Genomic DNA, 110,228 nt, shown 5'->3' with positions numbered 1-110,228 from the left:
CTACGGCGCCTTGATCCGCCGGACAGAACCCAGTGCCACATCAGGCAACGTTCGCCCTGCTGTGACGCGCCGTCCGGTTCGTTCCGGGCTGCGCGCGTCCGCCAGACTGCCCGGGTGGTAGAACGCGTGCGGGTCCGTGAGATCGATGACGACGAGGGCAGACGACTGCTGCGGATCGTCCGCAGGGGCACGGGGTCTGTGGTGACCTGGCGGCGAGCGCAGATGGTGCTGCTGTCCGCGCAGGGCATGAACGTTGCGAAGATCGCCGAAGTGACGTTCACCAGTGCGGACCGGGTCCGGGACGTGATCCACAACTTCCACGCTGACGGCTTCGACTCCCTCTACCCGAAATACAAAGGCGGGCGGCCACGGACGTTCACGCTGCCCGAGCGCCGGGAGACCAAGAAGATCGCCAAGTCCAAGCCGGCCGAGCACGGCCTGCCGTTCTCGACCTGGAGCCTGGCCAAGCTGGCCGACGTCCCGGTAGCCGAGGGGGTGGTCGACGACATCAGCCACGAGGGCCTTCGGGTCCTGCTCCGCGAGGAGGGCGTCTCCTTTCAACGTGTGAAGACCTGGAAGACCTCCCGAGACCCCGACGACGCGGCCAAGAAGGCCCGCGTCGAGCACCTCTACGCGATCGCCGACGGCGAGGTCATACCCGAGGAAGGTGAGCCGGAAGTCGTCTTCTGCCTGCACGAGTTCGGCCCGCTCAACCTCCAGCCCCACCCTGGACGGCAGTGGGCTTAACGCGGCGGCAAGCACAAGGATCCCGACCGGGAGCCCAGGCCGAGACGGCGGGCGACCTATACCCGCCCGCATCGAGTCCGGCACCTGTTCGCCGCCTACGACCTGGGCAAGGACCAGCTCTACGGCCACATCAAGAAGACCAAGAACCGCTCGAAGTTTCTGGAATTCTGCCACTACCTGCGCAGTCTCTACCCGGCCGACGTGCACATCGCAATCGTCTGCGACAACTTCTCACCCCACCTGACGACGAAGCGGTGCCAACGGGTCGGGACCTGGGCCGCGGCGAACAACGTGGAGATCGCCTACACCCCGACCAACTCTTCTTGGCTGAACCGGATCGAGGCCCAGTTCACGGCCCTGCGCTACTTCGCCCTCGACGGCACCGACCATGCCAGCCACAGGGAGCAGGGCAGCATGATCCGCCGCTACATCATCTGGCGGAACAAGCACGCCCAGGACGAGCGCCTGCGCAGCGTCGTCAGCAGGGCGAACGTCGCCTGAATCGAGCAGAGCGCCTGGTCAATCACGCCCCAGCAGATGGGCGTCCTGGGACTGCGGATCCCAGATAACCAGGCGGAACTCCGCTGCAAGCTCCTCGATCGCCTTGATGGCCGCGTCGCTCCGCGACGAGAAGCTCAGATTCATGATCACGTGGTCGATACCGATCGTCAGCGGCGTCGACATCCACGGCGACTCTGCGGCGAAAGGAGGGCGGTCTGGGAACAGCGAGCGCAGCCGCTCATAGAACCCGACCACTCGCTCATCCAACTCACCCTCGTCGTGGTGGTCGGAGGTACACCGATCGAACATCGCACGCGCCGTCGCAGCGTCAGCCGACTCGTCCATCGCTAGAACCGCAAGATCGAAGCTCACGGCATCATCATCCACCCTGCCGCATCGGAACGACCCACAGGGCGAAGGTTGCCTGATGTGGCACTAGGTGGATGCCATGTCGACGAACCGCGAGTAGTGCCCCTGGAAGGCCACCGTGATGGTTGCTGTGGGGCCGTTTCGGTGTTTTGCCACGATGAGGTCCGCCTCGCCTGCGCGGGGGGAGTCTTTCTCGTATGCGTCTTCGCGGTGGAGGAGGATGATCAGGTCGGCGTTGTCTTCCAGCGCTCCGGAGTCGCGTAGGTCGCTGATCTGCGGCTTCTTGTCCGTCCTCTGTTCGGGGCCGCGGTTGAGCTGCGAGATGGCCACGACCGGGATGTCGAGTTCCTTGGCAAGGAGTTTCAGGCAGCGGGAGATCTCTGAGACCTCCTCGTATCGGGAGGCGAAGGGGCGCGTGCCGTAGGTGAGCATCTGGAGGTCGTCGACGACGATGAGCTCGATGTTGCGCTGGAGGTGCAGACGCCTGCTTTGGGACCGGATCTCTGTGAAGGTGGCGTGTGAGCTGTCCTGCACGTACAGGGGTGCGGCGGAGACGTCGGGCATGCGGCGGGCGAGGCGGGTCCAGTCGTCGTCGGTCATGGTGCCGGAACGCATGTGGTGCAGTGCGACGCGGGCTTCCGCGGACAGCATCCGCATGACGACCTCTGTCCTGCGTGACTCAAGGGTGAACAACAGTGCAGGCAGGTTGCTTTTGATGCAGGCGGAGCGCAGGAAGTCCACTGCCAGGGTGGACTTTCCCATGGCGGGGCGGGCGGCGATGACAGTGAGGGTTCCCGGGCGCAGGCCGCCGGTGAGCGAGTCCAGGTCGGTGAATCCGGTGGGTACCCCCACAGACACGTCGCCCGCTCTGCGTCCGACGGCTTCGATCTCGTCGAGGGTGTCCTCGCAGATGTCTCCGAGGGCGTAGGCGGGTGGGATGCTTCCGGCGTCTTGGCTGCTGGCTGCGAAGATCTCGGATTCGGCGGCGTCGACGATGCGGTCGACGAACTCGGGGGTGCCGTTGGCCGCCAGGTCGTGGATGTTGGCGGCCGCGGCCTGCAAACGGCGCAGCCTGGCGGTCGATTGGATCCGCTCAGCCTGGGCGCTCCAGGACTTCCTGGAGGGCTTGCTGCCGGCGAGGGCATTGATGTACTCGGCTCCGCCGGCCGCCTCGAGGTCCCCCGACTCGGTCAGGTGCTCGCACACGCTGAACGGGGTGGGTGTCTGATTCGCCGCGTACACGGCCAGCACAGCGTGGTAGATGAGCCCGTGGGCAGGCCGGTGGAAATCGCGGATACGGAGAATCTCCACGATGTCCGCGATGGCGTCGGTGGAGAACAGCATCGCGCGCAGGACAGATCTCTCGGCCTGTAGATCGCTGGGCTGGCTCTGCTCGATGCCGTCCTCGGCCATGTGATTCCTCTCGATGTCCGGCACCTTCCGCGGGCACCTTCGGTCAGGGTAGCCAGCTGGCGCATTAGGGCCGGAACCTTGGTCAACGTCGCAACGCACGGGCGCGCTCTCGCGCGAGAGCACGGACTGTCTCCGAATGCGGCTGCTCGCTGGAGGACTTCACCGGGGCGTAGAACGGGGTCGGCATCTCCTCGTTAGCGGGCTGCGCCACCACGGCTGGTGTGGAGGACCCCCGGCCTGCAGGCGGATGACCGTCTCCCGGACTTTTATGAGCCCGTTCCGTCGGTAGCCGGGCATCCTGGGGGGTCAGTACCCGCAGACACCGCACCGCCTCAAGACCAGGACGTTGGTTCAGCCGCGCAACAAGCTGCGGCTCGAGGAGCCGGGCCTGGTGCGCTGGCTCTGTACACGAGAACGGGAGTCGTTTGTCGACGGCTTCGGGAGTCACCGCGTGATCCCATCGCTTGATCAATGTCGATGAGTTCGGAAGTCACTGACGGCTGGGTCGGCGTCTTGAGAGGGCTCTCTCGGTGAAGGCCGTGAGCTCTGCGATGCGGTTACGGAGTGCGGCTTGGTCGATGTACGGGGTTACGGCAGCGAGGACTGGCAGTTTTCACGATGCACAGTGCTCACTGGGCGTAGAGCCCGCTCAGGCGTCGCCTCCGGCCCCGGCGGCCGCGCGTACGGCGGAGGGGCCGAGCAAGGCACAGCAGGCGTTCCAACGGGGCCTGACAGCCCTCACACAGTGGGTCGAGCGGGAAGGCGCGGGCCAGCCGGTCCCACGCGCCCACGGCGAGGAAATCACGGTCGAGGGCGAGGCGGAACCGGTGATGGTGAAGCTGGGCGTATGGGTCTCGAACACCAAGAGCCGACGCGACAAGCTCACCGCCGACCAGCTCGCCGCCCTCGCGCAGCTGGGCGTCGACTGGGCCTGACCGAGCTCTGTGGGCGAAAGCGCCCCGAGTCATCGGCGTCTGATGGGCTTCGCTGCGTGGTCAGTGGGCTGTGGCCCTTGGCCTGGTACCTGTCGTGCAATCGGTGGAGCAGCGTTCTGGTATGCCGTGTCAGCGGGCGGTGCTGGTCCTCGTTGTCCCCTACTGCCAGTCGGCACAGAGTGAGCATGTGGGTTACGGCAGTCGTTCGATCAGTTCTCGGAGCCCGTTGACGAAGCGGCTGACGTGTTCGTCGGGGGTCCCGGCGCCGAAGCTCACTCGTACGGCGTTCACAGGTGCCTTTTCGCACCCCTGCGACGCGGCGGCACAGGTGGCATCGCCGTCCAGCAGCCGGTGCATCAGGGGGTGCGCGCAGAAGAGGCCGGCGCGCACGCCGATGCCGTATTCCTCGGACAGGCTCTCGGCCAGGGCGAGGCTCTGCATTCCGTCCACGACGAAGGTCAGGACCGGAACCCGGTCGCCGCCGTCGGGGAACAGCCGCAGCAGGCGGGTGCCAGGTGCGTCGTGGATGCCCGCGAGGGCCCTTCCCAGCAGGTGGTCTTCGTGGGCTTTGAGCGCGTCGAAGCCCACCGCGCGCAGCGTTCGGCAAGCCGAGGCGAGCGCGAGGGCACCGATGACGTTGGGCGTGCCGGCTTCGTGGCGTGCCACGCCGTCGTTCCAGACGATCTCCAGTCCGTTGCGGACCCGTCGCACCGAGTCTGAAGCTCCGCCGCCGGCGAGGTAGGGCTCGGCCTGCCGGGGCCAGTCCCAGCGGCCTGCCAGCACACCAGCGCCGAAGGGGGCGTAGAGCTTGTGTCCGGACAGCGCCACCCAGTCGACGTCGAGGTCGCTGACCGAAATCGGCCGGTGCGGTGCTAGCTGGGCGGCGTCGAGTACGATCCTCGCCCCTCCCTGGTGGGCTGTGTCGGCCAGTTCCTTGACCGGCCACAGCTCGCCCGTGACGTTGGACGCCCCTGTGACGCAGACGAGGTCGGTACCGGGGCGGCGCCGTTTGAGCAGCGCCCGGTCCAGGCTTTCCACGGCCTGCTGGGGAGAACCCGGGGCCGCCAGGAGGACAAGCCTGTCCCGGGGCCAGGGCAAGAGCGCTGCATGGTGTTCGGTGTCGAAGGCGTACACCGTGCTGTCGTCCGGCAGGCAGTTCGCGAGGAGGTTGAGGGAGTCGGTTGTCGATCTGGTGAAGACCACTCGGTCGTCGGGGCGCAGTCCGAGGAACCGGGCCACTTCCTCACGGGATCCCTCGAACACGGACGTGGAGTGCCGGGCGAGGTGGCCCGATCCTCGGTGGACGCTGCCGTACCGGGGAGCGAAGGCGGCCACCTCTTCCCAGACCTGTTCCAGGAGGGGGGTCGAGGCGGCGTAGTCGAGGGCGGCGTAGGTGATGTCGCCGTGCGAGGTGGGGACGTTGACGTCCCGGCTGAGCACCGGTAGAAGCGGTGCGAAGCCGGGTGGCGTCCGGTGGGGTGTGGCGTTCAACAACAGCCTCCCGCCACCCCTGGAATGATGGAGACCTCGGCGTCCTCGGGGACCGCGGTGTCGAGGTTGTCCTTGAAGCGGATGTCGTTGTCGTCGACGTAGATGTTGACGTACCGGCGCATCACCCCGTCCTCGTTGAGGATCCGGGTCGCGATGCCGGGGTGGTTCTGCTCCAGGTTCGCGATGACCTCGGCAACGGTGCTGCCCTGGGCGGGCACCTGTGCCTGGTCATCGGTGTAGGGGCGCAGGATGTTGGGGATTCGGACGACGATGGGCATGGGGTTCCTCCTGAGTGACGGAGCGGGGGTGCTTGGGGCACGGGAGTGCCGGGACTGCCGAGCAGTCAAGCGGTCAAGGGGATGACGACGGCCTGGAGGCATTCCATGCGGAGCCGTGCGTTGCCGGAGGGGGCCTCGCCGTCGGTGCACTGCGCGAAAAGAGTGCGCAGTGACTGGTGGATCTCGGCGGCGGTGGGAGCGTCGGACTCGGCGATCGCGAGCCTTGCGGGCCCGAAGTTCTCGCACAGGATGTCCGCCCATTCCTCCACGGAGGGAACTTCGACGTGCACGAACGACTCCTCCGCCTCGACCGTCGCCTTCCCCTCGAACAGCCGGTGCAGGCCCTTGGCTGTGCCCCATTCGGTGGAGCACGCAAGGATGCTGTTCACCAGCGGGCATACCGCGTGAAGGATCTCGAACATGATCGTGATCGGGGACGCTGGCCCCCAACTGCCGACCACGATGCGCCCGGTCGGCCGGCACACGCGCAGCAGCTCGGCCGCGCAGGCCGCGGGATCCGGAGCGAACTGCACGCCGCCGGCCGAGATGACCGCGTCGAACAGGTCAGCCGGGAACGGCATGTTCTGTGCGTCGTAGTTGCGCAGTGTCAGTTGCAGGTTCTTGTCCAGGGCTCGGCGCTGGGCGACGCCGAGCATGTGTAGGTCGGTGTCGATGGCGGTGACCTTGCAGTGCCGTTCGGCGGCCGTGAGCGCTGCGTTGCCGGTCGCGGTGGCCACGTCCAGGACGTTCTCCTCGGCGCGGAGGGCAGCCCGGTCGCAGAGAGCGACACTGAGCGGTGAAAGCCTGTTGGCGACCTTCTGGTATCGGTCGGCAGCCCAGTAGCGCGCCTGCAGGGCAGGCTGTGCCCCTGTCACGAGATCCTCCAAGGGGGTGCGACATGGATTCCGTTGTCGTAGCGCAGCCAGGCGGGGTCGAGGGGGTTCTCGATGATGTCGTCCATGGTCCGTACCCGCGTCGCAGCCAGCCCGTCGCGGCGCAGCTCGTCCTCCCAGTCATGGCTGTCCGCCGGCCGCAGGGCGCGTGCGAAGTCCTTCCGGGTGGCGTCCGGGCCCAGGCCCAGTCGTCTGCGCAGCATCCTGGTGTCGTCCACGGCGAGGTAGCCGGACTTCGTCGGCAGTGGGTGGAAGGTCGGCCCCATGGCGGGGCGGGTGAAGGTCATGAGGACGTGGGCGGCATGGCGCAGGGAGGACTCGACGTAGCATCCGAAGCCGGTGTGCTGGCGTTGCATGAGTCCGGTCAGGATCCCTTCGGCGCACAGCAGTCCGCCGAGAGGGTCGAGCATGGTCATCTGGCTGACGGCCGGAGGCTCGTCGTCACAGCGGACGGCGTAGCCCATGCCGGTCGCGGACTGGATGGACCAGTCCGAGGCGGTGTGCGGCCAGCGTTCGTCGTCCGGCGGGCTGCCGGTAGCGTGGGCGTACACCAGGGACGGGTTGATCCGGCGCAGGGTGGTGTAGTCCAGGTGGGCCGGTCCTAGTTTTCCAGGTGACCAGTTCGTCAGGAACACTGACGCCTTGGCGACCACTTCGTGAACACGGCGTCGGCCCCGTGGGCTTCTCAGGTCCACGCACAGGGCCTCCTTGCCGCGGTGCAGGGAGCGGAAGGACACCGAGCAGCCGGCCCGGACCGGTTCCACACCGCGAGCGGGGTCACCGTCGGGTGGTTCGACCCGCCACACCTGGGCGCCCAGGCATGCCAGGACCCTTCCGGCGTAGGATCCCTGGAGGTAGTGAGTGGCCTCGACGACCTGCATGCCGGCCAGCGGCAGCCAGCGTGGCGGGAGTGCGCCCTCGTCGAGGTCCTCGGTGGGCGGCGGGCCCGTCCAGGGCGAGGGCGAGAGCAGCCACGGCTCGATGAGGCCGTCACCGATGGGGCTGGACACGCTGCTCACGCAGACGTCTTCACCGTGCGCGGCCTGCAGGATGTCCTTCAGCGGGAGGTATGCCGCGCGGTGCAGGGATTCCGGCACGCGGAAGCAGGCGGTCCACTGGCGGGCTTCGTGCGACCGCCAGGAGACCATCGCGTCATGGCCGTCGACTCCAAGTCTCTTCCAGAACGCCGCCCAGCGTTCGGCGCGAAACGTCTCCACTTCCACCCGGTGTCCGTCGGCGGTCAAGAAGGGTGGGGGCTTGCCGGCTCCCAGGGTTGACAGGACCGGACCGAGAGCGGTCAGCTCCACGTGGTGGGACTGCGCGAACAGCGTAGCCGCCCCCGCGTTGACACTGACCTGGGACACGTCCAGGCTCCCGCGGGCCTGGGCGATCAGGGCGGCCATGATGCCCTGGCCGGCAGCCACCGCCCCGCACACCGCGGCGAAGGGCACGCCGGTGCGGCGGGGTCCGTCGCCTTCACGACGTCCGAACAGGCTCATCAGGCCGCATGCGGCCTGCAGGGTGGCCTCGTTCACCACGAACTGACCGAACGGTGTCGTCAGGCTCAGGACCAAGGGCGGATGCCGGTATGCGATGGCGCTGACCTGCCAGTTCCCCGGCGCTCCCTTCACCGGCATCAAGTTGACGCCCAGGTGTGCGAAGTGCCGCTTCCAGTCATGAGCCGTGGACGTGAGCTCCATCGACTCCCCCTGCCACTCGACTCGTGCATGAAGGTTTCCTCGCCACCCGACCACTGCGGACCGCCGAGGGACCGCATACGTCCAGGACGGCTACGGCGCAGACGAACCACGCCGTAGTCGAGCCGCGCTGGTGAGGGAAGCGTCTACGCGGGGGGACGGATGCTCTCGACGGCCCCGGCCCTCAGACCTCGGCCGACCAGAGAGCCAGCCCGCTGACACAGCTTCGAACGCAGTGCCCAGGACCACAAGAGGTGGCGCTCAGCGCAAAGAGGCCCCTGGAATGACACCGTTGCGCCAGCGCACTGTCCGACGGAGCACCATGCGCGGGGCCGCTCCCCGGGCTCCGTACTGCTCCCTTGTGCAACGCAGACCGCGGCGATTCCCTGGCAGCAACGCCTTCACGGCCGTTCCGCACTTCTCCCCCGGCATTCCCCGGACTGTCCGAGGCTGCTACTACGCCCGGCGGCAGCACAGCTGTCCGGAAGGCTCCGCGTGTGGCACCGCCGGCGCCAGGCGAGCCCTCGACGAGGCGGCACAGCACCGCGGCCTCCACGCGCCGCCCCTGTCCGTCCGTCCCGACGCATCGTGGAGGTCCCATGAACGACCAGGACGCCTACTGGTCGGCCGACCACTACCAGGCCGTCGCCAGCAGGCTCTCCGGCATCAGCCTCCGGCTCGTGCAAGAGGCCGATGTCAGGCCCGACCATCATGTCCTCGACGTGGCCTGCGCCACCGGCAACGCCGCCTTCCACGCAGCCCGCCGCAGCGCCGAGGTGACGGGCATCGACTACGACCCGGTCATGATCGAAGCCGCCAACCGGCGCCGCGACCGACTGCGAATGTCGGTGGCCTTCAGGCGGGGTGACGCGGCCAGGATGCCCTTCCCGGACGGATCGTTCGACCGGGTGCTGTCGGCATACGGATCGATGTTCGCGCCCGAAGGCGAAGCAGCGGCACTCGAGATGCTCCGGGTGTGCCGCCCCACCGGCATGATCGTGATGGCGAACTGGAACCCCGACAGCGTCATCACCTCCATGTTCCAGACCCTGCACGATCTCCATCCGGTCGCCGAATCCATCCAGGGGATCGCCCGCCTGTGGGGCACGGCACCAGGGCTGCGCCACCTCTTCGGCCCGACAGCCCGGATCCGTACCCTGCTCACCCATTACCGCGTCCCGGGCACAGCTGACGAGCTGGCTTCGGTGTTCGCCGACCACTTCGGCCCGGCGCTGTGCGTGGTGGACAAACTGGGCGAGGCGGCACGCGAGGAGATCCGCGAGCGCCTCACCCTCCTCTTCCGCAAGCATGAGACGATCGGGCCCGAAGCCCGCGGTGTGGATGTGGGCTACCTGCACACCTGGATAAGCCCGCGATGAAGGACGGCTCGGCTCCCTGGCAGCCGGGGCCCTACACCGCGACGTCCGCGACTTTGGCCTGGGAGTATGGCCTCTTCGGCAGGCTGCCCCTCGCCCAGCTCCAGCAGCGCGCCTACCGTCTGTACGAGGTCGAAAGCGCTGCCACGGGCCACGTCGGCGCCGCCTGGCGCATGGCCGCGGACGCGTTGTGCGCCGTCCGGTACAGCGGAGACGCCTGCTACGACTACCGCAGGCACCTGCACCGGTGGCAGCTGTGGCAGCCCTCCCCGCTCCACGCCGCACAGGCGCGCCCCTACGCCCTCCCCACCAAGTGCTGTGTGCACGTTCTGGGCGCTGCCCAAAGCGGCATCCTGGTCGACACCAGATTCCTCACCGACTGCACCTCCCCCTACCCTGCGCCGTGGTACGTCGTGGCCTATAAGGAGGGCCGAACCTGCCGCGCCCACGGCAGCGAGGAACTCGAACCCGAGCCGTAGGGCCAGACAGGGCATTCACGGACCCTGCAGCGCCGTTGGGTGCGGCGCTTCTGAAGGCAGAGTGCGGATCGGGTGGTGAACCCCGTATCGGGTCCCCATTGCGGCCGTGGCCGGGCCCGCCCTCTTCTGGGCGTACATCGGTCTCGGCTTCGGACTCAGGGTGGTGGGATGGGCAGTCGGCATCGCCCTCACCGGCATCCTCACCAGCCTCACGTACGGGTGCCTCCTCGCCTCCTCCAACGGCCAAGGCTTCTCCTACTGGCTGTTCCTCACCATGATCGTCGCCACCACCCTCGGCGCGTTCTGCGTCATGCCCTACGCCCTCGTCCGCGGCACCATCAGGAGCCGCTGACCCGCCAAGCCATCTCGGAACGACTTGGCGGTACCTGGGGTGGTGCCGGTGTCGTGGTGACTACTCGCATGCCGTGCCGTCACCGTCGCGGTCGAGGTGACGACCGTATCCGGGGTCCCCGCGGTGGATCGGAGCCGCACCGGCAGCCCGGACCTCACTGCAGTTGCGGTAGCTCACCCCGCCGCCGGTTCCCTCCCCATCGTCAACGTTGTCGCCGGCCCTGTTGCCGGTACCGGCGTTCCGGTCCGGTTCCGGCAGCGGGGGCGCTGCCTGCCGGGGTGCGGCGGGCCGTTCGGGAGCGGGCGGGGACGGCATGGGTGGCGTGGATGCTGAGGCTGGCGCGGCCGGGGCAGGGGTCGGCGCGACGGGGGCCGGGGTGAGCGTCACCCTCACCGTGGCCGTCGCGGTCGCGGTGACCGTGGCGGCCGGCTGGACGGCAGGCTTGGCATCGTCGCGCGGCTTCGGGCTGCCCTGGCCCACCGACACCAACACGATGAACCAGACGCAGGCCAGCGTTACTGTGACCGCCCTGGCCGACTTGCCCCAGCGGACCCAGGACGCCAGGACCGCGCCCAGCGGCGGCAGCACGGCCGTCGCCACGACCACCAGCGGAACGGCGAGCACAGGATGCAGGCGGCGTCCGGCGGGCGCTGCCTGCTCTGACACGAACGGATGGGACACAGCTCTCCCCGGGTCGGCACACACGCGGGCCCACCCCTCCCTCCGCACGGCAGTCCGAGCCGTCCGGTGGCCGGAGCCATACCCGCCTTCATCCCCTCAACGAGCCGCCCGACGACTGAACACGCACCGGTGCGACGCCGGGCGGCCACCCAGCCACTGTCCGAACGTCCGGAATCCGTGGACATACGCCGGCACACGCCGGTGAACGCGGCGTGGGCCCGGAGGCGCCGTGCGCCCGCCCGGCGGATGGGACACAGATGGCTCCAGAGGGGGTGGCGCTGGTCGCCCGCGGGTCACGCGGGGGGCGGCACATTTGCGCAGTTGGCCGCTCAGGGGCCCGGAATCGCAGCGGCCGCGCGTGAACATAAGCGGTCATCATCGATCATTCGATGATGCGTCAGGTCTTGTGTACCTAGCGTTATCGGGCACAGTCCGGTCGGACGGTCGGACTGCTTCATCCCGCGAGAGGCGGAACGAATGACACTGAGCACTGACAGCATGGCGATACGTCCGGGGCCGTTACGCCGTCTGCGCAGGCGTGCGGAGGCCGCGCTGGCCACCGCGGCACTCGGTGCGGCCGTCGCGGTACTGCCGGCCGTACCCGCACACGCGGCCGGCCCGGGGCAGCTGATCTACGTCGCCAACCAGGGCGCGGACTCCGTCGCCGCCGTCGACTCGGCGTCCGGCGCGACGGTGGCCACCATCGCGGTCGGGACCTCGCCCGCGAATGTGGCGCTCACCCCGGACGGCTCCCAGGCCTGGGTGACCAACAGGGGCAGCAGCTCCGTCTCGGTGATCGACACCGCGACCAACACGGTCGCCGCCACCGTGCCGGTCGGTGGTTCTCCCCTGCCGGTGGCCGTCTCCGCGGACGGCGCGCGGGTCTACGTGGCCCACACCGCCAACCCCGGCGGCGTCGAGGTGATCGACACCTCTTCCCTGACCATCGTCGCCACCATCGCGACCGGGAACTTTCCGTCCTCCCTGGGGCTGTCCCCGGACGGAGGCCGGCTCTACGTGGGCAATTTCTCCAGCCGTACCGTGTCGGTGGTCGACACCGCCACGCTGGCCGTCACCGCCACCATTGCCGCGGGAGACCCGAGCGGGCTCGCTGTCAGCCCCGATGGCTCGCATGTTTACGTCTCCAACTACAACGGCAGCAGCGTCTCGGTGATCGATACCGCCGCCCACACCGTCACCGCGAGTGTCCCGGTCGGGCAGCAGCCGCAGGGCATCGCCGTCACCCCGGACGGCGGGAGCGTCTACGTCGGCAACCGGCTGGGCAACTCCGTCTCGGTCCTGGACACCGCGACCAACACGGTGACCGCCACCATCGGTGTCGGTGCCGGGACCAACGCGGTCCTGGCGGACCCGGACGGCACCCGCGTCTACGCCACCAACTCCTTCTCCGACACCATGTCCGTGATCGACACCGCGACGCTCACCGTCACCGGCACCGTCGCCACCGGCTCCCGCCCGAACGGCCTGGCCATGGGCAAGGCCGTTCTCCCCACGGTGACCGCCATCGCCCCCGACCACGGCCCGACCACCGGCGGCGCCACCGTCACCCTCACCGGCACCCATCTCACCGGCACCACATCCGTCACCTTCGACGGCACTTCCGCAAGCGGTGTCACGGTGGTGGACGACAACACCGTCACCGCCGTCACCCCGCCGCACGCCGCGGGCGCCGTCGACGTCGCTGTGACCGCCAAGGGCCGCACCGTGGACGCCGGTACCTACACCTACCGGGTCCCCGCGCCCGCTCTCTCCGGCATCACCCCCGCCACCGGCCCCGCCTCGGGCGGCACCACCGTCACCCTCACCGGCAGCAATCTCACAGGCGCCACCGCGGTCACCTTCGGTACCACGGCCGCCGCCTCCTTCCGCGTGGACAGCGACACCCAGATCACCGCGACCGCCCCCGCCGCGAACACGACCGGACAGGTCGACGTCACCGTCACCACCCCGGGCGGCACCAGCACCGCGGTGCCCGCGGGCCGGTACACCTACACCAAGGACACCACCAAGATCACCGCCGAGCCGCTGCTGTTGTCCATCGCACCCGGCCAGCTCACCCTCTCCCTCAGCCTGTCGGCCACCCTCACCGACACCACCACCGGCAAGCCCGTCCCCGGCGCACCGGTCAAGTTCACCGTCGGCGCCACCACCGTGTGCACCGCCACCACCAACACGGCCGGCACCGCCACCTGCACCGGTCCCTGCCCCGTCACCGCCGTGCTGCTCAACCTCGGCTACACCGCCACCTACACCGGCTCCGCGACCCTCGCACCCGCCACCGCCACCGCCGGCCTCATCCGCATCGGCTGACCCACGACCGCAGACGAGGCCGCCGTCGAACCACCCCGACGGTGGCCTCCCGCTCCATCCGCCCGTACGCGACCGCCGGACACTGCCGGCGCCGCCAGTGACGGCGGGTAGGGCCTAATCAGAGACGGCCAGATGCGCCATACAGGCCGCTGGGACGAGAGGCCACCGGATCCGTCCACGAGCCATACCGGTACATGTACCCCTCCGCGCGGCCACCGGCCTCCCGGGATACGGATTGACCTCTCCCCTCGGCTATCGCGAGGTAAGAGGTGTCGTTTGACGAGAGGGGCTTGCCCATGGTCCCTGACCTGGGCGAATGGAAGATCACCGGATTCGGGGGGTCACACCTCCGGTCACACCTGCGGTCCCCCGCCTAGTGCACCCCTGCAGCCCCCTGTGCACGCAGCCTCCGGTGCAACCCCATGCCTCTCGTGTGGCATACGGCCTGGCCGGGCTGGGCAAGCCCCCGGCAGCAATCCGGCGGGAGCGCAGCCGTCGCTTGGCTGGCCGGTCTCTTGCGCCTGGGCGGCGGGCTGTCCGACCGTTTGGGGATCTGTTGTGCTGCTCGGGGGGAGTACGGGTTGGGGGAACAACCGGGTACGGCTCAGCGGTGGTGCGGCCTGGCAGACGGATTTCCGTCGCCGGACCACGGGCCGGGCCCCCAGGACCGCGATGGAGATCGCCACGGTCCGCCGCACGCTGAACCACACGCTGACCGAACTGCAGCGGGCCATCGACCGGTACGCGGTCGCGGTCGCCGCCGACCTGTACGCCCTCGCGTGGCAGCAGGCCGCCGGAGCCCCGCCGAGCGAGACCCGCGAGCAGCGGGCCCAGCTGAAAGACCTCAAGGAGATGCTGGGCTCGCGCCGGTGGCAGGAGGAAGAACGCCGCCAGGCCGCCGCGGCTCCCCCACCGTCCGTACCGTCACAGGCCCGGCCAGTCTCTGCCGCGCCCCGTGTACTGCCGGACGCCGCACGGGCCGGTGAACCCGTCGTCCGGTCTCCACGCCGGAAGCCGTCTTCGTCTCCTGCACCCCGGCGTTCCTCCGTACCACCCGTCCCGGTATCGGTGCCGACCCCGGTTCCGGCCCCGGCCCCGTCGCCGGTCGGGACACCGGTCGTGAAGGCCCGCACGCCGCGCAGGCAAGAGCCGGCGCTCCTGGAGACCGGACAGTTGTGGGAGATCGCGACCGAGTTGCGGCCGCTGCTGGAACAGACCGCCAGGGCCGGCGCCACCGTCACCTGGCCCCAGATCCACAAACGCCTGCCTGGCCTGCCCCGCCTGCACGCCGACGACCAGTGCGTACTTCTGTGGCTCGTCGACGAAGACGGGCGGAAGGGAGAACCGCTCCTGTCCGCGCTCGTCACCGTCGGAGACCGCCAGATGCACCCCCGCTTCCCGGCCGTCGCCGAACAACTCGGCTGGGCGGCCCCGGCCGGCACCCGCCCGGACACCGCATGGAGTTACGAAGTCCTCAAGGTCCACCAGCACTGGCGCCACCGACGCTGACCCGCCCGGGGCCCCAGGCCCTGGGCAAGCCCGTCATGCGGCCGGGCTTGCCCAGGGTCCCCTCGGGCTTGCCCAGCCCACGGCTCCCACAAAGGCCGGGCGACACCCGGCCCCGTGACACATGCCGTTCTCGCTCGTCCAGGAGCGAGTCCGGCAACGGCATGCCGCCCTACGGCTTGCCCATCAGCACGATCGCCCCGTCGGCGCCGCCGTGGAGGCTGACGAGCGTGAGCATCGGCGATCTGTAGAGCTCGCCGTCTCCGCGGTACAGGGTGTACCAGTGCCGAGTGGCGTGCTCCAGGTCGCGCCACTGCTGAGGTTCGGCCGTCGGCAGGGTCAGCTCCGCGAAGCCCTGGCCGTCGCGGTAGATGCCGCGCACGGTGATGGTGCCGGTGAAGGTGGCCGTCATCGTGTCAGCGGCCAGCTCGACTCGGTCCCCGGTGATCGGGCGCGGCCCGGGAAACGCGCTCACGATGCCTCGCCGAGGGGTACCACGGCGACCGGGGTCCACATGATGCGCCCACCGTCGTGCCACTGCTCGACGAGGTGGAGGCGGTCGGCGAGGACGGTCCCGGACAGGGGCTGATCGATCGAGGCCAGGGCGGTCTTGAGGGTGGCCGCGTTGAGTTCCTCGGCGCCGGTGGAGGTGTAGCCGAGGGAGATGTGGGGGTAGCGGCTCGGGCCGGCCTTGGAGGCTGCGCCGGTGCGGTCCATCGCCGCGGTCACGATGTCCACGAGCGCGGTGAAGGGCTTGCCGGGCCATCCGCTGATCTCGACGGCGACGGTCCCGATGGAGGGGCGGTCGAAGGTCAGGGTGAAGGGCTTCATGCCCTGGGTGGCGCGGCGCACGTCCTGGAGGAGCGCGTCTGTGTCGATGGCGTCGCGGGCCAGGCCGATGGCGTGGACCAGCGTGAGCCTTCGCCAACTTGAAGTCGCAGGTCAAAGGGCTGGTGTGACCGCTGCTCGGGGTGCTCACCCTGGTCGTGGGCGGGTGTCTGCGGAGAAGATCATCCGTCAGCGGTTGATTTCGAGGTTCGTCAGGACGAGCAGGGCGCGCAGGAGTTGGGTGGCGCGGGCGGGGTCGGTGCGGAGCTTGGTGAGGATCCGCCAGTTCTTGAGGTGGGCGAAACCGTGCTCGACCGGCGCCCGTCCGACGGCAAGGACTCGGTTGGCGTCTTTCTGGCCCGGAGTGAGCTTGTGGGTGCGGCTGGCGGTGTAGCCGGTGACGATCACGGGATCGAGGATGTCGTTGTCCAGGCCGCGGAAGCCGAGGTCGGCCAACGCCCCGAGGTCGGCGGCGCGCAGGTGGGCCAGGATGTGGTCGTGGCGGGCGGCGGTGTTGTCGTGGGTGCGGCCGGGCCGGGCGGCGGATATCAAGATCAGGCGGCCCTTCTCGTCGGTCAGGGCGAGGAAGTGCAGGCCATGGCGGCGGTGCTTGCCGGAATGGTTCCGCCGGTCGGCCCGCCCGGTTCGACGCTGGGTGCGGATGAGGGTGCCGTCGATCAGAACCACCTCCCCGCCCTGCTCGGCGACCTTCCTCAGGGCACGGTCCAGGCGCGGCGCCTGGGCGGCGAGCAGTCCGATCAGCTCGTCGCGCCAGCGGCGGACGGTGGACTCGGACACGTCGTTGCCGCCAGCCATGTCGGCCAGGCGCTGATCGTGGCGCAGTACGGCCAGGACGATCACCGCAATCTTCCCCGGCGGCAGGATCCGCCACCTGGACCGAATCGCCTTCAGATGGCGCCTGAGCAGATCGGCGAGGTGGTTGACGGTGCGCGTGGACAGAGGCAGACGGCACTGGTAGACAAGCGAGCAGGTGTCCTCGGCGCGCTGTTCGGTATTCGTCACACAATTCCAACGGCCGCCGGGGGTACCGCGGTTACGCTCGCCGCGCTTCCCCGGGGGCACGACAAGCTACTGGATGCACCAGCGGTGCGGATGCCCGGGCTCGTTGGGACAGGCGAATACGTTGAGCTCACCCCAGCGGCCCACAGTGACTTCCGTGGGAGTGGCACAACGGTGAGTGGGCTGGTTCTGGTCCTCCAGCGGTTTCCAGCTGCCGCTGCCGCCGTCCCACTCCGAGCTGTCGATGGTCAGCAGCAGGTGCATCGGTGTCGCGCAGGTCAGACAATCCATGGGATACGGGTCGGTCGCGTGCCAGGAGGCGAAGCCACCCACGCGCCAGCCGGGCGGGATGGACAGGTCGTACTGGTAGCCGAGCGGCTCTGGCGTGCTTTCGTCCGCCGACCGCTCGGCTTCCTCCTCAAGGGCTTCCTCCCAGGCGTCGATCCGGGCGCACAGTTCCTCGGGCAGAAGGCCGGCAAATGGGTAGGTGACCACCTGCTCCGGGTACAGCACACACGGCTCGGGCACGAAGCCATCGGACCCGACGACCAGCGGCTGCGGCGCCGCGGTCAGCACCTCGCCGACCTCCCACGACCGCCGCCGGCGCAGGTGCAGCTCCAGGTCATGCCGGCCCGGGCCCTGCGCGTTGAAGGGACACCAGAACACTTGAAGCAGATCGCAGTCCCCTGGCCCCGTCGGCAGGTCGGGCACATCCCGCCGGTACAGCTGCGCGAGGCCGATCATTGGCAGCGGGTCGGTCTCGGATGCCCCGGGGATCCGGTGCTCCCGGTGCAACTCGCTGAGGAGCTCCCGTTCCTCGTCCGTCGGGCCGGGAGCCTGCTCGCGGGCCCACGCGGAAGCCAGAACCTGCCGATAGCCGCGGATGTCGGCAGGTCGTCGCCCACGCCCACGGGCGTGGGCCTCGCCGCACACCGGCCACGGCTCGACCGTCGGCCACAACAGAGGACCGCCCACGGAACTGGCCGAAAGGTCTGGTTTGCCCGGCCGCGGATGGAGCCGCGTCGTCGTCCCCCGAAAGGCGGCCAGTTCTGGGAAGAGCGCCTCGACATCGAGAGGGCGCGCGGGCGTGGTCCTCGTCATGGACGCGACCTTAGACGCCCGAGAGCCCCGGTCACCGAGCGCCCCCGGCAGCTACACCCCAGCACCGGCGCTGTCAGAATCAGAACCCGTTCTCGTGGAACAGAGCCACCCAGGCGGCTGCGTCACTGCTCATAGGCGGGTGGTGAAGCGGCCGTCGGGCAGTTTCCGCAGCCAGCCGCGATCGACGAGTCTGACCAGCTTGCTGCGTAGCGGTTCTAGCTTGGGCAGCACGTTCGTTGCCGGACCGGAGAAGGGCAGGGCTGTCACGCTGCCGTGGGCAGGGAGTGGCGTGGAGGCTCATGGGTTGAGGTGCCAGATGGACGCGTTGAGGGCGCTCGCGAAGGCCACCCACAACAGGTAGGGGACAAGGAGCAGTGCTGCAGGGAGGCTGAGCCGCCGGAAGTGGACGACGGTCGTGCTGAGCGCGGCCAGGAGAAGCAGGATGTCCAGCAGTGCAAGTCCGTACTGGCGGGCTGCGAAGAACAAGGGGGTCCAGGCGAGGTTGAGCGCGAGCTGGAGGGACCACCAGACCAGTGCTGTTCGGACCCGGTGGCGGTCGGGGTGGCGCCAAACCAGCCACGCGGCGATGCCGACGGTGGCGTAGAGGGCGGTCCAAACGGGCCCGAAGAGCCATGCGGGAGGAGCCCACGCAGGCCGGTCCAAGGCCTCGTAGATCATGCCCGCATCGGCGGAGGCGAAGGCGCCGAGAGCCGCAACCCCGTAACTCACGGCGAGGAAGAACAAAAGAGTCCAAAGGCTCCTCGCCCCGCGCTGGCGCACCGGCGGCGTCGCAGAAGTTGCCACAGTCTACTCCTGGTGGACTCGGTGAACTGGGCGTCCGGATGACGAACGCGGACCCAGGTTGTTCCCTGGCGTCTGCCCTCTCTTTCGTCTCCCATGCGGTCACCGGATGCATCCGACACGCCGCCGGCCAAGGAATTGCCAGCGCCCGCTTGAGCCGGGGCCGCGTAATGCAGCCGGCCGCGGTTACGAGGGACGCCCGGTTCGGGCCTGTCGGCGGCGGTCGCGGGCGGGCCGGGTGTGGCTGCGGGCGGGCCGGTTGAGGTCCTGCCGGACGCGGTCGCGGCCGTCGTGGGTGCCGATCCGGATGTGGTCGCGGCCGTGGTGGAGGAGGCCCTGAACGACGCGGTGGCCCGGATGGATGCGGCGACGTGCGCGATGATGCGGGAGAGACGCCCCAGGTCGTGATGCCGAAGAAGGCGCCGGGCGGGTCGGCACTCGATCTCCTCGCCTGCCTCTTCGGTCCCGGCGAGCGTGACGGGTACACCGACCCGCACCTGATCGCGTCCTGGGATCCGGATCTGCCGTGCCCGGAGCCCGGCCCGCATCACGCGCGCGGATCTCGCGCTGCTGTTGAACGCCCCCGTCGAAGCGCTGCGCGGCGTACGGTCGGCGGAGCACGTGTGGCACGTGGCGGTCCGCAACCCCGCCGACGACCGACCCTGTCGGACGCCGACTGGGCGGAGGTCGCCGCCGCCATGGTGCACGCCGCGGGACCGCCGGACACGGTGATGAGCAGGCCTGCCGGTGGATCGCCGTACGACACGCGGACGACCACATCCACACCCTCGCCACGTTGGCCCGGCAGAACGGCTGCCACCCCCGGCTGCGCGGCGACCTCCCCGCGATGCACACCGCCGCGCGCGCCTTCGAGGCCGGCTGGGGCCTGACCCCGATGTCACTCCTGGACCGGACCGCGCGCCACCGCCCGCTCACCGGCGAAGCCGAGAAAGCCGCCCTCCGGGGCCTGGACGAGACCGCCCGCGAGATGCTGCAGCGCACCATCCGCACCGCCGCCGTCCTCGCCCACGACGACACCGATTTCCTCGACCGGCTCCGCGACGCCGGCCTGCGCGTGCGCGAGCGCCGCGGCGACGGCACCCTGGTCGGCTATGCGGTCGCGCTGCCCGGCGACTGCGCTGCACCGCGAGCAGCGCCCGGTGTGGTTCGCCGGCGCGCCCCTCGCCTACGACCTGACCCTGCCCCGGGTCCGCGAGCGCTTCGCCCCGCACGTCAGCCCCCGCGGACTGGGGGCGGGCCGGGCACGTCATTCGATCGCCGCCAGGACCTCCCGGTCGCCGTGCCGACGCCGACCACCACCCTGAGGCCGCGATGGCGCGAGAATCACAGCCACCAGGTCCGTCCCTCGGCCCTCGTCGGTGGGGTCGATGACGAAGCTGGAGACGCCTACGTAGCGGATGACCAGGTCTCGATCATGCTTCCAGCAGTTGTGGTGGAACTCGACCTCCGTCTCCTCACCGCCGACACCCCGGACGGCATGAAGCGTCAGGTCCTTCACACATCGCCTGCCGTGGAAGTTGTAGTGGTCCGTGTCAGTGGCGAAGGACCGGGCCCCCGGTGGCAGATCCCCAGAGATCGAGGGCAGGTGCTCCAGGTAGCGACCCGGGTCCAAGACTCCTGACGGGTCGCCGACCTGCGCATCGAGATTGACGTATTCCATCGGCCCTTGCCCCGGCTCGTGGCTCTCTACTGGCCGATGAATCGTCGCACAGACTCACCAAATGAGATGACGTCTAAATACCTCGACATCGGTCGCGGTGATCGGGGACGCTTAGCGCGATGACAAGAATCGACGACACGCCGCCCGCGTGGGACGAGCGCACCCAGCTCACCACGTTTCTCGACTACGCACGTGACACCGCCCGCGCCAAGTGCGATGGCGTCTCGGCGGAGAACGCCCGCAAGGCGCTCCTGCCGGGCTCACCGCTGATGACCATGAGCGGAGTGATCAACCACCTCCGCTGGGTCGAGTACTACTGGTTCCAGGTGGTCTTCCTCGGCGAGGAAGACCGGGGCCCCTGGACCGAGGAGGACCCCGACCGCGAGATGCGCATCGCCGTCGACTTCCCGCTCACGCAGTTGCTCGACGAATACGCCGAACAGAGCGCCCGCTACCGCGAACTGGTCGCCGGGAACGGCCTGGACAAGCAGGCCCAGCGAGCCGTCCGCGACGGTCTCCATGTCGACCTGCGCTGGATCCTCCTCCACCTCACCGAGGAGACGGCTCGCCACAACGGCCACCTGGACATCCTGCGCGAGATGCTCGACGGCACGACCGGCGACTAGGCCGTGTTTTAGGTAGCGCGGGCGGCCAGCCACTTGGTGAGGTCGCCCGCGATGCGGCCGTTGCTGGTCTCGACGGTCACGTCGTGTTCGCGGCGGGCGGTGTCGCGGCGGACGACCTCGTATCCGCCCTCGTCCAGGACGGCGACGGAGGCAAACCAGACGGGGTCGTCCTGGTCCGGCTGGATCACGACGAACGTGTTGTCCGAGTCGTTCAGGTCGCCGATCAGCATGAACAGCGCGTCCTCGGACGGGTCGTCGACGTGGTCACCGTTCTCGCTGTCGGCGCAGTAGTACCTGGCGGCCACCGAAGCCCTCCCCGAAGATGTGCTGCCCAATGCCGTGATCAGCATGGCACGGCCGTATCGGCAGGCCGCCGGTTCACAGCCACTGATGGATCGCCGCGATCTGGACGGCCGCCTCGAACCGGACGGCGAGCTTGTCATGGCGGGTCGCGACAGCCCGGTGCTGCTTGAGGCGGCTGATCCCGCACTCGACCGCGTGGCGGGCCTTGTAGTCCTCCCGGTCGAAGACCGGGGGCCGGACCACCGGCCGCCGCGCTGCGCGGACTTCGGCAGATGCGGCTCCAGCCGGGCCCACTCCGCATGCGTTGAATCTCCCCGCCCCATGCTCATGCCAACGACCCGAAGCCACGACGGTCACAAGATCCGCCGGACAAGCCCTAGCCTGGGGAGCTCGCTGGACACCATCGGAGGGGACATCGTGAGCGAGGAGGCCACCAGGTACGACGCCAGCACCATCCAGGTCTTGGAGGGGTGGGACGCCGTTCGGAAGCGGCCCGGAATGTACATCGGCTCGACAAGTGAACACGGCCTGCGTCACCGGCCTCGGTACTGGTGGGCTCGCGTATTCAAATGTTGCCAGTTCTGGGGCTTGGGAGACGGGGCAGTGACTGTGCGCGCTCGCCGGGAGGCAGGGATTGCGCGCTGTCAGGGCCGCAGGAGCCTGACAGCAAGGAAGCACGGAGTCTGGTGGAGCCTGTTGTAGGCCGTTTCGTCGAGTTCTCGCAGGCCGGGCGTCGGGCGCGGCTCGATGAGTCTTTCCAGTATGAATCCGGCGGCCAGCAGCTCGTTCAGGAACGTTTCCAGCGGCATGCGCTGGTAGTGGACTGCCAACGGCCCCCCGGCGAGGGGGAGGTCAACCCAGTCCTCGGCGTAGTACGAGCCACCGAATTTCCGCCAGTCAGCCGTCGGGTGGGTCGTCGAGACCAGCAGCCACCCTCCAGGACGCAGGACGCGTCGTAGGTCGCTGAGGAGACGTGGCCGGTTGCCGATGTGGTGGAGCATCAATGCGCACACGACTCCGTCGAACGACGCGTCGTCGATGAAGTCCAGCGGCTTCTCCGCGTCATGCATGCGCAGTTCGGCCCGGTCACCCACTCGCTCCCGCGCGTGATTCAGCAGAGTCGCGCTGCCGTCGATTCCGACTACCTCGGCACCACCCGCGAGGAGTTCGGCGGCGTAGTGCCCGGCCCCGCAGCCGACATCGAGAATCTTCAGCCCGGCAACATTCCCTGCGAGTGCGAGCATCGCAGGCCGGTCGGTGTACGCGTTGTAGGGGCTGCTGTCGGCGTTCTTCGCGAAGTAATCGCCGACTTCGTCGTGGTAAGCGGTCTCTGCAGGCATCGTGACAGCATCGCGCCGGTGGCTGTCTATGGCGACCGGTTTTGTGCAACCGAGGGTGCGCCTGGCCAGCGGCTGCATCGACGTGGGTCTGATTGTGGTCGGCTCGTTCTCAGCTGTCGCCGGCCCCGCGGGGAACCCAGCCAGATGGTGACCGTGTGTGATCCCCAGGTGCGTACCGGCTCCATGACCCGCTGCCGGTTTCTCTGACGAGGCGGCTGGTGGTCTTGTCGTGGTAGCCGAGGACGTCCGCGACAACGGGGCCGGGCAGTTCGAGGAGTTGCTGGCGGAGGGCGGCGCCGCGGGCGGCGGCGGCCGGGACCCCGACCTCGTTCAAGAGCGCGGGCAGATGGTCGGGGCGGGCTGGCTGCCCTGCCCGGCGGCCGGGGAAGAGCCAGCGGGACGCGGGGTTGGTGGCGGTGTTCATGTTGTCGCGGTTCGCGGTGTGCTCCAGCAGCAGGGCGGCGACCGGATCAGGGACGGGCGAGGCCGGCTCCCCCAGCCGTAGCAGCACGACGTCGCCGTCGCGGATGACGTCGTCGATGCTGAGCCGGACGATGCGGCTCACGGGCTGCGCGTAGAGGAGCACGATGACTCCGGCGACGCGGAGTCGCACCGGTTCCTCGGTATCGGTCAGGTGAGCGGCAGCCCGCCAGGGCTGGAGTCTGTGGAACGCGTCGTGGGTCGGCGGGATCTCGCCGAGGCCGAGCCGCCGCAACAGCTGCGAGGCGCTGCCCGGCTGGTCACGGCGCATCTCTCACCAGGCCAGGCCGCTTCTGGGCTTGTCCATGGCCACCAGCAGGTCGAACAGCGGGACCAGCGTGGGTCGGATGCGGTCGGCGCCGTCGTCCAGGAGTGCGGTGAGGCGGTCGGTGAGGGTGCAGCGTTCACACAGCCGTCCGCCCAGGACCTTGCCCTCGAAACCGCAGCGTGAGCAGTCGAAGGTCTGGGAGAAGCAGGCGCAGGCGGTGCAGATCGGTGCTCCGTCACCAGGGCGGAGTCCGGGGAGGGCGCGATCCTGGCCGCATCCCGGGCAGGTGCCCCGTGTCCGGACGGCGCGGTCCGAACAGGTCCGGCAGACGTATCCGTCCGGCAAGGCCTGTGGCGGCCGCAGCGGCAGCACTGCGCCATGTACCAGCGTTCGTACTGCTCGTCGGTGGCGTAGGGGCGGGTCATGCGTCGGGCAAGATGCGGGCGGCGCGGGGGCGGAGCTTCGCAACGTTCGCGGGCGGGGTGGGCAGGTCGCCGGTGGCGGTCTTGCGGACGCCGGCGTTCTCGGCGGTGGTGGCCACCAGGTCGGCCGGGGTGCAGGACAGGATGTCGCAGAGCGCGGCCATGACCTGCAACGACAGGCGTTCCGGTGTGCCGGAGACCAGGCGGTGGACCTGGGAGGCGGACAGGTCGATGCCGCGTTCGCGCAGCAGCGGCACCAGTTCGGTGGCCGTGAAGATCTGGTGCTGGGCCATGACCTCGCGCAGCCGCCAGGTGTATCCGACCTTGCGTTTCATGCTTGCCTCCCGGTCTGGGTCTGGAGGGCGGCGGCGATGGTGGAGTCCAGATGCCGCCACAGCGTGCGGGTGCGGAAGTCCGAGGACACACAGGTGTAGAGCGAGGTGGTGCTGGCGTGCTCGTGACCGACCTGCTCCTGCACGATCCGCAGGCCCCGCTCGGAGGGCCAGGCTGCCGGGTTGTTGTCGTTACCGAACAGCGGGCGGACCTCGGTGAACCACTCGTCCAGGACGTCCGGGGTCCAGTCGAAGACAGTCAGCACCCCGCGGCGCTTGGGCGGCGAACCCTTCTTGGCCTTGCCGAAGCGGACCAGGCACCGGCCGTACTCGCCGAACTCGGCGCCGTACGGATTGCGGCCGAAGGCCCGGATCCTCTCGACCTCGTCGTCGCAGTGCGCGAAGAAGCCGTGCAACTCGGCCTTGGTGAACGCGCGCTTCATCGCGTCCGCCTCATCGTCCTGAACGTGCACCGCGGTGTTCCACTCGTGCACCACCTGGACCGGATGGGTGCCGAACCGCTCCTGACAGGTCGCTGTCCACTCGTAGAGAGGGTCAGTGATGAAGTGGCAGAACGCCCGCACCGCCTCGGAGTACGAGCGGATCGTCGAACGCTTCAACTCTCGCAGAGAGCGCAGATCACCGAGCCACTCGTCGACCATCGCCGGCGTCCAGTGCCACGGAAAGGCGTTCATGTAGGCGGCGAACGCCTACAGCGTGTTCTCCCGGCCCTCCGCGGTCGTGCGAGCCAGATTCCGGGCCAGCTGCTGGTTGGCGAAGCCGGTCAGCATCGCTGCGAAGACTCGTTCGACCAGATGCAGCCTCGCCGCCCCCGGCACCGACCCGCTGAACCCCACCATTCCGCCACCCTCCGTCACTCGCATTCGGTGCGAGAAAACCGCATCCGATGCGAGTCAGCCGCCGATCCGCAGGCCAGCCAGCCATACGAGTGACTCGGCTGGTGTTCAGGTGCCACAACCCGCAAACGTCGCATGCCGCTTCAGGGCCTCAATCGCCCAGGCCACGCAGGGGAATCCGGGCATCTGTCGACGCTGCATCGCAGACCGTCGCGAGTTCGCATCCGATGCAACTGGCCGGTGATCACGGGCGGCTGGACCGTCCCTTTCGGATCTTGTGGCCGGGCGCGCGTTGTCCGGTGCCGTGCATCTCCCCAGCTACCGCTGGGAGGGACCCCGGGCGGAGGAGCGCGCGTGTACTGGAGGTACGCGGGTGCTCCGACAACGCCGCGAGGTGCGGTGCCGGGCGGCGCGTGCCCGGCAAGATCCGGAGGGCCGGTGTGCGGGCGCAGGCGGTCGTCCTACACGGTGCGGAACAGTGGCTTGCCCTCCCGCAGCCGGCGGCAGACCCGTTGGTAGCTCGGGCGGCGGAGCTTCGGTGGCAGGCCCTGCTTGGCCCGCTTCACACCGCCGTCGTACACCTGCGGGACGAGGATCTCGCGGGCTGCGCGGAGTTGCTCCTTGGGCGGGTGGTAGGACTCGACCTCCACTTCCAGCTCGCCGGTGTGGTAGGAGGCGGACTTGTCGGACAGCACGAGCGCCCTGGCATGGACCTGACCCTCCACCTCGAAGGTGAAGTCGTTGTAGTAGCCGTAGACGATGCCCTCGGCCCGCAGGTCGCCCGCGACGTACAGCGATCCCCAGGAGACCAGGTCGCGCACCACCAGGTCGCCGAGTACCACCAGCATGCCGATGTCACAGACGTAGTCGTCCAGGAATCCGTGCACGATCAGGTCGCCGTCGACGACCAGCGCGACGTCGAGACCGAGGTCCTCCGGAACCACCAGATCGCCCTGGTGGTGGTACCACCCGATGCTCGTGTCCCGGAGGTAGTCGGCCATGTTCGTCTGGGAGCCCAGCCGCTCGACCACCGCGGAGGTGTCGGAGAGCCGGTCGAACCGGGCGCGCCAGGTGGACATGGTCAGCACGGGGTCTCCGTTCCGGCCCGGAGCTTGCGGACTTCCAGCAGCTGGCGGGCCTGGGTGGCGTACGAGGTGTCCGGGCACGCGGCGATGGCGGTGAGCACGGGCTCGGGCAGGGCGGGGTTCTTCAGCATGTCGTAGTGGCGCACGCCCGCCTCGGCCCAGGTCAGCAGGATCTCGAGCGGGGTCGCCGGGTTCTTGGCGACCGCGTCGAGTTGGCTGGTGTCCTCGGCGCGGGCGGGGTCACGGACGAACGCGGCCAGCGCCGCCGGCGGGGTGTGGCGGTTGGCGACAGCACGGCGCAGGTAGTAGATCGGGCTGCGGACCATGGCGGCGAGCACGTCTTCCGACGGCTCGCTATGGCGGGCTTCGTCGATCTCCGCGAAGCTTTTGCGTTCGGCTTTGCCCGACACCGTGCTCGCGCAGTACGTCAGCCCGAACTCGACCATCAGGTCCGCGGGCCAGTTCGGCTGGTCCATGGCGTTGCCGGGGTGGAAGTACGGCCACAGGTCCAGTGCATGGAGCGCGCGCAGTGATTCGGGCGGGATCGCGGGGTGTTCCAGTGCCGCGTACACCAGGCGCTGAAGGTCCTCCTCCTGCCCGGGGAGGGTGCTCGCACCGCCGCCGAACGAGCGCGTGATCGTTTCGACCAGCCGGGCGAGCGTCTCGGGCGGGGCCGTCGGGTTCTGGCTGATCGCGCCGAGCACGGCCAGGGTCGGGTCCCCGGCCAGTTCGGTGAGGTGCCGGACGGGGGTGAAGGCGTTGGCGGCCGTGGCGGCCCGGACGCACGGTTCGGGGTCCGCCGCGAGCCGGGCCAGCACGGCCGGTGTGCGGTTCCGGTACTGCTGGGCGATCAGTTCCCGGACCCGGGTGTCCGAGTCCTGCGCCAAAGCGTCCAGCCACGGGGTGAGTTCTGGTGCGGCGCGCTTGTGAACGGCGGTGCGGCGCACTTCGGGGTCCGGGTCGGTGAGGTCCGTGTCGCCGGCGTGGCCGAGTGCGGCCACCACCCGGCGGACCCGGGCGTCCGGGTCGGTGGCCAGGGCCCGTAGATGCTCCGGACGGGCGCCGACCCGCCGGGTCATGGTCAGGCGAACTTCTGCGCAGGCGTCCCCGGTCAGCAGATCGGTCACCTTGCGCGGCAGTTTCTCGCGCCCTGCCAGCGCCCTGCGCACCGTCGCCGATCCGTCCCGGGCCAGCGCCTTGAGGGCTGGTTTGGGGGTCGCCCGGTGCACCGCTGCTACCTGGCGCACCGATTCCTCCGGGTGGGCGGCGAGCTCGGCGAGCCGTTCGGCGGAGGTGGCCGGGTGGGCGGCCAGCGCGCGCAGTACCCCGAGCCAGTCGGGGCCGCTCTCGAGGGCCCGTACGGCCAGCTCCTCGGCCAGCTCGGCCGGCAGACCTATCCGGGACGCCACGATCCTGGCCGGCCCCGGAGCCTGCGCCGCCAGTTCTCGCAGCCGTGGCAGCGATGTGGCCGGGCGCCATGCCTCCGCGACGTCGTCGGTATCCATCTGCACCCCTTCGTGACGTGCCGCCCCTGGTGGGTGGCCCCGGCCCGGGCACCCGGCTGCCCCGGGTACGGCGGTGGACCGCATCCGGGACGGCATCAACACCACCGACCTGGGGAGATTCTGGCACGGGGCAGTGACAACGGGTCGTGTCGGTGAAGCTGGACCGTCCCGAGTTCTCGGGCTCCACGTGGGGCGTGCTGGAGAACACCGAAGCACGCGACTGCGTCGGACAGGCCGTCCAGGACCACCACGGCAGGTGGCTGAAGGAGGACCCGGAGCGGGCCGCAGCCGTCATCGACCGGATCCTCCAGGGTGTCCGCCGGACCTGACCAACAGCAAGCCGCCCTGCCGGTCCAGAAGGCCGGGACCGGCAGGGCGTCGGAAGTCAAGACGCGCGATCGGAGTTCAGAAGTGGTCCCGTCCACCCGCGGAGTGCCACACGGTCTTCAAGGAGCAGATCAGCACCCGCGTCAAGGTCCGGCCCGAACTGGCGAAGGCGCTCGCGCTGGCCCACCAGTTCAAGGAGGCCGCCCCCGAGACCCGGTCATCCTCACCGTGCACGAACTCAAGCGCCTGGCCAGGAACGCGGCCGAGCTGATGACGCTGTCCGCCTCGCTCCAGGCCTGCGGCATCCAGCTCGAACTCCTCACCGGGCCCCTCACTGGGATCTACGACCCCAACGGCATGGGCGCCATGTTCTTCGCCGTCCTCGCCGTCGCCGGGCAGATCGAGCCGCAACTACGTCCGGGAGAAGAGCCTTGAAGGCCAGGTCATCGCTGCGTCCAAGGGCAACCACGGCGGCCGCCCGAAGGTCATCGACGACAACATGCTCACCTTCGCCGTCGCCCTGAAGGGCAAGGGCCTCCCCGTCCCCGGGATCGCCAAGAAGCTGACCATCAGGACCGGGAAGAACGCGGGCAAGCACCCCTCCGTCGCCTCGTTGTACCGAGCCCTCGCGGAAGCCGAGGCCGCCGCGCCAGACGACGGCGTGCCGATGCGGCCCAAGCCCGTCCGCCTGCGCCGGCCGGGAGAGCCACTCACCGCCGAGGAGATCGAGCTACGCGAACGGCTCCAGGCCCAGCCCCACCCGACCGCCGAGCTGAGGTAGACCCGCTCCCGACCTGCACCGAGCCCATGAACATCGGCTTGGTGTTAACCGCTGTACCGCTGTTCCCCGAGGTCGGTCACACGGTGTTCGAGGTCGCGGACCGGGCGGTGAATGAGGTTCTGGCCGGCCGCGCCGGTTGCGTTGACGTCACTCTGACGCCCGACGGCGGCGTGTGTGTCGCCGACGACGGGCCGGGCGTTCCCCTCGACGAGCCGGGGGCGGTCGGCGATCCCGGGCTCGAAGCCCTGCTCACCCACATGCGGGCCGGGGCGGGAGCCGGAGGCCGGACGGCGACCCGAAGCGGGACCACCCTTGCCTTCTGGCCCGACGCCGACATCTTCGGAACCGCGGAGTTCAAGTCGGCCCACCGTCGACGGCACGCACGTGGTGGGCTTCCGCGACGGAATGACGGCCGCGGTCACCGCGTACGCGCGGGAGGAGAGACTGCTGAGAGCTACGGACCCCGACTTTGGCGCGGAGCGGATCGGCGAGGGCCTGACGGCGGTCGTGTCGGTGAAGCTGGACCGTCCCGAGTTCGAGGGCTCCACGTGGGACGTGCTGGGCAACGCCGAAGTACGCGACTGCGTCGGACAGGCCGCCCAGGACCACCTCGGCACGTGGCTGGAGGAAGACCCGGAGCGGGCCGCAGCCGTCATCGACCGGATCGTCCGGAGCGCCCGCCGGAGCTGACCGACAGCGAACCGCCCTGCCGGTCCAGAAAGGCGCGGGCGGCAGGGCGTCGGAAGGATGCAGACACTCGATCGAAGTTCAGAGACGGCCGTCCAACCGCGCGTGCGAACGTGGGACCGCTCTCACATATGCCCCGAAGGCACGCGCGGGCGGCGACCGCGCTGCAACGCGGGCTTCCAGTGGTTGCTGGATTTCGCGGCCAGGTCCCCTGTTGTCAGAGGGACAGGCGAGGATGGCCACCATGACAGACGGAATAGCCTGGCTTGCCGCTCCCCAGTCCATTACGTTCGGCGGCTACCACGTGGTCCTGGCCCGAGGACTCACTCCGGAAGAACTCGCCGACCGCCTCGCGGAAAACCTTAGAGGCGGCGAGCGGTGCACGGCGGTGGCGGTCGGGGAGCACACCGGCGGCTCCCTCGAGGAGCTCCTGGACGACACCTTCGGGAGCGTCTACGACGGCATCGGCCTGCGCCTCGGCCACGCGGGCGACTGGGTCTACGCGGTGGCGTACGGAGGCTGGCAGGACGAGTTCGACTCGGTGGAGGCGGTCTCGCGCGGTGGTGCGCACGTCTGCCTCGTGGAGTACGAGGAGGAGAACGGCAAGCCGGTGCCGCCGCAGTTCGCGTACGCCCACGACGGCCGCCTGCTGAGCGCGTGCAATCTGCACCTGGATGCTTCGTGGGGCTACGACGGGGTCGACGGAGACCCTGCGACAGCTACTCGCCTGCAGGATCTGCTGACCGCCGCAGGCCTGCCCGACCATGACAGGGAACGCGGGGAGGCCCACCGCATCGCGCTGGGGGTCGTGGAGCGGTTCTTCGGCCTCTCGCTGCCGAAGGCCCCGATTGTCGAAGGAACCCTGCCGGCCGTCGTACTGGAACCGGCGTAGTCACCACGCGGGCCCGCCCCTGATGCCTGCCTGCGCGGCCTGAGCTACAGGTCGTCCGGCCGGGCGGTCCTCCCCCGCGCCGCCTGGACCTGGTGCCAGGGGTTCTGGGACCTGGACTGGGCGCGGTCGAGGTACTCGCGCTTGACCGTGGCCGACCCGGGTTTCCATCGGCCCTGCCGGGTCGGGTCGCCGCCGGCGTCAGCGTGCCCGCCGCTCCGCCCGCGGCGGTGGGCCGTCTGCCTCGCCAGCCCGGGCTCGCCGTCGCCGGTCTGGCGGGATATGGGGAGCCGGCACGTCGTCGGCACACTCATCACGATGTGGGCGCTGATGAACCTGCTGCCCGAGCGGACCCGCACCAGCTGACGGGCGACGGACGACAGGCGACGGACGACGGTGCCCCGTGCGCGGATACGCGGGGGTGGAGGGTGGGCGAGGTCCGGGTGGGTGCGGCCCGGCGTTTCGGCTGTGCCGGGCCGCACCCGTGGTCACAGAGCGCGGGTCAGGCGGTCGGTGAGCAGCCGGGTGAAGCGGGCCGGGTCGGGCAGGTCGCCGCCTTCGGCGAGCAGCGCGCTGCCGTATATCAGCTCGGCGGTCTCCGCCAGCGCGGGGTCGTCGGCGTCCGCGTCGTGTGCCGTGCGCAGGGCGGTGATGAGCGGGTGCACGGGGTTGAGTTCCAGGATCCGCTTGACCGGGGGCATCTGCTGTCCCATCGCCCGGTACATCTTCTCCAGGGTCGGCGTCACGTCGTGGGCGTCGCCGACGATGCAGGCCGCCGAGGTCGTCAGGCGTGACGACAGGCGGACCTGCTTGACCTGCTCGGACAGGGTGGTGGTCAGCCACGGCAGCAGGGCGGCGAAGTCCTGCTCGCGCTGGGCCTTCTCGGCGTCGGTCTCCTGGTCGCCGTCGGCGGACTCGTCGAGATCGACCTGGCCCTTGGCGATGGACTGCAGGCGGTGGCCGTCGAAGGCCGGGACCCGGTCCACCCACACTTCGTCGATGGGGTCGGTGAGGATCACCACCTCGTACCCCTTGGCGGCGAAGGCTTCCATGTGCGGGGAGTTCTCCACCATCGCGCGGGTCTCGCCGGTCAGGTAGTAGATGGTGTCCTGGCCGTCCTTCATGCGCTCGACGTACTCGCGCAGCGTGGTGGTCTTCTCCGGGTCGTGTGTGGAGGCGACCGACACCAGCTCCAGCAGGGCCTCGGTGTTGTCCGGGTCCTCGACCAGGCCTTCCTTCAGCGCCCGGCCGAACTGGGCCCATACCTTCGCGTAGCGCTCGGCATCCTTGGACTGCATGTCCTTGAGGGCGCCGAGGACCTTCTTGACCAGGCGCCGGCGTACGCCGCTGATCTGTCGGTCGTGCTGGAGGATCTCGCGGGAGACGTTCAGCGACAGGTCGTGGGCGTCCACGACGCCCTTGACGAAACGCAGGTAGTCGGGCATGAGCGCTTCGCAGCCGTCCATGATGAACACCCGCTTGACATACAGCTGCACGCCGGGCTTGGTCTCGCGGGAGAACAGGTCGAAGGGTGCCTGCGAGGGGATGAACAGCAGCGCCTCGTACTCGAAGGTGCCTTCGGCGCGCATATGGATCGTCTCGGCCGGTGCCAGCCAGTCGTGGCTGATCTGCTGGTAGAACTCGTTGTACTCGTCCTCGGTCACCTCGCTGCGCGGCCGGGCCCACAGCGCCTTCATCGAGTTCAGCGTGTCGATGTCGCGGGTGGTCACGCCCTCGCCCGCGGCGTCGACGTCGGTGCGCTCGGTGGCCATCCGGATCGGCCAGCGGATGAAGTCCGAGTACCGCTTGACGATCTGGCGGATCTTCGGTTCGGAGAGGTAGTCGGCGAGCCCGTCCTCGCTGTCGGCGGGCTTGAGGTGCAGGGTGACCGAGGTGCCCACGGGCAGGCCGTCGACGGCCTGGAGGTCGTAGGTGCCCTCGCCGTCGGACTCCCACCGGGTGCCGGAGTCGGTGCCGGCCCGCCGGGTGCGCACGGTGACCTTGTCGGCGACCATGAACGCCGAGTAGAAGCCGACGCCGAACTGCCCGATCAGGCTCTCGGCGGTGGCAGCGTCCTTGGTCTCCTTGATCTTCTCCAGCAGGCCGGCGGTGCCGGACTTGGCGATCGTGCCGATCAGCTCCACGAGATCGTCCCGGGTCATGCCGATCCCGTTGTCACGGACGGTCAGTGTGCGGGCGTCCTTGTCGACCTCCAACCAGATGTGCAGGTCGGTGGCGTCGATCCCGGCGAGGCCGGAGTCGGTCAGCGATTCCAGCCGCAGCTTGTCCAAGGCGTCGGAGGCGTTCGAGATCAGCTCGCGCAGGAAGATGTCCTTGTTCGAGTAGATCGAGTGAATCACCAGCCGGAGCAACTGGCGGGTCTCGGCCTGGAATTCCAGTGTCTCGACACTGCTGCCCATGTGGGTCTCTTTCTGTGGATACGTCATGAACGGTGGTGGGTGTCAGTCATCGTCAGCGGCTGTCGTCGTACGCCGGCCTTCGAGGGCGTCCAGGGATGCGACGAGGCCGGTGTGGCGGGCATCGAGGTAGGGGCGCATGCCGGCCAGGGGCGCGATGAGCTCGGCGGCGTCGGCGGCACCGAGCGTGGCATGCAGGGCGGCCTGGGCCGAGCGCGCTTCGGGCCCGAGGTGGGTGAGCGCGGTGATCTGTCCGGCGAGGCGGCGCAGGTCGGCGGCGTGGGCGCGGGCCCAGGTGGCGGTGGCGCGTTCGGCGGCCCTGGCCTGGCGGGTGGCCGTCACGCGCTGCTCGCCGGTGGTGCCTACGGCGCCGGGGCGGCCGCGCAGGTAGCGGCGTTCGGCGGCTTGGCGGCTGGCGACGCCGAGGGGGCCGGCGAGGTCGGCCCAGCTGGCGCCCGCGTCGCGGGCGGTTTCGATCAGACCGGTCTCCCAGCCGGCGAGCTGCTCGCGCACCTGCCGCAGCAGCATGAGGGAGGCCAGCGCCTGCTCGGGACCGGGCCCGGCGGCGTCGGGAGTCTCGTGCTGGGCTTCGCGCAGCGCGTCGTCTATGGCGGCAAGGGCCGCCGCGGCGGCGACGAAGGACGCCGGGCTGTGGGCGTCGGAACTGGTCGTGGACGGCCGGTCGGCTGCGGTCACGGGCACCTCCCTCGGACGGTCATCGGGTCGATGACATCATGTTTGTCATCCAGTGGATGACATGTTACAACAGTGTCAGTGAAGTGAGGCGCATTGGCAGCAACTGCCTGAACCTGCTGGAGGTGTTTTCACGATGTTGATGCGCACCGACCCCTTCCGTGAGCTGGACCGGCTGGCGCAGCAGCTGATGGACCCGGGCACCTGGTCGAAGCCGTCGGCCATGCCGATGGACGCCTACCGCGAGGGCGACGAGTACGTGGTGGCCTTCGACGTTCCGGGCGTCACCGCGGACGCGATCGACATCGACGTCGAGCGGAACATGCTCACCGTCAAGGCCGAGCGGCGGCCGGTGGCGAAGGCCGACGACGTGCAGATGGAGCTGTCCGAGCGGCCGCTGGGCGCCTTCTCCCGCCAGATCGTGCTCGCCGACACCCTCGACACCGAGCACATCCAGGCCGACTACGACGCGGGCGTGCTCACCTTGCGCATCCCGATCGCCGAGCGTGCCAAGCCCCGCAAGATCTCCATCGGCGTCGGGTCCGACCGCAAGGAGATCTCCGGCTGACACCGGCCGGACGGGTGCGGAGGGGAGGGCCTGATCTCCCCCTCACCCCGCCCCTCTGCACCCCTCTCGGACGGACCGACGAAGAAGGGGGCCAGCCGAGATGACTCTGCGACGCGAAGCGTTCCTCGGCCACGTCAAGGAACGCGGCGAGTACGACACTCCGGAGGAAGCCGAGCGCGCGGCCCGTGTGGTGCTCGCCCTCCTCGGCGCACACCTGGTCGGCGGCGTCCGCGCCCAGCTGGCGGCACGCCTGCCCGAGGAATTCGCCCTGATCCTGCTCAACCCGCTGCAGAGCGCCGAGCCACTGCCCCCGGAGCGGTTCGTCCGCGCCACCGCCGCCTGGATCGAGGGCGCCACCGAGCAGACCGCGGCCTGGGACGTCAGCGCCGTGCTGTCCACCGCCGCCGACGCCGCCGGCGAGGACCTGCTGGGCCAGATCCTGCTCCAGCTCCCGGCCGGCTACGACCTGCTCTTCGGCCGCCCCCAGCCCACCTGACCAGCGGTGCCGCACACCGGCACCGCTCCACCTCGGCTCCACGAAAGGGCACCGTCCGCCTGGTCCTGGCAGGGCTGGGACGTCAGCTGACCGGCGACGAGCGCGTCGACCTGGCCGCCTGCCTGCCCCTGGAGGCCGCACGTGCCCTCACCACGCAGATCCCCGACACGCAGCCGCTGACCGGATGGGCCTTCGTCAAAGACCTTGCCGCCCGCTCCGACGCCTCCCTGGCCACCACCCGGTGGGACACCGGTTCCGTCTTCGCGGCCGTCTCCGCCTACGCAGGCTCCGACCTGATCACCCGCATCCTGCACCAGCTGCCCACCGGCTGGGCCCTACTGTTCGACCGATCCGAACTCACCCCGGCCGCGTAAGGGGCCGTGTCCTTCCAGCGCCAGGGACGGATCCGCCCGGCCGTGGTCCAGCAGGCCCGGTCCGGGCCGGCACCGGCCCGCACCCAGCAGGGAGAGGCCGCCGCAGCACCGGCTGACAGCCGGGCTGCGGGTGGGGCTGACCACGGTGGAGACGACGTTGCCCGGGACGCAGAGGTGTCCCGGGCGGTACGTGCCTGCGCCGGCCGCGAAGCTTTGGGCAGCTGCCGGTCTTCGCTGTCTCAGCCCGAGGCCGGTGGAGCGGATGATTCGGCGGCGCGGCGGTATTCGGCGTTGATGCGCTGGGCTTCTTCGAGCTGGTCTTCGAGGATGATGATGCGGCAGGCGGCCTCGATCGGGGTCCCGTGGTCGACGAGTTCCCGGGCCCGGGCTGCGATGCGCAGTTGGTAGCGGGAGTAGCGGCGGTGACCGCCCGCGGAGCGGAGCGGGGTGATCAGGCGGGCTTCGCCGATGGCTCGCAGGAAGGCCTGGGTGGTGCCGAGCATCTCGGCGGCCCGGCCCATGGTGTAGGCGGGGTAGTCCTCGTCATCGAGACGGCCGAAGCTGTCGTCGGCTGTCATTGCACCTCTCTGTGGAACACGCTTGAGGGGCCCTGGTGTCGTGTGACACCAGGGCCCCGAAGGAACTGCTACACCATCTGCTGGTACTGCGTACTGCCCAGCGGCCTGTGACAGCACCGCCCTTCGGCAGCCGGCCCCGTCGCCCGTCCTGCATCTGCTCCGGCTTGGAACCCCACTGCCGAACCTCCCGGTGCGCGCGTCCGCAGCCGACGCCTTCACCGAGGTACTGCTCACTGACCTTCGCTGCTGGGTACTGCGTCAACTGCGGTACTGCTCACGGCGGCCCCTGATCACTGCGGGCCACCCGGTCCGGTCGCCAGTCCCGTCGCCGTCCTGCAAAGACCCTGGCTCCGAAACTCCGCCACCGCACCGTCCTGCCAACTGCGGATGCTGCTGCCCGGTGGTTCGTCTCTACCGGGTTCTGCTGACTTCCTTGGCTACGAGAGAAACCATAACCAGACCACCACCCGATGTCTACTCCAGCCAGCATAGATTTTCGCGTATCCAGTGATGAGGTAATCGAACTCGAACGGCGATGACGCCGCGGTTCGCGGATCACCGGCCCGCGACCCGAGGGTCGAACTCGGTGTCGTCTGCCACGGGACATGTCAGTCGCTGTGGCCAACGAGGTGCGGGCGACGGTGATCCCCTCGCAGCGCGGGGTCCTGGTCGCGGTCGGCGGAGTGGATGGCGAGCTGTACGTGAACGGCAGGGCTCTGACGGATCAGTGGGCGTCGCAGCTGCGCGACGACCTGCCGGACCTGGCCTCGGACGTGGTCGGGCTCCAGGCCCGCCGTGCGCAGTGGCAGGACGCGCCGCCGACGGACCGCTCCGTCGAGCTGAGGGGGTCGGCCCGTACCGATCCGAACTGCCACGGCGTGCACTGACCGGCGCGCGCTCGCCGACCGTGGGACCTGGGCGCCCCCTTGCAGGGGGATCGCCGGGACGAGCCCAAAAGGGGCCAGGGAATGATCTTGAGCCCTGATGAGGTGGTCCGGTTCACCTTCGGCGGGCCGCGGGGTCGCGCTGGGTGACGTGCCGGGCGACCGCGTCGACGCTGGGGCGGGCGTATCGCTCCAGGGAGCGGACGGAGGCGCGCCGGGACCGCGCGAGCAGCATCGGGGTGGAGGCGCCGTCTTCAGCGTCGTGTGTGAGGGCGCTGTGGCGGAGCTGGCGCGGAGTCCAGCCGTCCAGGTCCTCGGCGTCCCCGGGTGAGGCGAGGGGGTTGGCCAGCAGCCGGGTGCTCCCCTCGAAGATTTCCTCGGCCCGGCGGCAGGAGAGCCGGGCGCGGCCGGTCTCCGGGCACACGTCCAGCGTCGCGGCCCCGGCCGGGGCCCTGCGGCCGGTGAGGAACGCGGTCAGGCTCCAGGTGCTGTTCAACACCTTGGGGATCGCGTTGTTCCTGTGGTTCCTGGGGCCGCTGTGGAAGGTGCTGAGGGAAGCCGAGGGTGAGACGGCACGGGGCTCGGCGGTCGCGCTGGTCGCGGCAGGTGCCGGGTCGGCGCTGATGCTGGTGGGCCTTGCGCTGACGTACTCGGTCCTGCTGACGACGAGCCCGGCGCAGGCCGATGCCGTCCCGGCCTTCTTCACCGGCTCGGCGGTGCTGTTCGCGCTCGGCGGCGGCGTGCTCTCGCTGTTCTTCTTCGCCGTGGCCAAGGTCATCCTGCACACCGGGGTGATGGGCCGGTGGCTGGGATGGCTCGCGCTGATCGCCGCGGTGCTGTCGGTGCTCGCGTTCATCAGCCCCTTCTGGGTGAGCGTCCTCAACCCCGCCACCGGCGTCCTGGGGCTGTGGTCCTGGTGGGCCGCGTTCGTCGTATGGGTCCTGCTCGCAAGCCTCGTCCTCGTCTTCGGGGAACGCCACCAGGCAAGGACACGGGCGGGCGTGGGGCCGGAGCCGGCGGGTCCGACGGTGGAAGGAGCAGGCAAGTGAATCGGTTCCTGCACGGGACCTGGCGCGTCCTCAAGCCGCTCCTGGAAGTGGTCGTCGCCCTGGTGGTGCTCGCGGTGCTCATCGTCCTGCCGCTGCTGAAGGGAGCGACCCCGCAGGTCAAGAACAGCCTCAGCGGGTTCGCCGAGAGCCCGCTCGCCAACACCGGCCCGCTCGTCGGCGACCTGAACGCGATCCCCACAGAGGTCGCGTGCATGAAGAAGTACGCGGCCGACCCGGCCAACAACATGGTGAACTACCCGCCGGTGATCGGATCCCCCGAGCACACCGACGCGATCCACAGCGGCGTCCACCCCTGTGCCACGTGGACCGGCGATTCCAACGGGCCCAACCAGGTCCTCCGGTACAAGTCCGAGACCAACTATCCCGGCGGCATCGTCTTCGTCACCTTCGGAGGACCCTACGACGCCTACCTGATCGCCGGGAGCAGCGGGCTGGAGGTGTACCCGCCCGGCGCGTACGTATCGAAGTTCAACCCCTCGACCGGCAAGGAGATCTGGCGCCAGCCACTGCTGAACATCAACGTCAACGGCCAGTGGAACCCGGCCCCGAGCATGCTCGTGGGCAAGGACGGCGTCTACGCGGCGTACGGCCCGCACGTCTACCGTCTCGACCCCACCTCGGGCGCGATCCTCGCGCACGAGGAGGTGCCGATGCTCGACGGGCCGCAGACGGACGCCAACTTCGACGGGCTCCACATCACGCCCGACGCGCAGGGCCACATCCTGATCAAGACCCAGAACCGCGTCCCCGGCTGCCGCACCTACGGCAACTTCGCGCTGGGCGCCTGCCCGGGCGCCCCCGACGCCAACCCGAAGACGACCATCGCGGTTCTCGACCCGCTCTCCCTCGCGGTCGTCGACGAGATCAAGCTGAGCCAGGCCATCGTCGCCCGTACGATCGTGACGACGTACAAGGGCAAGATCTACGCCTACCTCTCCGGGACCAAGACCCTCATGCGCGTCCGCTGGGACCCGGAGGCCAGGAAGCTCACCGAGGACACGTCCTGGGCACCCGCGTACCTGCTGGAGGGCCAGGGCCCGGGGGCCGCCCCCGCCGCCGTCGGCAAGTGGATCATCGCCAACGCCAACGCCAACCCGTCCAAGACGGTCCCCATCTGCGCCTTCGCGGTCAGCCAGGACGACCCCAGCGACTACAGCCGGCTCTGCCCGTGGGGAGAGAAACTGCCGGTCCGCGGTGCGAGTACGAGCAACACCCTGGCCTCCTTCTGCCTCTGAAGGGGACCTGCACGCATCACAGCAGGTCACCATGACTGCTCAGCGCTACTCGCCACCTGGCGAGGAGGGCTGAGCGATCGGCCCCGAGGACCTGGCCCGCATCTCCCCGTACTCGACCGAGCACATCCAGCGGTTCGGCGAGTACAGCACGCACGAGCTCGGCGTGCAGCCCGCGGCGTACGAGACAGAGCTCGACGTCGACTTCACACCGCTGCGCGAGCAGGACCCGGTCACGGCGGTTGATGAGGCTTCCCGAGGTCGTCGCGGGGGTGGCGTCGCCCTGGGCGAGGGTCTGGCCGGGGTCCGCGTGTGCGGTGCGTGTCTTTCAGGTGTCGGTGTCTGTACGCGTGGGGAGGTCGGTGATGCCGTGCTGGAGGTACCAGGCGCGGGACCAGCGCAGGGTGACGCCTCGGCGGAGCCGCCACTCGTCGCAGAGCTGGGACAGGACGTCGTCGCAGAAGTCTTCGCGGAGTTGGATGAGGATCTGGTCCTCGGGATGGGCGATGAAGGCGATGCCGCATGCGGCCGGGTCGCCGAGGTCGAGGGCATCGGCGAGGCGTGCGGCGGCGGTGTGGCTGGTGCCGGTGCCGTCGTAGCCCCAGTCGAAGCCGCCGCCGTCTTCCGGCTCGGGCAGTTCCCGCAGCACCTTCACGTTCTCGCGCTGGGTGGGTCCGAACTCGGGCTTCTCGGCCAAGAGCCGGGCGGGCTGCCATCCGTCCTCGTTGCTGCCGGCTCCCTGGATGCCGTGGTACGTACGGTCCTCGTACGCCATCGTCGTTCCCTTCGGTTGATCGTCGCGGCGGATCGCTCCCACCCTGCCGGAGGCGTGCCCGCCGGCAGGCCGCCGCTGGTGAGTCCCGAGGCCCTGGACGCGGCCGTGCGTCGTGCTGACCGCTCCAGACGGAGAGCTTGCTGAACAGGCCACCGAGATCCTGAAGAAGTTCGGCCCGGCGCATGCCGGATCTTCGGCAGGAGACTCTGGGGTGATCAACCTTAAGGACGTCGAAGACCGGGGCCCAACCACGGTGCCGGCCCGACAGCCCGGGGCCACGCCGGGTTCAACGGCGGCGGGGCCGTTCGGGTCCGGCTGCCGATCAGCTGGCGGTCAGCGGCTGCTGGGGTACCTCGATCAGGTGTGGTTCGTCCGTGGCCAGCGCGGCTGTCACCGCCGCTGTCAGTCCGGCGAGTGTGTCGACGCGGGTGGCGGAAATGCCGTATGCCGAGGCGATACCGGTGATGTCGATGCCGGGCAGTTCGAGGCCCGGCACGCCGGGTGCCTGCATGACCTGGGTGAATTTCTTGAGCGCCCCGTACTCGCCGTTGCGGGCGACGACGAAGACCACGGGGACGCGGTATCGGGCTGCCGTCCACAGCGCACTCACGGTGTAATGCAGGGCGCCGTCACCGAGCATGGCCAGTACGCGGCGCGAGGGATCGCCCAGCTGGAGGCCGATGGCCGCTGGCAGGCCCCAGCCAAGGCCTCCGGACGCCGGAAAGTACAAGCTGCCCGGTCGTGAGATGTCGAAGCGGTCCCAGGTGGTGTCGACCGACGTCCATTCGTGGGCGAGAACGGTGCTCTCGTCCTTGGCCGCGTCGAGGGCGTCGACGATCGCCTCCGCGCTGAATGCCGGGCCGGCCTCGTTCAGGCGGCTGGTTCGTTCGAGTTGTGGTGGCGGCGGTCGGTGGCGGGCGGGGACGGTCTCGGCGAGGCGGGCCAGGGCGTCGGAAGGGTTGCCGACCAGGATCTGGCCGAACGGTGCTCGGGTGGCCTCGCCGGGGTCCGAGGTCACGGCCCACAGCTCGGTGCCCGGAGGCAGGTAGTCGCCCTCCTCGAACGCGTGATAGCGGAAGATCGCCGCACCGAAGGCGACCACGAGATCGTGTCCGTCGAAGTGGCGTGCGACCCCGGGGATGTCCGAGGGCAGGACACCGCGATAGCCGGGGTGCCGGGTGGGAAACGGGCAGCGGGACGGGCTCGGCGCCACGCACACGGGAAGGGCGAGCCGGTCGGCGAGCCGACAGGCTCCGTCCCATCCGGTGGCGTCGTCGATGCCGGGCCCGACGACCATGACCGGGTTGGCCGCGCCGGTGAGCCGGCGGCGCAGGAGGTCGAGGGTGGGTTCGGAGACGACCGGATCGCCTTGCACGGTGCGGGCCTTGAGGTGCTTCAGCGCGCCGGGATCCGCCTGGTGGTCCCAGTCGTCCAGGGGCAGCGAGAGGTAGACGGGGCCGGCGGGGGCGGATCCTGCCAGCAGGATGCCCTGGGAGAGCGCCTGGGGTACGTCCTCGGGGCGCAGGGGTTCGCAGCTCCATTTCACCAGCGGGTCGGCCAGTGCCGTGGCGTCGACGTTGGTGAGGAGCGCGTTCAGGGCGGTGTAGCGTCGGGCCTGCTGTCCGGAGGTGACGACCACGGGGACGTGGCCGGACTGGGTGTTGGTCAAGTTCCCCATGGCGTTGCCGGTGCCGGCCGCGGCGTGCAGGTTGACCAATGAGGGCCTGCCGGTCGCCAGGGCATAGCCGTCCGCCATGGCGATCGCCGCGCCCTCGTGCAGGGCGAGGACGTAGCGGAAGTCGTCGGGGAAGTCACGCAGCAGCGGCAGCTCGTTCGAGCCGGGATTGCCGAAGACGGTGGTGATGCCGTGACTCCGGAGCACCTCGAAAAACGCGTCGCGTACCTTCACGCCACCTTCCTCTCCCACAGTACGGAGCACAGTGCGCGCTCGGCACGATCAGCGACCCGGGGTGGAACTGTCGGCGTCATCGGCGGCATCCCCTCCCGCCCAGAGCGCTCGCATGTCCCGCAGCACCCAGGTGAGTGCCTCGTCGGGGATCAGGTAGCCGCCGATGCCGCTGCTGTGCAGCATGTCGTAGATCCGTCCGGACACGTCGGCCAGTCGGGCGGCCGCGGCGACACCCGGCTCGGGGGGAGCAGGGACGACCGCGGTGATCGTGTCCGCCCGTTGCTCGATGACCTCGATGCGGTACGCGCCGTCGACGACGGAGCCGAAGTAGGCGGCGAGCGCCGCCTTGGGGTCGGCCAGCAGCGCTGCCCTCATCGCCGGGTCGGTGCTGAGCAGCCGGTAGTGCTCGGTGAAACGATCGGCACCGCTCATCGGCCGTCCCCGCCGCCACGATTGCGGTACTGCTCGCGCATCTCCAGCAGTGCCGTCTTCGCGTCCTGCGGCAGGATCCATACGAACTGGTCGCCGCTGCGCCACAAGTCCATCTGGTTCACGACGTTCTCGCCGCCGTCTTCTTGGGAGGACACGGGCGGGATGACGAGGTACAGCGTGTCCGGACGCTGGACCCTCACGTCGAACCGCAGGGCGGGCGGTACGTCGATGCCGAGCCGGGCCGGCGCCGCGCCGGGGTTTTCGGTCAGTGCGGGATCGCTCCAGGCGAGGATGGTCAGGGCCTGCTCGAGGTCGAGGCTGCCCGGGCCGTCGGAGCCGGCGTTCTCATCAGGCTCATCCTTCACGAGTTCACGTCCGCTTCCGGGGTGCCCCGGTCGGGCTGCCCGGCCACGGACAGCACGAGCCTCGACGAAGAACGCACGGTGTTGCGGCTGCTCGTGCCGACGGGCGCGTGGCGGAACCCCATGATGGCCGGGGTGCTCTGGTCCTGGTCATCGCTGGTGACCACGAGCCGGATGCGATGCCCGGTGGTGAACCTCCGGGCGTTGGTGACGAGCGGGATCCGATAAGCGGTGACCGAACCCGGGACGACGATCTCGGGTTCACGGCAGGGGAGTCTTGGCGGCCTGGCCGAGTCGGCGTCAGGATCGGTCCGGCGCAGACTGGCCCGGAGCCATCCGGCGGTGACGTCGACAGCGGTGTCGTCGGGCGCCACGTCCTGGAGGGTGACGACCCATGCCGTGTCGGTGGCGGTGGCGGCGGCGTGGAGCTCGACCTCGAAATCCCCGGCGGCGTCGAGCGTCTCGGTCAGCGGCTCGCTGGTCCATGCCAGCTGGGTGGGAGGGTCGGCGTCGCTCGACCACGACCGACCGAGCCCCGCGCCGAGCACCATGAGCGCCCGCTCGCCCGGACTGTCCTGTTCGTCGCCGAGCGTGCCGTCGTCACGCAGGCTCCATTCGCGTTGCTCACTGGTCTCGGGGGGCCAGGTGTCGCTTGTGCGCCACTCGTCGGCGCCGGGCATCCAGTACCGGATCGCGGGGCCGTCGAGGATGCCCGTGTCGTGGTCCTTCAGCCAGTGGTCGAACCAGGCGAGTGCCTCGACGTGGAGGCTCTCCCACGGCCATGTGAGTCCGAACTCGCCCAGCATCGCGACCCGGACGACCGGAGCACCGGTCAGCGCCCGCATGGCGGGGAACGTGGAGGGGAGGTGGAGCGGGACGTTCTGCCAGTCGCAGCCGAGATAGGTGGGGACCTCGACACGGTCAAGGAGCGGCAGGAGGTTTCGTTCGTCCCACCACGCGTCACGCAGCGGGTGCTCGACCGCCATGGCGCGCCACAAGTCGTCCCACGGGTGCGGGTCGTGGTGGAGCTTGAGCGCGGCACGCAGGAGCGTGACCGACGACTCGCCGTTCATCGTGGCGAACTTCTTGTGCAGCGGCCCCGTACGCAGAACGTCTCGGGCCGCATCGATCAGCCGGTTGCGCCAGAACCGGTCGCTGCGAGCCGAGGTGAGCCCCACCATGGCGAGAAACGGCGTCACGAAGCCGGAACTGAACAGCCCGTGGTGCATCGCCGCTTCGTACAGGTCGGTAGTGACAGCCACCGGGAAGATCGCCCGCAGGTGCGCGGGGCGCTCGACGGCCGCCTCCAGCTGGGCCATGGCGAAGTAGCTGATGCCGATCATTCCGACCTTGCCGTCGCACCACGGCTGCTCCGCAGCCCACTCGACCAGGTCATGCAGGTCGCGACGCTCCTGAGCGTCGAAGAACCCGAACGTCCCCCCGGATCCCCCCGTCCCCCGGAGGTTGGCGATCACGTGCACGTAGCCGCGCGGCACCCAGAAATCGGACGCACCGGCCTCGATGAAGCCCATCGGCGCGCCCAGGTCCTGGATCTGGCGCGGGTACGGTGACGCCGCGATCAGTACGGGAAATCGCCCGTCGCTGTCCGGTCGATGCACGTCGGCCAGCAACTCGATACCGTCGCGCATCCCCACGGTGACGTCCCGGTCGCACCGCATGCCGTGCACCGGCTCCGACAGATTGCGGTACTCGCGGCCCGTGGTCTGCGGACCGTTCAGGCGGCGCTGACCCGCTTCGACTCCTGCCACCCTGAACACGAGCTTCCTTCCCTGTTCGGTCGATGCAGTGAGGGCACCCGATCGAAGACTAACAGGACATATCGGGCGATTCGCGTATCTCTCCCGGGCATCGGCACACCGTCCGGACCCTGTTCTCGTATGGCTACGGCGAGGGGACAAGTAGCTCAGTGTGATTTCAGGGCCTCCCTTTGAGTGCGGGGCTCGGGGACCGCTCCGCTGTTCATGGCGGCGAAGTCGGCATGTGCGGCCTCGACGGCTTCGGGGTACGCCTCGCGCTTGGCGTGAAGATCTTGTCGCGGGGGATGCCGTGCCCCGCGAGCGCGTCGAGCTGGGAGTCGAGTTCCTGCCCGAGCGTCGAGCACCGCGCGTATCCGATGCGGATGTCCGCGCTCGGCAGGTCTGGGTCGAGCGACGCCGCCGGCGGCGGGGTGCCTGGGCGCCACGGCCGGCCCGGGCCGCGGTCGGCCGGGGTCGGCACCCGCAGCGCCTTCTTCAGCCGGGGCACCTCCGTGAAGCGGCGGGTGTGGTAGGCGGAGGCGACCGCTCCGCCGCGCGAGCGGCACGGCGAGCCGGGCTGGGCGTCGCACTTCGGGCAGGCGTGCTGTTCGACCTCGTCGGCGTCCGACCGGTCGGACGGGGAGGGCTGTTGAGGTCCGTCATGAGTCCGGATTTCGCATCATGCAAGTCTCAGAAGGGTCTGTCCCGCTTCTGAGTGAGAAAGGGTTCTGCGAACGAATCCGGGGTCGGCGGGGGTTCGGCTGTCAGTTTCCGAAGTCGGCTGCACGGCTGTCCGCAGTCCTCTGCACACCCCGCTCCCGTCCCGGCGGACAGGCGCCCGTGTCCGGGTGAGGTGGGGGCGCGCGAGCTGCTGGCGCGCACCGGTAGGCGCCTCGCGTGCTCCGCCTGCCCTGCGTTCCCTGTCGCCTGGCGCCTGTCTTCGAAGGCGACCACGAGTCAAGCGGCGTGCCCAGCCGGCCGGGCGCCGGGCAGGCACAGGGGGCACTCGACGCTGCACGAATGGAGGAACACGCTGATGGTCGTGGCGATCGTCTCCACGCCGCTGGCGTGGTTGCTGGGCAGCCCGGGGCGGGGACTTGACCGGGGCCTCGATCCAGGGCCGCGTGCGGGATGGCGGCCCCGGTCTGGCCGGGGCTCGCCCCCGCGGCCGCGACGCCCCCGCTGTCTGCGGGTCTGTCATTCGAACGGCTCTGTCCCGTAATCGGCGGTAACGAAGAGTGATGGCCGTCGTTGACGCTGCCTGGAGCATGTCAACGCCCTTGTGGACGTGGTGTTTTCGGGACTTGCTCCGCTCGTCGTCGAGGATGTGGCGGACGAGGGCGAGCTCATCCGGGTGCGGGCCCGGACGCGGGACGAGCCCGGGCAGTGCCCGGTGTGCGGGCAGCCGACGGGGCGGGTGCACGGCATCCACCGACGTACGATCGCGGACGTGCCGGCGGACGGCAGGCGCGTCGTGGTGTCGGTGCAGGTCCGGCGCCTGGTCTGCCCGGTCCTGGGCTGCCCCCGGCAGACGTTCCGTGAACAGGTCCCAGGCCTGATCGAACGCTACCAGCGGCGGACATGCCGGCTCGCCGACCAGCCCGGCTCTGTGGTGGAGGAGTCAGCGGGCCGGGCGGGCGCCCGCCCCTCCCGTGTCCTGGCTGCGGCGATATCCCGCTCGACCGCCCTGCGGCTGCTGGCCCGCCTGCCCTTGTCCGTGGTGCGGGTGCCGCGCGTCCTCGGCGTCGACGACTTCGCGCTCAAGCGCCGCCACCGCTACGCGACCGTCCTGATCGATGCCGAAACCGGCGAACGCATCGATGTACTCCCGGGCCGCGGCGCCGACGCCCTGGAGGGGTGGCTGCGCGAGCGCGTCACCAACGCCCTGCGCCATGCCGGCGGCACCTGCGCCCTGGAGCCGACCGCCCACCCGGACAGCATCGAGGTGGCCGTGCACGACCCGAGCCCGCAGGCACCGCGCATGCGTACCCCCGATCTGAACGGCGGGACCGGCGGCTTCGGCCGGCCCATGGTCAACCGCCTCGCCCGCACCACCCAGGTCACCCACGCCCCCGGCGGCGTTGCCACGATGAGCCGACCCCGTTGAAGCCCAGGCGACCGGCCCTGAGCCGGTCCCGGCCCATCCCGAGGCCAGGACCATCACCGTCTCCGCCTACCCGCCCCCAGCCGTCCCGCGATCGGCGAGCCGAGGTGCGGGCCCGGGGCGAGAGGAGGGCCATGAAGCTCGAGATGCCGCCCCCTTGGGCGGTCGAGGCGGCGAGCTGGAGCGAGGGGCCGCTCCCTGTCGTCTCCGGCCTTGTCCAGGGAGCAGGCAGAGCAAAGATCGTCTGGACACCCCGCACCGTGGTGTCCACGGAGCAGGAGAATCGTTTTGATGACGTGAGGCCGATCATGGGAGCGCGCCGAGTCGGCACCGACGGAAGGGCCCTCTTGTGATCCACGCTTCGCTGGTGTGTCAAGGCTGCTCCGGCACCCTCTACGCCGTCTCCACCCAAGGCGGTGCCGCATCCCTGCCCACCTGGAAGGTCGACCACGACCACACCCCGGCTGCCTGCCCTGTGCGCCCTCTTCTGCCGCTGGAAGGGACAGCCGCCCACATCCAGGAACTGCCCCACGCCGGCCAAGTGCTGACGCAGCCGGCCTGACACCGTCGGGCCCGCCGGCCACGGGGTCACGCGATGGCGCGCCCCTTCGTTCAGTAAGGGGCCAAGCGGTCATACGCAGCGCTGTAGGACCTTTCCACGGAGCAGGCAGTGATCAGCTGTGTCTGGTGAGCAGAAGGCCGAAGCGAAGATCGAGCAGGCCAAGGGCAACGCCCGCCAGGCCAAGGAGAAGATCAAGGACACCTTCAAGCACTGAGACTCCGCCTCACACGACGGGTCCGGGGCCGCAGCAGCGGTCCCGGACCCGTTTCGTATGTGCCCGTGGGCCGAGCCCCCGTCAGGCGGCGGCAGGCTCGGGACGGCGCAGCTGGGCCTGGCCGAAGAGGAGGGCGTAGTCGTCGGGGAGCTGACCGAGGATTCTGGCGAGGAGGTCGGGGCCGGTGAGGCGGGTGATGACGGCGAGTACGGCGCCGGTGTCCCAGCGGGCGACAGCCGGGCTCACACCGGTGCGGGCGGCCAGGTCCTTGACGAAGCCCCAGCCGGTGAGGTGTTCGGTGGCGGGGATCTGGGCGGTCAGGGTGACGGCGGCTTCGACGGGCAGCACCTGGGCGAGGTCGACGCGTTCGTCGCCGGTGAGCTGGCGGCCGAGAGCGGACAGGACCTGGCGGACGGCTTCGGCGGCGCGTTCGCGGGTGGGGTAGGCGCCTTCGTAGCGCACGCGTTCCAGCATCTGGTCGAACGTCATGGCCGGCTGGGAGGCGTTCGCTCGAGGCTGGTCGTACACGGCTGCGGTTGCCTTTCTGTGCGGAGGGTCCGGCCATGGGCCGGTGGCGGTCAGGTGGACTTGCCGGTCAGGTGGGCTGGGGGTGCCCGAAGAGGAGGTCGTAGCCGGGCGGGAGCTGGAGCAGGGCTTCACGGATGAGGACGTCTCCGGCCGCTGCGGCCACGGTGGACAGGACCGCGCCGATGTCCCACAGGGCCGTCTTCTCGGTGGCGCCTTCGATCCAGGCCGCGGTCGCCCGGACGAAGCGTTCGGGGGAGAGCGGTTCGGCGGCCTGCAGGGGGTTGAGGAGGATCAGGGCGTAGGCCTCGGGGAGGCGGGCGGCGAGCTCGGCCCGCACGGTGCCGACCAAATGTGCGCCCAGCAGGGCCAGGACGACTCGGGCCACGCGTTCGGCTTCTTCCCGGGTCCGGTACTCCCCGCGTTCCTGGACGTGCTCCAGGAACGCTTCCCGGCGCATGGACATCTCACGTCACCTCCGGGGGCGGGCAGGGGTGAAAGGGGCGGGGAGCGGGGCGGACGGATGCCGGAGGGGGCGCCCGGGGGCGGGTCCGTCCGCCGTTGCTGGTGGGCGGGCGCTCAGCCGGAGATCTGCTTGCGGTGGGACTCGCCGCCGATGGCGATCTTGCGCGGCTTGGCGCGTTCGGCGATCGGGATCCGCAGGGTCAGCACGCCCGCGTCGTAGTCGGCTTCGATCCGTTCGGTGTCCAGGGTGTCGGCCAGCACGAGCTGGCGGGAGAAGACACCGAGGGGACGCTCGGAGAGCTCCATCTGCGCGGTGTCGCCCTTGGCGGCGGGGCGGCGTTCGGCCTTGACGGTCAGCATGTTCCGCTCGACGTCGATGTCGATCGCCTCGGTGCTCACCCCCGGAAGGTCGAACGCGATCACGTACGTGTCGCCCTCACGGTAGGCGTCCATCGGCATCACGGACGGCTTCGACCAGGTCCCGGCCGTACCCGAGAGCTGCTGAACGATCCGGTCCATCTCGCGGAACGGGTCGGTGCGCATCAACATCGCGAAACACCTCCAGTTGATTGCGGCAGACACTGCCGAGCCAATGCGCTTCAACGTGTCTCCGTTGTAGCATGTCATCGGGATGATGACAAGCAAGATGTCACCCGATGGATGACAATGCCGTGGAGGCGCCGTGAAAGAGACCTCTCCCCCCACCTCACCGGTCCGCGCCGGCGAGGCCGCCGCAGCACTCGAGACCATCCGCCGCGCGGTCCAGGAGGCGCATCAGCCCCGGATCCCCGGGGCAGCGGAGACCGGGGGCGTCGGCCCTCAGCGGGCCCTGGCCGCGCTGCTGATGCTCCGCGAGGTCCGCGAGCAGCTCGCCGGCTGGGAGAGCGTCCTGATCGAGACGGCCCGTGGCCAGGGCGCCAGCTGGGCTGAGCTCGCCGGGCCGCTCGGGGTCGCCAGCCGCCAGGCCGCCGAACGCCGCTACCTCCGGCTGCGCCCCGGTGCCGCGGGAAGTACGGGCGAACAGCGCGTCCAGGCCACCCGCGACTCGCGGGCCGCCGACCGCACCGTCACCGCCTGGGCCCGCGACAACGCGGCCGACCTGCGGCGCCTCGCGGGACAGGTCACCTCCCTCACCGGCCTTCCCGCCGACGCCGAGGGACCCGTCGGCGAGCTCAGCCTGGCCCTCGCTGACGACGACGCCGCCCGCCTGGTCGGCCCCCTGGCCGGTACCCGGCCCCACCTCGGACCCGACGACACCGAACTGGCCGACCGCATCGACGCCATGACCCGCCACACCGACCAGCTCCGCCAGGACAGCAACGACCAGCGCAACGCCTGAAGCTGTCGCGCACGCCGAGGAGGTACCGCCGTGACCGAGCGACCCCATCGCGATCAGGACAACGCCACGCGGCCCGTCGTCGAGCTCGTCGGCGGCGCGGTCGCCGTCCGGCCCGTCGGCGAGATCGACGTCGCCACCGCGCCCGCGCTCAGGCGCGCCCTCACCGACGCTCTCGCTCTCGTCGGCGCGTCCGGGGCGGACCGCATCGTCGCCGACTGCAGCCAGGTCACCTTTTGCGACTCCTCGGGACTCGACGCGCTCCTCGGCGCACGGCTGGACGCGGTCGAGGCCGACGCGGCGATCCACCTGGCGAACCCGGCCCCGCAGCTCAGGCGCCTACTGCAGATGACGGGCGTGGAGCCCCTCTTCCCTCGGGAGGACGATCTCCCTGCCGGCAGCCCGCCCCCGGCGGGAGCCTAGGGCGCCGACGAGCGACGACCGGCCGGCCGGGTCAGCCGGGGAAGCGGCCCGTGGAGCGCAGGTGCCAGCGGCGCTCGGCGTACGCCAGGTCGTCCCGCCACAGCCGGGCCGCCGCATGGCGCATCGCCGGGCGGAGGACCGGCGCGGCCCAGCGGGCGACCGCGAAGCCCGGGCGGTCGGAGGCGGCCACCACGGCCTCGGTCACCGCCGTCCGCGGGCGGCCGAGCTCGTCCGGCCCGAGGGGGGTCGCATGCGTCTCCACCACCGATCCCGCGCCTTCCCCCTCGGTGATGCGCATGACGACGGTGCGCGGACCGGGAGCGGTGAAGACGGCTCGTACCGGTACGACCAGGCGCCCGGCCAGCTTGAAGGAGACGTCGACGGTGAAACGGTCCTCTGCGTCGTCCCCGCCGGGTGAGCCGACGACCGTGAGGTCGACGAACGAGTACGGGTGGAACCAGGCCCCGTGCCACGGATCCAGACGGTTGGCCACGACGTCCTCGGGTTCGCAGAGCCCCGTGCCCTCGTACACGGCGCTCACCCCGCCGGCCGGAGCCGGCCGGACCGGCACGACGGGCTCGGCCAGGGGCTCCTCCCCGCCGGCCTCGTCGAGCCGCACCCACAGGAGGACCCCGTCGTCGAAGGCCGGCAGCGGCTCCCAGCCCGCGAACGAGGTCCCGTCGAGGGCGAGCCCGTGCCAATGGCAGACCAGGGTCCCGCGCCGGACCGGGCTGTCCGCGAGAGGGGCGCCGAGGTGGGGGCAGATACCGGGGCCGGCGTGGAGTGTGCCGTCGGTGCCGCGCCAGAGTACGACCTCACGGTCTGCCACGGTGCGGGCCACGGGACGGTCGCTGCCCAGGGCCGAGGAAGCCCCCACGACGTACCAGTTCCCCGACGGCCGGGCCTGCGCCCGCTTCAGTGCTTCCGTGATCAGGCTCGGCTTGGCGTCGCGCCAGGTCGGCTGCTGCCGGTCCCATGGGACCGGCCTGCGGCGCAGCGAAAGGGGCAGCCGGGCTCGCGGTGCCGACGGTTCGGGATTCACACGGCCTCCTCGGGGACCGGCCGGTCCGGGTCTGCGGTCGGGTCGGCGGGCGGCGCCGGGGCAGGGGCAGGGGCAGGAGTGGGCATCGGCGCGGCACGCCGTCGGTGGCGCAGCCTGACCGCGGTCAGCCGGGCGAGCGCGACCGCCGCGACCGCCGCGCGTCTGCGACGCGGGACCACGGAGCGGCGGTGCAGCACAGCGTAACCGTCCGACGCGACGGCGTTCAGGATGCTCCCGTACAAGACGAACGCGGTACGGATGCAGGGCCGGGCGAGCGGGTCGAGCAGGGCGAGGCCGGGCCGCGCTTCGCGGTAGACGCCGCGGGTGAGGGCTTCGAACTCGCGCAGCGCGCCCAGCACGCGGCGGTCCTGGCGGCCCGTGCTGCGGCACCAGTGGAGCAGGTCCCGCCCGACGCCGTGTCCGGCCAGCAGGTCGGCCGGCAGGTACACGCGGCCGCGGTCGAGGTCCTCGCCGACGTCCCGCAGGAAGTTGGTGAGCTGGAACGCGACCCCGAGGGCCGCGGCGTACGGCTCGGCCTCCTCCCTGGGCACCACCGTGCCCAGCACCGGCAGCATCTGCAGGCCGATCACCGCGGCCGAGCCGTGCATGTAGCCGCGCAGGTCGGCATAGGTGGGGTAGTCCGTGACGACCAGGTCGGACCGCATGGCGGTCATGAAGTCCTGGAAGTGGCGGTGATCGATCGCGTAGCGGTGTGCGGTGTCGGCGAGAGCCGCCACCACCGGTTCGCCTCGGTCCCCGTGCCGCAGCCCCTCGTCCAGACGTTGCTGCAGAGCGGCCAGCCTGGCACCGCGCGGGCCGTCGTCCGCATCGTCGGCATCGGCACCGGCATCGGCACCGGTCGCGTCGACGATGTCGTCGGCCCAGCGGGCGAACCCGTACAGCGCGTGCACGGCGGGCCTGCGTTCGATCGGCAGCAGCCGGGTGGCCAGGAAGTACGTCTTCCCGTGCGCGGCGTTGAGTTCGCGGCAGCGGCCGTACGCGGCCCGCAGCACCGGGTCGGTGATGCCCGCGGCGTCGAGTTCGCGCCCGGATCGGGGACCGGGACAGGTCATCGGGCTGCTCCCTCGGTGCGGGAGGAGGGGCGGCGGGGGCCGCCCGTGATCCGGGCCGCCGCCAGCTTCCCGGACACCAGGGCCGTCGGCACGCCCACGCCGGGGGTGGTGCCGCAGCCTGCAAGGACGGCGTTGTCCGTGCCCCGGACCAGGTTGCGGGGCCGGAAGGGCCCCGTCTGGAGGAACGTGTGGGCCGCCGAGAAGGGGGTGCCGGCGGCGTGTCCTTGGCCGAGCCAGTCCGCGGGGGTGACGAGGCACTCTTCCTCGATGGCCGCCTCGATGCCGTGAAGGCCCCGCTGTTCCAGCTCCCGCAGGAGGTCGGTCCGGTAGCGCGGGCCGAGTTCGCCCCAGGCGGCGCCCGCGGGGCCGACGTCGGTGTTGGGGCAGGGAGCGAGGATGTAGTGCAGGTGCCGGCCCGGTGGGGCGAGGGTGGGGTCGGTGGCCGTGGGCCTCGTGATGAGCAGGGACGGATCGCTCATCAGCTTTCCGTGCCGGATGAGTTCGTCGAACGTGGTCCGCCAGGCGGCGCCGAACGAGATCGTGTGGTGGGCCAGCTGAGGCCAGGTACGGTCCGTGCCCGCGTGCAGTACGACGGCTGAGGGAGAGTGCCGCAGTCGGAGCGGCCTACGGGGCCGGCGTCCCAGGAGCCCGTAACTCAGCGGCAGGTCCGCGGTGAGGACGACCGCATCACAGGGAATGCGGTCCTTCGCGGTGACAACGGCGGAGATCCGTTGGCCGAGGCGCTCCAGCCGCGTCACGGGCTCACCGAACCGCAGCTCCGCGCCCGCGTCGGCGGCTGCGTCCGCCATGGCCTGCGGCAGGGCGTGCATGCCGCCGCGCGGGAAGTAGACCCCGGCGACGGTGTCCATGTAGGCGATGACGGCGTAGGCGGCGAGGGCCCGGGCCGGCGGCACGCCCGCGTACAGGGCCTGGAAGGAGAAGACCCTCTGGAGCCGCTCGTCCTTGAGGAAGGCACCGATGCGCCGGTCCAGCCGCCCGAAGCCGCCGAGCGCCGCGAGCCGCGCGAGGTCGCCGGTCAGCAGGTCCAGGGGAGAGTCGAAATTCGCGTCGATGAAACGGCGCATCTGCGCCCGGTAGATCTGCTCCAGCCAGGTGCGCAGCCGTCGGTAGCCCGCCGCCTCACCGGCTCCGGCGAACTGCTCGACCGCGGCAGCCATCGCCTCGCCGTCGGTGTGCACGTCCAGGGTGCTGCCGTCCGCGAACGACGCCCGGTAGGCCGGGTCCAGCGGAAAGAGGTCGACGCGTCGGTGCAGGCTGTCGCCGACCGCCGCGAAGGCTTCGTCGGCGATGTCGGGCATGGTCAGCACCGTGGGGCCGGTGTCGACCCGGTAGCCGCTCAGGGAGAGGCGTCCTGACCGGCCGCCGGGAAGGACGTCCCTTTCGACGACGGTGACACGGCGCCCCGCGCCCAGCAGGTGCAAGGCCGTCGCCAGTCCGGCCAGGCCCGCCCCGACGACGACGACGTGGTCCGTGCGGCCGCTCACGGTACGGGTCACCGCCGGTGCTCCGGCGCACCACAGGCGTCCGCATCCATCGGGGACACGGGATGGGAACGGGCCGGTGGGCCCTGTGCTGCGCGCGGAGCCGCCGCCGCGGCCAGGAGAGCGCGCAGTCGGCCGGCGGCGTCCGGGTCGAGCAGGGCACCGTCGAAGTGGCGCAGCCCCTGGGCCGACAGGCACTCGATCTTCGCTTCGACCTCCGCCCGGACACGGGTCCGTACCAGAACCTCCCGTACCCGATCGAGGTCGGCGGGGGTCAGATCCTGCTTCCCGAGGGCCTGCTCGAGTACCGTCAGAGCCGGCCGGTCGGCGGTTGCCTCGGCGCGCGCCAGCGCGAGCGCAGCCAGGTAGGTCGGTTTTCCGTCACGGATGTCCCCTCCGCAGCTCTTGCCGGTGTGGCGGGGGTCACCGAAGACGTCGTCGAGGTCGTCGCGCAGCTGGAAGGCCATGCCCACACAGCGCCCCGCCGAACACAGCGCTCGCGTCGTGCGGCCGTCGGCGCCCGCCACCGTCGCGCCCAGCGCCAGCGGCCGCTGGACCGAGTACAGGGCACTCTTGAGGTGGGCGGTGCGCAGCGCCTGTGAGGGGGAACGTGACCCGGTGAGCTGGCCCTGGAGGTCGAGGAACTGGCCCGCCACCATTTCGGTGCGCATGTCGCTCCAGACCTCGCGCACGGCGGTCGCCGTCCGCGGATCGAGGGCCGTTTCCGCCACCACGTCGTCCGCCCATGCGAGCGCCAGGTCGCCGGCCAGTACCGCGGTCGCTTCCCCGAAGCGGGCCGCGCGCTCCGATGTCGCGGCGTCCTCGTACCGGTCCCGCACATCGGCGTGGAGTGCCGGACGGCCGCGGCGCAGTGCCGATCCGTCCATCACGTCGTCGTGGACCAGGGCGCAGGTCTGGAGCAGTTCGAGCGCTGCGCCGATACGCAGGGCGGCCACGGCTGTGTGCGAGTCGTTCCCGCCGCAGGCGCGCATCGCCCACCACAGGAGCTGGGAGCGGGTGCGTTTGCCTCCCTCACGCGTGAAGCGCGCCACACGTTGGGCCAGTTCATCGGCGAAGCGTGCGTCGAGGACGACGGCTCGGGAGAGACGGTCCTCGAGCACCTGCTCCAAGGCGTGCCCGATCGCGCCGGGTACGTCGGCATCGACGGCTTCGGGCTGCACCGGCGCCGGGAACAGGCCGGGCGTGGACCGCGGTGCAGCCGCGGAATGGTCCTTGGCCTGGGTTCGGCGCATCCCGGTTCCTCTCGGCGTGGTGTCGCTCGCTCGTCATGCGGTGTCGCTGGCTCGTCATGTGTGCCTTCGGTCCCTTCCCGTGATACGGATGCGGTTCGGGGCGAATACCCGAACGCGCGGGAATGCCACCGTGCGGACGCGCCTGATCAGGTGAGCGCGGCAGAAACCTGCATCCGGGAGCGTGCCGGGGCGGGAACTCCTGCACGTACGCGGGCGGACCGGGAACGGAGGCGGCAGCCGTGCTGAAGGCGGACGTGGCGGTCATCGGAGCGGGAGCCTCCGGGCTGTCGCTGGTCCACCGGCTCAGCGGACACGTTCCCGGGGCCCTGACTCCCTCCGTGGTCCTCATCGACGCTCCGCCCGGCCCGAAGCGCCCGGGCCCGCGCACCTGGTGCTTCTGGGAGCCGGGCCGCGGCCGCTTCGATGCCGCGGTGCGAGCCCGATGGGAGCACCTGCGCGTGCGGCCGGCCGCCGGCCCCGCGGTCGACGCGGACATCGCGCCGCTGCGGTACAAGATGATCCGCTCCGACGACTTCGAATCGCTGGTCACCCGGAACCTCGCCCGCAGCCCCAACGTCCGGCGCCTCGAGGCGACGGCCGACAGCGTCGAGGAGACCCCCGCCGGCGCCGTGGTGCTGATGACCCCACCCGGCGGCCCGGCCCGCGCCCTGCACGCACGCTGGGTGTTCGACTCCCGCCCCCTCGGAAGCCTCCCGGCCGCACGCACCACCCTGCTGCAGCACTTCCACGGCTGGTTCGTCCGCACCGCCCGCCCGGCGTTCGACCCCGGGACCGCCGACCTGATGGACTTCCGGACACCCCAGCCCACCTCCGGACTCTCCTTCGGCTACGTCCTGCCCACCAGCCCCCACGAAGCCCTCGTGGAGTACACGGAGTTCTCCCCGCGCGTCCTGACGGCGAGCGGCTACGAGACGGCACTGCGGCACTACGCCGAGGACGTCCTGGCCCTCGGCGACATGGAGATCGTCGCGACCGAGACCGGCGTGATCCCCATGACGGACGCTCCCCTGCAACGGCGGGTCGGCACGTCGGTGTTCCGGATCGGTGCCGCCGGCGGTGCGACCCGCCCGTCCACGGGATACACCTTCGCCGGGCTCCAGCGCCAGACCCGCGCCGTGGCCGCCGCCCTGCGTCAGGGCCGCCGCCCGGAGCCCCCGGCCGCGCACTCCGTACGGGCCCGGGCGATGGACGCCGTCCTGCTGCGCGCCCTGGCCAGCGGCCGCGTCGACGGCCCGGACCTGTTCTGCCGACTGTTCACCCGGGTGCCGGCGACCCGGCTGCTGCGCTTCCTCGACGGACGCACGAACCTGTTCGAGGACCTCGCAGTCGGCCGGCACGCCCCGGCCGGCCCCATGCTCCGCTCGGCCGTCGAGCTGCCCTGCCTGCCCCGCCGTGCCTCCACCTGACCCCCTCCCCCGCCAACAGTTCTGGAGACCGTATGACCCTGCTGCGCGACGAGGACCTCGCCGCCGCGTTCGACCACGCGTCCCGCAGTTACGACGCCCTGGTGGCCGCGAACCCCGGCTACCACGCGCACCTGCGTCGCTCGGTGCGCCGCCTCGGCCTACCGGGCCACGGGGAGGGGCTCCGCGTGCTGGACCTCGGCTGCGGCACCGGAGCTTCCACCGCCGCCATCCGCACCGTCCTTCCGGGTGCCGGGATCACGGCCGTGGACGCCTCGGCGGGCATGCTGGCCCGAGCCGCCGTCAAGCCCTGGGCGGACCGCGTGCGCTTCGTCCACGCGCCCGCCGAGCACCTGGCGGACGCGGGCGTCGACGGGCCGTTCGACGCGGTGTTCGCCGCCTACCTCTTCCGCAACCTCTCCGACCCCGACGCCGTCCTGCGCACCGTCCGCACCGTGCTCCGACCGGGCGGACGGCTCGGCGTCCACGAGTACAGCCTCAGCGGCCGCCGCACCGACCGGGCGGTGTGGACGCTGGTGTGCCGCGGCATCGTCCAGCCGGCTGCGGCCCTGCTGGGCGACGGGCCGTTGTACCGGCACCTGTGGCACAGCGTCGTCCACTTCGACCGGACCGACCGCTTCGTCGGCCGGATCCGCGGGGCGGGCTTCGAGCGGGTCCGCGCCCTGCCCCTGCCGGGCTGGCAGACGGGCATCACCCACACCTTCGTGGCCTCGCGCGCACAGGGTCCCCGATGACCCGGCCCGCGCACCCCCGGTCCGCCGCGCGCCGCGGACGGGACCGGCGCGCCCGTATCCTGCCCGCCCACCCAGGGACCCGGTACGCCACCGGCCGGCACACGGTCGCCGTGGTCGGCGGGGGGATCGCCGGCCTCGCCGCCGCCACCGCACTGGCCGAACGCGGAGTGGCGGTGACGGTGTACGAGCGCGAGCCGTACCTGGGCGGCCGGGCGGGCGGCTGGCCGACCCGGCTGCGCGACGGCAGCGCGGTGACGATGAGCCGTGGCTTCCACGCATTCTTCCGGCAGTACTACAACCTGCGGGGCCTGCTGCGGCGAACCGATCCCACCTTGGAACGTCTGTCCGGAATGCCCGACTATCCGCTGCTGCACGCCGACGGGCTGCGCGACAGCTTCCGGCGCGTGCCCCGCACCCCACCGTGGAGTGCTCTCGCCTTCGCGGCGCTCAGCCCCTCCTTCCGGATGCGGGACCTGCCCGCCATGGATCCGCTCCGCGCCCTGCCGCTGCTCGACGTCCGCGTCCCCGACGTGTACCACCGCCTCGACGACACCAGCGCCCACGACTTCCTGGAGGCCATCCGCTTCCCGCCGCACGCCCGCCATCTGGCGTTCGAGGTGTTCTCCCGGAGCTTCTTCGCCGACCCGCGACAGCTGTCGGCGGCCGAGATGGCCCTGATGTTCCACATCTACTTCCTCGGCTCCGCCGAGGGCCTGCTGTTCGACGTTCCCCGCTCGCCCTATCCGGCGGCGCTGTGGGACCCCCTGGCCGGATACCTGGACCGGCACGGCGCCCGCGTGCGGACCAGCAGTCCCGTCGAACACGTCGCACCGGTCCCCGGCGGCGGGTTCGAAGTCGGCGGGCAGGACGACGAGCACAGGTACGACGCCGTGGTCCTCGCCCTGGACGCCACCGGACTGAGCTCTTTGGCCGCCCGCTCGGAGCGGCTGGGCGACCCCGCCTGGCGGCAGCGCGCGGCGCGCCTGCAACCCGCCCCGCCCTTTCTGGTGACGCGGCTGTGGCTGGACCGGCCCGTCGCTCCCCACCGACCCGGCTTCCTCGGCACCAGCGGATTCGGCGGCCTCGACAACATCAGCGTCCTGGACCGCTGGGAGGACGAGTCCGCCCGCTGGGCGGCACGCACCGAGGGATCCGTCGTCGAACTCCACGCCTACGCGGTGGACCCGCACGCCGCACGCACCGCCCAGCAACGGCACCTCGTCGAGCAGCTCCACCGCGTGTACCCGGAGACCCGCGGCGCCGTCGTCGTCGACGCCCGCCACGAATGGCGGCAGGACTGCCCGCTGTTCCCCGTGGGCGGCTACGCCGACCGCCCCACCGTCCACACCTCCGACCCCGGCCTTGTGGTGGCCGGCGACTGCGTCCGCACCGGCCTCCCGGTCGCACTGATGGAACGGGCGGCCACGACGGGCTTCCTGGCCGCGAACGCCCTCCTGAAGCGCTGGGGCATCCGGGGACAGGCCTTGTGGACCGTCCCGGACCGGGGCCGAGGCACCGTACTGCGTACGGCGGCCGCGTGGGCGAGGTGCTGACCGACCGGGATCGGCCGGGGCCGGGGGGCACCCGCGTGGGAAACAGCCGGTCACGAGGCGGAGGTCGACTTCGGCGACGTGACGATCCGCCTCGCCGGCGAGTTGGTGACCTGCTACCTGTTCTCCTTCCGCCTGTCGTATTCGGGCAAGGCCGTCCATCGCGTGTTCGCGTCCTGCGGGCAGGAGGCGTTCTTCGAAGGGCACGTCCACGCGCTGCGGACGCTGGGCGGTATCCCTCGGAGCAAGGTCCGCTCCGACAACCTCAAGGCCGCCGTCGCGCGGGTGCTCGGACTGAGCCGGGCCAGGGTGGAGGCCGACCGGTGGATCGCGTTCAAGTCGCACTACCGACCTGGGTTTCGGTGGCGCAGCGGTCGCGCTACTTGTCACCAGATGGTCGACCCTGTTGCCACCTGCTCCGAGTTTTGGGCCCAGTTGTCACCGAGCGCATGGAGATTCGGCAGGTCGGAGGATTGGTGAACAGCAGTGAGGTCTTGCGATGCGGATCCCCGGGTCACGGTTGTCGGAGCCGGTAGCGGTGCGGGGCGTTGCCCCGGGCACCGGAGCGTTGGCAGGGACGGCCACCACGGCTCTGTTCGAGATGCGCGGGCGCAGCGGCATCAGCCTGGCGGGTGATGGCCGCCGTGCACATCACCAGGGCACTACGCCGGCGTCGTCGAAGAACTGTCCGGTGGGGCCGTCGTCGGGCAGGGTCGCGAGTTTGATGGCGATCGCCGCGCCCTGTTCGGGGGTGCGCACGCCGCGGAAGCCGTTGAGGTCGGTGGCGACGTAGCCGGGGCAGCCGGTGTTGATCAGGATGTCCGTGCCGCTCAGCTCCCGGGCGTACTGGAGGGTGACGGCGTTCAGGAACGTCTTCGACGGCGCGTACGCCGCGGACACCGGACCTGCCGTCTGCTCGGCGGCGGGTCCTGACTGCCTGGTGAGGGAGCCGACGATGCTGGAGATGTTCACGATCCGTGGTGCGGCGGAGCGGCGCAGCAGCGGCAGCATCGCGTTGGTGACGCGGATGACGCCGATCACGTTGGTGTCCACGACCGTGTGGATGGTGGCGGGGTCGATCCGGGTGGGCTCCTGTGGCATGTCGCCTGCGATGGCGGCGTTGTTGACGAGCACGTCGAGGCGTCCGGCCTGTTCGTCGATCAGCCGTGCGGCGGCGGTCGCGCTCGCGTCGTCGGTCACGTCCAGCGGTACGGCGAACGCGTCGATGCCGGCGGTGCGCAGTCTCTCCACCGCGGCGCTTCGGCGCTGGTCGTCGCGGGCGCCGACGCCGACGCTCCAGCCGAGGGTGCCCAGGCCTGCGGCGATCTCGTAGCCGATTCCCTTGTTCGCGCCGGTGACCAGCGCGATCGTCCGTTCAGTCATAGGGACGATGCTGCCTTCGGGCCTCGGCGGGCGTCCAAGACCAATCGGGTGCACAGCGATACCGTCAGGGTATTGATCCGGGATAGCGTGGCCGGATGGAGACCCGGGAACTGCGGTATTTCGTCGCTGTCGCTGAAGAGCTGCACTTCGGGCGTGCCGCGCGTCGGCTCGGGATCGCCCAGCCACCGTTGTCACGGGCGATCCAGCGGCTCGAACGCCGGCTCGGGGCAGTGCTGTTGGATCGCACCAGTCGCACTGTCACGCTGACCGAGGCCGGCTCGGTGCTGTTGGTCGAGGGCCGGGCGGCTCTCGAAGCGGTCGAGGCCGCCGAGCGTCGGACCCGCCGCGCCGCCCTTGCCGTGACCGGCCGCCCCGGCCTGGTCCTGGTCACGAAGGCCAGCGCGTCCAGGGAACTGCTGGCGAGACTGCTGGAGGCGTACGCCGCCGAACCCGGCGCGGTCCCCGTCGACGTCATCCTGTGCGGTCCGGCCGAGCAGGAGCGACTCCTGCGCGAGGGCCGGGCCGACGTGGCGCTGCTGCACCGGCCGTTCGACTCGACGGCCGGATTCCACACCGAAGAGCTCAGCACGGAGAGTCAGGTTGCGGTCCTGCCGGCCGGGCATCCGCTCACCGCTCGGGCCCATGTGCACATGGCCGACATCACCGGGCTGCCGGGCCTGCCCCTCCCGCGCTGGCCCGACCCCGACGGCACTTACCCGCCCGGCCCCGGCCCGCAGGTCCGCGACCATGCGCAGTTGTTGCAGCTCGTCGCGCTCGGCCGTGCCTGTGCGGTCTCACCGGAGTCGTGCCGGGCCCAACTGCACAGTGACCTCGCCGCCGTGCCCGTGCTGGACGCGCCGACAGTCACCACCGTGATCGCCTGGCCACCGCACAGCCGGTCCAGAGCCGTCGCCGACCTCATCCGGACTGCGACACGTCTCCAGTAGCTCCCGCCCGCCCGGCCAGGCTCCACCCGTCGTGGCCCGGCTCAGGCGGCAGATCGCGGCGGGTGCACGCGGCTGGTGTCAGTCCGCGCGACCAGGTGACAGCGGTGATACCCGTCCGGATCCGCCCTTCAGCCCGAAGGGCGGTGCGTCCTGGGGTGCGTCGTTCACCGACCAGGAACCGTTCCACTCGACGTTCCACATCTCGCCGTGGGAGTTCTCGAACTCCACGAAACCCCCCGAGGCGCCGTCGAGGAGCCCGAGCTCCTTCAGCAGGACGTCGTGCGTGGTGAACCCACGGGACGGCCCCACGCTGCCTCCACCGGTCCGCGTGTTCTCGTACCGCATACGCAGGTACGGAACCGGCGGCCCACTTCTCGGATCCCTCTCGCTCGATCGCGACGGTGTGTTGATCACACCCGTCTACGATGTTCAAGATCACGGAGGGGGGAGCCATGAGGCTGGTGTGGCTGGCGTGGTTGGCAGACCAGGGGGGCGGGTTGGGGTACAGCAACGGCGCGTTGCGGGGCCTGGTGGGCACGGCCGCCGTGTTGCTCACCGCAGCACTCATCGCCTCCGCACTGCGGCACTGGCGAGTTGCTGCGATGACCACTGCGGGGGTGCTCACGGCCGCCGGGATCGGCTGGCTGGCCACCCACTGAGGTCGGGGGAAGTCAGGGTGCAAGGCCCGGGGAGCACGGCCGCCTGGACCGTGGATGGGAAGCCTGCCGCCTACGCCCACGCCCTGCGGGGTGGGCGGGCCGCTGTTGCGTGGAGTGACCTCGATGTCACGTGTGCGGAATTGGGCAAGGACGGGGAGCGGTGGCGGAGGCTGATGCTGATGCTGCCGCCGATGGACCATTCCGCAGACATTGCGCGTTTGATGCCGTCCTCCCGGCGGACCGTTCCCCCCCCCCAGCCGCGCGTGCGACGGAAGTTTCCGGTTCGGGGTCAAGCCAGGTCCCGGGTGCGTGGCGCCCGGTACCCTTCCCCCAGGTGGCACTCAGTGCCATAGTGTAGGGGTGAGCTCTCCAATCTTCGCAGGTACGTCGCAGGCTTGGGCGGCACTGGGTGCCGATTCTTCTCTGCTCGACCGGGTGTCCTACGGCGGTCCGTCCGGAGGACTGCCGGCGCGGCTGCCCGTCATGGAGCTGGCGAGGGCCACCGTCGCGGTGTGCTCGCTGGCGGCCGCCGAGCTCACTTCGGTACGCACGGGGCGGCCCGTGCCCCGGGTGCGGATCGACGACGAGTCGGTCGCGACGGCGTTCCTCAGCGACCGGCTGATGCGGGTCGACGGGCAGGCGTGGTCGACCTTCGCGCCGCTGTCCCGGTTCTGGCGGGCGGCCGATGGATGGGTCCGTACGCACGCCAATTACCCGCACCATCGGGCCCGATTGCTCGCCGCTCTCGGGGTGCCGGGGGACGCCGGCGAGGAGGCGGTGGACGCGGTGGCCGGGGCGATCGCGGGGCGTACCGCGCTGGAGGTGGAGGAGACCGTGTACGCGGCGGGCGGTCTGGCCGTCGCGGCACGCGGCCCCGAGGAGTGGGCCAAGAGCGAGCAGGGGGTCCTGGTCGCGGAGCAGCCGCTGCTGACGACGGCGCGCGTCGACGACGCCCCGAACCGGGTGCTCGGTGCCGCCGCGCTGCCGTGCGCAGGGCTGCGCGTCCTGGATCTGACCCGGGTGCTCGCCGGGCCGGTCGCCACCCGAACGCTGGCGCTGCTCGGGGCGGACGTGCTGCGGATCGACGCCCCACAGCTGCCGGAGAGTCAGGAAGCCCACAACGACACGGGGATCGGGAAACGCTCGACCACCCTGGACCTGGGTGACGCCACCGGCCGCCGGGTCTTCGAGGAGCTGCTCGACGAGGCGCACGTGGTGGTCACCGGTTACCGGCCGGGCGCGCTGGACCGGTTCGGGCTGACGCCCGAGGCGCTCGCCGGGCGCCGTCCGGGTCTCGTGATCGCCCAGCTGTCCGCGTGGGGCCGTTACGGGCCGTGGCACGAGCGGCGCGGCTTCGACAGCCTGGTCCAAGTGGCCACCGGCATCGCCGAACTGGAGGGCTCGCCGGACTCGCCCGGCGCCCTGCCCGCCCAGGCGCTCGACCACGGCACCGGCTATCTGCTGGCGGCCGGGGTGCTGCGGGCGCTCACCGAGCAGCACCGCACGGGCGGCACCCGGCTGGTCCGTCTGGCCCTGGCGCAGACCGCGCACTGGCTGGTCCACGGCCTGGCCCCCGCTCCGGGCGAGGATACGGGCTTCGACGCCGGTCGCCGGCTGACCGAGACCGACAGCCCCATGGGCCGGCTGCGGCACGCGCTGCCGCCGGTGTCGTACGAGGGAGGCCCGGTGAACTGGGCACGCCCGCCGGGCCTGTGGGGCACGGACGCCGCGGTCTGGAGCGGCGCCTGACGAAAACCTTCGCGGCGGTCCGCCCGTCGGACCGATGCGTCCGTGCCCTGCCTCGGGGATGAATGGAACCGTGGTGGGCGCTGAGATCGATCACGGTGCGGGCTTGGTGGCCGTTTCATGGGCGGCCGCCCGGGAAACACCCTCGGGCGCGTAGGGGGTGGTGCCCCTGCTCTCCCTGGTGGTGGTCAGTGGTTCTGGGTCATGTGGGCCAGGGTCTGGGTGGCGCTGTCGGGGGCGAAGGCGCTGTCGATGCCTTCGGCCGCTCCTTCGGCGGCTTCGCTGGAGCGGGGCAGGAGGATGTTCTCGTAAGCGGTGATCGCGTCGTCGGTGGTGGGGTGCTCGATGAGGGCGGAGGCGAGGTCGGCGCCGTCGCGCAGGGCGAGGTTGGCACCCGTGCCGGAGAACGGGGACATCAGGTGGGCGGCGTCGCCGACGAGGGTGACGCCCGGGGTGTGGGGCCAGGTGTGCGGGACGGGCAGGGCGTAGAGGGGCCGATTGACGTAGCCGGTGTCGGTGTCGGTGATGAAGCCGAGCAGGTCGTCGCTCCAGCCGGCGGGATCCACAGCTGAGAGTCGGTCTCGGCGCCGATCTCCACCGGCTGCGTCCGCAGGAGCTCGGGACCTGTCCGGCTCGTGTACGGGTTCGAGGGGAACCACTGCGTGAACACGTCTCGCCACAGCTCCTGGAGGGCGCTCGGATAGGGCCCGTGGTTGTCGAAGACCGCCCAGGTCCCGGCCGGTACGTCGAGGGCGTCGAGCTCCTCGGCGGCGACCCCGGGACTGGTCACCACGCCGACCCAGTAGTCCGCCTCGGCGCCCTCTTCCCGGCTGTCGGTCAGGTACACCACCGCCGACAGGATCCCGTCCGGCTCCTGGCCGGCCAGTTCCTTCATCCGCACGATCGCCTGCTCCTCCAGGCTGTCCACATGCGCCGCGGCGGCCGCGTTGACCCCCTCGTGCACGAGCGGGAGCCGGGCCTTCCTGCCGACGACCCGGAACGACTCCTTCTGCACGATCCGGTAGTGCATGGTCGTACTCCCTTCGACGACGACACGGAAGGACATGCGCGGCTGCGCCGTGAGCACCGCACCCGTGCGCCGGGCCTCTCCCGGCCCGATGCCGTGCACCGAACGGAATGCCCGGGCGAACGCCTCGCCCGAGCCGTACCCGAACCGCACCGCGACATCGAGCAGCGTCAGCTCTCCGGCCAGCACCTCGGCACCGGCGAGCGTCATGCCTCGCCGCCGCACGTAGACCGGCAGCGGCATCCCGGCGAGCGCGGAGAACAGCCGCCGGAAGTGGTACTCCGACACCGCGGCGATCCGGGCGACCTCGGCGATGTCGACCTCCCGGCCGAGGCAGGCCTCGAGGTGGTCCAGCGCTTGGTTCAGCCGCTCCAGCACGCGTATCCGTCCTTTCTTCCTGCATCTCCACACAGGAACGCCCACCCGGCACAACAGCCGCGGGAGAGATCCGATCGCGCTCCGCCCGACAGAACCGGTGCGGGAATTGTCGGGCACGAAACCCTGGCGTCGCATGAGGCTTACGCCCATGACTGACGTCAAGGGGTTCTGCGAGCCGCGGTTCGAGGCAGTCCGGGCGGCCCTGGCGGCCTTGCTCGACAAGGACGACGTGGGTGCCTCGGCGGCCGTGTACGTCGACGGCGAGCCGGTGGTCGATATCTGGGGCGGGTACGCCGATGCGGACCGCTCCGTCAGCTGGGGGCGCGACACCCTCACCGGGGTGAACTCGACGACCAAGAACATGACCGCCCTGTGCGCGCTGATCCTTGCCGACCGAGGGGAGCTCGACCTGTCTGCGCCGGTCGCCGCCTACTGGCCCGAGTTCGCCGCGGCCGGTAAGGAGAACGTGCTGGTGCGGCACGTTCTGTCGCACACCGCGGGGTTGCCGGACCTGTCCGGGCCGACGGCGGTCGAGGACCTCTACGACTGGGAGAGCGTGACGGCAGGGCTGGCCGCGCAGGCACCCTGCCCACCACGCGGCACCCCCGTACCCCGCGCCACCCTGGACGCGGCAGCCCACCGCACGATCGCCCAGGAACAGCAGTGGGGCACGGGCCACCCCGCCCAGTCCCCACCCCGTCCCCTCCCCCGAGCCCACGTCCCCGTCGACCTCCTCCAGGGCCGTCACCCGAAGGCCCGCCGATGAGCCCCGCCGGGACCTGGCGCCGCACGCGTGCGCGCAGTTTCGTTTCCCCGGTGAACCGGCTGACGCGGTCGGGTGAGCAGGGCGTGCGAAGGTGCTGGTTCCCCAGCCCCTTCCGCTACACCCGTGTACGTGATCAAAAACTGGATGCGGGCTCCTCCCGCGCTGACCCTGACCGTTCTGCCGTTGCTCACCGCCGCGCGGGCCTCCCCCGCCGCGAACAGCGGCCCGTCCTTCCCCCCGACCGCGCTCTCCCGGGCCGGCGATTTCGAGATCCACAGTGGCCTCCATGGCAAATGCCTGGCCTCCAACGGCGACAACGTCGAGGTGCAGGCCTGCCGCGGCACGGGCAACCAGCTCTGGTGCTGGCACGGCCGCACGCTGCGCAACCGGGCGGAACTGCACTGTCTCGACGTACGCAACGGCGAGCCCAACGCCCCGGCGCAGGCAGTCGGCGACTGCCACGGTCAGGCGAACCAGCGCTGGGACGTACCCATACCGGCCTGACCACGCACGGGTGCGGGCCGTCGTACGCACCGGACCACGGCAGGCACGACGGCTCCCGCCGGCTACGCAGGTCACACGCAGAAGCGGTTGTCGCCGGTCCATGGGAACGACCGGATCTAAGCGAGCACCCACTGAGGAGGATGTCCGGGGTTGGCCGGGCAGGTGAATACGTGCAGGTCCAGGTCCCGGCCGAAGCGGAGCCGAGTGGGTTGGGAAACGGACACACCGCCCCGGATCGAGGCTTTCCCCCGCAGGGACGGGCCGCGGTCCTCCAGGGGCACCCAGCTGTGCGAGCCGGCGTCCATCTCGCAGCCCCCGGCGGTCAGCAGTAGCCGCATCGGGGTCGCGCAGGACGCGCAGTCGACGGCCGTCGGGCCCGTCGACGCCCAGCTCGGAAAGCCGCCGACCCGCCAGCCGGGCGGGATCGACAAGTCGCCCTGGTAGCTGGGGGCGTCGCAGCCGTGTTCCGCTGCCTGCGCGTCGTCCCAGGTGTCGATGAGGGCGATCAGCGAGGCGGGGAGCGTGTCGTCCTCTGCCCAGGGATAGGTGTCCACCTCTTCGGGGTGCAGGACACAGGGCTCGGGAAGTTCGTGTTCCCATCGGAGCATGGGTACTTCGGGCGGGGTGGCGAGGAAGCGTTCCGCGCGCTCGGTCTCTGCGGCCTGCCGCCACCGCAGGTGGTAGCGGCGCTCCAGGTGGGGACCGTGGGCGAACGGGCACCGGAAGATCTGTACGAGGTCCGCATCGTCGGGCCCGGCAGCCAGCCCGGGTACGTCCCGGTCGAAGAACTGGGCGAGCCCCACGAAGGGCACTGGTCTGTCGTTTCCAGGGGGGCCGGCGTCGGGCCACGGCCGGCTCGGCGGCCATGTGTCCGCGGCCCGGGCGCTGCGTATCTCTTGCGGCCTGTACCCCTCGGTTTCGCGCTGGTGCGGCTCGTGGCAGAGCGGCCAGGGTTCACCGTCCGGCCACAGCATCGGCCCGCCGACATGGCTGTCGTGCATGCCGGGCCGCCCTGGCCTGGGGTGCAGGCGGGTCGTCCGGCCCCGGTGGGCCGCCAGTTCCGGAAACACGGCCTCCACGGACACCGGTCTGGCCGGCGTGGTCCTCGTCATGCGCGGACCGTACCTGGCTGGGGAAATCCCATGCGAATGGATTGGCGCCTCCGGCCGAGCCGGCCTGATGGCAGGCACGCTCTGACCGGATCGTCCGCCGTCCAGATGGTCGCGGCAAGGGTGAGTTCGTATCTCTCGGCAGCCAGTCCCATCGTGTGAGACTCAGCCACAGAAGAAGCGCCCAAGTGAGAGCCGCACACGCCATGCGGTGCACGGGAGCCACTCCGCACCACAGACGGCATCAGCCGCTGTGTCGTATCGCTCCTTGCCTTCCTCGCCGCTGAGGACGCGGTTCAGGCGGCCCGGGCCGGCACGCACCGAGTGAGGACTGATGCCGTCGCCGGCGAGGTCGAGTTCGCTCTGCATCTGGCCGAGGCAGTGACGCAACGGGGCACCCTCGACCCTGGCCCGTCGGACCCTCGTAGCGCGGCTGGGCACATGGCACTACCCGCTGCCGTCCCGCGTGCCCTCACAGCACGTCCACGACTGAGCACGCCCTGAGGTTCCCCCGAGATGCGGGGATGGGTGACAGAGGGTCAGATGGGTCTCATGAGAGGAGACCAGTCGATGCCTGCACCGAGGAAGTACCCGCTGAGTTGCGTGAGCGTGCGGTACGGATGTACCGGACGGCCGAGCCGAAGCCCGTGATCCGCCGTATGGCCGAGGAGCTCGGCGTGCACCACGAGGCCCTGCGCAACTGGATCCGGCAGGCCGAGGCCGACGCCGGCGAGCGAGGCGACATGCTCACCACCGCAGAGCGGGAAGAGCTTGCCGCCCTGCGGAAGGAGAATGCCCCTGGGACACTGGTCGACGACGAGGATCCGTCGTACGGGCAACGGCCCGCGACCTGGCGGCCGCCGTCGACGGACACGTCTGCACGTCCTGCCGTCCCGTGTGACCTCCCCCTGACCTATGAGGTGGTAAGCCCCACATGCCGGCGCTCTTCTTCCCCGCGGCCGGGCAGTTCCTGCGCCCGCTCCCAGAACTCCGCAGCCTCGGCCTTCATGGCTACCGGCGAGCTTCTGGATGAGGGACGTCACGTCGTCGTCGAGCTCGGTCTGCAGCCTGGCAGGCGGTCACATCTCAGGGTCTGCGCCGCGGCCCTACGGCGCCGCCGCGCTGTCTTCGGCCCCGGCTGCCACGCCCGTTACCCGTCGTTGCCCGCCGGGGCCACTCCGAGGCCAGTCCGGGGCCAGTCCGGGGCGGGGTCCTCGGGCAGGAGGGGGCGCAGGGCGCCGAGGATGGCACCGACGCAGACGTCGCGGAGTTCGGTGCGGGTGCAGGTCTCACGGGTGAGCCAGTCGACGCACAGGACCTGGACGAAGACCAGCCAGCTCCTCAGTACGCCGGACACCGCCTCGCGGGCGTCGTCGTCCGCGAGCGGGAGGACGGCCAGCAGCCGTGCGCGGAGCGCGTCCAGTTCGTTCGTCATGATCGTCTGGATCACCGGGTCGCCTGCGAGGACGCGGTTCGCGGCGAGCACGGCGTTGCGGTTCGCCACGAAGTAGTCGAGGTGCACGTCCATGCCCTGGATCAGCTGCTCCACCAGGGAGTCGGCGGGGTCCAGCCGGGTCTCGGCGAGCAGCTGGCAGGCCGCCTGCCGGTAGACGGCCGCGAAGAGGGCGTGCTTGCTCGGGAAGTGACGGTAGAGCAGGGCCCGGGAGACACCGGCCGCCACGGCGACCTCCTCCATCAGCACCTCGTCGTACGGGTGCGCGGCGAACAGCCGGGCGCCGACCGCCAGGAGCTGGGCGCGGCGGTCGGCGGGGGTGAGTCGGCGGCGGGGAGGCGGCATGACCGAAGTCTAGTTGACATGCGTCTACTAGCGCGGGACCGTAGTAGACGCACGTCAACTAGCGGTGCTCCGTGGCGGCTTGGAGGGAACTGTGGCCAGGGTTCTGCGCGTACTCACGCAGGTGACGGGCTGGGCCTGCGTGGCGATCGGCCTGCTCCACGTGGCGCTCGGCAACGCCGCGCTGCCCGGGGCCACCTCCGCGGGGGCGACCGTCGACAGCTGGGGCCGGTTCATGGGCGCCGCCTTCACCGGCTACGGCCTGGCCTGGCTGTGGGCGGCGCGCCAGCACCCGATCCCGGCGCGGGCGGTGCGCTGGCTGGCCGGTGTCCTCCTGCTCGGCGGCGTGGGCCGGCTGATCTCGCTCGCCGTGCACGGCTGGCCGCACGGGTTCCAGATCGCGCTGACCGTGATCGAGCTCGTCATGCCGCCGGTCTACTTCTGGCTGGCCGACGCGGAGGAGCGGGCGGCGGCTACAGGTGGCGGGGGCGGGCCAGGAACCGGAGCTGCTGCTCACTGAACGGCGGGCGGGACGACGTCCGGGGATGGCCGTACGCTCATACGGGCCCGACACCCCCTCCACCTTCGACGACTCCCTGTCGGCATGCCCCACATGTTCCAGGCCGAGGTACCCAAGACCGGCGACGTGCGGATGACCGTGGTGGGCCGGCAGGTGTTCGCCAGCCGTGTGCGGCGGACGGCGGTCTTCGGCTGATTCGACTTCGCCCTCACCGGCGACGGCGAGCGGGCGAGCACTGGACGGCCATTGAGTCCGCTCCGAACGAGCAGTGGGGCTGCGGACGCGCCGGCGCCACCCCGGGCAGAGCTTCGACGCCGAGACCGGGCTCCACTACAACCTCCACCGCTACTACGACCCCCACACCGGCCGCTACATCAGCCCCGACCCCCTGGGACTGGCGCCGTCGACCAACCCGTACGCCTACGTCCCCAACCCGTTCGTCCTCAGCGATCCGCTCGGGCTGGCCGGCTGTTCCCGCGACCACACCTGGGGCGGCAAGGTCGTCTTCAAACGCGACGAGCACGGCCGCCCCTACGAGATGCACGCCACCATCACGTTGGACATGCTCGACGAGGGCACCCACGCCAACAACAGCATCCGCCCGCCCGGGTTCGTGCACGGCACCGACCACAACCAGGCCCGCGCCCACATGCTCGCCCGTATGCTGGGTGGCACCGGCGATCATCCGGACAACCTGTTCACGCTCACCCAGAACCCGACGAACTCGCCCCACATGCGCGACCTGGAACAGATGATCTACAACGCCGTGGCCGGTGACCCCGCCAACAACGTCGCGGGACAGACCGTCCAGTACAGCGTCTACCTCGACTACACCGACGACCTGCCGGACTCGGTTCCCTCGCACGTCTTCATGCAGGCCGACGGCACCGACGGCTTCCGTATGGACACGGACTTCGCCAACCCCGACCACGCAGCCCAGCAGGACCGACGCCGACGAGGAATCCGGTGACCGACATCAACGCCCTGACCCGTCTGTGCGCGCCACCGGGCACCCCCATAAGCATCCGCTGGGAGCCGGTGGAAGCAGCCCTCGCCATGGCGCTCCCCACCGACTACAAGCTGCTCGCCGACACCTACGGACCGGGCCGGTTCAACGACTACCTCGCCGTCTTCCACCCTCACGGCGTCACCGAGTACGTCAACCTGACCGGCCCGATGCCCGCCCGTATCCGCGGGCAGCTGCGCGAACAGGCTCGCCGGGGCCTCATTCCGGTTCCGCACGACCCCGACACGTTGTTCGCGATCGGCTCCACCGACAACGGCGAGTACCTCTTCTGGGTCACCGACCCCGCCGACGACCCCGACCACTGGCGCGTCGCCGTCAACGAAGCCCGCGGCCCCGGCTGGTACACCTTCGACGGGAACCTGACCGCCTTCCTCACCACTGTCCTGTCCGGACAGACCCGCGTGCCCCTGTTCCCCCGCGGCCTCACCGACCGGACACCCGGCTTCACCCCCTCCCAGCCCGTCCTGGTGAAACCGCAGCCCTTCCAGGACCAGCCCCCCATCGACACCGCCGCACTCCGTGCATGGGCACGCGCCAACGGCTACGACGTCCCCCTGCGCGGACGCGTCCCGGCCCACATCCGCGCAGCGTGGGAAGAAGCCCACAAGGCCTGAGCCACGTCCAGGCTGCCGTTGTGCCGGACCACCAGCTCGGCGTCGACGACCGCCTCGAGACCGAGACCGAGACCGGCCGCGGCCCGGCCCCGCTCCGGCCCCGCTCCGGCTTGTCGGATCCCGCGTCTAGGCTGTCGCAGGAATCGATGCCGCGAACTGGCAGACGGCTGTTGACTTCGCCCTGATCACCGGCGTACGCGAGGACCTGGCCCCGCTGGTTCTCACCGGCCCCACCTTCGTCCGGCCGGACGGCTCCGCGTTCACCGCGTACCGCGAAGCCCTCCACGCCTACCTGAAGGGCGCCGAGCCCGAAGCGGCCGCGCAGCGGGCGCTGCAGGAAGCCGAGAAGGCCAAGGACCGGGGCTTCGCGATGCCGCCCGCCGTGCTGCTGTCGCAGCTGGTGGAGGGTGACGAGGAGAGCTTCAACCTCGCCCTGGCCGACGCGCTCGAGGCCCACCGCGCCTACTACGCGGTCGCCGACCGTGCCGACGGCCCGGATGTCTCCGTCGACCTCGACGTCCTCGCCCTGGCCTGCCACGCCCGCCGCCGCGGCTGGGCCATCCGCGTGGAGTCCCCCTACCTGCCGCAGTACATCCTGCGGGCTGCTGAACCCCTTCCAGGGTGACCCGATGGCAGGTAGCCGTTCAGATCCAATGACCGGTGAAAAGGATCAGCAAGATGACCAGCACGATGAAGGCGATGCCGCCGAGGCAGGACCATGCGAAGGCCTGCACTACGCGGCTCCCCTCCGGCCTGGGCGGAGGCGGAGGCGGAGGCCCCGGGTTGACGCGTCGGGGCGGCAGCGGGCCGGGCGGCGGGGCCTGGATGGACATGAAACCCCCATGAGCACAGGTGAGAACGACGTAACAGCAAGCGTGGGTAAGGGCATTGACCTCGGACGCTTGACCGGTAGCCTGACAGAAGAATTGAACATGTTCAACCCTTCTCGTCGAGGCGCCTCGGCCCTCCGCCCAGCCACGCCGGGGAAGCGGCCCGCCAATGCCGAGTGGCCCCACCGGACTACGGTGGGGCCACTCGGCGGCGTTCCCAGATCACTTGGCTTCGGATCGTTCGAGGATCAGGTCGAAGCTCGAATCGATCTCTTGATTCGTTCTCCGACGGGGACCAGAAGGGGTGCTCGTGGGTCGCCGTCAGCTTTTCGATGCCCGAGTGCGTGGCGATCGACAGCTCGTTGAAGTGCTTGTCGTCCTCCGTCTCGATGAGGCGGGTGACCTTCTGCGGAGCGGTCTCCCCCGTTTCCGGGTCGGTGGCCAGGACCGTGTCGCCGACCTCGACGTCCTCGATGTTCCTCGTCGACTCGTCGACCATCAGCACCTTCGTGCCGGCCAGGAAGCACTTACAGGTGGTCTTGGCCGCGTCGGCGATCCTGTCGAGTGACTTGGGCAGCTTGAGGAAGTCACCGAGCGGGAGGAACGCGGTGATTCCGGCCGCGACGCCGACCTTGTCGTCCTCGTCCGCCGCGCGCTTCACGTCATAGGCGTCGCAGCCCGACCCGAGGACCGGGATGAACCAGCAGCCGAGGATCAGCAGCTCCTTCACGACCTCCGGGTTGCCCTGGTCCTTCATGCATTCCGGGCAGGCGGGATAACCGCCGGAGTAGCCGCCGGTACAGGCCTTTTCCCGCTCCTTCACCTTCACCGGTGCGGCCGGGCCGTTGACCAGCTCGTACTGGGGCTTGCCCGTGGAGCAGCCGCCCGTGCCCATGGCGTAGTAGCAGGTCTGCTTTCCAGGTGTGACCTGGATGTGGGACCTGCCCTCCTTGATGTCCTTGTAGAGGCGGACGCCGCGTCCGGGGGCGCTCTGCCTCCAGCATCGGGTCCACGCTGACGAAACGGCCGGTGGTGGGGTCGTACTCGCGGGCGCCGATGTGGGTCAGGCCAGTGGCGTCGATGGTGCCGCCGACGAAGCCCTTGGTGCCGGCCCACTTGGCGGACTGGGTGCCGCGCGGTACGCCGAACGGGGTCATGCGGCGGTGCTCGACCGCCCCGGTCGCCGCGTCCACCGACAGCATGCCGGTGTTGTGGTGGTCGAAACGGAGGGAGCGGAAGCCGCGATCCGGATGCCGGACGCTGACCGCCCGCCAAGTCCGGCACCGAGCAGGGATTCTTTACCCTTTGTTGACCAATCGGTGCGTCACTTGGTCCAGATGTCCAGCAGCTGGTTGCCGCACGGAGGTTGTCGGGTGAGTCCGTATCGCCCTTCGTCGATGCCCCGCCGACGCAGGAGGTCGCCAACAAAAAGGGAGGAGTTCTGGGCGAAAGCGCCGCCCTTCTCGTCGTACGCCTTCGCCTTGCCGGGAACGTCCGTCGCCGGGGACACCGTCGCGCGCAGGTGCGGCGGGTGAAGAACTTCTCTGGTATGGGCGCCCGAACCCTGTGGACTGTTCGGCCGAATCGGTGGCATCGTCAGTGATCGTGACGGATCACGGATTCCTGGCGTTGGCGCCGCAATACACCACGACATCCGAACTGCTCTCGACGTCGGCGCTTCGGCGGGGCATGGATGTGGAAGTACTTCCTGCCCACGGCGGTGCGGGCACCGCCATGGGCAGGCATGGTGGCCACTACTATGGCGGACCCGCTTTCGCGGCACGCGTCGTGGATGCCCTTGAGGTCGCACTCTTGCAGCCATCTGACGACTGGCTGGCCACATTGCCGTACGAGTACACCGGACGGTGCATCACCATGGCGACCCTGGGCGAGGCGCGCCGGCTGTCCCGCCCGGCCTTCGTCAAGCCGCCCAGTGACAAGAGCTTCCCGGCCGCGGTCTACGCCGGCGGTCGTTGCCTCCCGAGCGGGCCGGAGCTGTCGCTGGACGTGCCGGTGCAGATCAGCGACGTGGTGACCTGGGCGGCGGAATTTCGGCTGTACGTCCTGGACGGCGAGGTCCGCACGGGTTCGCAGTACGCCACCTTCGGCCGTCTCGACGCCGAGCCGCTGGACGGGCACCGCTACGAAGACGCCGTCCTGGGATTCGCGGGCGATCTCCTGACCACGAGCGGCGATGGCTTGCCCAGTGCGGTGGTGGTGGACATCGGACTCCTGACCACACCTGAGCACGGCGCGGCCGGCCACTGGGCGGTGGTCGAAGCGAACATGGCGTGGTTCAGCAATTGCTATGCCGCGGATCCTGACCGGGCCCTGGACGTCGTCCTGCGCTCAGCTGGTCCGCGCCGACAGCTGGCCGAGCGAGACCGCCGGTTCTGCCGGAACATCGAGGACGCTCACCTGGCCGACTGAAGCCGGCTGAAATGCGGGAGCGGTCGGCCCCGCCAGGTGAGGCGTAGTACAGCGGGGTCCGGAGTCGCTGAAACTCCCCACCCTGTGCGCACCCGGTCCCCGGAGCCGCTCGGGCAGTTCCCCGGTCTGAGGTCTGCTTGCCTCTCGCGAGCCAGGAGGAGAACGAATCGGCCATGCCGCTTCTCACTCGCGGAAAAGCACCGCGTGGTCCGCGAGCCAGTCACGGAAGGAACGCGGCGGACGTCCCGTGACCCTCAGGACCGTGTCCGTGACCTGCTCCGGCCGGCCGATGTGGTCGGCCATGAACCGGAGGGCGCCGTCGGCGACCGCGTTCGGCCAGCCGGCAGCGAGCATCTCGGCGCGGGCGGTGGGGCGCGGAAGTTCGTGCCATCGAAGAGGGCGGCCGAGGACGTCGGCGAGGGTGCGGAGCTGCTCGGACTGACTGGGCGAGGACGGGCCGGTGAGGTCGTAGGCACGGCCGTCGTGTCCGTCCTCGATGAGGGCGTGCACGGCGACGGCGGCGATGTCGCGCTCGTCGATCAGATTCAGACAGGCTTCGCCGCCGAAAGCGCGGACCACGCCCGTACTGCGGACGGCCTCGGCCCAGCGCAGTGTGTTCGAGATGAAGCCGTGCGGGCGGAGGAAGGTGTGGGGGGCGCCGGAGGCCGCGATCAGCGCTTCGAGACGGGCGTCCGGGCGACCGGGGGACTCGGGACCCCGGCCGGGGACGTCGCGTACGGCCGCGGAGGACAGGAAACGACACCCCGACCTCCGCGCCGCCGTCGACCTCCTGCGCGGCGAACTGGACTCGCCCCGGCCGGGCACGGACGCCGCCGTCCCGGCTCTCCTCGGCATGCTCCTGCTGTTCGCCCTCCGGGCCTGGGCCGAGCTCCGCCCATCCGAGGGCCATACCAGCGGCTGGGCCGCCGCGCTCGCCGACCCTGTCGTACGCCGCGCCCTGGACGCCGTCCATCGCGCACCGCACCATGCCTGGACCGTCCAGTCGCTCGCCGACCATGCCGGCCTCTCCCGTGCCGCGTTCGCCCGCCGCTTCACCGCCCTCGTCGGCCGGCCCCCGCTCGCGTACCTCACCTGGTGGCGCCTGACCACCGCCGCCCGCCTCCTCCGCACCACGGACGCCCCGCTCCATTCAGTCGCCGGCCGCGTCGGCTACGGCTCGGAGTACGCCTTCGCCCACGCCTTCAAGCGCCAGTTCGGCAGCGCGCCCGGGTACTACCGCCGCGCGGAACAGGCAGCCGCACGGCCCACAGTTCCCAGCGGGCTTCCCGACGTCGTTCCACTCGACGGGGCCCCGGAATTGACTTCCAGCTGAGGCACACGGTCAGTCAACGGCCGCGCCGACCTGACGATCGGCGGCCACTCCGGTCTGTACCGCAGCGGTGATCGTCTCGGCTGAGTCTGTCGAGGCAGTGCAGCCCGTCGGCGTGCCGGGCGTCTTGGGCGACCGGCTGATCAGCCGGCGAGGAGAGCGGGTCGGGCAACACCCGCAACGACACCTGTTCGAAGTCCGTCGTGACCGGGGTCGGACCGGTCATGCTCGACGTGCCGCAGGACCGGTAGGCGGCCATGAGCCATAGGTCGCCAAGAAGCACCAGCGGCGGATACCGGTGTCGATCGGATGGTGCTCCCGCCGTCCGCCGGCTCCGCAATCACGGGCAAGGTGATCGGCCTCGCGGTGATCGCCCTCCTGAGCCGCAGGCTCACCCGAGAGTCGGCGTGGGGCCACGCTGACCCGCGCGTCCTCGCCCCTCATGTCCTGCGGCCAACGGTCATCGATGACACCCGCTCAGCCGGCTGCACCGGCCACCGCCGCAGCGCCCGTCCACACGCATCGCACTCCACGACCTGATCCTCAAACGCCTCCGTGCGTGACCCCAATTTGCGCTGACGCCGCGCGACTTGCCGAACACCCAGGGCAGGAGGAAACGCCCTTCAGGTCGTGATGGGTGCGGCCGACCTGGCAGCCTGCTCGATCTTCGCGCAGTAGGCCGCACGGGCTTCCTCGTCGATCTGCTGCTCGTTCTCGGCGCGTACCCCGGTCCGGCCGTCAACGCCCTCGCGCAGGATGTCGGCGTGCCCGGCATGCCGGATGGACTCGCCGAGGACATGGACCATGACGGCGAACAGGTTCGTGTTGGGATAAGGCTCCGGCCACCACGGCACATGGCCGGGGGCGTCGAGCGGAAGCTCGTTGATCGTCGTGTCCGAGTGCTCCCACGTGCGCCGGTAGAACCCGACGATCTGATCGCGCGTCTCGTCCCCGGTCGCCCACAGATCGCTGCCGTCGGAGTCCTGCCACCGGGGCAGCGGCTCCGGGGAAGGGCGCTCGAAGACCTCACCGAAGTACCTGGCCTCGACGGTGGCCACGTGTTTGACCAGGCCGAGGAGGTTGGTCCCGGTCGCCGTCAACGGTCGGCGGGCGTCGTATTCGGACAAGCCGTCGAGTTTCCAGAGCAGCGCCTCGCGGTCCCGCCGCAGTCTCCCGTGCAGGCTGCCTTTCGCGAATTCATCGATCATGCGGCACGAGCCTGCCATGGGCTGCTCACGGCCTCAAGATCCCGTACCTGGTCCGCAACGACTGAACGAGCCGGGGCCCGGCCGTAGCCGCCGCCTGACCTGCTACAAGCAGCCTGCGAAACTTGCCATTTGAGTCAACCTCTCAACCCCCTGACGGAGTACCTGAGGTGGGTCGCGGGGCGTGCGTACAACGCCAAAGCGAGCACGGAGCCTGGGACGCCATCCGAGTCACGCTCGACGCGACCGGCGAGTACGCGCATGCCACGTATGTCAGCGAGCTTCGCTTCACCGGCGTGGGGGTCCAGGCATTGCTGCTCAGTGGTTTCCTGACGTCTCGGCCAACCTCAGCATCGCCAGGGTGAGCCTTCGCGATCTAGGAGCTGTCCGGCCGATCAGGTGACTGCTCCGTCTCGGACTCGTCGATATCAGTTCCGCCTCGGGCCACGGCTGTCCGAACCTCGGATCGCAGCGTTCGAGTTCGAGCGCGCCATCGCTCTACCCGGTCCGTACCGGCAGTTCCTCCAGCATGTCGGCGGCTCGGGAGCGGGCCCCTTCTACGGCCTCATGCCGCTGAGGAAGTGCACCGTTCTTGTCATGCAGCCCAGCCTGGGTGCCGGTGCCCCGCGTGGATTCGAGGTGGCGGGCGTCGGGAAGGAAGGCGACCTGTTCCTCCACGTCATCGCGATGGGGTGTACGGACGTCTGCGTCGTGGGCCTCACGGGCCCCCTTACCGGCCGCGTCGTGACCGGCAACAGCGACGGGGGCTGGGGACCCGATGTCTCATCGGCCGACGACTTCCTCGCCTGGTACGAGCGATGGCTCGACCACATGACCGCCGGACTGGACAACCCTGCTCTGGAACTCCCCTCACCGCATCTCCGCAGCCACCCATATCGCCATCGGCCGGCTCCGAGGATCTGACTGTCCGTAGCCGCGCCACAGAGGTTGCTCCAGAACCAGCTCGGGTCGCTTACGCCTCCGCGACGACCCGGGCCGGCCAGCTCGCCGCGATCTACAAGGGCTGGGCTGGCCCTGGCCCATGGCCTGGCCGCCCCCCGCGGCCGGTCCGGCGAGTTCGGCCGGGCCCCAGGACCCCTGGGGCCCGAACCGTGCGGTGATCAGGCTTTCGCTGCGGACTCGCCGTCGGACGACGCCTCGGACTTGGTGTCCGAACCGGCCTTCCCACCCTGGTTCAGCATGCCGCCGAGGGCGCTCAGGTTGCTGCCGCCGCCGGTCACGAGCGGTGCCGCCTTGCCGGCGGCGTCGACTGCGATCTGGGCCATCTTCTGCAGGTGTTCGGTGGCGGTCTTCATGGCTGCCTGGGCGCGGTCCCCGGCGTCCTTGTCGTTGCCGGCGGCGGCCTCGATGCCCTTGGTGAGCACCTGACTCATGGTGTTGAGGCCGCTCATGTCGCGGAACAGGTTCGCGGTGGCGATGGCCTGCGCCGCCTGGAGAGCGGTCGGGTCGGGCATAGCCGCCACCGGCGTGAACTTCGCCTGGGTGGCGCCCAGGCCGGCCACCGTGGTGTCGAGGTTCTGCGCACGCGACGCGGTGGACACCGGCGCGATGTCGGCCGGCGTGATCTGGATGGGCGAGTCCTTCCAGTTCCAGAAGCGGGTGAGGTCGATCTTCTCGGCCGAGTTGGCCCGGCCGAGTACGGCCTCGGCGAAGACGCCCTTCGTGGCGATGGCGATCGTGTTGGTCACCGGCGTCCCGAACGTGTTGTCGGCCGCCTTGCGCGAGTTGGTCCAAGCGTCGCGTTCCTGCTCGCTGCTGAAGTTCCATCGGAAACCGAGGTAGTTGCCGGTGGCGGCGATCGGCTTCGGGTCCAGAAGGGTGCCGAGCAGGACCGGCGCGGCGCTCGAACCCGCCGGTGTGTACGAGTAGTTGGCGAGGATGCGGCTGAGCGTCAGCTCGTCGGCGTTGGCCCAGACGGCCTGGCTGTAGTGCCGGCGGTTGTCGTTCAGGTGGTCCAGAACCACCTGCGACACGTTCCCGCCGCGCACGTAGAAGCCGAGCGATGCGACGTACGTGCGGCTGCCGGCCTTCACCGTCGAACCGAACAGCCCACAGATGGCCGAGGCGCCGCCGGCGTCCTCGGTCAGGTCGGGGGCGGCGGTGGTGGTCGCGGCGATCCCGAAGTTGGCCACGCCCGAGGTCATCGTCAGGCGCAGCCCGGCGAGGCTGCCGCGGGCGGCCGTACCGGACCAGGCTTCGACGGAGATCAGCTTGTCGGCGCCTCCGAACGTGTAGGACGCCTGCCGCTGCACGCCGGAGCCGCCGGTGTCGCCGCAGCGGAAGGTGTGCCCCGGGAAGACCACCTGGATGCTGCGGATCCCGGCCTCATCGTACCAGACGTCGATCTTCGACGCGAAGGAGGAGTCGGCCTTCGGCGGGACGTCGAAGGGGATCGGTGTCTCGCGCGCCGCGGAGAGGTACCGGAGCAGCATGCCGCCGTTCGTCAGCACCCAAAGGTCCCCGCTGGCGGACGAGACGACTTCCGCCACCCCGGTCATACCCCTGAGGCCGTTCGTGGGAAGGCTGAAGTTCGCCGCACCGGGCTCCAGCACGAGGGCTATGGTGTCGGTGGCTTTGATGACGGCCCAGAGCGCGCCGTCGGGGGTGGCGGACAGACGCTGCACGCCCGAACCGGGCCGTTCCAGCCAGCCGGTGCCGCTGCGCTCGTAGAGCTTCCCCAGCCGGCAGTACCAGATCTTGTCCTTGCCGCTGATGGCAACGTCGTCGGCCTCGACGTTCAGGTCGGTCCACGTGCCGTTCACGGCGCGCTGCCAGAGCTTGCTGTCCGTGGCGACGAGGTAGAGCACGCCGTCCGGGCCGCAGGTGAGGGCCAGTCCCTGCTTGTTCTGGGACTCGGCCCGCCAGGTCGTCCCGTCGAACTGCACGAGCGTGTTGTCGGCCCTGAGCGCCCAGAGGGTGTCCTTGCCCGGTGCTATGCGGCTCAGGCCACTGTCCAGCCCGGTGGTGGGCAGAGGGTTCCACTGCCGGCCCACCGGATCGAAGCGGACGGGGCTGCCGTCGTACTTGCGCACCCCGTACGCGCCCATGGCCGAGGCGGCGATGTCGGCCAGATCCACCCCGTCGAAGGCCTGGGCCTGCGGCGCCTCCGGTGCGGAGCACGCGTCCAGCTTGCGCGTGGTGGTGTCGAAGGGGTTCGCGGCCCGGATCTTCGCAGCCCAGTCCGCCGGCGCCACCGACGCCAGAACCTCCTTGTACCGTTGCAGGCTGGCGTAGTTGAAGGTGAGCTCCTGCAGCGGGATGAACAGGCAGCGTTCCAGCCTGGTCGGCCTGGTCGTCACGTTGTAGACCTGGACGACCTCGTAGTACTGCACCGACATCGCGTGCATGTGGTTGTAGTTGGTGACGACCCGGGTGACGACCTGGTCCTTCTCCGACTGCGTCGTCTCGCGCACGACCGTCATGTTCCGGCTGCGGGCCGCGGTCGCGAGCTGCTGGGTCCGCGCGCTGATGCGCTGCGTCGCCTCGTCCGCGACCGACCGCACGCCCGTGGAGCGCGACACCGCGGTCGCGAAGCCCGTGTTCGACGACTCGCCCCAGGAACCGCCGCCGCCCATGCCGAAGAACGAGACCCCGATGCTGCCGCCGGAGCTGGACGACTTGCTCGTCTGGAACGCCTGGGACGTACCGAACTGCTCCTCGCGGGCGATCGCGTTCGCGACCTCGCTGATCGACCGGCTCTGGTCGGTGGTGCTGGACAGCGTGTCGGCCTCGGCAGTCGACTCGGTGCCGGTGGCCTTGGTGGAGCGCTGCCAGTCGACGACCGCGACCCTGGTGCTCTCGCCGGGCGCGAGCGCGAGGCTGTGCAGCAGCCGGCCGAGCGTGACGCCCTGGGCCGACCAGCTCTGCTCGGTCGTGACGATCATGCCTTCGGCCGGGCGGTCGTAGAACGGCAGGTTCTCCTCGCCCAGGTCGATGGCACCGGTCAGTTTGCGCGCCGGTTTCGCCCCGGGTATGTCGGTGAGCACCACCGAGCGGTACCGGACGATCTCCACCGGATAGTTGCCGGTGGTGGGGAGCAGGTCCTTCGGCGTCGGGCCGTCGAGCATCGCCTTGTCCACTTCGAACTTGGGCGACGTACTCGTCGAGGCCGTAGTCGTAGAGGCCGTAGTCGTCGGCGCCGTCGTGCTCGCCGGGGTGGTCGCTGTTGTGGTGGCAGCTGTTCCGGTGCTCGGGGTGCTCATTACGATTCCCGTCCACGAGAAGAAGGTGAGGGAGAGGCCGACATGGCCGCCAGGACGTGGAGTGCATGACCCAGGGGCAAATGACTCCTGTCGGATCGGCTCGAAACTACACAGCCCGATCACAACAACCGCACACTTTGCTGAGGTTGGCCAGAATCAGTGCCCGGCTCGACCCCTGCTCCGACCCGCTCGAAGAGCCGCGGAAGCGCATCCGCGACATCAGGCGCAATTCACACGCCTTGTCGAGCCGCTCCTCGCTGAACAGCGCCTCCGACAGGACCAGCTCCACACGTGCCCGTCAGAACCTCTCCTTGAAGGGCCGCCAACCGTCCTGCGACTGCCCGACGACTGGCAGCTCGGTCCCGCCCAGATCGCACAGACGCCCCCCAGAAGGCACGACCTTTCAGGGCCGCAGGCCCGCTCGGCGGAGGGCGATCTCGGACAGGGCAGAGATGACCTGCCGATCCCCGCGACGCCAGGCATCCGCGAGGCCGTCCGGCGGGGCGGGGAGGGCGGCGAGGTCCCCCGGCGGTCCGGTGAGGGCGCGCAGGGCGAGCAGGTCGGCACCTCCGGGGAGGTCGCGGAGGCGCCGGATGGTGGCGCTGCGACGGATCCAGCGCAGGCGGAGGGGGAGCCACAGGAGGAGTACGAAGGTCACGGGGACGACGATCAGGCCGAGCGCGGCCAGGAACGCCGCCTGGCCGACGATGTCCTGTAGCGACTGGCCGGCATCGGCGAGTCCGCTGCCGGCGTCGGCGGCGGACCGGAACGGAGTCTTCAGCTGGTCGCCGACGAGCGGCACGCGTGAGGCCGTCTCCCCGGCGTCATTGAGCGCGGCGGCCAGGCTGTCGCCGGCGCTCTCCACCTTCCGCCCCGGCTCGGCCAGCATCATGATCGCGTCGTGCACGGCCAGGGCGAACCACACCGCGGCGCCGATCAGGAGCAGCGCGATCAGGTCAGCGAGGATCTGGCGGTTCCGCCGGGCGGGAGTCTGGGCGTAGAGAAGCAACGGTTGCTCCTGTTCCGGTCATGGCGTCGGAAAGGTCCGGCCGTCCAGGCCGGTCGCTCTCAAGGAGACACGCTCCAGCAGCCGGAGCGAAACGTGACACCCATCCATCCCGCGTGACCTCGGCGGCCGCGACCAGCAGTGACGCCTGCCGCCCCGCGGAGCACACTGCTCGGTGCCGGGCTGGGGAGTCCGCCGGAGGCAGGCGGGTGGACTCGGGGCGTACTCGCGTCGGGGTCCAGAGACCGGCTCCGGTCCGGGCCTCGACGTCGGGGACCGCCGGCCGGCTCACGCGCCGCAGGCAGGCTCGGGTCAGGGCGGATGCCGTATGGGTCGTCAATGGCCATGGAGCTGCGCACCCTTCGGTATGTCGTGGCCGTGGCCGAGGAACTCCACTTCGGCCGGGCCGCCGCCCGGCTGTGCATGAGCCAGCCTCCCCTCAGCCGGGCGATCAAGCAGCTGGAGGCCGACCTCGGTACCTCCCTGCTCGAACGCTCCCCCACGGGAGTCGTCTACGCCGGCGGCGAGTGTGGTGCCGGTGGAGCCGCATTCGGCGACGTGACCGTCTACGACCCGGAGTCCGACGGCTGGTCCGCGAGGGGTGGTCCCTTGCCCCAGAGCCGGCACGGGTTCGGCGCCGGCGCCCCGAAGGACACAATGGAGCTGTATCTGAGGTAGTTCGTGAGGACACCCCCGGCCGCTGTCACCGGCTACACCCCCGTGCGACGTCCCGGACGGCGCCGTGACGCTTCGCGGATGCGTCACGAGCTCGAGTCAGCGGGTCCGGCTCTGACAGCCACTCCGTGGTGACACCCCTGGGCAGGTGGGACGCGTCCGAAGCCAGTACGAGCGGGCCGCCATGCTCAAGGCGATGCCGTACACGGCGAAGGCGAGCATCCCTGTCCAGGCGACCAGCAGCGCGTCGCCCGAGGAGTGGAAGTCGCCGCGCCGCATCGTCACCACGCCGGACGTGACCAGGGACAGGTATCCGAGGCCCGCGACGCCGTACGGGGCGAGCGTGGCGGCGCCGAGGAGAGCCGGGGTGAGCGGGAGCCAGCGCGGCACCCGGCGCCCGCGCAGGAACAGTGTCCAGCGCGGGAAGACCTGCCCCCACGGGCGGACCAGGCCCCAGAGCAGGAAGACACCGAGCACGGCCAGCAGCGCGGTGGGGTCCAGGCCCCAGGACTCCAGGGTGAGGAAGATCCCCGAGGCACCGTTGCGCTCCGAGACCGCGAGTTTCTCCTCACCGGTGATCCCCGCGAACGTCCCGCCGGATGCCCAGACCAGCTTCATCGCCGCGTACGGGGCAAAGGCCAGCGTCCCTGCCCAGGCGGCGCGTTGGAGGGGTTGCGGTGCGGCGGACGGCGCTGGTACGGCGGTACCGGCGGGCAGGCGATCGGACCGGGCCGTGGCCGCGAGCAGGACCGCTCCGACTGCCGCGAGGGCCTTGTTCACAGCGGAGGCCCGGCTGTCCACTCCCTGACCGAGCATCAGCGAGATCACATCCATCAGCAGGCTGAACGCGATGAGCCCTGCCAGCCCGCACACCACCCAGAGCAGCACCCGCAACGGTGGCAGCAGCCCGTACAGCACCACCGCTGCGCTGACCAACGCCCCCAGCACACCCACCGCCACGACCGCCCAACCCAGCCCGGAGGTTCCTGGGTCACCGCCGTGCGGAAGCAAGGGAATCCGGTTCAGCGTGCAGGCCAGGGCGAAGCCGGCGTACAGCACCGCCCACAGCATCGTTGCCCGGGCCACCCACCTCGGCCATCGCTGCCACCAGGCGCTCCAGAGCGCCCTTGTCATCCGTTCAGCACTGGTCATGTTCTGAACGTCGCATCGACCGCGGCGGGTGGCGTCGGCCGCCGGAACGATCTCCCTCCCCCAGGCGGGTGAGTGACTCTGAGACCAAGGCATGGGCCAGCTGACCCGAGCCGCCCGAATCGGCAGCGTGGAATGATCAACCCCCTGGACAACGGGGTGACCTGGTCCACCGAACTCTCTCCGGCACACCGGAAGGACGTGCTGCGGGATGTCGGAGGAGGCGTAACCCTGGCCGCCGCGAGCTGGCTGATCCCGACAGTGCCCAGGCCCGCGGCCGGCCGGCCGTCCGTTCGTTCGTCCGTCCGTCCGTCCGTCCGTCCTGGGGACGGGCTGCCGTCCGTGACTGTTACGGCCAGCCCTGCTTCACCTTGGCAGGGGCGGTGTTCCAGTTCTTCGGTATGAACGTGATCACGTAGGCTCCGCGGTCGAAGTCGGCGTACCCGGCTGACCAGTTCGGGAAGGTGCTCTCGTACACCTTCATCGGGCCCATGCCGCCATCAGGCGAGTGGTAGTGGTTGGCGTGGGTCCATACCGTCTTCCTGGGATCCGGCTCCGTCTGATCGCCGAACCAGCCGTAGTCGAAGTTGACATACCCTTCGCCCGGGTTGGCGGGGCTGCGCGACACGTTCCTGTCCCCCGACATGTCGACCAGGCCTGTTCCCTGGGCCGGGCGGAAGGCGTCCGGGTCGCCGAACTTGCGCTTGTCGGAGGAGCTCCGCGGATCCTGCCCGCTCCAGAAGTGCTTCGAGTGGACGACCGCCTTCATCCTGGACGGGTCGTAGTTCCCGCCGTCACGGTCCCTGAAGGACGGCGTGCTGCTGAGAGCCGCGTAGAAGGCCGAGCGGCCGTCCTCGTGAAGCAGCGGGTCGTTGCTCTTGGCGAGCTCCGCCTTGAGGTTGTTCACATAGGCCCCCACGTCGTGGGAATTCTCCAGGGCCTTGTTCATGACGGACGCCACATCGCGGGCTCGTTTGAAGCCCTTCGTCTCGTCGAAGCTTCCCTTCGCGATGCGTCCTTCGAATTCGGCCCGCGTCTCTCCGGGCCGGGGGCTGCTGTTCCTCAGGTCGCTGTTGTATTTGTTCTCGTCGAACGAAGCGAATGCCAGTTTGTTCGTCGGGTAGATCCCCGAGTTGACCCAGGTGATTCCGACACAACCGTAGGACAGCTGTTCCCGCTGCGCTGCGGTCATCTGCCGCGCCTTGCCGTCGCGGTGGCTGTAGGACTGCTGCCACTTGCGTATGTAGTTGCCGACGTCCGTGGTGGCCCTGCCTCCGTAGGCCCGGTACGCGTCAGGCATCCTGTCGAGGGGCTCGGCCGGAGGGGTCACCCGGTCGTCGGCCGAGGCGGAGGGCCTGAGGGACTCGACGGCGCCCGGCGGTAATCCGCCCGGGGGCCTGCCGGGGAGGCCCAGGTCCAAGGCCCTTTCGTTCAGTGCGTTGATGTGCCTGACGTCGTCCACCGTCAGGGCGTGCCTCTCGGCGTACGAATCCTCCTTCCGTCCATCGTCATGGCCGGCGGCCGCACTGACCGATGGCATGAGCGCGGTGGTGCACATGACCGCGCCCACCGTGGTGAGGGCGAGAGAGACCCGACGTTTATGCATGAGTTCGCAACTCCTTTGTGACGGAACCGAGATGGCGGGCACGGGCGCCATTCGGTCAGGGCGAGAATCTGCCGCCCCTTCGTATGTCATGGAAGGGGTGGGCGCATCGCATGCCGACCACCGAATCGGAATCGGCTTGGATGACGAGTGATCATGTCTCCGTGCCAACTCCGCGGCAACACCGTGACTTCAGAATCGGCCACGCTGTCGGACAGGCGGTATCGCGTCATGCGTGCGGGCCGGTCCATCGCTGGAATGCGCAGCGGCAGCGTCCTCTGTTCCCGCTTCAGGGCCCTGCGGGAAAGAGCCCGCCGCCCACCGGAGGGACCGTACGATCCGCGCCACTCGCCACTGCGGCCGCCCACCCGGGCCACCACCCCCAGCGGGGCCGTCTACGCTCCCGCCCTCTGCAGAACGGCTGGTAAGACGCTCTGGGCACCACCTCTGCGCGGGTGTCAGTCGGCCGCGGCCGCCGTGCGGGCCGGGCGTGGGCCGAGGGCCGCGCACGCGGTGGCGAGCCGGTCGATCAGGGGTGCCGCGCCGGGGTGGGGGTCGCGGCGGGGTGTGATCGCGTAGATGCCACGGGTCGGGGCGTCGACGAGCGCCGTCGTGGTGACGTCCGTCCGTAGCGCGCACCCGAGCACCCCGGGGACCAGGGCGATGGCGTGGCCGGTCGCCACCAGGGCCAGCTTGCCGGGCAGGTCCGCCGCCGCGAGGTCGATACGGGGGCTGAACCCGGCGCGGGCGGCGTGCCGGCGCAGGAGGGCCGCCGAGCCGTCGTTGTCCTCCACCCAGGTCTGGTCGGCCAGCGTCTCGATGTGCACCCGGCCGTGGCCGGCCTGCGGATGGCCCGCGGGCAGGACGACGACCATCTCGTCCAGCCCGAGGAACCGTCGCTCGATCCGCGGGTCGTCGGGCAGGCCTGGCGGTGCGTCGGTGACGACGGCCACGTCCAGTCGGCCCGCGAGCACCTGTTCGTACAGGGATCCGGTCAGGCCCGGCCGCAGGCTCCAGCGGCGCGGGCCGGTCTCCTCCAGCAGACGCCTCACGGCCTCCGGGACGATCCCCGCGGCGAGGGACGGTGTCGCGCCGACGGCCAGCGGCCTGCCGTCCGCTCCGTCTCCGTCCTGGGCCTCGCGTACGGCGCGCAGGGCGCGTTCGGCTTCGTCGAGCGTCGCCAGCGCGTGACGCCGGAACACCTCACCGGGCGCTGTCGTTCGCACGCCCCGTGCGCGGCGCTCCAGCAGGTGTACGCCCAACTGCCGTTCCAGTCCGGCGATCTGCCGGGAGACCGCCGACTGCGTGTGGTTCAGCTCGGCCGCGGCCGCCGACAGCGACCCGAGCCGGCACACGGTCACGAACGTCCGCCACACCGTGAGGTCCATGGCGTCAGTATGCCCGAGAGGTATGCGTGTCGAGCATGGGTGGGCTGCCGAATCTGCGCTTGTCGCATGCCTGTCGGGGCCGCAGGCTGGGGCTCATGAATTCCGCACCTCACAAGGTCGCCGTCCTGGGGTTGGGACGCATGGGCGGCGCGATCGCGGCCCGCCTGGCCGATCACGGTTTCAAGGTCACCGGCTGGACTCGCTCGGGGCGGCCGGCGCGTGGCGTCACGTCCGTCGGCGATCCGGCGCAGGCGGTGGCGGGCGCCGAAATCGTGCTGATGGCCCTGTTCGATGGCACCGCATGCCGGTGCGTCCTCGACGAGATCCGTGCCGAGTTGCGTTCCGGCGCGATCCTGGTGAACACCAGCACCATCGGCCCCGACGAGGCGGCGACGCTGGCGGGGCGCGTCGGTCCGGCCTACGTCCACGCTGCCCTGCTCGGCTCCGTACCGGCCGCCGAGGCCGGCACGTTGCAGATACTCGCCGCCGCGGACCACGGCACGCTCGGCCGCGTCCGACCGGTACTGGAGGTACTGGGCACCGTGCGCCCGGTCGAGAACGCCTCGACCGCCGCCGCGCTGAAGCTGGTCGCCAACCACAGCCTGGCCGGTGGCGTCCTCGCCCTGCGCGACTCGCTACGGCAGGGCGACGCCTTGGGCCTGCCCCGGGAGCAGGTGCTCGATGTCCTCGAACTCGGCACGCTGGGCGGGCTGGTGGTCCGCAAACGCCACTTCCTCGGCAGCCGGGCGGCGACCACAGCCCCGGCCGAGTTCACGCTGCGCGCGCTGGCCAAGGACATGGACCTGCTCGGAGCCGCTTCCACGACGCCGCTGCGCAGTGCCGGCGGCGGCGCCTTGGCCGACGTCCGCGCCCTGGCCGGCGTCCGCGCCCTGGCCGACGCGCCGGCCGTCGGCGACGCGGACTTCGTCGTCGCGGCCACGGTTCCCGCTGCGCAGGACGCCGCACTCGCGCCGCTGCGCGCCTACGTCCGCGGGCACGCCACCGGCGACCCCGCCCACTTCCGTGCCGCGTTCCTGCCCAGTGCCCGCGTCGAAGGGATCCGCGACGGCGCGTTCGTCTCGTGGGGCCTGGAGGAGTACTGCGCCCTCTTCCCCGGCCGGCCCGCGCCGGACGAAGCGACCCGCTCCCGCCGCATGGACACCCTCGATGTCCACGGCACCGTCGCCACGGCGACGATGACGCTCGCGCACGGGCCGGACACCTTCACCGACGTCTTCCTCCTGATGTGTGTGGAGGGTGAGTGGCGGATAGCCAACAAGGCCTACCATCACGACCGTTACGGTCGGACGTGACGCCCGCCGCTCCCGGGAGGCGACGAACGAGTGAGGCGGGCAAGGGCGGACGGAAACCGGACCGCCGCGGCGCCACACGGGTTGCGGGCGGTCATCCGGCCCCCGTTCGTCGTGGGAAGACCCGCGGCGCCGCAGACGCACGACAACGGTGTGGTCATCAGTCCTCGGCGCCCTCATCGGCGGTGACCTGAGTTCCAGTGGCTGCCGAAGGCGAAGGCTGCGGTCAAGGCGTGTCGCCGGACCAGTAGAAGCGGCACACGATGCCGGGGCCCGGTGCGCGGAAACCGCCGGGGTGAGGGTCGTAGAGCGAGCGGCCGCCGGGGAAGCGCCCGAGCTCGGTCGACAGCGCGGCGCCGTCGTCGACCTCCTCCGACCGCAAGCCCGTGATATCCAGCAGCAGCCCGTCCAGCGGACCGCCCATGAGTACGGCATAGGACCGGTGCGGGAGTGGGCCGGGGTCGGGGTCGTCGTGGTCGCGGCCGTAGACCCGGCCGCGCAGCAGCTGCTCATCGCCATTCATCCGGCCAGCGTCCCAGGCGCCACCGACAACACGGTCCGGTGCCGGCACCGGCTGCTTGCCCCGCGCAGGGGTCAGTCGGCCGCGAACGCGGCCACCAGGGTGTCTGCCCGGAGTTCGCGTCCGGGCGCCAAGGCCCCCCTCCACGGCCAGCATGACCTCGTCTCGACCGACCGCGCGGGCAAGCCGCAGCAGCGGTCGTCACCGTCCTCAGAGCGGAGCCGCGTATGCCAGCGGCCGACGAGCTCTTCGAGTTCGCCGGAACTCGCTTCGGCGAGCGCTCGGGTCAGCCGCTTCGGCAGAGCGAACAGCTGCCTTCCCACCGCACTGGGCGAGTCTTTCCGGATCCCACTCGCCACCATCAGCGCGTGGAGCGTACGGTGACCCCGCAGACGACCGGCCATGTACATCGGTCATTGCTCTCCGCGAGCCACTGCACCCTTTGGCCTACTGGGTTCTCGGCCCTGGGAAGGACCGTCCCGCGGCACAGCCGCGAGAAGATCGATCCGTGCGAACAACCATCGGATACACCGTCGAAAGCATCGGCTACGTCGTAGGAGCCCAGGGGCTTGTCAGCTTCGCTTCGCAGACCTTCTTCGGTACGGAGTGGGGCTGGATACACAAGGTCGTCGACCTTCCGTCCGCCGCTTATCTCGGCCTCGTCGCCCTGGGGCTGGCGCTCGTCGTCGGCGGGGTGAAGACCCGGAAGGCCCCCGGTCACAGGGGGCAGTGACGGGCCCGCACGGCATCCGCGAACCGGTGCCGTGCGGGCCCGTCGAAGGTCGGACGGTGGTGTTCGGCCGGGGCTGGCTGTCATGCCCGTCCGCCTACGGCTCCAGGAGCGCTGGGGCCGCACGTGGGAACGCCTGTCGCTGGGGATCAAAGCCTTTCCGGCCGCCGCCGGGCGTCACGGCGCCCGACGAGGAACCAGATCAGGCTCCCGAGGAAGGGGGCCACGCAGGCGAAAACGATCCAGCCCAGCTTCAGCCCTCCGGAAAGGCGGGACCCGGCGATGCTGACCAGAGCCGCGACGAACAGCACCGCATAGGCGATACCCACGGCCACGACCCCGCCCATGGCGACGAATCCGATCGCCTTCTCGCTCGTGGCGGCATGTGTCATCTGGTGTGCAAGCTGTGCGTTCATCGTTCTTTCCTCGTGGGGGGCATCCTCGGGGTTCGCCGGTCGGGCGACCTCCAGTGAAGCCAGCATGCCTGCCACAGGATGCCCGTTACGTCATACTTTGATCTCGATCGGGTCATCCGGAGGTCGGACAGCTTTCAGGGGGCACCGCCCGACGAACCCGATTCGGCCGCCGAGGCCGCGGGCCCGGTTGCACCGCACCGGCGTACGCCGTGGAGTCGGCGATGTCCTGTCACGTGGCGCTAGAGACAGCCCCTGCGGCGCAAGTGGGCGTACATCGCGACACCCGAAGCCACGACCACGGCGAGGAAGGCCGGCCAAGCCCACACGAATGCGATCTCCGGCTGGTGGAAGTTCGCGGCGTAGATGCCGCCCAGCAGCGTGGGCACCATGAACACCACGAGCCACGAGGTCACGCGCCGCGCCACTCCCGTCCCCACGCAGAGGTCCACCGACTTCGCGTGGAGCAGGACCATTTCGCGGCGGCACCGGCGGACCCCCTGGAGGAAGTCGCGCAGTTCCTGGTTCGAGCACGCCTCGAGTTCCTTGGCGCTGAGCCCGGCCAAGCTGGGCTGCGGGGATTTCTCCGACATACGGATCGTCCTTCCTGGGTTCGGTGTCCGGCTTACAGCCAGCCCTTGCGCTTGACGGTGACGTAGGTGGCCACCGCGGTGGACGCCAGCACGGCGAGGAAGATCGGCCAGCCGTACTTGAACTGGAGCTCGGGCATGTGCTCGAAGTTGGAACCGTAGATCGACGCGAGGGCGCCGGGCACCACCGCGATCGCCGTCCAGGCGCTCACCCGCCGGGTCTCCACGGTGACCGTCAGCTGGTCCTCGGTGATCTCCCGGATGTCTTCCATTTCCTTGTTCAGTTCACGGAGCTCCGCGTTGATCTCACGGAGCAGATTCACCTTCTCGACGTGCTCGGCCACCGTCTCGACGGGCATCAAGGTGTCGTCGTGGTTCGCGGACATGGCGGCGTTGGTCATGGATTTCTCCTGTGAAAGGCGCGTCCTGGGCGGCACTCGGTGCGCACCCGTTGCCGTTCGGCGGCTGGTGGACGTGCTGGGGCGGTAAACGTGCGGGAGACGTGTTCGTTGCGGAGATCGGCGAAACGGCACGCGTCGACGGCCGCGGCCCGGTCGCCGCTGGACGGCTGGATGCGCCGGGGCACGCCGATACGGCTTCGGGCGGAATGGAGTGGCGTAGCGACCGCGACGGCGGGCGGCTCACGCCGGGGGGCGACGGACCGTCAGTGCTCGCGGAAACCGGAGGCGCGCCGGGGAGGCATCGTGCCGTGGCGCAACAGGGCCGCTACTGCGGTGCGTCAAGCGGGATCGGCGGCGTGTACGCCTTGTGACTACTTCCACCAGGCACGCTGATCACCTCCCGCAGTTCCAGGCGCGGCATTTCCTGCGCCTGGAAACACGTTAAACGATGGGCAATGTGATGACAAAATTGGACAATGCGATATGGGAGGCGATTCGCCCCGACATGGCCGCGCGCTCGGTCCGCGGCCCGGTCAAGGGGCTTGGCGACAGGCGCCGTTGACCATCCCTGCCGCTCGGTCGGGCCTGCTCGACGTACCGCCGGCCTGCGGGGAGGCGGGAGGTGTCGGGGCCGCCATCGCGGTCGGCGATGAGGATGTCGTGCTGAACCTGTAGCCGATCATCCGTTTCCACCGTGGCCAGCGGAAACAGGTATGGCGCAGGGGGACCGCGGCGACAGGCTGAACCGTCTGGCCGGGATGTTCCAGGGGCAGGCCCTGGTGGTGACGGGCATCGTCTTCATCGTCTGGTTCCACCGGGTACGCACGAACACCGACGTGTTCGCGCCGGGCGGCGGTGCCCGGCGGCTCTCGTTGACCCTGGTGAACCTCTGATGGGGCACCTTCATCCTGTCCCGGCTCCTCGGGTGGTACGCGAGCACGTCCTCCAGCCGTGCCGAGACTCCCGAGGCCTGGCGTGACGCGGCCACGACGCTGCTGATCTGACGGCCATGCAGCACGCCAGGGCCACGCGGCGACCCGTGGTCACAGCGGCGTAGCGGAGCCCCTGTCGCCCCGCCCGGCCGTCATCCCGTCCGATGCGTCGGCCTGTGGCCCCGCGAGCATCCCGCGGGGACGTGCCTGTCGGCCCAGCAGAGGCGAGCTACATGAGGACGCCCTCCGTCAGGACCAGCACCGCGCGGCCCTGCGCCGCCGCGGCGAGCCCCTCGTCCCAGCCCGCGTCCGTGATTCCGGCGGCGACGACCCGGGTCAAGGCGGGCCGGTGCGTGGGAAGTCGGCAGGCGGCGTCGGCAGTCGGCAGTCGGCAGTCGGCAGTCGGCAGTGGGTCATTGCCCTCTTGGGCAGGGGCAGGGGTCACCACGTGGCCGGGCGCCACGGGCGGGGCGTCGTCGATCCGCCGGGCGCGGGCCGGGATCGCGCAGACGCTAGGGTCCCGGCCGGCGAGGGCGGATGGCTCGGGTGGCCAGAGCGAAGCGGCGTGCCCATGTCGTCCCGCAGAGCTGGTCCACGTACCGTCCGAGCTGTGGGTCGACGGCTCGGCGGCCGGTCTCCAACTGGACGGTCAGCGCCAGGTGGTAGAGCTGCTCCAACGCCGCTGTCGCCGGGGCGGTGTCGTTGCCGGGCAGGGGCAGCCCCAGCTCGTAGCGGCCCGACCCCAGGTCCAGGGCGAGGCGCAGGCCGCTGGCCGGATGGACGACCGCCGTTCCGTCCGCCGGGGCGACCGTCGGCCCCAGGATCTCGCGGGCCTGCCGCGCGATCCTGTCCCAGGTGGCCAGAGCGGCGACCGGGCCGGTCGCGGTGTCGTCCTCCGGAAAGACGATCACGTAGCGTCCGGCCGTACCGGCCCCGCCCGGGGCTGCTTCCGGTAGTGCGCCGTCCAGCGTGTCGTGTTCGTCCCCGGCCGGGAAGCGACTGCGCAACCACCTTTCGACTGCCCGCCAGTCGCCCTCGCCCGCACGGACCAGCCACCTCCGCAGCCGGTCCTCCGCCTCCGCCAGTCCCTTCCCCGAGTCGACGGCCCGCTCGAGCCCGTCCTCCAGGTCCGCCAGTTCCGGCGGATCGCCCGGTTCCGTCGTCGTGCTCGCCGGCTGTCCCGGCGGCGGCAGTATCGACCGCGTCCCTTCGGTGCGTACCACGCCGTCGGCCGGACCGTCCGGTGCGCAGCGCCGGGTCAGCACGAAGGACGTACTGGTCCCGATCTCCTGGGCCTGAACAGCCACGACGTGCGGGCCGGGCCGCCAGGCCACCGCGCACCGGAGGTAACCGTGCGCCGGGTCGGCCAGATGCTCGTGGACCTCGCCGGGATCCGCGAAGGTGTACAGGTACCGGTCCTCGAGGTCGTCGGCGAACAGCAACACCGCGCCGGCGCCAGGGCCTGCGCCGCCCTCGTCCGTCAGCGCGTCACCCGCGTGCGCCAGTGCGAACGCGGCGAGCTCGTCGAGCTGCCCGCCCGACGCCTCGCTCCCGGACATGAAGGTGCTTCCTCTCCGCCGGCCGGCCCTCCGCCGGATGATAGCCCGGCCGCCTACGCCTCAGCCGATGCCGACCATGCGGTACGCCTGCGCGCGCTCCCCTCACCACCCGGGCCGGACTCACGGTGACGGCACCACGACTGCGAGCTCCGTAGCTGCCAGAATCGGAATCACTGATTCCGTGACGGTGTCCCGGAATCGCCGTCCTCGTTCACCGCGCCGTGACGGCGCCTGCCGCGAAAGCTGGGAACGACCATGGGTGGGAATGGCACACGTCGGACGGCCACATCGGCCGCTCTCGCCGCAGTGGTCGCCCTCGTCCTGGCAGCTTCTCCCCCGGCCTGGACCGAGCCCCGGGCCGGGACCGCGCCGCCGTTGGGGACGGTGGCCGCGCGGCAGGACGCCTCCTCGACGCCGCCTCCGCCCCGCCTCCCCCGCGACTTCCGCGGCAAGGGCAAGTGGATCGTCCGGGACCTGGGGATCACGGTGCCGTTCACCTGGGAGGGCAGGGACGGCGACAGCCAGATGATCGCGGGGGGCCCGCAGCACCCGATCTGGTTCACCAACCTGATCTACCGCGACACGCTCTACACACTGACGTACAAATGGCCGGGTCTGAACGAGCATCCCTGCTCACGCATCCCGGGCTTCAACCTGGAAGCACTGAACCAGGCGTTCGAGGAGGCCCGGTTCGTCGGGCCGGAGACCCTGCGGGGCACTCGCACGCCGCGGCGGGTGAACCACTGGAGGGTGGGCGTGGTCGTCCCGGAGCTGCCCCCCGGCAACTACCCGCGTCTGCCGCTCGCGCTCGGCGACATCTACGTCGACGAGCGCGACCGGGGCACCTTCTGGCAGGTGCTGCAGTTCGGTGTCCAGAACCTCTACGACCCCGAGCTCGACGAGTGGCTGGTCATGGACACCTTCGAGCACCGGCCCGGAACCGTGACGCTCCCCCGGCGGTGCGCGCCGCCGAGGTGAGCGCGGCCGACGCGCGTTGGTAGCGTGACGTTGATCGTGACGGACGAATGGGGGGGTTTCGCGGTGGCGGTCGAGGTCGTCGTCAGGACGGGGATCACGTACGGGGCGAGCGGGCAGGTCCTGGACGTCTACCAGCCCGCGGGGGCTTCGGAACCCGTGCCGGCGGTACTGCTGTGGCACGGCCGGGGTCCCGACGAACGGGACGTCCTCGCGCCCGTAGCCCGCGCCGCGGCGGGTCTGGGCGTCGTCGTCCTGGTCCCGGACTGGCGGCCCGACGCTCCGGACAGCGGGCGGACGCACCTGAGGGAGTCGGCCGACTTCGTACGGCGGAACGTGGCCGACTTCGGCGGGGATCCCGAACGGATCGCGCTCGCCGGCTGGTCGCTGGGGGGCAAGGCCGCGGTGGGCGCCGCCCTGAACCCCGCCGCGTTCGACGGCTGGAGGCCGCGGGCCGTGGTGGGAATCGCCGGTGCGTACGGGTCGGTGGCACCGACGACCGGCACCGTCCCGATCGACGACCTCCGCCGGGGCGGCGACCTGCTGCCGTCCCCTCGGGTGTGGTTGGTGCACGGCACCGCCGATCCGGTGGTGGACGTCGAGCGTTCACGCGAGCTGCGCGCGGCTCTCGAGGAGCACGGCTGGCCGGTGTCGCTCGACGAGGTCGCGACCGATCACGCCGGCGTCATCATGACCGAGTTCGTCCCCGAGCACGACCGCTGCCTGCCCAGCACCGCCGGCCACGCCGTCGAGGCGGGGTCGCGGACCGCGGACGTACTGGCGCGCGCCGCCGGAATCACCGCCCGGTACGCCGACCGTGGAGCGTGAGTCCCGCGGGGTCCCCGGCCTCGTCGTCGACGCGGGAGCTGTCGCCGGTCGTCCGCCGCCGAGAACGCCGCCGAGAACGCCGCCGAGCCCGCCGCCTCTTGCCGTGCGTTTCCCGGCTCTCAGCCGAAGATGTCCAGAACGTCCGGCAAGGACGCGCCGTCGGCGGGGCGGGGCCGGGGCCGTATCGGGCGCGGTTCCGGGTAGGTCTCCGTCGCGGCCCTCGCGCGGACGATGTCCGGCCCGCCGCACGCCGCCACCGCGAAGGCGCCGAAGACCTCGGCGAACGCCGCCGGGTCGCGGAACTCCACGCCGAACGCCCGGCCGTCCCGCAGCGGCACCCACACCACCCGGTCGAACCGCGGCCATTCCCGCACCGGCTGGTCGTCCGCCGTGGACCGCCCCTCCAGCCACAGCCGAGCCACGTGCAGCAGGTTCACCTCCTCCATCGGTAGCCGCTTGCGCCGCACGCGCAGTTCAGACGTCGCCAGCAGGATCCGCTGGTCCTTCTTCGGGTACCAGACGACACCGATCCCGAACGGCACCCAGAGCAGGATCCCGATCACCGGTACCACCAGAGCGTCGCCCCAGGACCGGAGCAGCCCGCCGTCCAGCAGGTACAGGGCCCCGAAGACCAGAACCCACTTCGCCGTCATCCGCCAGAACCCGGTGCCCTGCCGGTACAGGACCCGCCGCTTCCTTGTCATTGCCATGCCCACACGCTATCGGCCACCTGGCAGCTCACCAACGGACCGGTCGTCCGTCGGCACAGCCGGACTTCGATGCCGATCGCGCGGGCACAGTCCTCGTACGGTTCCCCGCCGCGCCGTACCTCGGCGTGCTGCGCCCACGGCGGATATTCCCAGGTGGAGGGGGGTGGGGCGGGCTACAGTGCCGCTCATGGCGAATGGATTGCTGCTGCCCACCCAGTTCCTCAGCGGGGGTGAACGGCTGCTGCACGGGAAGAGCGTGGCCGCGGCCGTGGGGGCCGGACTGGCCGGGGACTGGGTACGGCTCGACATGGATGTCCACTACGGGACATGGGACCGCGTGGCCGGGTGGAAGGTCTCGTCGAGCCTCCGGGTCGGCTTCCATTGGTTCGACCAGCGTGAGATCGCGGACTGGGGCACCGTCCCCTACTGGGATGGGGACGCCCCGTCCTGGGCAAGCCCGCCGACCGAGTCCGAGCTCGCGCTGTGCCTGTGCCACGCCGACCCACGGGTCCGGGCGGCGGCGCTGGACGCGGGTGGCGCGGCGGCGCCGCTGCCGCTGCTCCTGTTGCGCTGCGCGGACAACGACGAGCGGGTACGGGGGCGGGCCCGCGAGGTCTTCGCAGCGGCCTTCGCCGCGGTCGGCGACGAATCCGCGCGTTCCCTGGTCGCTCTGGCGCTGCGCGCCGGCGTCCGCAGGCATGGACGCTGGGCGCGCGACGCGGTGCTCGCGCGGACGGGCGGCGTCCGGGAGGCGGCGGTACGGGAACTGCTGGCCGGTGAAGGACGGCAGGAGGCCGACGCCAGGATGGCCGGAATACGGGCCGGGGCGGAGGCCGGGTTGCTGGACGCGGACGCCCTGTACCGGATCGCCCTGACGGCTGACCGGTCGGGCCGGGAGCGCTTCGAGGCGATCCGCGGCGCGCTCGCGGCCGGGCGGGACACGGCGGCGCAGAAACGTTTCCTCGACTTCCTGGCCAGGTGCGAGAAGGCCGAGGTGCGGATCTGGGCCCTCAGGTACGCGCTCTCCGTGCGGCTGCCGTCCACCGACGACCTGGCCGGTCTCGCCGTCGGGCACCACGACCGGAACGTCCGCCGGCTCGCCGCCCGGGTGGTCCTGGAGCCGATGGGCGTGGAGCCGATGGGCGTGGAGCCGGTCTTGGAGCCGACGGGTGCGGATCCGGTCCCGGAGCTGCCGGGCGCGGATGCGGTCCCGGAGCCGAGGGGCGCGGGTGCGGTCCTGGACCGGCTGCTCGACTCGCCCGACAGCGTCGTGCGCGGCTGGGCCGTGGGACGGCTGAGGGCAGGCGGACGCTCCGAGCGTCTTGTGCCGTACCTCATCGACCCCTCCTCCTCGGTGCGCGGCCTGGCCTGCCGCGAACTGCGCGCGGCCGGCGGGGATCCGCACGCCCGGTACCGGGCGTGGTGCGCCGACCCGGAAACGGTGACGCCTGCCGCGGTGAGCGGCCTGGCCCAGTACCGGGACCCCTGCGACGGCCCGCTGCTCGACATGCTGACCCGGCACGCCGACGGGGCCGTACGGGCCCGGGCGGTCGGCGGACTGCGACGGCTGGGCGTCCTGGACGCCGGGGCACTGGCCCGGTACGCCGCCGATCCCGACCCGCGCGTCGTGGCGGTCGTCCTGCGGGGCCTGCGTGACGATCCCGCGGTCATGCGTGCGCTGCTCGGCCATGCGAACGGGTGGGTGCGGGGCACGGCCCTGACCCACCTCGCCCACCGGCACGCCCTCGGCTGGGAGGAGGCCCTGCCGTTCCTGTCCGACCCGGCGAAGGAGGCTTCCCGGGCTGCGCGCGCCGCTCTGCGGAGCCGGCGGAGCCGGATCCCGGAGGAGCGGCTCGTCGCCCTCGCGGCACCGGGCGAGGCCGCGGAGCGGCGGGTCCTCGCGATGGAACTGCTGGGACGTTCCTTCGAACCGGCGGCCCTGGTCACGGCGCTGCGGCTGGTGGACGACCCGTTGCCCGCGGTACGCGCCGCTGCCCGTGACAGCGCGCTGCGGGTCCTGTGGGACAGTGACGCCGCCCGAGGCGACCACGCGGACGAGATCCGCGCTCTCGCGGACAGGCACGCGCAGCGCCTCGTCGTCTGGAAGGCAGAGATGAGGGAGCGCCGTTGGGCTCCGGGACGGAGAAGGAGCTGAGGAGACCGATCGGCTCGCGTCCAGTCCACCGCGGGCGGCGGATCGGCGGGCGGCGGGCAGAGGCGGACGAGCGTGTCGAGAGCGGTCATGGCACGGACACCACCGAGCCTCCGCCGGCGCCCGGTCGCCTCCTGCGCGGCGGGAGGAAGCGTGACCAGCGTGAGGCGGGCCGGGTGGCTTCGGGGCGGGGTGGGGGGTTCAGCTCGTGCTGGACCGCGGGATGCGGGGAGTGGGAGATGTCACGTACGCGGTCGCCCGGGATGCCCAGGGTCCGCACGAGCAGGGCCAGGCCGGCCTCGTCGTCGCAGTGCCGGCGGTCGAGCCACACGGTGACGCCCCATTCGGGGCCATCGGTGAACTGGCTCAGGACGAACCAGCGCCCACCGAGGCGGAAGGTGGCCACGTCCACCCGGCCCAGGTCTTCCCAGCTCTGCTCCACCTCCAGCACCAGCCGGTCGGCGTATGCCTGCAACGGCGGTGGAAGCACACCGATCGGCCGGTGGACCAGGGCCAGCGATTCCCACATGCCGTACTGCACCGCGGGGTTCGGGTTGTTCCGGTAGGTGGGCGCAGGCACATCATCCCAGGTGACCGGCCCCTGGGAACGTGTGGGTGACGATGGACAGGGCCTCGGGTCGGGGACCGACAAGGCGCTCGGCGCCACCGGTTGGCGAGCCGCATACGTCACTCGTCACGGGCGGAAGGAACCGTTCCACGGGTGGGGGCATCTGGTGGGGCATGGTGATCTTGTTCTTCGGGCTGTTCCTCCTGACCGGCTGGGCCATGACCCTCGCCGGGCTCGGGTACGCCTCCTCGGTGCTCTGGCGCAGTCGGCGGCAGCCGTGGCTACGGGACCACGGGCATCGGCTCGCCCGGCTGCTGCTCCCGACCTCCGCGTACCTCCGCTTCGACAGGGCGCTCGCCGTCGCCGTGTTGCTGGCCGACCTGTGGCTGGTGTCGGGGGTCGTGGTGTTCGGCGCGGACGGCATCTTCACCGAGGAGTGGATGGGCTACCCCGGCATGATGGATCCCGACGGGCAGGGATACCAGGCTGCCGCGGTCGGCCTGCTCCTTACAGCGGCCTGGACGAGTGCGTGTGCGGCGGCTCTTGGACGGTGCTGGACCACGGCGGTCGTCCAGCTGTCCGTTCTGCCGCTGTCGGCGCTCTGGATCGGCTCGCTCGACACGTACTACACCTGACCGGCGCACTCACACCGGCACAGCGGCGGGAGTGCCTCAGGGCGAGTGCGTCGGCTCCAGCACGAAGACGGGGATCACCCGGTCGGTCTGCTGCTGGTACTCGGCGTACGGCGGATACGCGGCGACGGCGCGCTCCCACCACTCGGTCCTCTCGTCGCCGGTGACCTCACGGGCCGTCATGTCCCGGCGTACGGGCCCGTCCTGGAGCACCACCTGCGGGTCGGACGTGACGTTGAAGTACCAGACCGGGTGACGCGGGAAGCCGCCCTTCGACGCCACGGCCGCGTACCGCCCCTCGTGCTCCACGCGCATCAACGGGACCTTGCGGATCTTGCCGCTCTTCGCCCCGCGCGTCGTGAGAATGACGACGGGCAGGCCCGTGTCCCAGAGCGTCGTTCCCCGCGTGCCGCCCGAACTCTCGTACAGCTCGACCTGCTCGCGCACCCACTGCGCCGGACTCGGCCCGTACTCACCCTCGAGAGGTTCCACGCGAGGAAGCCTATCGGGTGCCACCCACGCGGCTGGTCGAGACGGTCGGTGACGTGACCGGAAACGTAAGGTTCCGGTAATCGGTGGACGCCGCTCCGGTGGACCGGCTCGTGATCAACTCTTCGCGGAACACCGAAGAGCAGGCGCTGCGCGCGAAACGACGTGTTCTTCGACAGCCAGTTCACGACCATCGACCGTGTGGGCGGCACCTTCAACAACATGTCCCTGCGCGGCCTGCACGACGGCACCCGGAACCAGGCGTTCTGCCTCGGCGGCAACCAGGAGCAGGCGTACGCCCAGCTCTGCAACGGCTCCGCTTCCCAGAAGTGGGCCCGAGTCACCCGCGGCTGACCCCGTACCGGACGGCCCCCGCTTCCGTACTCCGGTCAGGACGGCCGCGGTCGGCGGCCGGGGTTCGTCCGGTTCATGTGCTTCATCTGGCTCATCTGGCTCATCTGGCTCATCTGGTTCGTCCGTCATGGTGTGGTCTCCCCTGCGCCGAGCGTGATGTGGGGGGCGAGGGCCCTCAGGAAATCGGCGGCGTCGAAGATGCGGCCGGCGGCGGCGACGCCGGTGGTGCGGATCCGTCCGGTCAGGACGCGGTCGAGGGCCTCGACGACCAGGGGCGCGGTGACGGCGTAGATGTCGCGGCCCTCGGCGACGGCGCGGCGCTCGACGCCGCCGGCGCGGACGATCGCGTCGACCAGGAAGGTCTGGCCGGAGCGGCCGAGCTCGTCGGCGGGGGCGGGGGCGGGGGTGGCGGACGAGGCGATGTCCTGGGCGGCGCCGAGCGCCATGTGGGTGTGGACGTCACGGATCGACAGGTGGCCCGTGACGGTGACGACATCGGCCATGGTGAATTCGGTGACGACCGGGCGGGGACCCATCGGGGCCGGGAAGGGCCACTCGACGGTGGGCGGGGTGTCGGTACGGCGCTGCCAGGCGCCGCCGCTGTAGCGCAGGCGGTGGGCGCCGCGCCGTTCGCGGGAGACCGCTCCGGACAGGCGGGTGCCGGCGGTGGGGTGCCAGTCGCTCAGGCCGTAGGCGATGTGGGCCTCGTCGGCGTGGGTCCAGTCCCCCATCGCGGCCGTGACCAGCAGATCGCCCAGGCCGCCGAAGAACGCCATCGCCGGGACGACGATCGCCTCCGCCTCGCGCGCCCGGTCGGCGTAGTGGGCGAACGTGTCGAGGTTGGCCTCCAGTTCGGCGGCCACGTCGAGGTACGGGATGCCGGCGCGCAGGGCCGCGTCGATGACCGGACCGGTGGTCGAGGCGAACGGGCCCGCGCAGTTGATCACCGCGGTGGTACCGGCCAGCGCCCGGTCGAGCGCGGCCGCGTCGTCGACCGAAGCCGGGCGGGCCTCGTGCCCGGTCTCCTCGGCCAGGGCGGTCACCTTCGCGGTGTCGCGGCCGGAGAGGAGCGGCCGGTAGCCGCGGGCGGCCAGCTCGGCCACCACGAACCTCCCCGTGTGTCCGTACGCGCCGTAGACCGCGACCTTGCCGTGCGCCGTGCCGTTCACGAAACCGCTCCTCTGCCTCGTACGCGTGTGGTGTGGGGTGGGGTGTCTGCCGCGCTGGCTCCGCCTGCTTCCTTCCGGCGGGCCGGTGCGCTGTGACAGGCCTCATCCTCGCCGCGACCGGCCCGCCCCACGAGTGTCCGAAACGACACAGGGCGTACAGTTCCCGACATGCGAAGCGTCGCGTTGGCCGTCACCGACGGCATGCTCCACTTCGAGTTGTCCCTGGCCTGCGAGGTCTTCGGCTCGGACCTGACTCATCTGGTGGATCCCTGGTACCGGTTCTCGGTGTGCGGGCCGGGACCGGTGACGGTGGACAGGTTCCGGCTGCAGCCGGACGAGGGGCTCGACGGACTGGCGCGTGCGGACACCGTCATCGTGCCGGGCTGGGCCGACGTCGATCGTGACCCGCCGGGCGAACTCGTCGACGCGGTACGCGCGGCCCATGACGCCGGGGCGCGCGTGGTGTCCCTGTGCACGGGTGCGTTCGTGCTGGCGGCCGCCGGACTTCTGGACGGCCGGCGCGCCACGACCCACTGGGCCCACACCGGTGAACTCGCCCGCCGCCACCCCCGCGTCACCGTCGATCCCGATGTCCTGTACGTGGACAACCGCAGCGTCCTGACCTCCGCGGGCAAGGCGGCGGCGATGGACCTGTGCCTGCATCTGGTCCGGCTGGATCACGGGACGGCGGTCGCCAACACCATCGCCCGGCGGCTGGTCGTCCCACCCCACCGTGACGGTGGCCAGGCCCAGTTCGTCCGTACGCCCGTGCCCGCGCCCGGCAACCACCCCCTGGCCGAGCTCCTGCCCTGGGTCCTGGCCCGCCTCGACGCACCCCTCACCGTCGAGGACCTCGCCCGGCAGGCCCGGATGAGCTCCCGCCATCTGACGCGGCACTTCAAGACCGTCACCGGCACCACTCCTCTGCAGTGGCTCCACATCCAGCGCATCCGCCGCGCACAGGAACTCCTGGAGGGCACCGACGCGACCGTCGAGGCCATCGCCACCAGCACGGGCATGGGCACCGCCACCACGCTCCGCCGGCATTTCCACCGGACCGTCGGTGTCCCGCCCGACACGTATCGCCGTACCTTCCGCACGCACGGAGCCGCCCGCTCCGGAGGGCAGCGACCGAGGGGGTGAGGGGCCTCGGCGACGCGTGCGCGTCTCAGCCGTCGGCGCCGCGCCCGGGTGATGGCCGGGTGATGGCCGGGTGGTGATCGAGGCGGCGTCGAGGAGGGTGTGGCCGGCGGGGGTGAGGGTGTGATGGGCGTGTTCTTGCCGGTGCGGGTGAGGGCGAGGAGGCCGGCCCGGCGGAGTACGGCGGCGTGTTCGCCGGCGCTGGCGAGTGAGATGTGCGCATGGCGCGCGTCTGCCGTGGTGCTCCACAGGACGGCGGCCGTGGCCAGGTCACGGACAGCGGGGTAGATCAGCAGCACGTGGGGGCCGTGGCGGCGGGCGAGGAGCTGCGGGGTGCTGCCGCAGAAGACCGAGGGTGCCATGACGAACTCCCGGCCGCTGAGGCCGACGTCCCCGGCGCCCTGACGCGTACGAGGACGGCCTGGGCCGCATCGTCCTGGAAGGCCCCACCGTCGACCGCGAAGGCTTCCACCTCTCCTGGAACTGGTGGACCGGCGCCCCCGGCCGCGGCACCGAACCCGTCTCCCGCTCCTCCACCCGGCGCTGGACCATCGACCTGACCGCCGCCACCGTCGACGAGCGGATCATCGACGACCTCCCCGTCGAGTTCCCCACGCTCGCCCTGGCCACCGTTGCCGCGCTGCGGGCCCAGCGCGGGGCCGCCGCGCCGGAGGCCCTCTCCGGCACACTGCTGGGCACCGCGTGGGTCGCCGCCTGCACGGCCCTGGCCGTCGCGATCACCGGCCTGACCTCCGTATTCGACGCGCCGGAACTCCAGTCCGTCCCTGTGGCCCGCCGGATCCGGCATCATCGTCGGCCTGCTCCACCGGGCCGAAGGCGCCGTACGCCGCAATGTGCTGCACTACGGTCTCGCATCTGGCTCGCGCCGACCTCCGCCGCCGTGCTCTCCCTCGAAGCCCCCGGCCTCTCCTGGGCGCTGGCTGCCGCGGGCGGTGGCGCCTACGCCCTCGCCACGGTCCTCGAGGCCCGCCGCCTGCGCACCTTCGAAGGCCCGTCGCACCACTGACGCCGTACGGCCGTGCGCGAGCCCCCACTCCTTTTCGTCCTCTTGACGATATCGATGCCGCACCATTATCGTCATGCTGACGAAATTAAGGAGGCTCGCCATGGCCGACATCACCCGGCGCTTCGGCTGGCGTCATCTGCGATCCGCGCCCACCACCCACATCCGCCACCACCGGCGCGGCCGGCTCGTCCATGACGGACGAGGGCTCAGCTTCTGGTACCGGTCGCTTTCGGCGGCGCTGTCCGAAGTACCCGTCGACGACCGGGAGCTGGCCATGGCCTTCCACGCCCGTACGGCCGACTTCCAGGACGTCACCGTGCAGGCCACCGTCACCTACCGGATCAGCGACCCGGCCGCGGCGGCGGACCGGCTCGACTTCTCCGTCGACCCGGACACCGGCAGCTGGCGCGGCGCGCCCCTGGAGCAGATCTCCACCCTGCTCACCGAGACCGCGCAGCAGCACACGCTGGACGTGCTGGCCCGGACCCCGCTGGCCGTCGCCCTGGTGGACGGCGTCGCCTCGGTACGCCAGAGCGTCGCCGCCGGTCTCGCCGCCGAGCCCAGGCTCCCGGCCACCGGCATCGACGTGGTGACCGTGCGCGTCGTCGCGATCCGGCCCGAGGCCGAGGTGGAGCGCGCCCTGCGCACACCGGCCCGCGAACAGATCCAGCAGGAGGCGGACCGGGCCACGTACGAACGGCGGGCCGTCGCCGTCGAGCGCGAGCGTGCGATCGCCGAGAACGAGCTGGCCAGCCAGATCGAACTGGCCCGGCGCGAGGAGCAGCTGGTCGAACAGCGCGGCGTCAACTCCCGTCGGGAGGCCGAGGAGAAGGCCGCGGCCGACAGCGTACGGACCGAGGCCGAGGCGGCCCGCAAGGTGGCACTGGCCCGCGCGGACGCCGAGGCGGCACGCGAGACGGGCTCGGCACGCGCCGAGGCCCAGGCCGCCTGGCTGCAGGTGCACGGCGAGACCGGCCCGGGCACGCTGTACGCCCTGGCGGCGACCCGGCTGGCGGAGAACCTGCCGCGCGTGGAGAGCATCACGCTCACCCCGGACGTCCTCACCGGCCTCCTCAGCAGGCTCGGGCGTCCCGATTCCGGGGCGGACGCGTGAGCCTGGCCCCGCGAGCGGTGCTCGTGCACCGCAGGACCGAGTACGAGGAACTGATCGACCGGCACGGGACACACGGACAGGCCGCGTTCTTCCTCTCCAGCCGGGGCCGCTCGATCGGCGAGGTGGCCGACCGCCACACCCGCACCCGGCAGGCGCTGCGGGAGGTGGCAGCGGCAGTGCCCCTCACCTGGCGCCGCTCCCAGGTGGAGCGGGCGGGCCTGGACCGCTTCCTGTTCGCGCCGGAGGACGTGGTGGTCGTGGTCGGGCAGGACGGTCTGGTCGCCAACACCGCGAAGTACCTCACCGGGCAGCCGGTGGTCGGCATCGACACCGACCCGGGACGCAACCCCGGAATCCTGGTCCGTCACCGCTGCGCCGATACGGCCGCCCTCCTGCGTGCCGCGACCGCCGGGGGACGGACGGAGGACCTGACCATGGTCGAGGCGGTCGCCGACGACACCCAGCGCCTCCTCGCGCTGAACGAGATCTACCTGGGCGCGCCCGGCCACCAGACGGCCCGCTACCGCCTGGGCCCCGACGGCGAGAGCGGCCCCGGCGAGGCCCAGGCGTCCTCCGGGGTCCTCGTCGGTACCGGCACCGGGGCCACCGGCTGGCTGCGCTCCCTGTGGTTGGAGCGCGGCGGCACCGCATCCCTGCCCGCGCCGCGCGACCGCCGGCTCCTGTGGTTCGTACGCGAGGCCTGGCCGTCGCCCGCGACCGGAACCTCCCGGGTCGCCGGCCAGTTGGAGCGGGAGCAGCGGCTGCGGCTGACCGTGGAGTCGGACCGGATCGTGGTCTTCGGCGACGGGATGGAGGCCGACGCCCTGCAGCTGACGTGGGGCCAGAGCGTACGACTGGGCATCGCGGCGACATCGCTGCGCCTGCTGACGTGAGCCCCGCTCGTTGCTGGATTCCGCCAGGTCACTGGACGCTCGGCCCGGTGATGAAGGCACCCTCCTTGTCGTAGGGCCAGGCGTTGGCGACGCAGCCGTGCAGCCCCTTGATCTGCTGCATCATCACGGGAGCCGGCTTGCCGGGGCCCGCGCAGGTCGCGTGCGCGTGGCCCAGGAGGTGCCCCATCTCATGGTTGATGATCAGGGCCCGGTAGTCCTGGATCGGCCCGTCGAAGGTGGGCGAGCCCTTGACCCAGCGCTTGAGGTTGACCACCACGCCGCCGGGGACCTCGCAGTTGTACTCGCCTTCGGTGTCCTGCTGGATGCCCGCCCAGCACAGTGCGTCCGCCGTACCCGGTGTCGCGATCTGCACGGTGAGGTCATGGGGCTGCCCCTCGCTCACGAGCTGGAACGCGTGGGCCGGGTTCCGGGTCCAGCCCCTGGGCGCGGCGAGTATCGCGGCGATCTCGTCGGCCGCCCGGGTCGGCGAGATGTCGAGGCCGGTCTCGACCTGCACCACGTACCGCAGCGGCCGTTGGCCCTGACCGACCTTCGCGCCGCCGGCCTGCGCGGTGACGAACGTGCCCGCACCCTTCGCCGGGACGGCGATCTCGGTGGGCTTCGGTGTCGGAGTGGGCGTCGGGGCCGGGACGGGTGTGGCGGGCGCGCCGGACGAGACGGGTGTGGCGGGCGCCTCGGCCCGCATCTGCGGTGCGCCGGTCGGCGTCTCGTCCAGGAGGAACGCGGCCGAGCCCAGCAGGCCGGCCGCCACCGCCCCGCCGGCCACGTACGTCCGGCCCCGGCGGCGTGGGCGGCCGCGTCTGCCCGAGGCCCCCCGGTGACGGCCACCGCGGCGGGAAGCCGGGGTGTTGCCCGTGGCCGATGCGCGTTCCTGCTGTCGTGCCGCATTCATGGCAACCGAAGCTCGCCGACACAGATGATCACCATGAGATGGGATAGTCACGAAACGGTAACGGATGATCGGCCGGCCGCTTCGCGGAAGCTCTCCGTCCGCGCCGGTATGACCCTTCTGTAACAGCTGCCGAGAAGAGCCTTCTCGCAGGTCGGAGCCCCGAGGCGAGCTGCTTAGACTGGCGAGGTGCCAAGAGTCCTCATTGTCGAAGACGACCCTGATGTCCGTCAGGCCATCCAGCTGGGGCTGCGTCACCAGGGGCATGACGTCCTCACCGCCGGAACGGGTGAAGAGGGGCTGGAACGGCTCCTCCCCTACCACCCGGACGTCGTCGTGCTCGACCTCATGCTGCCCGGCATGTCCGGTCTCGACGTGTGCCGGCGGATCAGGGAACGCGACCAGGTCCCGATCATCATGGTGACCGCCAAGGGCGATGACATCGACGTGGTCGTGGGGCTCGAGGCCGGCGCGGACGACTACGTGGTCAAGCCGGTGCAGGCCAGGGTCCTCGACGCACGGATACGCGCCGTGCTGCGCCGGCAGGACGCGTCGGTCCCCGATTCCGTCCGTCCCAGGGCGGAGTCGCACGGCGAGCTGGTCATCGACCGGGCGGGGCTCGTCGTGACCCACCGCGGCGAACCCGTCGCGCTCGCCCCGTCCGAGCTCCGGCTGCTGCTGACCCTGTCGGCCTCGCCCGGACAGGTCTTCAGCCGCCAGCAGTTGCTGGAAGCCGTCTGGGAGCACGGCTACAACGGCGACGTACGGCTCGTGGACGCCTGTGTGAAGCGCCTGCGCGGCAAGCTCGGCGAGCTGGGCGGGGACCCCTGGTACATCCAGACCGTACGCGGCTTCGGCTACCGCTTCGGTTCCCCGTGAACGGCCGGGGACTCATCACGGGACGCCGGCGCGCGACCGCCGCGGCCACGCCCGCCCCCGAACCGGCGGGCTTGCGCCGGGCGATCCGGGCGAAGGTCCCGCTCGCGCTGCGAGGCCTGCGCCCCCGCCTGGTGGTGGCCTTCGTCCTGCTGACCATGGCCGGCGCGCTCAGCACCGGAGCGGTCGCCTTCCGGGAGGCGCGCACGGGAGTGCTGCAGCAGAGCCAGGACTCCGTCATCCGGCAGTTCCGCAACAGCGTCAATGCCGCGGTCGTCGGCATTCCCCCCTCGCCGACCGAGGACCACCTGCAGAGGGCGGCGAACCAGGTCTTCCACACCAACCAGTCCCCCGGACGGCGGGTGATGGCCACGTACGGCGGCCTCCGCGCCTCCGCGCCCGGCCCCGACGGCTTCGACAGGATCAGCCCGGAGCTGCGCCGGTCCGTGGAGACCGAGCGCGCCGCGGTGTTCCAGCGGGTGAACGCGGGCGGGCGCCCCTATCTCGTCGTCGGGATGCCCGTCACGTACGACAGCAGCGACGGCTCGAAGCCCCGGCTCTCGGGGATGGTGATGTACCTGGTGGAGCCCCAGGACACCGAGCAGGCCTACGTGGACGCCATCGTCAGCGCCATCAAGGACGCCACCTTGGTGGCGCTGGGCCTGGCCGTGCTCCTGGCCCTGCTGGCGGCCCGCGGCGTACTGCGCCCCGTACGGGCGTTGCAGCAGGCGACGCATCGGATGGCCGACGGTCACCTCGACGTCCGGCTGGCCGTCAACGGCTCCGACGAACTCGCCGACCTCTCACGGTCCTTCAACCACACGGCCGCCGCCCTGGAGGTGTCGGTCGCGGAGTTGCGCCGCCTGGAGGCCCAGGCGCGCCGCTTCGTCGCGGACGTCTCGCACGAACTGCGGACGCCGCTGGCGGCGATGTCTGCGGTCACCGACGTCCTGGACGCGAACGTCCCGCACCTGAACCGGGATGCGGGCGAGGCGCTTCAGCTCATCAGCGCGGGCACCAGCCGGCTGAGCGGGCTGGTGAACGACCTGATGGAGATCTCCCGCTTCGACGCGGGAGCGGCCGAACTCAGTCTCGACGAGATCGACTTGGCCGAGTTCGTGCACCGCACGCTCACGGCGCGGGGCTGGCAGGACGAGGTGGAGACCCAGCTCCCCCGGCCGGGAGTGCTCCGGGCCCGCGTCGACCCGCGCCGGCTCGACGTGGTGATCGCCAACCTGGTCGGCAACGCGCTGCGGCACGGCGCCCCGCCGGTACGGCTGAGCATGAGCGTGAGGGAGGAAGAAGCGGGTGCGGTGTGGGCGGTCATCGAGGTGACCGACAACGGGACGGGTATCGCCGAGGGCTCCCTGCCGCACATCTTCGAGCGCTTCTACAAGGCGAGCACGGCACGGGCCAGGAGCGAGAGCAGCGGACTGGGCCTGGCCATCGCGGCGGAGAACGTACACCTGCACGGAGGGCACATCAGCGCCGCGAACCTGCCCGGGGGCGGAGCGGCGTTCACCGTCGAACTGCCCCTGCACCGCGACATCGCCGCTCCCGCCGACGGCTCCACCGCGGGTGCCCGGTGAGCGGCTCGCGCACCAGGGTGCTGCTGTCCGGGGTCGCGGCCGCGCTCACACTCGCGCTGACGGCGTGCGGGGTCCCGCCGTCCGACGTCATCCAGGCCGGCGAGCCGGCGAGCGGCATGCCGGCGCCCGGGCCGACGCCTCCGGCCCCGTTCGCCGTCCACCTCTACTTCTGGAACAACGGCGATGTGGTGGCGTACCCCCGCAGGATCAACGGTCCTGGGGATCTCGGAAACGTCGTGGATCAGCTGTTCAGCGGGCCGACGGCCAGCGAGGCCATGACGGCCACCACACAGCTGCCTCGCCTGAGCGCCGCCCCGACCGTGGTGGCCGACAGCGGCACCGGGGTCTCCGTCAAGCTCCCCAAGGGTGTCGCTCCTCTCAGCCAGCGGGCCATGCTGCAGGTGGCGTGCACCGTGGCGCACGCGGCGAACCCGAGCGGCACGCCGCCCGCGAACGCCGACGCGGCGGGGAGCGGCGCGCCCGTGGCATCGCCCGCCCCCACGGAGTCGTCCCCTGTGGCATCGCCCGCACCCACGGAGTCATCCCCCGTGCCCACGAGCGTCCGTGTGTCCGGGGACGGCTGGGCGATGACCCAGTCGACCGCCCCGTGCCCCACCCCTTACCAGCCGTAGCCGTGGCCGTGGCCACGCGCCGGAGGGCGCGGCGCCGGGAACCGGCGCCTCCGGCCGGACGTCTCCTGAGATCATGATCAGTGATGCAGACGAAGTGATACAGGACTGGGAGTCGATCTACCAGGGGTACTTCCTCGGGGAACACGACGAGACGCTGCTGCAGTGCGTGGAGCGGCTCGACGGGGCGCGTGCCGCCCGAACGCGCGATCCGGACGCGTCGGCGTTCTACACGTTCGGCCTGGTGTGGACGTACGCGCATGCGTCGTACGACGCGGAGCCCGAGGCGGCACGGCGGGTGGTGGCGGCGCTGTCGGCCGCTGCCGCGGACCCTGCCCTCGGGCAGGTCGCGTGTCCTCACTCGGGCCATCCGTGCGACAACGACCTGGACACGCACCTGGAGTCCTTCGAGGTGGTGCTGTCGCTGCTGGCCGGGGAATCCGACTACACCTGGGCAGACCTCGACGAAACGGGTGCGGATCCCCACCCGGGGTCCCACTGGCGCTGTCCGCACAACGTGGCGGGCTTCGCCCGGTCTGCCGCCGACGCGATCGGGCAGCACCGAGGCTGGTGATCCTGCCGGCCCGCGTGCAGGTACCGGGTCCTGATCGCCCCGGTACCCGTGCGGACCCGTGCGGACCCGTGCGGACGATCAGGCGCCCTGTGGCGGTCGGCACTCCTGGTGCGTGCGGGCCCGGGCCGCGTCCGGGTGGGACGGGTTCCAGAGCTGGTCGGCCTCACCGCGGGCGACGTGCTCCTCGTAGAGCCTCACCTTGAACCGCATCACGTCCAAGGCCTCCTGCAGTTCCCGGATCTGCGTCTCCACGTGGCTCTCGTGGCGGCGCAGCAGCTCCAGCCGCTCGAGTTCGTTGCCCGGGCCGCCGCGGACCAGCTCGATGTACTGCCGGATCATCGCCAGTGACATGCCGGAGGAGCGCAGCTTGGTGCAGATGGCCAGCCACTCCAGGTCTTCCTCGTGGTAGATCCGGCGGCCGTTGGACAGGCGGCGCACGGGATTGGCGAACAGGCCCTCCCGCTCGTAGAACCGCAGCGCGTGCACGCTCAGCCCGCTGCGCTCCGCCACTTCGCCGATGCTCAGGTCCACGAGCGACTCCCGTCACACAGCTCTTGATCTAGACCCGACTCTAGCTTCTAGAAGGCTGCTGAAAATCTGCTGTTCTGGCCCCGGCTCGGTGGAGCTGGGGCCAGTCTTGTTGGCATGCAGGGGGAATGGGCCGGGGAGACGG

118 protein-coding genes and 8 pseudogenes are annotated in these 110,228 nt (G+C 70.8%); 58 read left to right on the top strand and 68 right to left on the bottom strand.

What is annotated here, in order from left to right:
- The first annotated feature begins 114 nt into the window (after positions 1-114).
- Positions 115-1,248: pseudogene (locus ACIPXB_RS25360) on the top strand (IS630 family transposase).
- 18 nt (positions 1,249-1,266) lie between these two features.
- Here ACIPXB_RS25360 and ACIPXB_RS25355 read toward each other — a convergent pair.
- Entirely contained in the window at positions 1,267-1,620 is a 354-nt protein-coding gene (locus tag ACIPXB_RS25355) for a hypothetical protein (protein ID WP_401453628.1), read from the bottom strand.
- Between the two features lie 63 nt (positions 1,621-1,683).
- A complete protein-coding gene (gene dnaB / locus ACIPXB_RS25350; RefSeq protein WP_401453716.1) occupies positions 1,684-3,030 on the bottom strand; it encodes a replicative DNA helicase in 1,347 nt (448 codons plus the stop codon).
- Positions 3,031-3,662: 632 nt separating this feature from the next.
- Between dnaB and ACIPXB_RS25345 the strand changes: the two are divergent.
- A pseudogene (locus ACIPXB_RS25345) lies at positions 3,663-3,965 on the top strand (helicase associated domain-containing protein); the annotation flags it as partial.
- Between the two features lie 192 nt (positions 3,966-4,157).
- On the opposite strand, the gene ACIPXB_RS25340 reads toward ACIPXB_RS25345, so the two are convergent.
- The 4 genes from ACIPXB_RS25340 to ACIPXB_RS25325 all read right to left on the bottom strand — a co-directional run bounded on the left by ACIPXB_RS25340 (position 4,158) and on the right by ACIPXB_RS25325 (position 8,327).
- Positions 4,158-5,456 (bottom strand): aminotransferase class V-fold PLP-dependent enzyme, encoded by a 1,299-nt coding sequence (locus tag ACIPXB_RS25340; RefSeq protein WP_401453626.1) that lies wholly within the window; start codon positions 5,454-5,456, stop codon positions 4,158-4,160.
- Positions 5,453-5,734 carry a MoaD/ThiS family protein gene (locus ACIPXB_RS25335; RefSeq protein WP_401453624.1) on the bottom strand — a complete coding sequence of 94 codons (282 nt, stop codon included), beginning with the start codon at positions 5,732-5,734 and terminating at the stop codon, positions 5,453-5,455. The genes ACIPXB_RS25340 and ACIPXB_RS25335 overlap by 4 nt, the downstream gene beginning before the upstream one ends.
- Before the next feature lie 65 nt (positions 5,735-5,799).
- Complete coding sequence (locus ACIPXB_RS25330) at positions 5,800-6,609, bottom strand: class I SAM-dependent methyltransferase (RefSeq protein WP_401453622.1); 810 nt, start codon at positions 6,607-6,609, stop codon at positions 5,800-5,802.
- Positions 6,606-8,327: a CoA transferase gene (locus tag ACIPXB_RS25325; RefSeq protein WP_401453620.1), complete on the bottom strand. Its 1,722-nt coding sequence runs from the start codon at positions 8,325-8,327 to the stop codon at positions 6,606-6,608. Before ACIPXB_RS25325 ends, ACIPXB_RS25330 begins: the two co-directional genes overlap by 4 nt.
- A 596-nt stretch (positions 8,328-8,923) precedes the next feature.
- Between ACIPXB_RS25325 and ACIPXB_RS25320 the strand changes: the two genes are divergently transcribed.
- The 3 genes from ACIPXB_RS25320 to ACIPXB_RS25310 all read left to right on the top strand — a co-directional run bounded on the left by ACIPXB_RS25320 (position 8,924) and on the right by ACIPXB_RS25310 (position 10,531).
- Positions 8,924-9,703, top strand: coding sequence for a class I SAM-dependent methyltransferase (locus ACIPXB_RS25320; protein ID WP_401453618.1), 780 nt, complete (start codon positions 8,924-8,926; stop codon positions 9,701-9,703).
- Positions 9,700-10,179, top strand: a complete 480-nt coding sequence (locus ACIPXB_RS25315; protein ID WP_401453616.1) for a hypothetical protein — start codon at positions 9,700-9,702, stop codon at positions 10,177-10,179. The genes ACIPXB_RS25320 and ACIPXB_RS25315 overlap by 4 nt, the downstream gene beginning before the upstream one ends.
- Before the next feature lie 106 nt (positions 10,180-10,285).
- Positions 10,286-10,531, top strand: a complete 246-nt coding sequence (locus ACIPXB_RS25310) for a hypothetical protein (protein ID WP_401453614.1) — start codon at positions 10,286-10,288, stop codon at positions 10,529-10,531.
- A 60-nt stretch (positions 10,532-10,591) separates the two neighbouring features.
- On the opposite strand, the gene ACIPXB_RS25305 is transcribed toward ACIPXB_RS25310, so the two are convergent.
- A complete protein-coding gene (locus tag ACIPXB_RS25305; protein WP_401453612.1) occupies positions 10,592-11,197 on the bottom strand; it encodes an excalibur calcium-binding domain-containing protein in 606 nt (201 codons plus the stop codon).
- 492 nt (positions 11,198-11,689) lie between these two features.
- On the opposite strand from ACIPXB_RS25305, the gene ACIPXB_RS25300 reads away from it, so the two are divergent.
- Both ACIPXB_RS25300 and ACIPXB_RS25295 read left to right on the top strand, forming a co-directional pair.
- Positions 11,690-13,543 carry an IPT/TIG domain-containing protein gene (locus tag ACIPXB_RS25300; RefSeq protein WP_401453610.1) on the top strand — a complete coding sequence of 618 codons (1,854 nt, stop codon included), beginning with the start codon at positions 11,690-11,692 and terminating at the stop codon, positions 13,541-13,543.
- Positions 13,544-14,215: 672 nt separating this feature from the next.
- The gene (locus ACIPXB_RS25295; RefSeq protein WP_401453608.1) at positions 14,216-15,052 is read left to right on the top strand and encodes a hypothetical protein; all 837 of its coding nucleotides are present in this window, start codon (positions 14,216-14,218) and stop codon (positions 15,050-15,052) included.
- A gap of 169 nt (positions 15,053-15,221) precedes the next feature.
- On the opposite strand, the gene ACIPXB_RS25290 is transcribed toward ACIPXB_RS25295, so the two are convergent.
- From ACIPXB_RS25290 to ACIPXB_RS25260, 7 genes are all read right to left on the bottom strand, one after another.
- Positions 15,222-15,524, bottom strand: coding sequence for a hypothetical protein (locus tag ACIPXB_RS25290; protein ID WP_401453607.1), 303 nt, complete (start codon positions 15,522-15,524; stop codon positions 15,222-15,224).
- Positions 15,521-15,961 (bottom strand): 2'-5' RNA ligase family protein, encoded by a 441-nt coding sequence (locus ACIPXB_RS25285; RefSeq protein ID WP_401453715.1) that lies wholly within the window; start codon positions 15,959-15,961, stop codon positions 15,521-15,523. Before ACIPXB_RS25285 ends, ACIPXB_RS25290 begins: the two co-directional genes overlap by 4 nt.
- A gap of 105 nt (positions 15,962-16,066) precedes the next feature.
- Entirely contained in the window at positions 16,067-16,900 is an 834-nt protein-coding gene (locus ACIPXB_RS25280; RefSeq protein ID WP_401453605.1) for a transposase family protein, read from the bottom strand.
- Positions 16,901-16,966: 66 nt separating this feature from the next.
- Positions 16,967-17,998 carry a hypothetical protein gene (locus ACIPXB_RS25275; RefSeq protein WP_401453603.1) on the bottom strand — a complete coding sequence of 344 codons (1,032 nt, stop codon included), beginning with the start codon at positions 17,996-17,998 and terminating at the stop codon, positions 16,967-16,969.
- 297 nt (positions 17,999-18,295) lie between these two features.
- Positions 18,296-18,727: a TspO/MBR family protein gene (locus tag ACIPXB_RS25270; RefSeq protein WP_401453601.1), complete on the bottom strand. Its 432-nt coding sequence runs from the start codon at positions 18,725-18,727 to the stop codon at positions 18,296-18,298.
- Between the two features lie 970 nt (positions 18,728-19,697).
- Positions 19,698-19,829: a hypothetical protein gene (locus ACIPXB_RS25265; RefSeq protein WP_401453599.1), complete on the bottom strand. Its 132-nt coding sequence runs from the start codon at positions 19,827-19,829 to the stop codon at positions 19,698-19,700.
- Positions 19,830-20,066: 237 nt separating this feature from the next.
- Positions 20,067-20,480: a hypothetical protein gene (locus ACIPXB_RS25260; RefSeq protein WP_401453597.1), complete on the bottom strand. Its 414-nt coding sequence runs from the start codon at positions 20,478-20,480 to the stop codon at positions 20,067-20,069.
- Positions 20,481-20,599: 119 nt separating this feature from the next.
- Here ACIPXB_RS25260 and ACIPXB_RS25255 point away from each other — a divergent pair, with 119 nt between their 5' ends.
- Positions 20,600-21,106, top strand: a complete 507-nt coding sequence (locus ACIPXB_RS25255) for a DinB family protein (RefSeq protein WP_401453595.1) — start codon at positions 20,600-20,602, stop codon at positions 21,104-21,106.
- An 8-nt stretch (positions 21,107-21,114) separates the two neighbouring features.
- Here the strand turns inward: ACIPXB_RS25255 and ACIPXB_RS25250 are convergent, their stop codons facing one another.
- Both ACIPXB_RS25250 and ACIPXB_RS25245 read right to left on the bottom strand, forming a co-directional pair.
- On the bottom strand, positions 21,115-21,456 hold the full coding sequence (locus ACIPXB_RS25250; RefSeq protein WP_401453714.1) for a hypothetical protein: 342 nt from the start codon (positions 21,454-21,456) through the stop codon (positions 21,115-21,117).
- Positions 21,457-21,484: 28 nt separating this feature from the next.
- Complete coding sequence (locus ACIPXB_RS25245; RefSeq protein WP_401453722.1) at positions 21,485-21,652, bottom strand: hypothetical protein; 168 nt, start codon at positions 21,650-21,652, stop codon at positions 21,485-21,487.
- 174 nt (positions 21,653-21,826) lie between these two features.
- Here ACIPXB_RS25245 and ACIPXB_RS25240 point away from each other — a divergent pair.
- Positions 21,827-21,946, top strand: a pseudogene (locus ACIPXB_RS25240) (DNA gyrase subunit B); the annotation flags it as partial.
- A gap of 107 nt (positions 21,947-22,053) precedes the next feature.
- Here ACIPXB_RS25240 and ACIPXB_RS25235 read toward each other — a convergent pair.
- From ACIPXB_RS25235 to ACIPXB_RS25200, 8 genes are all read right to left on the bottom strand, one after another.
- Complete coding sequence (locus ACIPXB_RS25235; RefSeq protein ID WP_401453593.1) at positions 22,054-22,749, bottom strand: class I SAM-dependent methyltransferase; 696 nt, start codon at positions 22,747-22,749, stop codon at positions 22,054-22,056.
- Positions 22,750-22,858: 109 nt separating this feature from the next.
- Entirely contained in the window at positions 22,859-23,500 is a 642-nt protein-coding gene (locus ACIPXB_RS25230; RefSeq protein ID WP_401453591.1) for a hypothetical protein, read from the bottom strand.
- Positions 23,501-23,503: 3 nt separating this feature from the next.
- Positions 23,504-23,842 carry a hypothetical protein gene (locus ACIPXB_RS25225; RefSeq protein WP_401453589.1) on the bottom strand — a complete coding sequence of 113 codons (339 nt, stop codon included), beginning with the start codon at positions 23,840-23,842 and terminating at the stop codon, positions 23,504-23,506.
- Between the two features lie 76 nt (positions 23,843-23,918).
- A complete protein-coding gene (locus ACIPXB_RS25220) occupies positions 23,919-24,254 on the bottom strand; it encodes a helix-turn-helix transcriptional regulator (protein WP_355591533.1) in 336 nt (111 codons plus the stop codon).
- Positions 24,251-24,946, bottom strand: a complete 696-nt coding sequence (locus tag ACIPXB_RS25215; protein ID WP_401453587.1) for a hypothetical protein — start codon at positions 24,944-24,946, stop codon at positions 24,251-24,253. Before ACIPXB_RS25215 ends, ACIPXB_RS25220 begins: the two co-directional genes overlap by 4 nt.
- 15 nt (positions 24,947-24,961) lie before the next feature.
- Entirely contained in the window at positions 24,962-25,135 is a 174-nt protein-coding gene (locus tag ACIPXB_RS25210; RefSeq protein WP_401453585.1) for a hypothetical protein, read from the bottom strand.
- Between the two features lie 434 nt (positions 25,136-25,569).
- Entirely contained in the window at positions 25,570-26,196 is a 627-nt protein-coding gene (locus ACIPXB_RS25205; RefSeq protein WP_401453583.1) for a hypothetical protein, read from the bottom strand.
- The gene (locus ACIPXB_RS25200) at positions 26,190-27,698 is read right to left on the bottom strand and encodes a hypothetical protein (protein ID WP_401453581.1); all 1,509 of its coding nucleotides are present in this window, start codon (positions 27,696-27,698) and stop codon (positions 26,190-26,192) included. Before ACIPXB_RS25200 ends, ACIPXB_RS25205 begins: the two co-directional genes overlap by 7 nt.
- A gap of 152 nt (positions 27,699-27,850) precedes the next feature.
- Here ACIPXB_RS25200 and ACIPXB_RS25195 point away from each other — a divergent pair, with 152 nt between their 5' ends.
- From ACIPXB_RS25195 to ACIPXB_RS25175, 5 genes are all read left to right on the top strand, one after another.
- Positions 27,851-28,027, top strand: coding sequence for a hypothetical protein (locus ACIPXB_RS25195; protein ID WP_401453579.1), 177 nt, complete (start codon positions 27,851-27,853; stop codon positions 28,025-28,027).
- Positions 28,028-28,253: 226 nt separating this feature from the next.
- On the top strand, positions 28,254-28,460 hold the full coding sequence (locus ACIPXB_RS25190; RefSeq protein ID WP_401453577.1) for a recombinase family protein: 207 nt from the start codon (positions 28,254-28,256) through the stop codon (positions 28,458-28,460).
- A gap of 64 nt (positions 28,461-28,524) precedes the next feature.
- Complete coding sequence (locus tag ACIPXB_RS25185) at positions 28,525-28,806, top strand: hypothetical protein (RefSeq protein WP_401453575.1); 282 nt, start codon at positions 28,525-28,527, stop codon at positions 28,804-28,806.
- A gap of 384 nt (positions 28,807-29,190) precedes the next feature.
- On the top strand, positions 29,191-29,496 hold the full coding sequence (locus tag ACIPXB_RS25180; RefSeq protein ID WP_401453573.1) for a hypothetical protein: 306 nt from the start codon (positions 29,191-29,193) through the stop codon (positions 29,494-29,496).
- Positions 29,497-29,737: 241 nt separating this feature from the next.
- Positions 29,738-30,385, top strand: coding sequence for a DUF6461 domain-containing protein (locus ACIPXB_RS25175; protein ID WP_401453571.1), 648 nt, complete (start codon positions 29,738-29,740; stop codon positions 30,383-30,385).
- A gap of 44 nt (positions 30,386-30,429) precedes the next feature.
- Here ACIPXB_RS25175 and ACIPXB_RS25170 read toward each other — a convergent pair whose 3' ends face one another.
- From ACIPXB_RS25170 to ACIPXB_RS25160, 3 genes are all read right to left on the bottom strand, one after another.
- The gene (locus ACIPXB_RS25170) at positions 30,430-30,690 is read right to left on the bottom strand and encodes a hypothetical protein (RefSeq protein ID WP_401453569.1); all 261 of its coding nucleotides are present in this window, start codon (positions 30,688-30,690) and stop codon (positions 30,430-30,432) included.
- Positions 30,691-30,870: 180 nt separating this feature from the next.
- The gene (gene htpG / locus ACIPXB_RS25165; RefSeq protein ID WP_401453567.1) at positions 30,871-32,802 is read right to left on the bottom strand and encodes a molecular chaperone HtpG; all 1,932 of its coding nucleotides are present in this window, start codon (positions 32,800-32,802) and stop codon (positions 30,871-30,873) included.
- Positions 32,803-32,844: 42 nt separating this feature from the next.
- Positions 32,845-33,495 carry a type III effector protein gene (locus tag ACIPXB_RS25160; RefSeq protein WP_401453565.1) on the bottom strand — a complete coding sequence of 217 codons (651 nt, stop codon included), beginning with the start codon at positions 33,493-33,495 and terminating at the stop codon, positions 32,845-32,847.
- Positions 33,496-33,628: 133 nt separating this feature from the next.
- Here ACIPXB_RS25160 and ACIPXB_RS25155 point away from each other — a divergent pair, with 133 nt between their 5' ends.
- From ACIPXB_RS25155 to ACIPXB_RS25145, 3 genes are all read left to right on the top strand, one after another.
- Entirely contained in the window at positions 33,629-34,060 is a 432-nt protein-coding gene (locus ACIPXB_RS25155; RefSeq protein ID WP_401453563.1) for an Hsp20/alpha crystallin family protein, read from the top strand.
- A gap of 100 nt (positions 34,061-34,160) precedes the next feature.
- On the top strand, positions 34,161-34,556 hold the full coding sequence (locus ACIPXB_RS25150) for a DUF2267 domain-containing protein (RefSeq protein WP_401453561.1): 396 nt from the start codon (positions 34,161-34,163) through the stop codon (positions 34,554-34,556).
- Positions 34,553-34,930 (top strand): DUF2267 domain-containing protein, encoded by a 378-nt coding sequence (locus ACIPXB_RS25145; protein ID WP_401453713.1) that lies wholly within the window; start codon positions 34,553-34,555, stop codon positions 34,928-34,930. Before ACIPXB_RS25150 ends, ACIPXB_RS25145 begins: the two co-directional genes overlap by 4 nt.
- Before the next feature lie 239 nt (positions 34,931-35,169).
- Here ACIPXB_RS25145 and ACIPXB_RS25140 read toward each other — a convergent pair whose 3' ends face one another.
- The gene (locus ACIPXB_RS25140) at positions 35,170-35,508 is read right to left on the bottom strand and encodes a MerR family transcriptional regulator (RefSeq protein ID WP_401453559.1); all 339 of its coding nucleotides are present in this window, start codon (positions 35,506-35,508) and stop codon (positions 35,170-35,172) included.
- A gap of 605 nt (positions 35,509-36,113) precedes the next feature.
- On the opposite strand from ACIPXB_RS25140, the gene ACIPXB_RS25135 reads away from it, so the two are divergent.
- Positions 36,114-36,395 carry a hypothetical protein gene (locus ACIPXB_RS25135; protein WP_401453557.1) on the top strand — a complete coding sequence of 94 codons (282 nt, stop codon included), beginning with the start codon at positions 36,114-36,116 and terminating at the stop codon, positions 36,393-36,395.
- A gap of 112 nt (positions 36,396-36,507) precedes the next feature.
- Here the strand turns inward: ACIPXB_RS25135 and ACIPXB_RS25130 are convergent, their stop codons facing one another.
- Positions 36,508-36,891 carry a site-specific integrase gene (locus ACIPXB_RS25130; RefSeq protein ID WP_401453555.1) on the bottom strand — a complete coding sequence of 128 codons (384 nt, stop codon included), beginning with the start codon at positions 36,889-36,891 and terminating at the stop codon, positions 36,508-36,510.
- 1 nt (position 36,892) lies between these two features.
- On the opposite strand from ACIPXB_RS25130, the gene ACIPXB_RS25125 reads away from it, so the two are divergent.
- Entirely contained in the window at positions 36,893-37,441 is a 549-nt protein-coding gene (locus tag ACIPXB_RS25125) for a hypothetical protein (RefSeq protein WP_401453553.1), read from the top strand.
- Positions 37,438-38,697 carry a hypothetical protein gene (locus ACIPXB_RS25120; protein WP_401453551.1) on the top strand — a complete coding sequence of 420 codons (1,260 nt, stop codon included), beginning with the start codon at positions 37,438-37,440 and terminating at the stop codon, positions 38,695-38,697. Before ACIPXB_RS25125 ends, ACIPXB_RS25120 begins: the two co-directional genes overlap by 4 nt.
- 325 nt (positions 38,698-39,022) lie before the next feature.
- On the opposite strand, the gene ACIPXB_RS25115 is transcribed toward ACIPXB_RS25120, so the two are convergent.
- The 5 genes from ACIPXB_RS25115 to ACIPXB_RS25095 form a co-directional block, all read right to left on the bottom strand.
- Positions 39,023-39,469: a hypothetical protein gene (locus tag ACIPXB_RS25115; RefSeq protein WP_401453549.1), complete on the bottom strand. Its 447-nt coding sequence runs from the start codon at positions 39,467-39,469 to the stop codon at positions 39,023-39,025.
- A gap of 322 nt (positions 39,470-39,791) precedes the next feature.
- Positions 39,792-41,378, bottom strand: a complete 1,587-nt coding sequence (gene mdlC, locus ACIPXB_RS25110; protein WP_401453547.1) for a benzoylformate decarboxylase — start codon at positions 41,376-41,378, stop codon at positions 39,792-39,794.
- Between the two features lie 48 nt (positions 41,379-41,426).
- Entirely contained in the window at positions 41,427-41,810 is a 384-nt protein-coding gene (locus ACIPXB_RS25105; protein WP_401453545.1) for a hypothetical protein, read from the bottom strand.
- On the bottom strand, positions 41,807-42,175 hold the full coding sequence (locus ACIPXB_RS25100; protein ID WP_401453543.1) for a nitrile hydratase: 369 nt from the start codon (positions 42,173-42,175) through the stop codon (positions 41,807-41,809). The genes ACIPXB_RS25105 and ACIPXB_RS25100 overlap by 4 nt, the downstream gene beginning before the upstream one ends.
- Positions 42,172-43,941 carry a CocE/NonD family hydrolase gene (locus tag ACIPXB_RS25095; protein WP_401453541.1) on the bottom strand — a complete coding sequence of 590 codons (1,770 nt, stop codon included), beginning with the start codon at positions 43,939-43,941 and terminating at the stop codon, positions 42,172-42,174. Before ACIPXB_RS25095 ends, ACIPXB_RS25100 begins: the two co-directional genes overlap by 4 nt.
- 1,270 nt (positions 43,942-45,211) lie before the next feature.
- Here ACIPXB_RS25095 and ACIPXB_RS25090 point away from each other — a divergent pair.
- Together ACIPXB_RS25090 and ACIPXB_RS25085 are read left to right on the top strand one after the other, a co-directional pair.
- Positions 45,212-45,427 (top strand): annotated as a pseudogene (locus ACIPXB_RS25090) (transposase family protein); the annotation flags it as partial.
- 228 nt (positions 45,428-45,655) lie between these two features.
- Entirely contained in the window at positions 45,656-46,036 is a 381-nt protein-coding gene (locus tag ACIPXB_RS25085) for a transposase (RefSeq protein ID WP_401453712.1), read from the top strand.
- 854 nt (positions 46,037-46,890) lie between these two features.
- On the opposite strand, the gene ACIPXB_RS25080 is transcribed toward ACIPXB_RS25085, so the two are convergent.
- The 3 genes from ACIPXB_RS25080 to ACIPXB_RS25070 all read right to left on the bottom strand — a co-directional run bounded on the left by ACIPXB_RS25080 (position 46,891) and on the right by ACIPXB_RS25070 (position 48,348).
- Complete coding sequence (locus ACIPXB_RS25080) at positions 46,891-47,298, bottom strand: DUF2267 domain-containing protein (RefSeq protein WP_401453539.1); 408 nt, start codon at positions 47,296-47,298, stop codon at positions 46,891-46,893.
- Positions 47,299-47,404: 106 nt separating this feature from the next.
- Positions 47,405-47,800, bottom strand: a complete 396-nt coding sequence (locus tag ACIPXB_RS25075) for a DUF2267 domain-containing protein (RefSeq protein ID WP_401453538.1) — start codon at positions 47,798-47,800, stop codon at positions 47,405-47,407.
- A 113-nt stretch (positions 47,801-47,913) separates the two neighbouring features.
- Entirely contained in the window at positions 47,914-48,348 is a 435-nt protein-coding gene (locus ACIPXB_RS25070; protein ID WP_401453536.1) for an Hsp20/alpha crystallin family protein, read from the bottom strand.
- Between the two features lie 133 nt (positions 48,349-48,481).
- On the opposite strand from ACIPXB_RS25070, the gene ACIPXB_RS25065 reads away from it, so the two are divergent.
- Together ACIPXB_RS25065 and ACIPXB_RS25060 are read left to right on the top strand one after the other, a co-directional pair.
- A complete protein-coding gene (locus tag ACIPXB_RS25065; RefSeq protein WP_401453534.1) occupies positions 48,482-49,138 on the top strand; it encodes an HSP18 transcriptional regulator in 657 nt (218 codons plus the stop codon).
- A gap of 30 nt (positions 49,139-49,168) precedes the next feature.
- On the top strand, positions 49,169-49,558 hold the full coding sequence (locus tag ACIPXB_RS25060) for an STAS domain-containing protein (protein ID WP_401453532.1): 390 nt from the start codon (positions 49,169-49,171) through the stop codon (positions 49,556-49,558).
- A 31-nt stretch (positions 49,559-49,589) separates the two neighbouring features.
- Here the strand turns inward: ACIPXB_RS25060 and ACIPXB_RS25055 are convergent, their stop codons facing one another.
- The 4 genes from ACIPXB_RS25055 to ACIPXB_RS25040 are packed head-to-tail and all read right to left on the bottom strand — an operon-like array spanning position 49,590 to position 54,428.
- Positions 49,590-50,600 carry a DUF5914 domain-containing protein gene (locus ACIPXB_RS25055; RefSeq protein WP_401453530.1) on the bottom strand — a complete coding sequence of 337 codons (1,011 nt, stop codon included), beginning with the start codon at positions 50,598-50,600 and terminating at the stop codon, positions 49,590-49,592.
- Entirely contained in the window at positions 50,597-51,673 is a 1,077-nt protein-coding gene (locus ACIPXB_RS25050) for a phytoene/squalene synthase family protein (RefSeq protein WP_401453528.1), read from the bottom strand. The genes ACIPXB_RS25055 and ACIPXB_RS25050 overlap by 4 nt, the downstream gene beginning before the upstream one ends.
- Entirely contained in the window at positions 51,670-53,190 is a 1,521-nt protein-coding gene (crtI, locus tag ACIPXB_RS25045; RefSeq protein ID WP_401453526.1) for a phytoene desaturase family protein, read from the bottom strand. Before crtI ends, ACIPXB_RS25050 begins: the two co-directional genes overlap by 4 nt.
- Positions 53,187-54,428, bottom strand: a complete 1,242-nt coding sequence (locus ACIPXB_RS25040; RefSeq protein ID WP_401453524.1) for a polyprenyl synthetase family protein — start codon at positions 54,426-54,428, stop codon at positions 53,187-53,189. Before ACIPXB_RS25040 ends, crtI begins: the two co-directional genes overlap by 4 nt.
- Before the next feature lie 239 nt (positions 54,429-54,667).
- Between ACIPXB_RS25040 and ACIPXB_RS25035 the strand changes: the two genes are divergently transcribed.
- The 4 genes from ACIPXB_RS25035 to ACIPXB_RS25020 all read left to right on the top strand — a co-directional run bounded on the left by ACIPXB_RS25035 (position 54,668) and on the right by ACIPXB_RS25020 (position 58,637).
- On the top strand, positions 54,668-55,855 hold the full coding sequence (locus ACIPXB_RS25035; RefSeq protein ID WP_401453521.1) for a lycopene cyclase family protein: 1,188 nt from the start codon (positions 54,668-54,670) through the stop codon (positions 55,853-55,855).
- A gap of 32 nt (positions 55,856-55,887) precedes the next feature.
- A complete protein-coding gene (locus tag ACIPXB_RS25030; protein ID WP_401453519.1) occupies positions 55,888-56,607 on the top strand; it encodes a class I SAM-dependent methyltransferase in 720 nt (239 codons plus the stop codon).
- On the top strand, positions 56,604-58,160 hold the full coding sequence (locus ACIPXB_RS25025) for an FAD-dependent oxidoreductase (RefSeq protein ID WP_401453517.1): 1,557 nt from the start codon (positions 56,604-56,606) through the stop codon (positions 58,158-58,160). The genes ACIPXB_RS25030 and ACIPXB_RS25025 overlap by 4 nt, the downstream gene beginning before the upstream one ends.
- Before the next feature lie 78 nt (positions 58,161-58,238).
- Positions 58,239-58,637: a hypothetical protein gene (locus tag ACIPXB_RS25020; RefSeq protein WP_401453515.1), complete on the top strand. Its 399-nt coding sequence runs from the start codon at positions 58,239-58,241 to the stop codon at positions 58,635-58,637.
- 171 nt (positions 58,638-58,808) lie between these two features.
- On the opposite strand, the gene ACIPXB_RS25015 is transcribed toward ACIPXB_RS25020, so the two are convergent.
- Complete coding sequence (locus ACIPXB_RS25015) at positions 58,809-59,540, bottom strand: SDR family oxidoreductase (RefSeq protein WP_401453513.1); 732 nt, start codon at positions 59,538-59,540, stop codon at positions 58,809-58,811.
- A 95-nt stretch (positions 59,541-59,635) separates the two neighbouring features.
- Between ACIPXB_RS25015 and ACIPXB_RS25010 the strand changes: the two genes are divergently transcribed.
- Positions 59,636-60,487 (top strand): LysR family transcriptional regulator, encoded by an 852-nt coding sequence (locus tag ACIPXB_RS25010; RefSeq protein ID WP_401453511.1) that lies wholly within the window; start codon positions 59,636-59,638, stop codon positions 60,485-60,487.
- Positions 60,488-60,565: 78 nt separating this feature from the next.
- On the opposite strand, the gene ACIPXB_RS25005 is transcribed toward ACIPXB_RS25010, so the two are convergent.
- A complete protein-coding gene (locus ACIPXB_RS25005) occupies positions 60,566-60,796 on the bottom strand; it encodes a hypothetical protein (RefSeq protein ID WP_401453509.1) in 231 nt (76 codons plus the stop codon).
- 188 nt (positions 60,797-60,984) lie between these two features.
- Between ACIPXB_RS25005 and ACIPXB_RS25000 the strand changes: the two genes are divergently transcribed.
- On the top strand, positions 60,985-61,146 hold the full coding sequence (locus tag ACIPXB_RS25000) for a hypothetical protein (protein ID WP_401453507.1): 162 nt from the start codon (positions 60,985-60,987) through the stop codon (positions 61,144-61,146).
- Positions 61,147-61,506: 360 nt separating this feature from the next.
- Positions 61,507-62,895 carry a CoA transferase gene (locus tag ACIPXB_RS24995; RefSeq protein WP_401453505.1) on the top strand — a complete coding sequence of 463 codons (1,389 nt, stop codon included), beginning with the start codon at positions 61,507-61,509 and terminating at the stop codon, positions 62,893-62,895.
- Between the two features lie 185 nt (positions 62,896-63,080).
- Here ACIPXB_RS24995 and ACIPXB_RS24990 read toward each other — a convergent pair whose 3' ends face one another.
- Both ACIPXB_RS24990 and ACIPXB_RS24985 read right to left on the bottom strand, forming a co-directional pair.
- Entirely contained in the window at positions 63,081-63,308 is a 228-nt protein-coding gene (locus ACIPXB_RS24990; protein ID WP_401453503.1) for a hypothetical protein, read from the bottom strand.
- On the bottom strand, positions 63,308-64,297 hold the full coding sequence (locus ACIPXB_RS24985) for a GyrI-like domain-containing protein (protein WP_401453501.1): 990 nt from the start codon (positions 64,295-64,297) through the stop codon (positions 63,308-63,310). The genes ACIPXB_RS24990 and ACIPXB_RS24985 overlap by 1 nt, the downstream gene beginning before the upstream one ends.
- A gap of 148 nt (positions 64,298-64,445) precedes the next feature.
- Between ACIPXB_RS24985 and ACIPXB_RS24980 the strand changes: the two are divergent.
- Together ACIPXB_RS24980 and ACIPXB_RS24975 are read left to right on the top strand one after the other, a co-directional pair.
- Positions 64,446-64,883 (top strand): annotated as a pseudogene (locus ACIPXB_RS24980) (serine hydrolase domain-containing protein); the annotation flags it as partial.
- Positions 64,884-65,186: 303 nt separating this feature from the next.
- A complete protein-coding gene (locus tag ACIPXB_RS24975; RefSeq protein WP_401453499.1) occupies positions 65,187-65,567 on the top strand; it encodes an RICIN domain-containing protein in 381 nt (126 codons plus the stop codon).
- Positions 65,568-65,683: 116 nt separating this feature from the next.
- Here ACIPXB_RS24975 and ACIPXB_RS24970 read toward each other — a convergent pair whose 3' ends face one another.
- Positions 65,684-66,379 (bottom strand): hypothetical protein, encoded by a 696-nt coding sequence (locus ACIPXB_RS24970; RefSeq protein WP_401453497.1) that lies wholly within the window; start codon positions 66,377-66,379, stop codon positions 65,684-65,686.
- A gap of 821 nt (positions 66,380-67,200) precedes the next feature.
- Here ACIPXB_RS24970 and ACIPXB_RS24965 point away from each other — a divergent pair.
- Positions 67,201-67,461 (top strand): annotated as a pseudogene (locus ACIPXB_RS24965) (transposase); the annotation flags it as partial.
- A 365-nt stretch (positions 67,462-67,826) separates the two neighbouring features.
- On the opposite strand, the gene ACIPXB_RS24960 reads toward ACIPXB_RS24965, so the two are convergent.
- A complete protein-coding gene (locus tag ACIPXB_RS24960; protein ID WP_401453495.1) occupies positions 67,827-68,474 on the bottom strand; it encodes a TetR/AcrR family transcriptional regulator in 648 nt (215 codons plus the stop codon).
- Between the two features lie 91 nt (positions 68,475-68,565).
- On the opposite strand from ACIPXB_RS24960, the gene ACIPXB_RS24955 reads away from it, so the two are divergent.
- The 4 genes from ACIPXB_RS24955 to ACIPXB_RS24940 all read left to right on the top strand — a co-directional run bounded on the left by ACIPXB_RS24955 (position 68,566) and on the right by ACIPXB_RS24940 (position 71,257).
- Positions 68,566-68,991 (top strand): DUF4345 domain-containing protein, encoded by a 426-nt coding sequence (locus ACIPXB_RS24955; protein WP_401453494.1) that lies wholly within the window; start codon positions 68,566-68,568, stop codon positions 68,989-68,991.
- 268 nt (positions 68,992-69,259) lie between these two features.
- Positions 69,260-69,961 (top strand): RHS repeat-associated core domain-containing protein, encoded by a 702-nt coding sequence (locus tag ACIPXB_RS24950; RefSeq protein ID WP_401453492.1) that lies wholly within the window; start codon positions 69,260-69,262, stop codon positions 69,959-69,961.
- On the top strand, positions 69,958-70,632 hold the full coding sequence (locus ACIPXB_RS24945; RefSeq protein WP_401453490.1) for a histone-like nucleoid-structuring protein Lsr2: 675 nt from the start codon (positions 69,958-69,960) through the stop codon (positions 70,630-70,632). Before ACIPXB_RS24950 ends, ACIPXB_RS24945 begins: the two co-directional genes overlap by 4 nt.
- Before the next feature lie 142 nt (positions 70,633-70,774).
- A complete protein-coding gene (locus ACIPXB_RS24940) occupies positions 70,775-71,257 on the top strand; it encodes an immunity 49 family protein (protein ID WP_401453711.1) in 483 nt (160 codons plus the stop codon).
- 455 nt (positions 71,258-71,712) lie between these two features.
- Here the strand turns inward: ACIPXB_RS24940 and ACIPXB_RS24935 are convergent.
- Together ACIPXB_RS24935 and ACIPXB_RS24930 are read right to left on the bottom strand one after the other, a co-directional pair.
- Positions 71,713-71,994, bottom strand: a pseudogene (locus ACIPXB_RS24935) (Hint domain-containing protein); the annotation flags it as partial.
- 130 nt (positions 71,995-72,124) lie between these two features.
- Positions 72,125-72,619: an RHS repeat-associated core domain-containing protein gene (locus ACIPXB_RS24930; RefSeq protein WP_401453710.1), complete on the bottom strand. Its 495-nt coding sequence runs from the start codon at positions 72,617-72,619 to the stop codon at positions 72,125-72,127.
- A 445-nt stretch (positions 72,620-73,064) separates the two neighbouring features.
- Between ACIPXB_RS24930 and ACIPXB_RS24925 the strand changes: the two genes are divergently transcribed.
- Positions 73,065-73,892: an ATP-grasp domain-containing protein gene (locus ACIPXB_RS24925; RefSeq protein WP_401453709.1), complete on the top strand. Its 828-nt coding sequence runs from the start codon at positions 73,065-73,067 to the stop codon at positions 73,890-73,892.
- A 183-nt stretch (positions 73,893-74,075) separates the two neighbouring features.
- Here ACIPXB_RS24925 and ACIPXB_RS24920 read toward each other — a convergent pair whose 3' ends face one another.
- Complete coding sequence (locus ACIPXB_RS24920; protein ID WP_401453721.1) at positions 74,076-74,747, bottom strand: hypothetical protein; 672 nt, start codon at positions 74,745-74,747, stop codon at positions 74,076-74,078.
- Between ACIPXB_RS24920 and ACIPXB_RS24915 the strand changes: the two genes are divergently transcribed.
- A complete protein-coding gene (locus tag ACIPXB_RS24915; RefSeq protein WP_401453708.1) occupies positions 74,683-75,225 on the top strand; it encodes a helix-turn-helix transcriptional regulator in 543 nt (180 codons plus the stop codon). The genes ACIPXB_RS24920 and ACIPXB_RS24915 overlap by 65 nt on opposite strands.
- Positions 75,226-75,845: 620 nt before the next feature.
- Here ACIPXB_RS24915 and ACIPXB_RS24910 read toward each other — a convergent pair.
- Positions 75,846-76,430 carry a DinB family protein gene (locus ACIPXB_RS24910; protein ID WP_401453488.1) on the bottom strand — a complete coding sequence of 195 codons (585 nt, stop codon included), beginning with the start codon at positions 76,428-76,430 and terminating at the stop codon, positions 75,846-75,848.
- A 594-nt stretch (positions 76,431-77,024) separates the two neighbouring features.
- Between ACIPXB_RS24910 and ACIPXB_RS24905 the strand changes: the two genes are divergently transcribed.
- Positions 77,025-77,351 (top strand): hypothetical protein, encoded by a 327-nt coding sequence (locus tag ACIPXB_RS24905; RefSeq protein ID WP_401453486.1) that lies wholly within the window; start codon positions 77,025-77,027, stop codon positions 77,349-77,351.
- 197 nt (positions 77,352-77,548) lie between these two features.
- Here ACIPXB_RS24905 and ACIPXB_RS24900 read toward each other — a convergent pair whose 3' ends face one another.
- The 3 genes from ACIPXB_RS24900 to ACIPXB_RS24890 form a co-directional block, all read right to left on the bottom strand.
- Complete coding sequence (locus ACIPXB_RS24900; protein ID WP_401453485.1) at positions 77,549-80,650, bottom strand: hypothetical protein; 3,102 nt, start codon at positions 80,648-80,650, stop codon at positions 77,549-77,551.
- 106 nt (positions 80,651-80,756) lie between these two features.
- Entirely contained in the window at positions 80,757-80,939 is a 183-nt protein-coding gene (locus ACIPXB_RS24895) for a hypothetical protein (RefSeq protein ID WP_401453483.1), read from the bottom strand.
- A gap of 114 nt (positions 80,940-81,053) precedes the next feature.
- Positions 81,054-81,659 (bottom strand): hypothetical protein, encoded by a 606-nt coding sequence (locus ACIPXB_RS24890; protein WP_401453482.1) that lies wholly within the window; start codon positions 81,657-81,659, stop codon positions 81,054-81,056.
- A gap of 342 nt (positions 81,660-82,001) precedes the next feature.
- Here ACIPXB_RS24890 and ACIPXB_RS24885 point away from each other — a divergent pair.
- Positions 82,002-82,166 (top strand): annotated as a pseudogene (locus tag ACIPXB_RS24885) (LysR family transcriptional regulator); the annotation flags it as partial.
- Between the two features lie 264 nt (positions 82,167-82,430).
- On the opposite strand, the gene ACIPXB_RS24880 reads toward ACIPXB_RS24885, so the two are convergent.
- The 3 genes from ACIPXB_RS24880 to ACIPXB_RS24870 all read right to left on the bottom strand — a co-directional run bounded on the left by ACIPXB_RS24880 (position 82,431) and on the right by ACIPXB_RS24870 (position 86,471).
- On the bottom strand, positions 82,431-83,483 hold the full coding sequence (locus tag ACIPXB_RS24880; protein WP_401453481.1) for a hypothetical protein: 1,053 nt from the start codon (positions 83,481-83,483) through the stop codon (positions 82,431-82,433).
- Positions 83,484-83,829: 346 nt separating this feature from the next.
- Positions 83,830-85,086, bottom strand: coding sequence for a protein-glutamine gamma-glutamyltransferase (locus ACIPXB_RS24875; protein ID WP_401453707.1), 1,257 nt, complete (start codon positions 85,084-85,086; stop codon positions 83,830-83,832).
- 455 nt (positions 85,087-85,541) lie between these two features.
- Positions 85,542-86,471, bottom strand: coding sequence for a LysR family transcriptional regulator (locus tag ACIPXB_RS24870; protein ID WP_401453480.1), 930 nt, complete (start codon positions 86,469-86,471; stop codon positions 85,542-85,544).
- 95 nt (positions 86,472-86,566) lie between these two features.
- Between ACIPXB_RS24870 and ACIPXB_RS24865 the strand changes: the two genes are divergently transcribed.
- Positions 86,567-87,784: a nuclear transport factor 2 family protein gene (locus tag ACIPXB_RS24865; RefSeq protein ID WP_401453478.1), complete on the top strand. Its 1,218-nt coding sequence runs from the start codon at positions 86,567-86,569 to the stop codon at positions 87,782-87,784.
- Between the two features lie 223 nt (positions 87,785-88,007).
- Here the strand turns inward: ACIPXB_RS24865 and ACIPXB_RS24860 are convergent, their stop codons facing one another.
- Positions 88,008-88,304, bottom strand: coding sequence for a hypothetical protein (locus ACIPXB_RS24860; RefSeq protein ID WP_401453476.1), 297 nt, complete (start codon positions 88,302-88,304; stop codon positions 88,008-88,010).
- 505 nt (positions 88,305-88,809) lie between these two features.
- Between ACIPXB_RS24860 and ACIPXB_RS24855 the strand changes: the two genes are divergently transcribed.
- Positions 88,810-89,034, top strand: a complete 225-nt coding sequence (locus ACIPXB_RS24855; protein WP_401453474.1) for a hypothetical protein — start codon at positions 88,810-88,812, stop codon at positions 89,032-89,034.
- Positions 89,035-89,180: 146 nt separating this feature from the next.
- On the opposite strand, the gene ACIPXB_RS24850 is transcribed toward ACIPXB_RS24855, so the two are convergent.
- The 3 genes from ACIPXB_RS24850 to ACIPXB_RS24840 form a co-directional block, all read right to left on the bottom strand.
- Positions 89,181-89,447 (bottom strand): PLDc N-terminal domain-containing protein, encoded by a 267-nt coding sequence (locus ACIPXB_RS24850; protein ID WP_401453472.1) that lies wholly within the window; start codon positions 89,445-89,447, stop codon positions 89,181-89,183.
- A gap of 239 nt (positions 89,448-89,686) precedes the next feature.
- Positions 89,687-90,037, bottom strand: a complete 351-nt coding sequence (locus ACIPXB_RS24845; protein ID WP_401453470.1) for a hypothetical protein — start codon at positions 90,035-90,037, stop codon at positions 89,687-89,689.
- Positions 90,038-90,069: 32 nt separating this feature from the next.
- Positions 90,070-90,435, bottom strand: coding sequence for a CorA family divalent cation transporter (locus tag ACIPXB_RS24840; protein ID WP_401453468.1), 366 nt, complete (start codon positions 90,433-90,435; stop codon positions 90,070-90,072).
- A 713-nt stretch (positions 90,436-91,148) separates the two neighbouring features.
- Between ACIPXB_RS24840 and ACIPXB_RS24835 the strand changes: the two genes are divergently transcribed.
- On the top strand, positions 91,149-91,328 hold the full coding sequence (locus ACIPXB_RS24835; protein WP_401453466.1) for a DUF4328 domain-containing protein: 180 nt from the start codon (positions 91,149-91,151) through the stop codon (positions 91,326-91,328).
- Positions 91,329-91,879: 551 nt separating this feature from the next.
- On the opposite strand, the gene ACIPXB_RS24830 is transcribed toward ACIPXB_RS24835, so the two are convergent.
- Positions 91,880-92,926: a hypothetical protein gene (locus ACIPXB_RS24830; protein WP_401453464.1), complete on the bottom strand. Its 1,047-nt coding sequence runs from the start codon at positions 92,924-92,926 to the stop codon at positions 91,880-91,882.
- Positions 92,927-93,310: 384 nt separating this feature from the next.
- On the opposite strand from ACIPXB_RS24830, the gene ACIPXB_RS24825 reads away from it, so the two are divergent.
- Both ACIPXB_RS24825 and ACIPXB_RS24820 read left to right on the top strand, forming a co-directional pair.
- The gene (locus tag ACIPXB_RS24825) at positions 93,311-93,904 is read left to right on the top strand and encodes a hypothetical protein (RefSeq protein WP_401453462.1); all 594 of its coding nucleotides are present in this window, start codon (positions 93,311-93,313) and stop codon (positions 93,902-93,904) included.
- A 36-nt stretch (positions 93,905-93,940) separates the two neighbouring features.
- Positions 93,941-94,729: an alpha/beta hydrolase gene (locus ACIPXB_RS24820; RefSeq protein ID WP_401453460.1), complete on the top strand. Its 789-nt coding sequence runs from the start codon at positions 93,941-93,943 to the stop codon at positions 94,727-94,729.
- A gap of 119 nt (positions 94,730-94,848) precedes the next feature.
- Here ACIPXB_RS24820 and ACIPXB_RS24815 read toward each other — a convergent pair whose 3' ends face one another.
- Positions 94,849-95,439, bottom strand: coding sequence for a hypothetical protein (locus ACIPXB_RS24815; RefSeq protein ID WP_401453458.1), 591 nt, complete (start codon positions 95,437-95,439; stop codon positions 94,849-94,851).
- A gap of 187 nt (positions 95,440-95,626) precedes the next feature.
- Here ACIPXB_RS24815 and ACIPXB_RS24810 point away from each other — a divergent pair, with 187 nt between their 5' ends.
- Positions 95,627-97,594: a hypothetical protein gene (locus tag ACIPXB_RS24810; RefSeq protein ID WP_401453456.1), complete on the top strand. Its 1,968-nt coding sequence runs from the start codon at positions 95,627-95,629 to the stop codon at positions 97,592-97,594.
- A gap of 85 nt (positions 97,595-97,679) precedes the next feature.
- Here ACIPXB_RS24810 and ACIPXB_RS24805 read toward each other — a convergent pair whose 3' ends face one another.
- On the bottom strand, positions 97,680-98,171 hold the full coding sequence (locus ACIPXB_RS24805; protein ID WP_401453454.1) for a hypothetical protein: 492 nt from the start codon (positions 98,169-98,171) through the stop codon (positions 97,680-97,682).
- A gap of 161 nt (positions 98,172-98,332) precedes the next feature.
- Here ACIPXB_RS24805 and ACIPXB_RS24800 point away from each other — a divergent pair, with 161 nt between their 5' ends.
- On the top strand, positions 98,333-98,794 hold the full coding sequence (locus ACIPXB_RS24800) for a hypothetical protein (protein WP_401453452.1): 462 nt from the start codon (positions 98,333-98,335) through the stop codon (positions 98,792-98,794).
- A gap of 36 nt (positions 98,795-98,830) precedes the next feature.
- Here the strand turns inward: ACIPXB_RS24800 and ACIPXB_RS24795 are convergent, their stop codons facing one another.
- Positions 98,831-99,283 carry a nitroreductase family deazaflavin-dependent oxidoreductase gene (locus ACIPXB_RS24795; protein WP_401453450.1) on the bottom strand — a complete coding sequence of 151 codons (453 nt, stop codon included), beginning with the start codon at positions 99,281-99,283 and terminating at the stop codon, positions 98,831-98,833.
- 162 nt (positions 99,284-99,445) lie between these two features.
- Here ACIPXB_RS24795 and ACIPXB_RS24790 point away from each other — a divergent pair, with 162 nt between their 5' ends.
- Positions 99,446-99,634, top strand: coding sequence for a hypothetical protein (locus ACIPXB_RS24790; protein WP_401453448.1), 189 nt, complete (start codon positions 99,446-99,448; stop codon positions 99,632-99,634).
- A gap of 125 nt (positions 99,635-99,759) precedes the next feature.
- On the opposite strand, the gene ACIPXB_RS24785 is transcribed toward ACIPXB_RS24790, so the two are convergent.
- Positions 99,760-100,803: a saccharopine dehydrogenase NADP-binding domain-containing protein gene (locus ACIPXB_RS24785; RefSeq protein WP_401453446.1), complete on the bottom strand. Its 1,044-nt coding sequence runs from the start codon at positions 100,801-100,803 to the stop codon at positions 99,760-99,762.
- 168 nt (positions 100,804-100,971) lie between these two features.
- Between ACIPXB_RS24785 and ACIPXB_RS24780 the strand changes: the two genes are divergently transcribed.
- From ACIPXB_RS24780 to ACIPXB_RS24765, 4 genes are all read left to right on the top strand, one after another.
- Positions 100,972-101,946, top strand: a complete 975-nt coding sequence (locus ACIPXB_RS24780; protein WP_401453444.1) for a helix-turn-helix domain-containing protein — start codon at positions 100,972-100,974, stop codon at positions 101,944-101,946.
- Between the two features lie 898 nt (positions 101,947-102,844).
- A complete protein-coding gene (locus tag ACIPXB_RS24775; protein WP_401453442.1) occupies positions 102,845-102,970 on the top strand; it encodes a hypothetical protein in 126 nt (41 codons plus the stop codon).
- Positions 102,971-103,070: 100 nt separating this feature from the next.
- Complete coding sequence (locus tag ACIPXB_RS24770; protein ID WP_401453440.1) at positions 103,071-104,084, top strand: SPFH domain-containing protein; 1,014 nt, start codon at positions 103,071-103,073, stop codon at positions 104,082-104,084.
- Positions 104,081-104,977: a hypothetical protein gene (locus ACIPXB_RS24765; protein ID WP_401453438.1), complete on the top strand. Its 897-nt coding sequence runs from the start codon at positions 104,081-104,083 to the stop codon at positions 104,975-104,977. Before ACIPXB_RS24770 ends, ACIPXB_RS24765 begins: the two co-directional genes overlap by 4 nt.
- A 28-nt stretch (positions 104,978-105,005) precedes the next feature.
- Here the strand turns inward: ACIPXB_RS24765 and ACIPXB_RS24760 are convergent, their stop codons facing one another.
- Entirely contained in the window at positions 105,006-105,890 is an 885-nt protein-coding gene (locus ACIPXB_RS24760) for a DUF3152 domain-containing protein (RefSeq protein ID WP_401453436.1), read from the bottom strand.
- Positions 105,891-106,076: 186 nt separating this feature from the next.
- Between ACIPXB_RS24760 and ACIPXB_RS24755 the strand changes: the two genes are divergently transcribed.
- From ACIPXB_RS24755 to ACIPXB_RS24740, 4 genes are all read left to right on the top strand, one after another.
- Positions 106,077-106,766, top strand: coding sequence for a response regulator (locus ACIPXB_RS24755; RefSeq protein ID WP_401453434.1), 690 nt, complete (start codon positions 106,077-106,079; stop codon positions 106,764-106,766).
- Between the two features lie 83 nt (positions 106,767-106,849).
- Complete coding sequence (locus ACIPXB_RS24750) at positions 106,850-108,352, top strand: ATP-binding protein (RefSeq protein WP_401453706.1); 1,503 nt, start codon at positions 106,850-106,852, stop codon at positions 108,350-108,352.
- Positions 108,349-108,984, top strand: a complete 636-nt coding sequence (locus ACIPXB_RS24745) for a hypothetical protein (RefSeq protein ID WP_401453432.1) — start codon at positions 108,349-108,351, stop codon at positions 108,982-108,984. The genes ACIPXB_RS24750 and ACIPXB_RS24745 overlap by 4 nt, the downstream gene beginning before the upstream one ends.
- A 73-nt stretch (positions 108,985-109,057) precedes the next feature.
- Positions 109,058-109,555 carry a hypothetical protein gene (locus tag ACIPXB_RS24740; RefSeq protein ID WP_401453430.1) on the top strand — a complete coding sequence of 166 codons (498 nt, stop codon included), beginning with the start codon at positions 109,058-109,060 and terminating at the stop codon, positions 109,553-109,555.
- A 78-nt stretch (positions 109,556-109,633) separates the two neighbouring features.
- Here ACIPXB_RS24740 and ACIPXB_RS24735 read toward each other — a convergent pair whose 3' ends face one another.
- On the bottom strand, positions 109,634-110,086 hold the full coding sequence (locus tag ACIPXB_RS24735; protein ID WP_401453428.1) for a MerR family transcriptional regulator: 453 nt from the start codon (positions 110,084-110,086) through the stop codon (positions 109,634-109,636).
- Between the last annotated feature and the right edge of the window lie 142 nt (positions 110,087-110,228).

Origin of the sequence: Streptomyces sp. NPDC090022, from assembly GCF_044748145.1 — a bacterium.
Lineage (GTDB): Bacteria > Actinomycetota > Actinomycetes > Streptomycetales > Streptomycetaceae > Streptomyces.
Note: the sequence above shows the minus strand (reverse complement) of the source record. Positions and strands in the feature narration are given on the sequence as shown.

Bases quoted from the DNA above. Each gene is read 5' to 3' on its own strand.
- ACIPXB_RS25140 (WP_401453559.1), bottom strand. From the start codon at position 35,508: ATGACAGCCGACGACAGCTTCGGCCGTCTCGATGACGAGGACTACCCC.
- ACIPXB_RS25185 (WP_401453575.1), top strand. From the start codon at position 28,525: ATGCTCACCTTCGCCGTCGCCCTGAAGGGCAAGGGCCTCCCCGTCCCC.
- ACIPXB_RS25275 (WP_401453603.1), bottom strand. From the start codon at position 17,998: ATGACGAGGACCACGCCCGCGCGCCCTCTCGATGTCGAGGCGCTCTTC.
- ACIPXB_RS25315 (WP_401453616.1), top strand. From the start codon at position 9,700: ATGAAGGACGGCTCGGCTCCCTGGCAGCCGGGGCCCTACACCGCGACG.
- ACIPXB_RS24865 (WP_401453478.1), top strand. From the start codon at position 86,567: ATGAATTCCGCACCTCACAAGGTCGCCGTCCTGGGGTTGGGACGCATG.
- dnaB (WP_401453716.1), bottom strand. From the start codon at position 3,030: ATGGCCGAGGACGGCATCGAGCAGAGCCAGCCCAGCGATCTACAGGCC.
- ACIPXB_RS25320 (WP_401453618.1), top strand. From the start codon at position 8,924: ATGAACGACCAGGACGCCTACTGGTCGGCCGACCACTACCAGGCCGTC.
- ACIPXB_RS25150 (WP_401453561.1), top strand. From the start codon at position 34,161: ATGACTCTGCGACGCGAAGCGTTCCTCGGCCACGTCAAGGAACGCGGC.
- ACIPXB_RS24740 (WP_401453430.1), top strand. From the start codon at position 109,058: ATGATCAGTGATGCAGACGAAGTGATACAGGACTGGGAGTCGATCTAC.
- ACIPXB_RS24870 (WP_401453480.1), bottom strand. From the start codon at position 86,471: ATGGACCTCACGGTGTGGCGGACGTTCGTGACCGTGTGCCGGCTCGGG.
- ACIPXB_RS25175 (WP_401453571.1), top strand. From the start codon at position 29,738: ATGACAGACGGAATAGCCTGGCTTGCCGCTCCCCAGTCCATTACGTTC.
- ACIPXB_RS24780 (WP_401453444.1), top strand. From the start codon at position 100,972: ATGCGAAGCGTCGCGTTGGCCGTCACCGACGGCATGCTCCACTTCGAG.
- ACIPXB_RS25050 (WP_401453528.1), bottom strand. From the start codon at position 51,673: ATGACCTGTCCCGGTCCCCGATCCGGGCGCGAACTCGACGCCGCGGGC.
- ACIPXB_RS25260 (WP_401453597.1), bottom strand. From the start codon at position 20,480: ATGGAATACGTCAATCTCGATGCGCAGGTCGGCGACCCGTCAGGAGTC.
- ACIPXB_RS24960 (WP_401453495.1), bottom strand. From the start codon at position 68,474: ATGCCGCCTCCCCGCCGCCGACTCACCCCCGCCGACCGCCGCGCCCAG.
- ACIPXB_RS25250 (WP_401453714.1), bottom strand. From the start codon at position 21,456: ATGCTGATCACGGCATTGGGCAGCACATCTTCGGGGAGGGCTTCGGTG.
- ACIPXB_RS25030 (WP_401453519.1), top strand. From the start codon at position 55,888: ATGACCCTGCTGCGCGACGAGGACCTCGCCGCCGCGTTCGACCACGCG.
- ACIPXB_RS24900 (WP_401453485.1), bottom strand. From the start codon at position 80,650: ATGAGCACCCCGAGCACCGGAACAGCTGCCACCACAACAGCGACCACC.
- htpG (WP_401453567.1), bottom strand. From the start codon at position 32,802: ATGGGCAGCAGTGTCGAGACACTGGAATTCCAGGCCGAGACCCGCCAG.
- ACIPXB_RS25255 (WP_401453595.1), top strand. From the start codon at position 20,600: ATGACAAGAATCGACGACACGCCGCCCGCGTGGGACGAGCGCACCCAG.
- ACIPXB_RS25200 (WP_401453581.1), bottom strand. From the start codon at position 27,698: ATGGATACCGACGACGTCGCGGAGGCATGGCGCCCGGCCACATCGCTG.
- ACIPXB_RS25135 (WP_401453557.1), top strand. From the start codon at position 36,114: ATGTCAGTCGCTGTGGCCAACGAGGTGCGGGCGACGGTGATCCCCTCG.
- ACIPXB_RS25080 (WP_401453539.1), bottom strand. From the start codon at position 47,298: ATGACGTTCGACCAGATGCTGGAACGCGTGCGCTACGAAGGCGCCTAC.
- ACIPXB_RS25230 (WP_401453591.1), bottom strand. From the start codon at position 23,500: ATGCGCCGTGACCAGCCGGGCAGCGCCTCGCAGCTGTTGCGGCGGCTC.
- ACIPXB_RS25335 (WP_401453624.1), bottom strand. From the start codon at position 5,734: ATGCCCATCGTCGTCCGAATCCCCAACATCCTGCGCCCCTACACCGAT.
- ACIPXB_RS25220 (WP_355591533.1), bottom strand. From the start codon at position 24,254: ATGAAACGCAAGGTCGGATACACCTGGCGGCTGCGCGAGGTCATGGCC.
- ACIPXB_RS25040 (WP_401453524.1), bottom strand. From the start codon at position 54,428: ATGCGCCGAACCCAGGCCAAGGACCATTCCGCGGCTGCACCGCGGTCC.
- ACIPXB_RS25105 (WP_401453545.1), bottom strand. From the start codon at position 41,810: ATGAGCGGTGCCGATCGTTTCACCGAGCACTACCGGCTGCTCAGCACC.
- ACIPXB_RS24800 (WP_401453452.1), top strand. From the start codon at position 98,333: ATGGTGATCTTGTTCTTCGGGCTGTTCCTCCTGACCGGCTGGGCCATG.
- ACIPXB_RS24835 (WP_401453466.1), top strand. From the start codon at position 91,149: ATGGCGCAGGGGGACCGCGGCGACAGGCTGAACCGTCTGGCCGGGATG.
- ACIPXB_RS25325 (WP_401453620.1), bottom strand. From the start codon at position 8,327: ATGGAGCTCACGTCCACGGCTCATGACTGGAAGCGGCACTTCGCACAC.
- ACIPXB_RS24905 (WP_401453486.1), top strand. From the start codon at position 77,025: ATGCAGCCCAGCCTGGGTGCCGGTGCCCCGCGTGGATTCGAGGTGGCG.
- ACIPXB_RS25295 (WP_401453608.1), top strand. From the start codon at position 14,216: ATGGAGATCGCCACGGTCCGCCGCACGCTGAACCACACGCTGACCGAA.
- ACIPXB_RS25155 (WP_401453563.1), top strand. From the start codon at position 33,629: ATGTTGATGCGCACCGACCCCTTCCGTGAGCTGGACCGGCTGGCGCAG.
- ACIPXB_RS25025 (WP_401453517.1), top strand. From the start codon at position 56,604: ATGACCCGGCCCGCGCACCCCCGGTCCGCCGCGCGCCGCGGACGGGAC.
- ACIPXB_RS24860 (WP_401453476.1), bottom strand. From the start codon at position 88,304: ATGAATGGCGATGAGCAGCTGCTGCGCGGCCGGGTCTACGGCCGCGAC.
- ACIPXB_RS25215 (WP_401453587.1), bottom strand. From the start codon at position 24,946: ATGAACGCCTTTCCGTGGCACTGGACGCCGGCGATGGTCGACGAGTGG.
- ACIPXB_RS25010 (WP_401453511.1), top strand. From the start codon at position 59,636: ATGGAGACCCGGGAACTGCGGTATTTCGTCGCTGTCGCTGAAGAGCTG.
- ACIPXB_RS24770 (WP_401453440.1), top strand. From the start codon at position 103,071: ATGGCCGACATCACCCGGCGCTTCGGCTGGCGTCATCTGCGATCCGCG.
- ACIPXB_RS25015 (WP_401453513.1), bottom strand. From the start codon at position 59,540: ATGACTGAACGGACGATCGCGCTGGTCACCGGCGCGAACAAGGGAATC.
- ACIPXB_RS25210 (WP_401453585.1), bottom strand. From the start codon at position 25,135: ATGCGAGTGACGGAGGGTGGCGGAATGGTGGGGTTCAGCGGGTCGGTG.
- ACIPXB_RS24810 (WP_401453456.1), top strand. From the start codon at position 95,627: ATGGCGAATGGATTGCTGCTGCCCACCCAGTTCCTCAGCGGGGGTGAA.
- ACIPXB_RS24990 (WP_401453503.1), bottom strand. From the start codon at position 63,308: ATGTCCCCGTTCTCCGGCACGGGTGCCAACCTCGCCCTGCGCGACGGC.
- ACIPXB_RS24910 (WP_401453488.1), bottom strand. From the start codon at position 76,430: ATGATCGATGAATTCGCGAAAGGCAGCCTGCACGGGAGACTGCGGCGG.
- ACIPXB_RS25300 (WP_401453610.1), top strand. From the start codon at position 11,690: ATGACACTGAGCACTGACAGCATGGCGATACGTCCGGGGCCGTTACGC.
- ACIPXB_RS24880 (WP_401453481.1), bottom strand. From the start codon at position 83,483: ATGACCAGTGCTGAACGGATGACAAGGGCGCTCTGGAGCGCCTGGTGG.
- ACIPXB_RS24850 (WP_401453472.1), bottom strand. From the start codon at position 89,447: ATGAACGCACAGCTTGCACACCAGATGACACATGCCGCCACGAGCGAG.
- ACIPXB_RS24830 (WP_401453464.1), bottom strand. From the start codon at position 92,926: ATGTCCGGGAGCGAGGCGTCGGGCGGGCAGCTCGACGAGCTCGCCGCG.
- ACIPXB_RS24930 (WP_401453710.1), bottom strand. From the start codon at position 72,619: ATGACCCCGTTCGGCGTACCGCGCGGCACCCAGTCCGCCAAGTGGGCC.
- ACIPXB_RS24815 (WP_401453458.1), bottom strand. From the start codon at position 95,439: ATGGCAATGACAAGGAAGCGGCGGGTCCTGTACCGGCAGGGCACCGGG.
- ACIPXB_RS25115 (WP_401453549.1), bottom strand. From the start codon at position 39,469: ATGGCGTACGAGGACCGTACGTACCACGGCATCCAGGGAGCCGGCAGC.
- ACIPXB_RS25070 (WP_401453536.1), bottom strand. From the start codon at position 48,348: ATGTTGATGCGCACCGACCCGTTCCGCGAGATGGACCGGATCGTTCAG.
- ACIPXB_RS25075 (WP_401453538.1), bottom strand. From the start codon at position 47,800: ATGTCCATGCGCCGGGAAGCGTTCCTGGAGCACGTCCAGGAACGCGGG.
- ACIPXB_RS25235 (WP_401453593.1), bottom strand. From the start codon at position 22,749: ATGCCTGCAGAGACCGCTTACCACGACGAAGTCGGCGATTACTTCGCG.
- ACIPXB_RS24875 (WP_401453707.1), bottom strand. From the start codon at position 85,086: ATGCATAAACGTCGGGTCTCTCTCGCCCTCACCACGGTGGGCGCGGTC.
- ACIPXB_RS24760 (WP_401453436.1), bottom strand. From the start codon at position 105,890: ATGAATGCGGCACGACAGCAGGAACGCGCATCGGCCACGGGCAACACC.
- ACIPXB_RS24845 (WP_401453470.1), bottom strand. From the start codon at position 90,037: ATGTCGGAGAAATCCCCGCAGCCCAGCTTGGCCGGGCTCAGCGCCAAG.
- ACIPXB_RS24920 (WP_401453721.1), bottom strand. From the start codon at position 74,747: ATGCCGAGGAGAGCCGGGACGGCGGCGTCCGTGCCCGGCCGGGGCGAG.
- ACIPXB_RS24840 (WP_401453468.1), bottom strand. From the start codon at position 90,435: ATGACCAACGCCGCCATGTCCGCGAACCACGACGACACCTTGATGCCC.